100 protein-coding genes (2 of these 100 only partly in view) are annotated in these 115,343 nt (G+C 50.1%); 49 read left to right on the forward strand and 51 right to left on the reverse strand.

Features of this window, described 5'->3' with window-relative positions; translation table 11 throughout:
- Both ABD880_RS17800 and ABD880_RS17805 read left to right on the forward strand, forming a co-directional pair.
- Positions 1-238, forward strand: partial view of a saccharopine dehydrogenase family protein gene (locus tag ABD880_RS17800; RefSeq protein WP_345169199.1) — the 3' portion only. 1,103 nt of this gene lie to the left of the window's left edge; 238 of the gene's 1,341 nt are visible here — the last part of the coding sequence; its start codon lies beyond the left edge, outside the window; the stop codon is at positions 236-238.
- Between the two features lie 141 nt (positions 239-379).
- Entirely contained in the window at positions 380-2,509 is a 2,130-nt protein-coding gene (locus ABD880_RS17805; protein WP_345169202.1) for a glycoside hydrolase family 97 protein, read from the forward strand.
- 765 nt (positions 2,510-3,274) lie between these two features.
- On the opposite strand, the gene ABD880_RS17810 is transcribed toward ABD880_RS17805, so the two are convergent.
- From ABD880_RS17810 to ABD880_RS17845, 8 genes are all read right to left on the reverse strand, one after another.
- The gene (locus ABD880_RS17810) at positions 3,275-5,575 is read right to left on the reverse strand and encodes a family 10 glycosylhydrolase (protein ID WP_345169203.1); all 2,301 of its coding nucleotides are present in this window, start codon (positions 5,573-5,575) and stop codon (positions 3,275-3,277) included.
- A gap of 225 nt (positions 5,576-5,800) precedes the next feature.
- Entirely contained in the window at positions 5,801-6,517 is a 717-nt protein-coding gene (locus ABD880_RS17815) for a tRNA1(Val) (adenine(37)-N6)-methyltransferase (protein WP_345169205.1), read from the reverse strand.
- 202 nt (positions 6,518-6,719) lie between these two features.
- Positions 6,720-7,181: a ribonuclease HI gene (rnhA, locus tag ABD880_RS17820; RefSeq protein WP_345169208.1), complete on the reverse strand. Its 462-nt coding sequence runs from the start codon at positions 7,179-7,181 to the stop codon at positions 6,720-6,722.
- Between the two features lie 181 nt (positions 7,182-7,362).
- Positions 7,363-8,187: a carboxypeptidase-like regulatory domain-containing protein gene (locus ABD880_RS17825; protein ID WP_345169210.1), complete on the reverse strand. Its 825-nt coding sequence runs from the start codon at positions 8,185-8,187 to the stop codon at positions 7,363-7,365.
- A gap of 80 nt (positions 8,188-8,267) precedes the next feature.
- Positions 8,268-8,840 (reverse strand): MarC family protein, encoded by a 573-nt coding sequence (locus ABD880_RS17830; protein WP_345169727.1) that lies wholly within the window; start codon positions 8,838-8,840, stop codon positions 8,268-8,270.
- A 93-nt stretch (positions 8,841-8,933) separates the two neighbouring features.
- Positions 8,934-9,413: a hypothetical protein gene (locus ABD880_RS17835; RefSeq protein ID WP_345169213.1), complete on the reverse strand. Its 480-nt coding sequence runs from the start codon at positions 9,411-9,413 to the stop codon at positions 8,934-8,936.
- A 2-nt stretch (positions 9,414-9,415) separates the two neighbouring features.
- Positions 9,416-10,480 (reverse strand): aminotransferase class V-fold PLP-dependent enzyme, encoded by a 1,065-nt coding sequence (locus ABD880_RS17840; RefSeq protein WP_345169215.1) that lies wholly within the window; start codon positions 10,478-10,480, stop codon positions 9,416-9,418.
- A gap of 155 nt (positions 10,481-10,635) precedes the next feature.
- The gene (locus tag ABD880_RS17845; RefSeq protein WP_345169218.1) at positions 10,636-11,094 is read right to left on the reverse strand and encodes a type II 3-dehydroquinate dehydratase; all 459 of its coding nucleotides are present in this window, start codon (positions 11,092-11,094) and stop codon (positions 10,636-10,638) included.
- A gap of 892 nt (positions 11,095-11,986) precedes the next feature.
- On the opposite strand from ABD880_RS17845, the gene xerD reads away from it, so the two are divergent.
- Positions 11,987-12,886, forward strand: coding sequence for a site-specific tyrosine recombinase XerD (xerD, locus tag ABD880_RS17850; RefSeq protein ID WP_345169221.1), 900 nt, complete (start codon positions 11,987-11,989; stop codon positions 12,884-12,886).
- 232 nt (positions 12,887-13,118) lie between these two features.
- Here xerD and meaB read toward each other — a convergent pair whose 3' ends face one another.
- The 3 genes from meaB to ABD880_RS17865 all read right to left on the reverse strand — a co-directional run bounded on the left by meaB (position 13,119) and on the right by ABD880_RS17865 (position 15,864).
- Positions 13,119-14,105: a methylmalonyl Co-A mutase-associated GTPase MeaB gene (gene meaB / locus ABD880_RS17855; RefSeq protein WP_345169223.1), complete on the reverse strand. Its 987-nt coding sequence runs from the start codon at positions 14,103-14,105 to the stop codon at positions 13,119-13,121.
- A 94-nt stretch (positions 14,106-14,199) separates the two neighbouring features.
- Positions 14,200-14,610: a DUF1801 domain-containing protein gene (locus ABD880_RS17860; protein ID WP_345169226.1), complete on the reverse strand. Its 411-nt coding sequence runs from the start codon at positions 14,608-14,610 to the stop codon at positions 14,200-14,202.
- Positions 14,611-14,697: 87 nt separating this feature from the next.
- The gene (locus ABD880_RS17865) at positions 14,698-15,864 is read right to left on the reverse strand and encodes a YncE family protein (protein WP_345169229.1); all 1,167 of its coding nucleotides are present in this window, start codon (positions 15,862-15,864) and stop codon (positions 14,698-14,700) included.
- A gap of 312 nt (positions 15,865-16,176) precedes the next feature.
- On the opposite strand from ABD880_RS17865, the gene ABD880_RS17870 reads away from it, so the two are divergent.
- Positions 16,177-16,599, forward strand: coding sequence for an STAS/SEC14 domain-containing protein (locus tag ABD880_RS17870; RefSeq protein ID WP_345169231.1), 423 nt, complete (start codon positions 16,177-16,179; stop codon positions 16,597-16,599).
- Between the two features lie 490 nt (positions 16,600-17,089).
- On the opposite strand, the gene scpA is transcribed toward ABD880_RS17870, so the two are convergent.
- The 3 genes from scpA to ABD880_RS17885 all read right to left on the reverse strand — a co-directional run bounded on the left by scpA (position 17,090) and on the right by ABD880_RS17885 (position 21,988).
- Positions 17,090-19,222: a methylmalonyl-CoA mutase gene (gene scpA, locus ABD880_RS17875; protein ID WP_345169232.1), complete on the reverse strand. Its 2,133-nt coding sequence runs from the start codon at positions 19,220-19,222 to the stop codon at positions 17,090-17,092.
- Between the two features lie 344 nt (positions 19,223-19,566).
- Positions 19,567-20,025: a YybH family protein gene (locus ABD880_RS17880; protein WP_345169234.1), complete on the reverse strand. Its 459-nt coding sequence runs from the start codon at positions 20,023-20,025 to the stop codon at positions 19,567-19,569.
- Between the two features lie 127 nt (positions 20,026-20,152).
- The gene (locus ABD880_RS17885; protein ID WP_345169237.1) at positions 20,153-21,988 is read right to left on the reverse strand and encodes a methylmalonyl-CoA mutase family protein; all 1,836 of its coding nucleotides are present in this window, start codon (positions 21,986-21,988) and stop codon (positions 20,153-20,155) included.
- A 152-nt stretch (positions 21,989-22,140) separates the two neighbouring features.
- On the opposite strand from ABD880_RS17885, the gene ABD880_RS17890 reads away from it, so the two are divergent.
- Positions 22,141-22,890, forward strand: a complete 750-nt coding sequence (locus tag ABD880_RS17890; RefSeq protein ID WP_345169240.1) for a DUF72 domain-containing protein — start codon at positions 22,141-22,143, stop codon at positions 22,888-22,890.
- Here ABD880_RS17890 and ABD880_RS17895 read toward each other — a convergent pair.
- The 3 genes from ABD880_RS17895 to ctlX form a co-directional block, all read right to left on the reverse strand.
- Positions 22,887-23,276, reverse strand: a complete 390-nt coding sequence (locus tag ABD880_RS17895; RefSeq protein ID WP_345169242.1) for a YkvA family protein — start codon at positions 23,274-23,276, stop codon at positions 22,887-22,889. The two genes, ABD880_RS17890 and ABD880_RS17895, sit on opposite strands and share 4 nt — an antisense overlap.
- Positions 23,277-23,473: 197 nt before the next feature.
- Positions 23,474-23,836, reverse strand: a complete 363-nt coding sequence (locus ABD880_RS17900) for a hypothetical protein (protein WP_345169245.1) — start codon at positions 23,834-23,836, stop codon at positions 23,474-23,476.
- Positions 23,837-23,997: 161 nt separating this feature from the next.
- Complete coding sequence (gene ctlX, locus ABD880_RS17905; RefSeq protein WP_345169247.1) at positions 23,998-24,942, reverse strand: citrulline utilization hydrolase CtlX; 945 nt, start codon at positions 24,940-24,942, stop codon at positions 23,998-24,000.
- Between the two features lie 1,164 nt (positions 24,943-26,106).
- On the opposite strand from ctlX, the gene ABD880_RS17910 reads away from it, so the two are divergent.
- The 5 genes from ABD880_RS17910 to ABD880_RS17930 all read left to right on the forward strand — a co-directional run bounded on the left by ABD880_RS17910 (position 26,107) and on the right by ABD880_RS17930 (position 30,665).
- Positions 26,107-26,871, forward strand: a complete 765-nt coding sequence (locus ABD880_RS17910) for a 5'-nucleotidase C-terminal domain-containing protein (protein WP_345169249.1) — start codon at positions 26,107-26,109, stop codon at positions 26,869-26,871.
- Between the two features lie 92 nt (positions 26,872-26,963).
- On the forward strand, positions 26,964-27,899 hold the full coding sequence (locus tag ABD880_RS17915; protein WP_345169252.1) for a bifunctional metallophosphatase/5'-nucleotidase: 936 nt from the start codon (positions 26,964-26,966) through the stop codon (positions 27,897-27,899).
- Between the two features lie 96 nt (positions 27,900-27,995).
- On the forward strand, positions 27,996-29,420 hold the full coding sequence (dnaA, locus tag ABD880_RS17920) for a chromosomal replication initiator protein DnaA (protein ID WP_160690482.1): 1,425 nt from the start codon (positions 27,996-27,998) through the stop codon (positions 29,418-29,420).
- Between the two features lie 15 nt (positions 29,421-29,435).
- A complete protein-coding gene (locus ABD880_RS17925) occupies positions 29,436-29,873 on the forward strand; it encodes an RrF2 family transcriptional regulator (protein ID WP_066505203.1) in 438 nt (145 codons plus the stop codon).
- A 153-nt stretch (positions 29,874-30,026) separates the two neighbouring features.
- Positions 30,027-30,665 (forward strand): peroxiredoxin, encoded by a 639-nt coding sequence (locus ABD880_RS17930; protein WP_345169262.1) that lies wholly within the window; start codon positions 30,027-30,029, stop codon positions 30,663-30,665.
- A gap of 265 nt (positions 30,666-30,930) precedes the next feature.
- Here the strand turns inward: ABD880_RS17930 and ABD880_RS17935 are convergent, their stop codons facing one another.
- Together ABD880_RS17935 and ABD880_RS17940 are read right to left on the reverse strand one after the other, a co-directional pair.
- Positions 30,931-31,425 carry a hypothetical protein gene (locus ABD880_RS17935; RefSeq protein WP_345169265.1) on the reverse strand — a complete coding sequence of 165 codons (495 nt, stop codon included), beginning with the start codon at positions 31,423-31,425 and terminating at the stop codon, positions 30,931-30,933.
- A gap of 68 nt (positions 31,426-31,493) precedes the next feature.
- The gene (locus tag ABD880_RS17940; protein WP_345169268.1) at positions 31,494-31,931 is read right to left on the reverse strand and encodes an OsmC family protein; all 438 of its coding nucleotides are present in this window, start codon (positions 31,929-31,931) and stop codon (positions 31,494-31,496) included.
- Positions 31,932-32,257: 326 nt separating this feature from the next.
- Between ABD880_RS17940 and ABD880_RS17945 the strand changes: the two genes are divergently transcribed.
- The 8 genes from ABD880_RS17945 (at position 32,258) to ABD880_RS17980 (ending at position 40,346) form a co-directional block, all read left to right on the forward strand.
- Positions 32,258-33,757 carry a GH3 auxin-responsive promoter family protein gene (locus ABD880_RS17945; protein WP_345169271.1) on the forward strand — a complete coding sequence of 500 codons (1,500 nt, stop codon included), beginning with the start codon at positions 32,258-32,260 and terminating at the stop codon, positions 33,755-33,757.
- Positions 33,758-33,782: 25 nt separating this feature from the next.
- Positions 33,783-35,060, forward strand: a complete 1,278-nt coding sequence (locus ABD880_RS17950) for a hemolysin family protein (RefSeq protein ID WP_345169274.1) — start codon at positions 33,783-33,785, stop codon at positions 35,058-35,060.
- 133 nt (positions 35,061-35,193) lie between these two features.
- Positions 35,194-35,775 (forward strand): hypothetical protein, encoded by a 582-nt coding sequence (locus ABD880_RS17955; protein WP_345169276.1) that lies wholly within the window; start codon positions 35,194-35,196, stop codon positions 35,773-35,775.
- Between the two features lie 62 nt (positions 35,776-35,837).
- On the forward strand, positions 35,838-36,215 hold the full coding sequence (locus ABD880_RS17960) for a hypothetical protein (RefSeq protein ID WP_345169279.1): 378 nt from the start codon (positions 35,838-35,840) through the stop codon (positions 36,213-36,215).
- Between the two features lie 91 nt (positions 36,216-36,306).
- Positions 36,307-37,461 (forward strand): 1-deoxy-D-xylulose-5-phosphate reductoisomerase, encoded by a 1,155-nt coding sequence (locus ABD880_RS17965; protein WP_345169281.1) that lies wholly within the window; start codon positions 36,307-36,309, stop codon positions 37,459-37,461.
- A 92-nt stretch (positions 37,462-37,553) separates the two neighbouring features.
- Positions 37,554-38,867 (forward strand): RIP metalloprotease RseP, encoded by a 1,314-nt coding sequence (gene rseP / locus ABD880_RS17970; RefSeq protein WP_345169284.1) that lies wholly within the window; start codon positions 37,554-37,556, stop codon positions 38,865-38,867.
- A 117-nt stretch (positions 38,868-38,984) separates the two neighbouring features.
- Positions 38,985-39,488, forward strand: a complete 504-nt coding sequence (locus ABD880_RS17975) for a DUF6702 family protein (RefSeq protein ID WP_345169286.1) — start codon at positions 38,985-38,987, stop codon at positions 39,486-39,488.
- Positions 39,489-39,533: 45 nt separating this feature from the next.
- A complete protein-coding gene (locus ABD880_RS17980) occupies positions 39,534-40,346 on the forward strand; it encodes a hypothetical protein (RefSeq protein ID WP_345169289.1) in 813 nt (270 codons plus the stop codon).
- Positions 40,347-41,001: 655 nt separating this feature from the next.
- Here ABD880_RS17980 and ABD880_RS17985 read toward each other — a convergent pair.
- Positions 41,002-43,008: an OmpA family protein gene (locus tag ABD880_RS17985; protein WP_345169291.1), complete on the reverse strand. Its 2,007-nt coding sequence runs from the start codon at positions 43,006-43,008 to the stop codon at positions 41,002-41,004.
- A 194-nt stretch (positions 43,009-43,202) separates the two neighbouring features.
- On the opposite strand from ABD880_RS17985, the gene lon reads away from it, so the two are divergent.
- From lon to ABD880_RS18015, 6 genes are all read left to right on the forward strand, one after another.
- Positions 43,203-45,707: an endopeptidase La gene (lon, locus tag ABD880_RS17990; RefSeq protein ID WP_345169293.1), complete on the forward strand. Its 2,505-nt coding sequence runs from the start codon at positions 43,203-43,205 to the stop codon at positions 45,705-45,707.
- An 18-nt stretch (positions 45,708-45,725) separates the two neighbouring features.
- Positions 45,726-46,775 (forward strand): type IX secretion system protein PorQ, encoded by a 1,050-nt coding sequence (gene porQ, locus ABD880_RS17995; protein ID WP_345169296.1) that lies wholly within the window; start codon positions 45,726-45,728, stop codon positions 46,773-46,775.
- Positions 46,776-46,893: 118 nt separating this feature from the next.
- Positions 46,894-47,262 (forward strand): hypothetical protein, encoded by a 369-nt coding sequence (locus ABD880_RS18000; RefSeq protein ID WP_345169298.1) that lies wholly within the window; start codon positions 46,894-46,896, stop codon positions 47,260-47,262.
- A 113-nt stretch (positions 47,263-47,375) separates the two neighbouring features.
- Positions 47,376-48,782 (forward strand): ATP-dependent protease ATPase subunit HslU, encoded by a 1,407-nt coding sequence (gene hslU, locus ABD880_RS18005; RefSeq protein ID WP_345169301.1) that lies wholly within the window; start codon positions 47,376-47,378, stop codon positions 48,780-48,782.
- A gap of 238 nt (positions 48,783-49,020) precedes the next feature.
- Positions 49,021-49,467 (forward strand): hypothetical protein, encoded by a 447-nt coding sequence (locus ABD880_RS18010; RefSeq protein ID WP_345169303.1) that lies wholly within the window; start codon positions 49,021-49,023, stop codon positions 49,465-49,467.
- Positions 49,468-49,601: 134 nt separating this feature from the next.
- The gene (locus tag ABD880_RS18015) at positions 49,602-50,330 is read left to right on the forward strand and encodes an SDR family NAD(P)-dependent oxidoreductase (RefSeq protein ID WP_345169305.1); all 729 of its coding nucleotides are present in this window, start codon (positions 49,602-49,604) and stop codon (positions 50,328-50,330) included.
- Positions 50,331-50,499: 169 nt separating this feature from the next.
- Here ABD880_RS18015 and ABD880_RS18020 read toward each other — a convergent pair whose 3' ends face one another.
- From ABD880_RS18020 to ABD880_RS18080, 13 genes are all read right to left on the reverse strand, one after another.
- Positions 50,500-51,690: a hypothetical protein gene (locus ABD880_RS18020; protein ID WP_345169308.1), complete on the reverse strand. Its 1,191-nt coding sequence runs from the start codon at positions 51,688-51,690 to the stop codon at positions 50,500-50,502.
- Between the two features lie 239 nt (positions 51,691-51,929).
- Positions 51,930-53,007 (reverse strand): peptide chain release factor 2 gene (prfB, locus tag ABD880_RS18025; RefSeq protein ID WP_345169311.1). Its coding sequence is split into 2 segments (ribosomal slippage): positions 51,930-52,955 and positions 52,957-53,007, totalling 1,077 coding nucleotides; the frame shifts between segments, so codons are not numbered across the junction.
- Positions 53,008-53,158: 151 nt separating this feature from the next.
- The gene (locus ABD880_RS18030; RefSeq protein ID WP_345169312.1) at positions 53,159-53,833 is read right to left on the reverse strand and encodes a hypothetical protein; all 675 of its coding nucleotides are present in this window, start codon (positions 53,831-53,833) and stop codon (positions 53,159-53,161) included.
- A gap of 121 nt (positions 53,834-53,954) precedes the next feature.
- Entirely contained in the window at positions 53,955-55,025 is a 1,071-nt protein-coding gene (locus ABD880_RS18035) for a branched-chain amino acid aminotransferase (RefSeq protein ID WP_345169315.1), read from the reverse strand.
- 55 nt (positions 55,026-55,080) lie between these two features.
- On the reverse strand, positions 55,081-55,632 hold the full coding sequence (locus ABD880_RS18040; RefSeq protein ID WP_345169318.1) for a cob(I)yrinic acid a,c-diamide adenosyltransferase: 552 nt from the start codon (positions 55,630-55,632) through the stop codon (positions 55,081-55,083).
- A 3-nt stretch (positions 55,633-55,635) separates the two neighbouring features.
- The gene (locus ABD880_RS18045) at positions 55,636-56,370 is read right to left on the reverse strand and encodes an ABC transporter ATP-binding protein (protein WP_345169319.1); all 735 of its coding nucleotides are present in this window, start codon (positions 56,368-56,370) and stop codon (positions 55,636-55,638) included.
- Positions 56,371-56,380: 10 nt separating this feature from the next.
- Positions 56,381-59,416 carry a tetratricopeptide repeat protein gene (locus tag ABD880_RS18050; RefSeq protein ID WP_345169321.1) on the reverse strand — a complete coding sequence of 1,012 codons (3,036 nt, stop codon included), beginning with the start codon at positions 59,414-59,416 and terminating at the stop codon, positions 56,381-56,383.
- A 4-nt stretch (positions 59,417-59,420) separates the two neighbouring features.
- Positions 59,421-59,708, reverse strand: a complete 288-nt coding sequence (gene gatC / locus ABD880_RS18055; protein WP_066505141.1) for an Asp-tRNA(Asn)/Glu-tRNA(Gln) amidotransferase subunit GatC — start codon at positions 59,706-59,708, stop codon at positions 59,421-59,423.
- Positions 59,656-60,390: a lysophospholipid acyltransferase family protein gene (locus tag ABD880_RS18060; protein WP_345169325.1), complete on the reverse strand. Its 735-nt coding sequence runs from the start codon at positions 60,388-60,390 to the stop codon at positions 59,656-59,658. Before ABD880_RS18060 ends, gatC begins: the two co-directional genes overlap by 53 nt.
- A gap of 191 nt (positions 60,391-60,581) precedes the next feature.
- Positions 60,582-61,151, reverse strand: coding sequence for an NUDIX domain-containing protein (locus ABD880_RS18065; protein WP_345169327.1), 570 nt, complete (start codon positions 61,149-61,151; stop codon positions 60,582-60,584).
- Positions 61,152-61,273: 122 nt separating this feature from the next.
- Complete coding sequence (locus ABD880_RS18070) at positions 61,274-61,654, reverse strand: hypothetical protein (RefSeq protein ID WP_345169329.1); 381 nt, start codon at positions 61,652-61,654, stop codon at positions 61,274-61,276.
- 110 nt (positions 61,655-61,764) lie between these two features.
- Positions 61,765-62,904: an N-acetyl-alpha-D-glucosaminyl L-malate synthase BshA gene (bshA, locus tag ABD880_RS18075; protein ID WP_345169332.1), complete on the reverse strand. Its 1,140-nt coding sequence runs from the start codon at positions 62,902-62,904 to the stop codon at positions 61,765-61,767.
- Positions 62,905-62,927: 23 nt separating this feature from the next.
- Positions 62,928-65,879, reverse strand: coding sequence for a serine hydrolase domain-containing protein (locus ABD880_RS18080; protein WP_345169334.1), 2,952 nt, complete (start codon positions 65,877-65,879; stop codon positions 62,928-62,930).
- A 380-nt stretch (positions 65,880-66,259) separates the two neighbouring features.
- On the opposite strand from ABD880_RS18080, the gene mutL reads away from it, so the two are divergent.
- From mutL to ABD880_RS18095, 3 genes are read left to right on the forward strand one after another with little or no spacing between them, the layout of a single operon-like run.
- Positions 66,260-68,101 carry a DNA mismatch repair endonuclease MutL gene (mutL, locus tag ABD880_RS18085; protein WP_345169336.1) on the forward strand — a complete coding sequence of 614 codons (1,842 nt, stop codon included), beginning with the start codon at positions 66,260-66,262 and terminating at the stop codon, positions 68,099-68,101.
- 23 nt (positions 68,102-68,124) lie between these two features.
- Positions 68,125-68,907, forward strand: coding sequence for a rhomboid family intramembrane serine protease (locus ABD880_RS18090; protein ID WP_345169338.1), 783 nt, complete (start codon positions 68,125-68,127; stop codon positions 68,905-68,907).
- Between the two features lie 3 nt (positions 68,908-68,910).
- A complete protein-coding gene (locus tag ABD880_RS18095; protein WP_345169341.1) occupies positions 68,911-69,837 on the forward strand; it encodes a rhomboid family intramembrane serine protease in 927 nt (308 codons plus the stop codon).
- Positions 69,838-69,982: 145 nt separating this feature from the next.
- On the opposite strand, the gene ABD880_RS18100 is transcribed toward ABD880_RS18095, so the two are convergent.
- The 4 genes from ABD880_RS18100 to tilS all read right to left on the reverse strand — a co-directional run bounded on the left by ABD880_RS18100 (position 69,983) and on the right by tilS (position 74,548).
- The gene (locus tag ABD880_RS18100; protein WP_345169344.1) at positions 69,983-70,885 is read right to left on the reverse strand and encodes an SPFH domain-containing protein; all 903 of its coding nucleotides are present in this window, start codon (positions 70,883-70,885) and stop codon (positions 69,983-69,985) included.
- Between the two features lie 94 nt (positions 70,886-70,979).
- Positions 70,980-71,450: an NfeD family protein gene (locus ABD880_RS18105; RefSeq protein WP_345169346.1), complete on the reverse strand. Its 471-nt coding sequence runs from the start codon at positions 71,448-71,450 to the stop codon at positions 70,980-70,982.
- 321 nt (positions 71,451-71,771) lie between these two features.
- A complete protein-coding gene (gene mdh / locus ABD880_RS18110; RefSeq protein ID WP_345169349.1) occupies positions 71,772-72,710 on the reverse strand; it encodes a malate dehydrogenase in 939 nt (312 codons plus the stop codon).
- A 506-nt stretch (positions 72,711-73,216) separates the two neighbouring features.
- Entirely contained in the window at positions 73,217-74,548 is a 1,332-nt protein-coding gene (gene tilS / locus ABD880_RS18115) for a tRNA lysidine(34) synthetase TilS (protein WP_345169352.1), read from the reverse strand.
- Between the two features lie 182 nt (positions 74,549-74,730).
- Here tilS and ABD880_RS18120 point away from each other — a divergent pair, with 182 nt between their 5' ends.
- From ABD880_RS18120 to ABD880_RS18160, 9 genes are all read left to right on the forward strand, one after another.
- Positions 74,731-76,332: an OstA-like protein gene (locus ABD880_RS18120; protein WP_345169355.1), complete on the forward strand. Its 1,602-nt coding sequence runs from the start codon at positions 74,731-74,733 to the stop codon at positions 76,330-76,332.
- Between the two features lie 73 nt (positions 76,333-76,405).
- Entirely contained in the window at positions 76,406-77,266 is an 861-nt protein-coding gene (locus ABD880_RS18125; RefSeq protein ID WP_345169356.1) for an outer membrane protein assembly factor BamD, read from the forward strand.
- A gap of 31 nt (positions 77,267-77,297) precedes the next feature.
- Complete coding sequence (locus ABD880_RS18130) at positions 77,298-77,627, forward strand: DNA-directed RNA polymerase subunit omega (protein ID WP_345169358.1); 330 nt, start codon at positions 77,298-77,300, stop codon at positions 77,625-77,627.
- Positions 77,628-77,642: 15 nt separating this feature from the next.
- A complete protein-coding gene (locus ABD880_RS18135) occupies positions 77,643-78,203 on the forward strand; it encodes a flavoprotein (RefSeq protein ID WP_345169361.1) in 561 nt (186 codons plus the stop codon).
- A gap of 13 nt (positions 78,204-78,216) precedes the next feature.
- Positions 78,217-78,849, forward strand: coding sequence for a phosphopantothenoylcysteine decarboxylase domain-containing protein (locus tag ABD880_RS18140; RefSeq protein ID WP_345169364.1), 633 nt, complete (start codon positions 78,217-78,219; stop codon positions 78,847-78,849).
- Complete coding sequence (gene porD / locus ABD880_RS18145; RefSeq protein WP_345169367.1) at positions 78,840-79,748, forward strand: type IX secretion system protein PorD; 909 nt, start codon at positions 78,840-78,842, stop codon at positions 79,746-79,748. The genes ABD880_RS18140 and porD overlap by 10 nt, the downstream gene beginning before the upstream one ends.
- 43 nt (positions 79,749-79,791) lie before the next feature.
- Complete coding sequence (locus tag ABD880_RS18150; RefSeq protein ID WP_345169369.1) at positions 79,792-80,022, forward strand: hypothetical protein; 231 nt, start codon at positions 79,792-79,794, stop codon at positions 80,020-80,022.
- Positions 80,023-80,145: 123 nt separating this feature from the next.
- The gene (recN, locus tag ABD880_RS18155) at positions 80,146-81,810 is read left to right on the forward strand and encodes a DNA repair protein RecN (RefSeq protein ID WP_345169372.1); all 1,665 of its coding nucleotides are present in this window, start codon (positions 80,146-80,148) and stop codon (positions 81,808-81,810) included.
- Positions 81,811-81,927: 117 nt separating this feature from the next.
- Positions 81,928-82,767 carry an enoyl-ACP reductase FabI gene (locus ABD880_RS18160; protein ID WP_345169375.1) on the forward strand — a complete coding sequence of 280 codons (840 nt, stop codon included), beginning with the start codon at positions 81,928-81,930 and terminating at the stop codon, positions 82,765-82,767.
- A gap of 364 nt (positions 82,768-83,131) precedes the next feature.
- Here the strand turns inward: ABD880_RS18160 and ABD880_RS18165 are convergent, their stop codons facing one another.
- Both ABD880_RS18165 and ABD880_RS18170 read right to left on the reverse strand, forming a co-directional pair.
- Positions 83,132-83,500, reverse strand: coding sequence for a cupin domain-containing protein (locus ABD880_RS18165; protein ID WP_345169378.1), 369 nt, complete (start codon positions 83,498-83,500; stop codon positions 83,132-83,134).
- A gap of 7 nt (positions 83,501-83,507) precedes the next feature.
- Positions 83,508-83,753 (reverse strand): Kazal-type serine protease inhibitor family protein, encoded by a 246-nt coding sequence (locus ABD880_RS18170; protein WP_345169381.1) that lies wholly within the window; start codon positions 83,751-83,753, stop codon positions 83,508-83,510.
- Between the two features lie 241 nt (positions 83,754-83,994).
- Here ABD880_RS18170 and ABD880_RS18175 point away from each other — a divergent pair, with 241 nt between their 5' ends.
- Entirely contained in the window at positions 83,995-84,273 is a 279-nt protein-coding gene (locus ABD880_RS18175) for a YtxH domain-containing protein (RefSeq protein WP_345169384.1), read from the forward strand.
- Between the two features lie 120 nt (positions 84,274-84,393).
- A complete protein-coding gene (locus ABD880_RS18180; protein ID WP_345169387.1) occupies positions 84,394-84,813 on the forward strand; it encodes a YtxH domain-containing protein in 420 nt (139 codons plus the stop codon).
- A 416-nt stretch (positions 84,814-85,229) separates the two neighbouring features.
- On the opposite strand, the gene lysS is transcribed toward ABD880_RS18180, so the two are convergent.
- Positions 85,230-86,756 carry a lysine--tRNA ligase gene (gene lysS, locus ABD880_RS18185; RefSeq protein WP_345169390.1) on the reverse strand — a complete coding sequence of 509 codons (1,527 nt, stop codon included), beginning with the start codon at positions 86,754-86,756 and terminating at the stop codon, positions 85,230-85,232.
- A gap of 304 nt (positions 86,757-87,060) precedes the next feature.
- Between lysS and ABD880_RS18190 the strand changes: the two genes are divergently transcribed.
- Positions 87,061-87,528 (forward strand): hypothetical protein, encoded by a 468-nt coding sequence (locus ABD880_RS18190; protein ID WP_345169391.1) that lies wholly within the window; start codon positions 87,061-87,063, stop codon positions 87,526-87,528.
- A gap of 108 nt (positions 87,529-87,636) precedes the next feature.
- On the opposite strand, the gene ABD880_RS18195 is transcribed toward ABD880_RS18190, so the two are convergent.
- Entirely contained in the window at positions 87,637-88,668 is a 1,032-nt protein-coding gene (locus ABD880_RS18195; RefSeq protein WP_345169393.1) for a hypothetical protein, read from the reverse strand.
- 354 nt (positions 88,669-89,022) lie between these two features.
- Here ABD880_RS18195 and ABD880_RS18200 point away from each other — a divergent pair, with 354 nt between their 5' ends.
- The 4 genes from ABD880_RS18200 (at position 89,023) to ABD880_RS18215 (ending at position 96,673) form a co-directional block, all read left to right on the forward strand.
- Complete coding sequence (locus tag ABD880_RS18200; protein WP_345169395.1) at positions 89,023-92,493, forward strand: Ig-like domain-containing protein; 3,471 nt, start codon at positions 89,023-89,025, stop codon at positions 92,491-92,493.
- A gap of 151 nt (positions 92,494-92,644) precedes the next feature.
- Entirely contained in the window at positions 92,645-94,351 is a 1,707-nt protein-coding gene (gene ggt / locus ABD880_RS18205; protein WP_425575846.1) for a gamma-glutamyltransferase, read from the forward strand.
- Positions 94,352-94,468: 117 nt separating this feature from the next.
- A complete protein-coding gene (locus tag ABD880_RS18210) occupies positions 94,469-95,389 on the forward strand; it encodes a PorP/SprF family type IX secretion system membrane protein (protein WP_345169398.1) in 921 nt (306 codons plus the stop codon).
- A 120-nt stretch (positions 95,390-95,509) separates the two neighbouring features.
- Positions 95,510-96,673 (forward strand): trans-sulfuration enzyme family protein, encoded by a 1,164-nt coding sequence (locus ABD880_RS18215; protein ID WP_345169401.1) that lies wholly within the window; start codon positions 95,510-95,512, stop codon positions 96,671-96,673.
- Between the two features lie 90 nt (positions 96,674-96,763).
- Here the strand turns inward: ABD880_RS18215 and ABD880_RS18220 are convergent, their stop codons facing one another.
- On the reverse strand, positions 96,764-98,872 hold the full coding sequence (locus ABD880_RS18220) for a carboxy terminal-processing peptidase (protein ID WP_345169403.1): 2,109 nt from the start codon (positions 98,870-98,872) through the stop codon (positions 96,764-96,766).
- Positions 98,873-99,196: 324 nt separating this feature from the next.
- Here ABD880_RS18220 and ABD880_RS18225 point away from each other — a divergent pair, with 324 nt between their 5' ends.
- Positions 99,197-100,033 carry an energy transducer TonB gene (locus tag ABD880_RS18225; RefSeq protein ID WP_345169406.1) on the forward strand — a complete coding sequence of 279 codons (837 nt, stop codon included), beginning with the start codon at positions 99,197-99,199 and terminating at the stop codon, positions 100,031-100,033.
- A gap of 79 nt (positions 100,034-100,112) precedes the next feature.
- Here the strand turns inward: ABD880_RS18225 and ABD880_RS18230 are convergent, their stop codons facing one another.
- The 3 genes from ABD880_RS18230 to ABD880_RS18240 form a co-directional block, all read right to left on the reverse strand.
- Entirely contained in the window at positions 100,113-100,655 is a 543-nt protein-coding gene (locus ABD880_RS18230) for a hypothetical protein (protein ID WP_345169408.1), read from the reverse strand.
- A 228-nt stretch (positions 100,656-100,883) separates the two neighbouring features.
- The gene (locus tag ABD880_RS18235) at positions 100,884-102,008 is read right to left on the reverse strand and encodes a trypsin-like peptidase domain-containing protein (protein ID WP_345169411.1); all 1,125 of its coding nucleotides are present in this window, start codon (positions 102,006-102,008) and stop codon (positions 100,884-100,886) included.
- 53 nt (positions 102,009-102,061) lie between these two features.
- Entirely contained in the window at positions 102,062-102,640 is a 579-nt protein-coding gene (locus ABD880_RS18240; protein ID WP_345169414.1) for an RNA polymerase sigma factor, read from the reverse strand.
- Positions 102,641-102,782: 142 nt separating this feature from the next.
- On the opposite strand from ABD880_RS18240, the gene ABD880_RS18245 reads away from it, so the two are divergent.
- Positions 102,783-102,995 (forward strand): hypothetical protein, encoded by a 213-nt coding sequence (locus ABD880_RS18245; RefSeq protein WP_345169417.1) that lies wholly within the window; start codon positions 102,783-102,785, stop codon positions 102,993-102,995.
- Between the two features lie 154 nt (positions 102,996-103,149).
- On the opposite strand, the gene ABD880_RS18250 is transcribed toward ABD880_RS18245, so the two are convergent.
- Complete coding sequence (locus ABD880_RS18250) at positions 103,150-104,337, reverse strand: proline dehydrogenase family protein (RefSeq protein WP_345169419.1); 1,188 nt, start codon at positions 104,335-104,337, stop codon at positions 103,150-103,152.
- Between the two features lie 107 nt (positions 104,338-104,444).
- On the opposite strand from ABD880_RS18250, the gene ABD880_RS18255 reads away from it, so the two are divergent.
- From ABD880_RS18255 to ABD880_RS18270, 4 genes are all read left to right on the forward strand, one after another.
- Complete coding sequence (locus tag ABD880_RS18255) at positions 104,445-105,530, forward strand: chorismate mutase (protein WP_345169421.1); 1,086 nt, start codon at positions 104,445-104,447, stop codon at positions 105,528-105,530.
- A 66-nt stretch (positions 105,531-105,596) separates the two neighbouring features.
- Positions 105,597-106,637: a 3-dehydroquinate synthase gene (gene aroB / locus ABD880_RS18260; protein WP_345169424.1), complete on the forward strand. Its 1,041-nt coding sequence runs from the start codon at positions 105,597-105,599 to the stop codon at positions 106,635-106,637.
- Positions 106,634-107,875 carry a 3-phosphoshikimate 1-carboxyvinyltransferase gene (locus ABD880_RS18265; protein ID WP_345169427.1) on the forward strand — a complete coding sequence of 414 codons (1,242 nt, stop codon included), beginning with the start codon at positions 106,634-106,636 and terminating at the stop codon, positions 107,873-107,875. Before aroB ends, ABD880_RS18265 begins: the two co-directional genes overlap by 4 nt.
- 237 nt (positions 107,876-108,112) lie before the next feature.
- Entirely contained in the window at positions 108,113-108,655 is a 543-nt protein-coding gene (locus ABD880_RS18270; RefSeq protein WP_345169430.1) for a DUF4142 domain-containing protein, read from the forward strand.
- 92 nt (positions 108,656-108,747) lie between these two features.
- Here ABD880_RS18270 and ABD880_RS18275 read toward each other — a convergent pair whose 3' ends face one another.
- The 5 genes from ABD880_RS18275 to ABD880_RS18295 form a co-directional block, all read right to left on the reverse strand.
- Positions 108,748-109,536: an ABC transporter substrate-binding protein gene (locus ABD880_RS18275; RefSeq protein ID WP_345169432.1), complete on the reverse strand. Its 789-nt coding sequence runs from the start codon at positions 109,534-109,536 to the stop codon at positions 108,748-108,750.
- Positions 109,537-109,895: 359 nt separating this feature from the next.
- Positions 109,896-110,462: a GNAT family N-acetyltransferase gene (locus ABD880_RS18280; protein WP_345169434.1), complete on the reverse strand. Its 567-nt coding sequence runs from the start codon at positions 110,460-110,462 to the stop codon at positions 109,896-109,898.
- Positions 110,463-110,591: 129 nt separating this feature from the next.
- Positions 110,592-111,662, reverse strand: coding sequence for a M42 family metallopeptidase (locus ABD880_RS18285; protein WP_345169437.1), 1,071 nt, complete (start codon positions 111,660-111,662; stop codon positions 110,592-110,594).
- A gap of 80 nt (positions 111,663-111,742) precedes the next feature.
- A complete protein-coding gene (locus ABD880_RS18290; RefSeq protein ID WP_345169439.1) occupies positions 111,743-113,305 on the reverse strand; it encodes an acyl-CoA carboxylase subunit beta in 1,563 nt (520 codons plus the stop codon).
- A gap of 240 nt (positions 113,306-113,545) precedes the next feature.
- Positions 113,546-115,343, reverse strand: partial view of an ATP-dependent Clp protease ATP-binding subunit gene (locus ABD880_RS18295; protein WP_345169442.1) — the 3' portion only. The gene runs 803 nt beyond the window's last position; 1,798 of the gene's 2,601 nt are visible here — the last part of the coding sequence; the start codon falls outside the window, past its right edge; its stop codon occupies positions 113,546-113,548.

Here is a 115,343-nt window from a genome sequence, read left to right on the forward strand (position 1 = left end):
TGGGCAAAAGCAAAAATTAACTTCTTCTTTGGTTGTCTTGGGGGATGACGAGGTGCATACCGCCATGGCCAAGACGGTGGGCCTGCCCGTAGGCATAGCGACCAAACTGCTGTTGCATGGAAGTTTAAAGCAGACCGGCGTGGTGGTGCCGTTGCAGGCAGACCTGTATACGGCCATTCTAAAAGAGCTACAACCGTATGGCGTGCAGTTTCAGGAGAGAGTAGAAGTACTGGTTTAGAATTCGTTTTTGCCCTGTTTTCCAGAAAATAGCCTAATTTAGGAAATCGATTTCCTAGATAGGTTTTTGCCTGTCTTTTTAGGCCGAAAATCACAGAAAGGCCTAAGAGAGGGGTGCATTCTAATTCATAAAGAAGATTCTATGCAGAAAATTTTTCTATCAGTTGTCCTGCTGTTTTTAACGCTGGCCACGCAGGCGCAAAACCTCACCTCCCCAGACAAGAACCTGGCGTTCAAGTTTGAGGTGCAGAACGGCATCCCGTACTACCAACTAAGCTACAAGAACAAGCCGGTTATCAAGACCAGCCGCCTGGGCCTAGAATTGGTGAACAACCCTTCTTTGTTAGACGGCTTTACGGTAACCAACACCGAGCAGAAGACTGTGAATGAGACCTGGGACCCTATCATGGGCGAGCAGAAGACCATCCGGAACAACTACAACGAACTGCTGGTGACCTTGACCCAGAAGGGCCAGAAGGACCGGTTCATTAAATTAAGGTTCAGAGTGTTCAATGACGGTCTGGGCTTCAGGTATGAATTCCCGAAGCAGAAGGAACTGAACTACTTCATCATCAAGGAAGAGCGCACCGAGTTTGCCTTGGCGGGGGACCATAAGATTTTCTGGATGCCGGGCGACTATGACACCAACGAGTACACCTACACCACCTCTAAAGTCTCTGAGATCCCGAGCCTGCAAGAAAAGGCTACCATAAGAATCTCGGCGCAGACACCTATCAAGAACCCAAGTGTGCAAACGCCGTCCATGATGAAGTCAACGGACGGGCTCTACATCAACATTCATGAGGCGGCCTTGATCAACTACCCGGCCATGCACCTGAACGTGGACGCCCAGAACCTGAAAATGAGCGCGCACCTGACGCCTGACGCGGTAGGCAACAAAGGCTATATCCAGACGGAGTCTACCTCGCCGTGGAGGACCATTGTGGTGAGTGACAAGGCGGCTAACATCTTAACCTCTAAGCTGATCCTGAATCTGAACGAGCCCACCAAGTACCAGGACGTGTCCTGGATTAAGCCGGTTAAGTACATTGGCGTGTGGTGGGAGTACTTTATTTCCGGGAAAAGCTCCTGGGGGTACAGCACCGAGACCAACACCAAACTCACCGACGACTTCAGCAAATACAAACCCAACGGCAGACACGGCGCCAACACAGAGAACGTGAAACGTCACCTGGACTTTGCCGCCGAGCACGGCTTTGACGCAGTGTTGGTAGAAGGCTGGAACATTGGCTGGGAGGATTGGTTTGGCAACTGGAAAGAAGAAGTGTTTGACTTTGTGACTCCTTATCCAGATTTTAACGTGAAAGAATTGCAGGCTTATGCGGCCTCTAAGGGCGTGCGCCTGATGATGCACCATGAAACATCTTCCTCGGCCACCAACTATGAGCGCCGCTTGGACAAAGCCTTCCAGTTTATGGTGGACAACGGGTACAATGCCGTGAAGACCGGGTACGTGGGATCCATTATTCCGCGCGGTGAGCACCATGACGGCCAATGGATGGTGAACCACTACCTGCACGTAGCCAAGACCGCCGCAGATTACAAAATCATGGTCAACAGCCATGAGGCCGTGCGCCCGACGGGCTTGCACCGTACCTTCCCTAACTGGATTGCCCAAGAATCTGCACGTGGCACTGAGTTTGAGGCCATGGGCGGCCTGGCCCCTGAGCACACCACCATCCTGCCATTCACCCGCTTGATGGGCGGCCCTATGGACTTTACCCCAGGTATCTTCCAGACAGACTTAACGGTGTATGGCCAGGGCAACCGTGTAAACACCACCCTGGTAAAACAACTGGCCTATTACGTGACCATGTACAGCCCGCTGCAAATGGCGGCAGATTTGCCTGAGAACTACCTGAAGTTCCCAGACGCGTTCCAGTTCATCAAAGACGTGGCCCTGGATTGGGATGACACCTATGTATTAGAAGCCGAACCAGGCGACTACATCACCACCGCCCGCAAGGCTAAAGGCAAAAACGAGTGGTACATTGGCGGCATCACAGATGAAAACAAACGCACGGCCACCATCTCGTTCAGCTTCCTGCCCAAAGGCAAAGACTACGTAGCCACCATCTACGCAGATGGCGCAGACGCCAGTCATGACAAGAAGCCGCAGAGCTACACCGTTCGCAAAGTAAAGGTGAACTCTAAGAGCATCTTAAAGCAAGGCCTGGCCGCTAGCGGTGGTATTGCCGTGAGCGTGAAAGAAGGAAACGCTTCTGAGCTGAAAGGCTTGAAGAAGCTCTAATTCCACTTCAGACTATATCCAAAAGCGAAGGCCTCCTGCAAAACAGGAGGCCTTCGCTTTTTTGTTTTAAAGAAATGGCTGTGCATTGTTCCCTAAGCTATCTGTAGAAACAGGTTTCATGGCGCAAGCGTCCGCTTGTGTCCGCACGCATGCCAGATCCAATATGCGTGCGGACGCTTGCGCCATGGAAGAAAGTGCAGTTTATTCCGCAAGTATTTAGACCTAGTGATGCTTACTTTCCGTCATGCGCCCATTGAGGCGAATGCCTCAGGGAAGTTGCAAACTTCCCTTTTAAAATAGGTCCAAGTTACGCTTCGCTAAACTTGAACCAGATATGGGAACCAGAGGCCTTGGGGAAAAAGCGAACCGTGCGCAGCACGAATGCCTCTGCAGCGACAGGGACTGCCATTGCCTGCAACCACCAGAATAAACCATCCAGCCTACACAGGACTGGAACCGAAACCAGTCTTGGTCCTGAGCGCCTCTGTTGTTTCGTCGCCCGGCAGGGCGGGGCCAAAGGCCCAGAGTACAACAGCAGTGCGAAGGGCCAAGACGGGGCCCCGCGGCCTTGAGCGCTTAGCGGAAGAAATGGAACAAAGCTGTGAGTACGCACCGGAACAAACGGCAGTGCCAAGGCAACAGCCAAATGCGTGCATAAGTACGGAAATAAGCCACAGTACAGTTTAAAAGACAGAGCCATCAGTGAAACATTACCAACAACAACGGCAAATCTATAGAATGAGCTTTCATAAAAAGCGAAGGCTTTTATTCAGCCCGCGTCAATCTATAAGTAAATACCTTTTTTGAAGTGGTGAGCCGCACATAGAACAACTTGCCCGTCCATGGCTCCAGATTGACTTGGTATTTATACAGGTTGTTGCCTTTGGCTTTACCCGTAAATAAGGTGACAAGCTTCACGCCATTGGGGTCATAGACTTCCAGGTAGGTTTTGGAGTTGCCCTTGGGCAGTTTAAACTGCACCATCATCTGATTAGAGTTGGGGAAGGGCAGTACCTGAAAATCAACCTCAGCCTCTTTCATGGCCGCCGCGTCTACGGCCGTGGCTTGTAAGAAACGAGCACTAGGTGCTCTGGGTATGACTTTGGGCACTGGAGCTATTTCCTTTTCCAGGTGCGATGGAATGGTAGATGCGCTTACCAGCTCAATGGTCACCTCTGCGGTGGCAGAAGAAGTATTGCCATGTTTGTCTTTGGCGGTGAGCGTCACGTAATTCTTGCCAAGGTTAGCCGAAGTAAACTCAGACTGGGAAAGCGTGAACGTGATTTCCTCTGAAGGCGTGTCATTGTCATGCGTGCCGTCATTGATTTCTAAGGGAATAAGCCGCACCGGCCCGTCTTTCAGGCTTCTGGAAATGTTCTTCACCAATACCACCGGTCCTTCTTTCTCAGGGGGAGTAAGTACCTCCATGGGTTGTACCGGTTGGCCCGTGTTCTCAGCGATGGCTACCACGGTGGTGGCTTGTTCTTGTCCCAACGCCTTCTCCTTCAGTTGCTTTTCCAGGTTCTGGACTTGGGCGATGGCGGGTAGGGAGAAGGTGGCCACATTGGTAGGCGTACTCTCATTGTGGTAGCGGTCCAAGGCCGTCACCAGGTAATAATAAGGCTTGGTAGCGTCCGGAATCTTGTCGGTGAATTGGGTAGTGGTGCTAAGGGCTACCAGATGGTCAGCGGTCTCCCAGTCAATCACCGGTTTCTCTGAGCGATAAATGGCGTACTGACGCACTTTGTCAAATTCTGTTTTACCAGGCAAAGGTGCTTTCCAGGTAAGCACCACAGAATCTGGTGCTGCAATAGCCGCCGTCAAACTTCTTGGCGAGGCCGGGGGCGTATTGTCCCGCCAGGGCATGGTGGGGAGCAGGGCCGGCTTCTGGTAGAAATTCTCGCGCAGAGAGTCCCTGAACCCGTGCTTCTGATGCGCGCTCATACTGCCCGTGTTGTACATGATCTGCCCGTGTATATTATTGTGGTGGGGCAGGCGGTTGAACCGGATCTGGTTAGGAACCTGTGACGGATTAGCCCAATTCACGCCAGAGGCCGGATCGTTGATCTTGTAACTCCCCAAGCCTATGTACATGTGGCGGCCATAGGTGTTGTTGTTCCACCAGGGCACAATCTGGCTGTAATTGGCGCGGGTCTGACCCATGTACCAATACACCTGCGGCGCCAGGTAGTCTATCCAGCCCTCTTGTAGCCACTTTCTGGTATCAGCGTAGAGCTCGTTGTAATGCTCCAGACCCGCGGTAGGCGTACCAATGGCAGGATTCAAGCTGTTCCGGTAAATACCAGAAGGCGAAATCCCGAACTTGACCCACGGCTTCACTTTCTTGATGGTCGCGTCCGTTTGTTTAATGAGCAGGTTCACGTTGTCCCGGCGCCAATCGGCGCGGTTCTGGAAGCCGCGCGGGTCAGCCGCGTAGGCAGCGTCATCATTGAAGGTACCGCTTGGGTAGAAATAGTCGTCAAAGTGAATGCCGTCTACGTCATAGCGCTGCACAATGTCCTGGATGACGGTTTGGATGTAGTTGCGCACATCGCGCAGGCCGGGGTTGAGCGTACGCAGATTGCCAGTAGCCATAAGCCATTCTGGGTGCTTCTTGGCCACGTGTTCTGGGGAGAAGCTGGGCAGGTTCATGACGTGGCCCACCGCCCGGTACGGATTGATCCAGGCATGAAACTCCATGCCGCGCTTATGACATTCTTGGATGGCAAAGGCCAACGGGTCCCAGGCCGGGGCAGGCGCTTTTCCTTGAATTCCTGTTAAATCGGCGGTCCAGGGCTCCAGACGACTTTCATAGAGGGCATCGCACTGGCTACGTATCTGCAAAAAAACGGCGTTGATGCCGGTGGCCTTGTGGGTGTCTAGAATCTCAATGAGGGACTTTTGCTGTTGGGCAGGGGTATGGTTGCGCTTGGGCCAGTCAATGTTGGCGTACGTAGTCAACCACACGCCCCTGAACTCGCGCTTAGGCGTGTTTCCAGAGTTTCCGGCGAAGGAAGCGGTTAAGGATATAGAAAGAAAGAGAAAGCTGAGGAAAATTCTTTTCATCCCTGAGAGAGGGTTAATCATCCTTCAAAATTAAGGAGAATTTGGCAAAGCCTTTCAGAAAATCACTCTGCCTCAAAGCATTGTAAAACCGCTATGTTTAGGGAATGCAGCTTAAGGTGTAGTAATGTCAGTTCTGAAGCCGGTCTTGCCTAGGGCTAACTGAGAAGTATGGCATGGCCTCGTTTTTGGCCTGTTTTGCAGAAAAGAGGCTAAAAACGGCTTAGTCTAGAAAATAAGGTAATAGTCTCTCAATAGTTCCTGAAAAGCGGCGGTGTAGGCATTGTCTTTTTCCCGGACGGGCAGTCTGCTTTGGGTCAACGTAGTAGGGGCTTTAGTGTAGCTGTGGATGGCCCGCAACAGCTTGCCGCCGGGCGTGGCCTCCAGCCAGAGAATATGCTGGGTATGAAAGCCCAATTGATGCGCCTCGCGTTCCAGAACCTTTGCCTCATGCGGCGGAAGCAAAATATGCAAACGGCCGGCAGGTGTTAAATACTGTTGCGCAAACTGCAAGAGTTCTGTAAATGACAGCGTCTCTGTGTGCTTGGCCACATTCTTGGCAGTGTCTGCAGATTTTAAAGATGCCTGAAAAAACGGCGGATTGCTGATGATGACATCAAATGGCGCTGGCTTAGTCTCTTGAAAGGCCTGCAGGCTCTGCGCATGCAACGTAATTCTATCGGTCCAAGGACTTCTCTCAATATTAGACTTCGCCTGTTGGGCCGCGGCCTGGTCAATCTCCACGGCTTCAATCTGCGTTCCTTCTGGCGTGCGCTGGGCCACCATCAAACTCAACAACCCGGTGCCTGCGCCAATATCCAGTATCCGTTTGGCCCCGCTAACATCAACAGCTGCTCCCAGCACACAGGAGTCTGTACACACTTTCATGGCACACTGGTCCTGCTTGATCAAGAACCGCTTAAACTGGAAATAGTCGTTGGCCACGGGTTAATGTGCTAATGGTTTAATGTGCTGATGTGCTAATTGATTTGAAAATGGGGAGCTGTGAATATGGTAGCATGATGAAAAGTAAGGATGGCGATTTTGGCTTTATTTGGGTAAAACAGGCCAAAAACGATAAAATCCATAGCCTGATCTGCACATTAAAAGAATAGCATATCAGCACATTAAACCATTAGCACATTAACTAACCTTTAGTAGGATTGGCCTCGAAGCCTTTGTCGGGTGGCAGGTTGGGTTGCAGGGCGGCGGCAACGGCCAGTTCGTCGCAGCGCTCGTTTTCGGGGTGGCCGTTGTGGCCGCGTACCCAGACAAAGCGCACCTGGTGCTGGCGGTAAATCTTGAGGAAGCGTTGCCAGAGGTCGGGGTTGGCCTTGCCGGTGAAGCCTTTTTTCTCCCAGCCAAACACCCACTTCTTCTCTACGGCGTCAATCACGTATTTTGAGTCTGAATAGACCGTAATGGGAATGCCCGGTTTGGTGATGGACTCCAGGGCCACAATCACGGCCAGCAGCTCCATGCGGTTGTTGGTGGTCTTCCTGAACCCTTCACTCATCTCTTTCACATGGCGTCCGTAGCGCAGAATCACGCCGTAGCCACCGGGGCCCGGATTGCCTCTGGAGGCACCATCGGTAAAAATCTCAATCAAAACGCGGGAGGTTAGTAAACCCCAAAATTACCACTTAAGCCGATAGCCTTCCTAATAGGGCAGGGATTAATTTGCGGAGCTAGGATTTTGGTGGTGAAGAATATCCTTTACATGAGCAACCCGTTTTTGGCCTGCTTTCCAGAAAACAAGCCAAAAACGGGTTACTTAACTATGCTGACTTCTATTTCTCTTGACTGACGGTGGCGTTAAAGCCTAAGCCAATAAATGGGACACCTTCCCAAGAGCCTTGGCTGGCTTTTCTATAGTAGGTGTCACTGTTAAACATACCGGCACTAAACCATAGGCCGCCGGCCCCAAGGTCTTTCACCAACTCTAAGGCCAGGAAAGCGTCAGACTCCAGGTAAATGTTATGCTTGGAAAGGTCTATCACTATGGCGTTGCCCACCTCGGGCTTGGTTAGGTTGATGAAGATGGGCTCGCGAAGGAGATTCTCCTTAGGTCCGTTCTTGCCCATTTTGTAGATGTTAATGCGCAGAAAAAGCGTGTCAAACTGGTTGCGGGCTACGTTCACGGTGATTTTCTCTACAAAGCTGGGCTTCTTGATTTTCAGGACAGACCCCACCTCACTGCCCAAGCCGTTTATCTTGAAGCCCGCCATCATGGTTTTGGAGTCAGTCGTGTTGCCTACTACTTTGGTCTTGTATTCTTTGGGCCGTACCACCACCTCGTTCAAGTTTACCACGTCTTCCTGCAACTGAATGGAGGCCGTCTGCCCCGCAAACTTTTGCTTAAACTCGCTCACTTTCCACTTGACGGCCTTGTACCCAATAGCCGAGAAAAGAATCGCTTCAGAATTCAAAGAATCATGAAGAGTAAGGGCAAAGGTGCCTTTAGCCGAGGAAACCGTGCCTACATCCTTACCAATAACGCCAATGTTAACGTATTCCAGCGGCGCGTTTTTCTGGTCTAGGACTCTGCCCTGGAACCGTTGCGCTTGCGCGTAAAAGGAAATAAGAAGCAGGAAAAGAAGGAGAGATTTTTTCATAAGAGACGTTGCTTGCCTGATAGATGCTGAACGCCTCTGTTAGGTTGCCTGGTCTATATATGAAATAAAATATTCTTCGGTTAGAACGTGACGTTGGTCTTAAAGAGCTTAATGGCAATGGCCAGCAGAATCACCCCGAAGACTTTGCGCAAGACCTCGGTGCCGTTCTGTCCCAGCTTGCGCTCCAGCCAGTTAGAGCTTTTGAGCACCACGTACACAAACACCAGATTGAGCAAGATGCCCACCAGCACGTTGGGTAGGGCATACGCAGAGCGTAAGGAAAGGAGCGTGGTCATAGTGCCAGCGCCCACAATCAGCGGGAAGGCCAGCGGCACAATGGAACCGGTTTTCACCTCGGGGTTGGAATGAAACAGGTGAATGCCCAAGACCATCTCCATGCCCATCAAAAAAATGATGATGGCACCGGCAATGGCAAAAGAAGCAAAGTCAATCCCGAAGAGCTTTAAAATACCGTCCCCCACAAACAGGAACACAATCATGAGCACGCCCGCCACCAGCGTCGCCTTCTCAGACTGAATCACGCCTTCGCGTTGGCGCAACTGAATGATGATGGGAATAGACCCCAAGATATCTATGATGGCAAACAGAATGAGGCTAACAGAAACAATCTCTTTAAAACTGAAGCTGATCATAGGGTGGTAGATTTCAGGGGGCGAAAAACAAAGCGCAAAGCTAGTGATTTTCACAGAAAGCTTACTTTACAGAGAGGATCCAGTTGCAAGGTTTTATGCCAACTGGATCCTCTCTGTTGAGAAAAGGCTTATCTTTTCAAGAAGTAAGTCAAAGTCCTTAGTTGGAATGAGTTCTTCATCTAGTGTCATTTTACTAGAGTTAGTGAAATGCAAAGTGGCCTCACGAGGCTTGCGATATTTATCAGATTTGGAAGGAATCAAACCTACAAGACTATGCACTCCGGTAAAGTTATTGGTCTTTGTTTGATACTTTACCAAACAGTTTAAATCCACGGTTCGCTTCACCAGTCCTAAAAATTGGTACTTGGTCAATAGGTGGTCATTAAGCTCAAAGTGCCCAATCTTCCATAAGCCTGAAAAGATGAACAGTGAGATAAATCCACAAATTACGTAGCCCGCGGTGGTCAGCCCAAACTCAGCGGGTAGAATAATAACAGCCAGAAATAGGCATCCTACGCAGATTATCAATAGAGGAACTGCTAAGTCAGCTTTGGTTTTAATTTGATTTCTCACACCTAAATATAAAGCTTTCCGAAGAAATCCTTCAAAGTGTCATACTCGCTGTCTTCAATAGCCGGGAAGTTGGCAATCCGGAAGGTGTTCTTGGCCCAAGCGCCGTAGCCGTTGCCCAGCGTAATGCCGTGGGTTTGGGCCACGCGTTTTAGTTCCTGCACTTTCTTGTCGGGGGCTTGCAGAGCTAGGACGGTTTGGGAACGGACCTCGGGGTTTTCTACCAGCAGGCGCACGTCACCGGGCATTTCCTCAAAGAAGGCATACAGGTCATGGGCGCGCTTGACCAGGTGCTGGTCTACCTGTTTGATGAGGGGCAGTTGCTCCAGCATCTGACGCATGAGGTACAAATCCAATACATTGGGCGTGTGGCCAGTCTGGTAATTGAGCATCTTCTCATACAGAAACACCAGGCTATTGTAATGTTTTCTATCATTGAGGGCTTTGGCGCGTTGCAAGGTTCTAGGCGAGCAAACCAATACGCTCAAGCCCGCCGGCAGGCCAAAGCACTTCTGCACCGAGGCAAACCATATATCCGCACGTATAAACTTCAGGTTCAAACCGGCCATGCTAGACGTGGCATCCACGGCCAGCAAAGGGTCTTTGAACTGGTTCTGTAGTTTCAAAAGCGTTTCCATGCTCACCTGCGTGCCGTTAGAGGTCTCGGTCTGGGTTACGCAAATCAAATCGGTGTCATCTTCTACTGGAATATTAGGAACGTCCAGCAGGTCATTTACACCAAAGGACTGACCATAAGAATCTGGGCGCAGACGCTTGGCGTACTGGCACCATTTCTCGCCAAACGCTCCGTTGTACAAATGCAGGCTTTTATGAGGCGTCAGGCTTTGAGAGATAATTTCCCAGCACTCGGTGGCCGAGGAGGTGAAGAACAGGTAATAGTCCTGGGGGATGTTGAGTTTCTTTCTGAGCAGTCCCACCAAGTCGCGCATCATGAGCACGAAGCGCTCACTGCGGTGCGGAATGCTGAGAATGCCCTCGTCATAGGCCATGGTGAGGTAGTCCCGCACTTGGGGGTAGACTTTAGAGGGCCCAGGATAAAAATTGAGCATGAGGGAAATAGGTATAGGAGGTTTTGGGAATTCGCGCAGAGTAGGAGCCCAGGGCCCGTTGGTTCACAAGGACTTCCGTTTTTGGCTTGTTTTCCAGAAAACAGGCCAAAAACGAAGCCAGCAGAAATCACCTACACGGTAAAAACGCCCGCTGGTTACGCCTTCTTGTAATTAAATCCGACTTTTGAAGGCTTCAGGCGCTCAAAGTATTGTAAGGCAAGTCGATAACTTTCCAGGCCAAACCCACTGATGCTACCTACGGCCCTTCCGCCAATAAAGGTAACGTGGCGGGCGGCCTCCCGCGCAAACACATTGGAGATGTGCACCTCTACCACCGGCGTCTCAATGGCGGCAATGGTGTCCATTAATGCCAGGGAGGTGTGGGTATAGGCACCGGCATTAAAGACAATGCCCTGGTAATGGTAGCCCACCTCCTGCAGTTTGTCTATAAGAATGCCCTCCACATTAGACTGAAAGTACTCCAGTTCCATGTCTGGGAAAGCCGGCACCAGGTCCTTCTCATAGTAGTCTTCAAAGGAGCGCGAGCCGTAGATGCTTTTCTCACGTTTGCCCAGCAGGTTGAGGTTAGGGCCGTTGAGGATTAATATTTTCATAGGTAGAGATCTGTAGTAAGGAAAACACACAAAGGTAAGTAAGGTACAGAATCTTTCTGGTACCTGGATGGCTGGTTTTGCCTGAAGTAGGAAAGGAGAAGCCGTAAAATTTCAAAACACCATTAGCTAGGGTGCATTGTCGGGTTTGGTCTGCACGCATGGCAGTTGTACCTCATCAAAGTCACAGCATCAGGTTTTCAACGTGGAGCTTTACCTGAAGCAAGTTTTCAACCTACGCCCACCCGGTCCCGATTACTTTTGTCTTCCAATTCATTAGAGAATAGCCAAGCGTGCAGATATAAGGAGACGCCTGCGCCACGCTATGCAGGATTTATTATTCTATGCTTCTATGCTATTCGGGATTTTTTTAATCCACAAGGCTATTCGGGATTTACCAATCACGAATCACTCTGTAGGGGATCTCCAGATCCCCGTTGCGGGCTAATTGAGTAAACGCGGACACGGGGATTGATAAATCCCCGACAGAGAACTTTCAGATTGGTAAATCTGAAAGAGCAAGTCCATGACAACTTTTAGGTTGGTAATTCTGAAAGAGCGAAAGCAATACCCGTTTAGAAATAAAATATTCATTTTTTCTATGTTCGCGTGGGGGTAAGGGCTGGGCAAGCTGTCTTATAAGCGAGAGATGTTGGGTGAAAACCAGGTCATTGGCATCTTTTGCCTTGTTCCTTCTCTCTGCCCAGCTAAGCTCCTCTGCGAGTTTCCATGAAATAAAAACTGCAGTACCATTAGGAGATACAATTCTAAGGGCTGTAATTTTGACAATAGAAGTTGGCTGTGGGCGTTTGTCTCTGGAAGAGAGGCTCCAATAGCCAATTGTATATAAACCATAGGAGGGTGATAGCCCGCTTTACATTCCATTCTATCCCCCATGAATTGGTCAATAGGTTTAAAACAGTTTCAAGAGTACCTGCAAATAGAAAAGTCGCTGTCCGGCAATTCTGTGGAGGCCTACGTGCGTGATGTCAAAAAGCTGGTTCAGTACTTTGAGATTACGCAGCAGAAGGTGAACCCGCTAGAGGTACAGCCCATTCACTTGCACGGTTTCCTGGAGTGGATCAATGCCTTAGGCATGACCTCCCACTCTCAGGCGCGTACGCTGTCTGGCATCAGGGCCTTCTACAAGTTTCTCATCATGGAAGATCTGTTGCACGCAGACCCCATGGAAACCATTGAGGCCCCCAAGCTCCAACGCAAACTGCCAGATACCCTCAGCTATGAGGAGATCATCATGTTGTTTGAGGCCGTAGACGTGAGCACCCCAGAAGGCACCCGCAACAAAGCCATGCTGGAAACCCTCTACAGCTCCGGCCTGCGGGTTTCTGAGTTAATAGAACTCAAGCTGAGCAATCTCTATGAGGACCTCGGGTTTGTGCGCGTGACGGGTAAAGGCAACAAAGAGCGTCTGGTCCCCATTGGGCGGGATGCCTTGAAGTACATAAAGCTGTACATTGAAGGCGTACGCCGGCACCAGACCATCAAGAAGGGGCAGGAGGACTTCATCTTCCTGAACCGCCGCGGCTCCAGCCTGACGCGCGTCATGGTGTTCAACATCATCAAAGATCTAAGCGCCAAGGTGGGCATGCAGAAAAGCATCAGTCCGCACACGTTCCGGCATTCATTTGCCACGCACTTAATTGAAGGTGGCGCCGATTTACGCGCCGTGCAGGAGATGTTGGGCCATGAGTCCATCACCACCACCGAGATCTACACCCACCTGGACCGTGACTACCTCAAGCAGGTCATCCACGAGTTCCATCCCAGAAGCTAAGTTGGTTGTCGATTGTTAATCGTTGGTTGTTGAAAGAGCATGCATACCGTAGAGGCAATCCCTTGTGGTTGCCCTTACACAGTTACTAACGGCATTAAAATTCGCCCTTGTTGGTGTTATCACCAGCAAGCACATAGGCGGTACTAACTTTGAATTACTGAGTCTAAGCCAATCTTGCCAACGCCGTTTTTGGCCTGTTTTACTAGAAACAGGCCAAAAACGGCGTTCTCTTTCAAGCGTGGGCTGAATTGAGCAATTCTTCGGCGGCGGCAAACGGTGATTTCTGGCCTTCTACCACCTGCTGGGCAATGCGGTCCCATTGGGCCATGACCAAAGGATGCTGATAGAAGCGCTCTTCTAAACTCTGCCGGATGCTGTGCTTAAGCCAGTGCAGGTTCTGGTCTTTTCTGCGCTGGGCGAAGTAGCCGTTGCCCTGGGTGAGCTGCACGTAGTCCATCACAGATTCCCAGAGCGGGGCAAGACCGGTTTTCTCATAGGCAGAGCAGACGGTCACGCGCGGACTCCATTTAGAAGTGCCTAAGGGGAAGAGGTGCAAGGCGCCCTGGTACTCGGCCTGGGCGCTAGTGGCCGGGTGCAGGTTGGCGCCGTCGGCCTTGGTGATGGCTACGGCATCGGCCATTTCCATGATGCCTTTCTTGATGCCCTGTAGTTCGTCACCAGCCCCGGCCAGCATGAGCAGTAAGAAGAAGTCCACCATCTCATGCACCGCGGTTTCAGACTGACCCACGCCCACCGTTTCCACAAAAATCACGTCAAAGCCAGCGGCCTCACAGAGCAAGATGCTTTCGCGGGTGCTGCGGGCTACGCCGCCCAGGGTTTTGCCGGCCGGCGAGGGCCTGATGTAGGCAGATGGGTTGGCAGCCAAAGTCTCCATGCGGGTTTTGTCACCTAAGATACTGCCGCCGGTGCGCTGGCTGGTAGGGTCAATGGCCAGCACCGCCAGTTTCTTGCCGTGCTGTTCTAGTAGGTAATTCCCGAAGGCCTCTATAAAGGTACTTTTGCCCACGCCCGGCACGCCCGTAATCCCCACTCTTACAGACTTACCCGCATGCGGCAAAATCTGTTCCATGACCTGATGGGCCAGCATTTGGTCTGAGGGCAGGGTGCTTTCTACTAGCGTAATGGCTCTACTCAGCAACACGCGGTTACCGGCCAACACACCTTGGGCGTACTCTTCTGGGGTAAATCTTTTGGGCACTCGTTTTTGGGCTATTTTCTGGAAACTACGCTAAAAGTACGAAGAAGCCACAAAATGACTTTACAAATTCAAAGGCAGGAGGAGACTGGAATTGCTAATGAGCCATGGCTCTGCGTTTGCACAACGTTTGTTGCGAAGGCTTGAAATCATTGTAGAGGATGGCCTCCTGCAACAACTCTCGCAAACTTTCCTCTGGAAAGGGCTGGTCTGGATGAAAGAATACTTTCCTGATCTGCTTAGTGTCAGGTTCGGCAAAGAGCCCTTGATCATTGCTAAGGTGCATGCCCTTGACAAAGCCCAGGTAGACTGAGCCTGTTTTTGTGGTGCTCATGTAGCACAACTGGCCCAGGTAATAGTAGAAAGGACACTTGTAAATGAAACGCTCCTCTACCTGCGGGGCCGCTTGCAAAATACAGTGCCTAAGGCGCTGAAGCAACGGCTGTAGCTCCCTTGCTTGCTGCTGAACATAGGCCGTCACCTGAGGAGAAAATACCAGAGATTCCATGCCCGAAAAGTACTTAATTAATTGCTGATTGCTTATTGTTGGTTGTTGAAAAAGACCAGAATCAACAATTGACGCCCAACAACCAAGCTACTGTTTCTGTACCACCTGGCCGGTGGTGGGCAGTATGTTCTGGAAGTAGAAACCCGGAAAGTTAGGCAGGCCCAATTCGCTTTTCTGGTTGCCCAGGCTTACGCCGGCGTCTTTGTAGTTACATTCTTTGCCCAGTTTGTTGGGTTCCTGGATGACGCCCAGCCAGTTGTTGCCGCTTCTAGCCACGTAGATGCGACCGTCTGGGCCCAGTTGCAGGGCGCCAATCTTGCGGCTCATGCTCTTGGCCACCTGTTGGCCCGACAACTTGATGGCTTCTGCGTTACCTGCCTCTAAATTAAATTGAAAGATGCGCGCCTCGCCGCCAGATAAGCCGTTTTTAGCGCCGTACAGTTTAGTACCGTCAGAAGAGAATTCCACACCGTAGGCTTCGTCAAACCGACCCAAATCCAAGGCATTAGACACAACGCCGGTAGCCCGGTCAAAGTCAAACAGTTCTATCTTGTTCACCGCGGCCCATGTGGCCATGGCCAGTTTATCGCCGGCCGGCGAAGCTTTCAGATAGCCAATAGCCGCGCCGTCATCGCCGGCGTGCATGCTGCCCAAACGGCTTTCAATGGGGGTGAAGGTGAGGCCGTTGGAGGTGAGTAAATACGCGTAAAAAGCGCTGCTGTTCCAACGGTGAGTGATGATCCAGTAGTCGCGGCCGTTCTCATGGCGCACGGCGGTCAGCTTCTCGGCTACGGGCGCGAAGATGAGGTTGTTCTTGGTGATGACTTCGCCCAGACTGCCGTTCTTGCTCATGTCTACCAAGTGATACTGCAAGCCGTGGCTCATGCCTTGAAAATCTGTGGTAAACAGGTAATAGGTAGAGGTGGAGCCCGGTTTTGGTAAAATGAGCGCCGCCTGGGTAGAAGACTCGTGGCCTTTTAGCTCATCGCCGTTGGCCATCAACTCGCCGTTGCGGTTCCAGACCCGCATGCCGTTGCTGTAAAAGAGCAGGTTGCCGCGAGCGTCTGAGGCCGTGGCGCTGCCTTCCTCGCTGAACAGGTTGCCGCCTTTCACAGGCTTGGGTTTACCGTCTGCAAAAGAAAGGGCGGCGTTTCTACCGAAGTACCAAAAAGTAGCCTCCTTCTGTGCCTGGGCCGCCACAGATACCAACCAGAAAGGCAATAGCAGTAAAATAGTCTTCAGGGTCTTCATCATTCTCAGAACAAGTAGTCTGGTAATAAGAATTCAAAGATTAGGCCAAAACTTTGCCCTCTTTAGAATGTAACGCGCTAAAGGCAGGCAGGTACATACTGGCACCCGGTTAAAATTGCCGAATACCGTTAGCCGACCTCAGATTAGGATGATAGTAAGATAGAGTTAGCATACTATCCAGAATATACCTACCTTTAAAATATCTTAGCTACCCCTTTAGGCACATGACGCCGGGTAGTTTCTAAAATGGATGGAAGCTGTTGGACGAAAGACTAAGATGGAGTGCTCATTCGTCACCTAACACGCTCATCCCCCATGAAGAAAGAACTCACCAACTCCCTAGGACGCGTCTTTCTCACGATAGAATACAGTGAGAAGAACAACTGGGTCTACAACAACTGGATAGGCTATCAGTCTTATGAGAGCATTGTCTCTGGCGCTAACGCCTGCATAAAGGTTCTCAACCAGCACCACTGCTCTTTTCTGCTCAATGACAACCGGCAGATCATTGGCCCCTGGAACCACGCCGTAGAATGGATTGCCACTGATTGGACCCCCAGAGCCATTGCTGCTGGTCTGCGCTACTTTGCCCACGTGGTAGACAAAGACTCTCTGGCCAAGCTCTCCAGTGAGGAGATGAAGCAGAGCGCAGACGGGTTTGAGATGCAGATCTTCGGGGACATAGACGAGGCTACGGCCTGGTTAGAAGCCCACCAGTTAGAACGCCAGCAAGCCTAACCCTTCTCTAGTTCCAAGTGAACGGCCTACTCCTTACTTCTACTTAAAATAATTAATTGCCGCGTATTTTTGAATGAGTGGCTTTTGCGATGGAGCACTTTGAGAAAGGACAGAAGAATTTGCGGGAGGGGTATGCCTTCTCTCAGCAAGGTGCGTGGCGCAGCTCAAGATGAGCAGGCTGGTCAGCATACATATTACTAACTTCTTCATAAAGGGCAGTAGACTAGGATTGGTCTAGTAAAGATGCCCATTCCGCATTTTTGTTCACAGGAAGGAAATACCCGCGTGGTAACTTGTACAATCTTATAATTTTCTTGGTTTCTACCTTCTAAGCGCGGTTTAGCTGTTTTAAAGCATAGCCACTTAGGAAATGTGTGCCTGATTGGTAACAGTGAATTTCTGGTCGGCTAGAACAGAAAACTCCCGTTTTTGGCCTGTTTTCAAGGAATTAGGCCAAAAACGGGAGTTCTATAAACTATAAGTAAGAAATCTACGCCTTCAACAACTTCTCCAGAATCTCCTGCGCGGCCACGCTAATCACAGTGCCTGGCCCGAACACGCCTGATACGCCCGCATCAAACAGGAACTGGTAATCCTGCGCCGGAATCACCCCGCCCGCAATGACCATAATATCCGCGCGGCCCAGTTTCTTTAATTCGGCAATCAAGGAAGGAATCAAGGTTTTGTGACCGGCGGCCAGGCTGCTCACGCCCACCACGTGCACGTCGTTCTCGGCGGCCTGCAGGGCTACTTCTTCTGGGGTCTGGAACAGCGGGCCCAGGTCCACGTCAAAGCCTAAGTCTGCAAAAGAGGTGGCAATGACTTTAGAACCGCGGTCATGGCCGTCCTGGCCCATTTTGGCCACCATGATTCTGGGCCTGCGGCCTTCCTGGGTGGCAAATTTATCGGCTAGCGCTTGGGCCTTGCCGAAGTTCTCATCGTCTGAAATCTCTGAACTGTACACGCCTGATATTGCTCTGATGGTGGCCTTGTGACGGCCGTAAACTTTTTCTAAGGCATAGGAAATCTCCCCCAGACTGCAACGCACGCGGGCGGCCTGCACAGCCAACTCCAGCAGATTGCCTTCTCCGGTTTCGGCAGCGTTGGTCAATGCGTCCATGGCGGCGAAGACAGCGGCGTCATCGCGGTTATCGCGTAGGTTGGCTAATCTAGTCAGCTGGGACTCACGCACGGCGGTGTTGTCGATGTCCAGAATCTCCAGTTGCTCCTCAGACTCTGGCTTGAACTTGTTCACGCCCACAATAATATCCTTGCCCGCATCAATGCGCGCCTGCTTACGAGCAGCGGCTTCCTCAATGCGCATTTTGGGTAGACCAGTTTCAATGGCTTTGGCCATGCCGCCCAGACGCTCCACTTCCTGAATCAAGTCCCAGGCGCGGTGCGCGAGTTGGTGGGTGAGGGCCTCTACGTAATACGAGCCTCCCCATGGGTCCACGGTTTTGGTGATGTGCGTCTCTTGCTGCAGGTAAATCTGCGTGTTACGGGCAATGCGCGCGGAGAAATCTGTAGGCAAGGCAATCGCTTCATCTAAGGCATTGGTGTGCAAACTCTGCGTTCCGCCTAAAGCGGCGGCCAAGGCCTCTACCGTGGTACGGGCCACGTTGTTGAACGGGTCCTGCTCCGTCAGACTCCAGCCAGAAGTTTGGCAGTGGGTGCGAAGGGCCAGGGATTTGTCGCTCTTCGGGTTGAACTGTTTGATGAGCTTGGCCCACAGCATACGGGCGGCGCGCATCTTGGCAATCTCCATGAAGTGGTTCATGCCAATGGCCCAGAAAAACGACAGGCGCGGCGCGAAGGTGTCAATGTCCATGCCCGCGGCCAAACCGGTTCGCACGTATTCCAATCCGTCGGCCAAGGTGTAAGCCAGTTCCAAATCTGCCGTGGCCCCGGCTTCCTGCATGTGGTAGCCCGAGATGGAGATGGAGTTGAACTTAGGCATGTGCTGAGACGTGTACGCGAAGATATCGGCGATAATCTTCATGCTGGGCTCCGGCGGATAAATGTAGGTGTTGCGCACCATGAACTCCTTCAGGATGTCATTCTGGATGGTGCCACTCAACTGCTCCGGCTTTACGCCCTGTTCCTCTGCGGCTACAATATAGAACGCCAGAATAGGCAATACTGCGCCGTTCATGGTCATGGACACGCTCATCTGGTCCAGCGGAATCTGGTCGAACAGAATCTTCATGTCCAGAATGGAGTCAATGGCCACCCCGGCCTTGCCCACATCACCCACTACGCGCGGGTGGTCAGAGTCATAGCCTCTATGCGTGGCCAAGTCAAACGCTACCGACAAGCCTTTCTGCCCGGCGGCTAGGTTGCGACGGTAGAAGGCGTTAGATTCCTCAGCAGTACTGAAGCCCGCGTACTGCCTAATGGTCCAAGGGTTCTTAACGTACATGGTGCTGTATGGCCCGCGCAGATAAGGTGGCAAACCAGCGGCAAAGTCCAGGTGCTCAAAGGCCTGCGTGTCTTCCTTGGTGTAGAAGTTCTGCAAAGGCATGCGCTCCGCGGTCTTCCAGGTCTTGGCTTCCGTTTTTGGCTTGTTTTTGCCAGAACTGCCCGAAAACGTAAATGGTATCTTGGTGAAATCTGGTTTCATGTTTTTAAGACGTAAGATGCAAGACGCAGGACATAAGACTTTTCTAGCGCGTACATCTGGTTTTATATTTTGTAACAAGTCTCAACTTTCAACTCATGGTTAAAGGCTTGCTATTGTTTCATTTTATTAATTCGCACCCTTTGTCATCCTGAAAGGATCTTGGTAGCAAGATGTATTTACATCACTAAGTGTGAAAAACTGATTGATGAGAACCTTTCTATAATCTTCTCTTTCTAAGAAGAGAAGGTCGTTTCATCGCTTCTGCTGGTCTAGTTCGCCCACAAGATCCTTTCAGGATGACAAAGTGGGAAAGCCACTCTTAACTCATAACTTTTAACTCTCAACTAGCTTGCATGCTCTGAGGTAATCACCCATTTGCCGTTCATCTTTTTCCAGACCTGGGAGGAGATGCCGCCCATCAGTCGCTTGCCGTCTCGCTCAATCTTCCATTTAATCACATACAGCGCGGCGTCTTTCCCTAAAGCTTCCAGGTGCAGAGGCTCATAGGAGTAGGTGCCCATGGTGCTTCGGTCTTTGAAGTCCTGCTCAAACATTTCCAGCACCGGTTGCCAGCCTTTCTCTACGCCATTCTTGCTTATCCAGAGCATCTCGGGTGAGTTCCAGTAGAAACCCATGGCGGCTTCCAGATTGCCGGCGTTCCAGGCGTTCACCTGACCGTCCAAGCCTTTTCTGGCACCTTTTATGGGGCTTTCAGCAGTGATAGAAGTAAGCTCGTTTTTCAAGGAATCAGCCATGGTTAGGTGCGTGAACAGAAGCGTGAATAACAGAAGTAAGCGTTTCAAGGTAACGTTGGTGTTTATGTCGTTTTTAGCCTGATTCCTGGAAATTAAGCCAAAAACGAAGTTTTTATAAGACTACAAGATGACTCGCGACTCAAGACTCAGAACTCAGGGCTAGGCGCTTCGCTCCTTATGCGCCCAAGCGTTCCTGAATGCGGGTAATGATTTCCTTGGTGTCACAGCCTTGGAACAAGAACTCGTCAAAGCCGTTGGCTCTTAGTTCATCTTTCAGGTGCATGGGGTCATCTGCCAGAATAAGCGCGGGGCCTTGTTTGTGCTGGTCGCGCATGCCGCGGGCAAACTCATCTGCGAAGTCAGAGAAAGCCTGTTCTGGCGTGGCCATTACAATCACCTGCGCGTCCAAAGGTTTCACTGAAGCCAAGGCCTCGTTCACCGTGTTTACCTTCACCACCTGGGTAGTAAAACCAGAACAAGTGAAGAACTCGCGGGCGAAGGAGGCGTGAATGTGCTCTTGAATGGCCGGCCCCATGTGCACCACCACCGCCAACGGACGACGCTGTTTCTTGCGCAGGTGCATCTCGGTGGCCAGGCGCATCACTTCATACGGGTAGGCGGCGCGAGTATTGTCAAAGTCGCGGCTCTGCATCAAAGCCTCGGGGTTGTAGTCGTGCTTTTCGTTGGTGTTGGGGTATTTGTTGGTACCCAATATTACCTCTTTGCCGCTGGCAATGTTCTTGAACTTTTGGTTGCTGGCTTCTTTAATCAAATCCTGGATGAAGCCCGAGTTAGACGCCGCCATGAAACCGCCCAGCCCTTCAATCTCCTGGAACAGCGCCCAGGCTTTCTCAGCGATCTCCTGGGTGAGGTACTCAATGTAATAAGAACCGGCGGCAGGGTCAATGGCTTGGTGCAGGTAGGCTTCCTCTTTTAAGATGATGGAAATGTTGCGGGCAATGCGCTCACTAAAGGCATTCGGTTCTTTATAGGTGCTGTCAAATGGCTCTACCTCCACAGAATCCACGCCGCCCATGATGGCGCTCATCAACTCGGTGGTATGGCGTAACAGGTTGGTGTGCGGGTCAAGCGTAGCCTGATGCCAGCGCGAAGTAGAGGCATGAATGCGCAGATGCCCCGCAGATTCTACCGGAGCTTTGTAGGCTTCCACCACTTTAGACCATAGCAACCTAACGGCCCTGAACTTGGCAATCTCAAAGAAGTAATTGGTGCCCACGGATAGGTGAAACTGCATGTCTCGGAACAGTCGCTCTACCGGCAGAATCTCATTCGTCAGCCCGTTGGTATAGCACACCGCAATGGCCAGCGTAATGGCAATCTCCTGTACCAGCGTAGCGCCTTTGTTACTGAAATGCGCACCGTTGATGGTAAGGGCATAGAAGTTGGGTGCATCCAGGGTTTGCTCCAGCAGATGTTTCGCGTGCTCCATGTCCAACTGCCGGTAACTCTCAGATGACAGAATGGGCGCGCACTTCAAGAAGCCGTTCAACTGGTTTAAGGATATGCCTTTGCGGTACAGCCCCGTCACCAGATGGTGCAGGAAGGTAGCGGCATCAGAAGAAACGGTATAAGAAACCGGAACATCACCCAAGGATAAATGCTGCACCAGATAGTCTACGTCAAAATCTACCCCGTTTTCAATGATGAAATGGATGCCATCGGCGCCGCGGGTGAGGGCGTCTGCCGCTTTGTCTACGGCCTCATGGCCCTTGCCGGTCACGCGGATGGCCTGCAGGTTCAGCCAGGTGTTGGTGCCAGTTTTAGGGGAGCGCAGGAAAGGGAATTCGCCGGGCTGGGTCTGGTATTGCAGGCCTTGCGGCAGGTTTTCCTTGGTATAGAAAGGCGCCACGTCAATGCCTTCATAGCTTTGCCAGTGCAGTTCTGCAGGGTCAATGCCTTTTAAGTCTTTGCTGATTTTTTCTTCCCACTGCGCGGGTGTTGGGGCGGTGAACTCGGGGAAAAGGGAATCAGAAGCGGTAGTATTCATCATAAAGAGATGCTGTATTATGGGGTAAAGATAGTTTTTTGCCCATATACTTCTACGGCTTCAGGGGGAATTCCGCTATTTGGTTTTGGCCTGTTTTCTGTAAAACAGGCCAAAAACGCAAGAACCCTTAAATAGTTTCTGCGTCTGTAAGGGGCATGGACTTAGAACCGAATCAACTCTACATAGGCACCTCGGGCTGGAGTTACGCCTGGCGCGGCATCTTTTACCCAGAGGATATAAAGTCAGCGGACATGCTTACTTTTTACGCCGAGCACTTCAACTGCACCGAGGTGAACAGCAGTTTCTACCATTTCACCATGGAAAAAACCATCCAAAAGTGGCTGGACATTACGCCTGCGCATTTTAAGTTCGCGCCCAAGATGCACCGCTCCATCACCCATGAAAACCGCCTGCAGAACGTGGAGGAGCCTCTGCGTAAATGGATGGACCGGTTCTTGGTGATGGGCGACCGCCTAGGCCCCGTGTTGGTGCAACTCCCCGGAAGCTTCCATTACAACGAGCTCATTGCCAAACACTTTTTTACGCTCCTGCGCGAGCTGTACCCAGACACGGTTTTTGCCCTGGAGGTGCGGCACGCCTCCTGGCACACTGAGGAGGTGCTAGAACTGCTGGAGGAGTTTGAGATTTCTCTGGTGGTGATTAGTGCCGGAAAGCGCTGGCCCGCCCTGGCCACGTCTACCACCAACACCGTCTACATGCGCCTGCACGGCCATGAGCAACTGTACCGCGGCGCCTACCCAGCCGAGGAGATGGAGCGCTTCGCCTACATGGCGCAGGACTGGTTGCTGGATGGAAAGACGGTTTGGGCTTTCTTCAATAACACCATTGGCGGCAACGCTACCGCAGACGCAGACAGGTTAAAACAGGCCATTCTCAACCTCTAGCGGTTCTGGTACCAGCGCCAAGCCAATCCACCCGCCCACCACAGGATGACCAGCCAAAGGAGAATAATCAAGATGGCCGCGGTTTTGCTTTGAGGTAATTTCTGTTTTCCTGCCAAGACTACCTGTTCTTGAAACTCTTGGAACAGCGCCGGCGGAATGAGTTTGATGGAAAGCCAGATGCCAATGGGCAGAAGGAGCAGGTCGTCCAGGTAGCCTAGAATGGGAATAAAGTCGGGGATGAGGTCAATGGGGCTGAGGGCGTAGGCCACCGTAATACCAGCCATCACTTTGGCATACCACGGCACCCGCGCATCCTGCACCGCCAATGCCAGCGCCTGAATGTCTGCCTTTAGTTGCTTCGCCCATTGTTTCAGTTTTTGCCACATAGGAGTGAGTACGTATGTGGCTGAAAGAGAGAAACCCGTTTTTGGGCTGTTTTCTGTAAAACAGCCCAAAAACGGGTTTCTCTCTTATTGTTGATTGCTAATTGTTGATTGTTAGAATATCGATCAACGGACTTGGCTAAACGATGGCCGAGCCCATCCGCCGCGGAATGCTTTTTGATGTTGTTAAGGGTAATATTTTATTTACAATTACACCTAGTAAATCTTGATTCAAAATAACCATCTAGACTCCTGTTTATAGTTGGTAGTAATTCTAAGTAAACTATACATATTTTATCCCCAATCATTTCTTTCTTGTGAATTTCAACATTAGAATCTCCCGTGTATTCCTTCCCATTTTCTATGAATTTGAAATAGTATGTATCTGGTTTGGAACTTGAGTATCTAATCTCACTTGAAACCTTAGCCTTAGTGCACTTTCCGTATTTTCTGAGGAAGATGTCCTCAATAGCGAAGTGGAACACAACTGCTAGAAACAGTACAAGGGTTAGTAAAAGCCTTAGTTTTACATCATTCTCCCTGTTCTTCTTCCGCTTTTTCAATTCGTTTTAATATTGCTTCTAATTGTTCAGGTAAATAAAGCACTGTGTTAAAGCAAACCCGTTTTTGGGCTGTTTTCATGAAAACAGCCCAAAAACGGGTTTGCTTATTGATGTTCCAATGTTAATTGTTCGACCAGCAATCGACAATCAGCAATCAACAATTAGAAAATCTCCGCCAGCATGCAACGGGCGCTTCCGCCGCCGTGGGCTTCTATGGTGCGCAGGTCTGAGCGCATCATCTTGGTGAGTTTTTTGAGTTCTTCAAACTGGTCTTTGCGTAAGGCTTTATAGGCTTTATCAGACATGACCAAGACCGGCTCGCCCACGCGGTTGCGGACCTGGAGCATGTTGCCGGCCATCTTCCTGATTTGCTTTAAGCTCAGGTCAATGATGTCTTTGCCGGCGTCTACCAGCGCTTCCAGGATTTCGCCCTGCTCTTCTTCGCTTTGGATACATTCTAAGCAAATCAGCGCGAAGTCCACACCTATGCTCATAATCACGTTGGTGTGGTAAATGGGCAGGCCCTGCTCGTCGGTGGCATGGAACAGGATGGCGCGGTAGCCCAGCTTTTCGCAGAAGGCTTCTACTACCTCTGGGTGCGTACGCTCAGAGATACACGCGTAGGCTATTTTGTTTTTGCGGTCTAGGACCAGACTGCCGGTGCCTTCCAGAAACCTGCCTTGCTCCTCAAAATAGGTGAGGTCAATGACTTCGGTGAAGGGCAGGTTATGCTCATTTTTTAATTGCTGAAGAATGTCTGGATGGCGTTCCTGTCTTCTAGCGCTGGCCATCATGGGGTACAAGACCACTTTGCCGCCCTCATGAAAGGAAATCCAGTTGTTGGGGAAGATGGCGTCTGGCGTGTGAGGCTCAGGCGCGTCCTCTAGCACCACGGCGTCAATGCGGTTGGCCCACAGGTTGAGCAGAAACTGGTTGAACTCGTCCAAGGCCTTCTCCTGAACTTTCTCGGGTGTGCTTTCACCAAGTTCCTGCTGAAAGGCATTGGTGGCGGCGGTCTCTGGGTTATAGCCGAAGCCGGCGGGTCTCACCAGCAGAACCTGCGTGGCCAGGGGGTAATCTGTATGTAGGGGCAGTGTGTTTTCCATGATAGGTGTCCGTTGGCGGAGGCCTGCAAGATACTTAATAGTGATTAATGAATAATGACCAGTGACTAATAGTAATGATTAGTGACCAATGATTGATGATTAATGAGGGAATTGGCAAGTTGAGAAAGCAGATATATGAGTAGCGTGAAGAGTAATTACTTAAAATGCGAAACTCCGTTTTTGGCCTGTTTTCTAGAAACTAGGCCAAAAACGGAGTTTGCTGTTAGTATGAATGCTGTATAAGCCAGTGAAGCCCTAACCCTAGGTGATTACTCATTAATCACTGGTCATTGATCATCAGTCACTATTCATTGATTTCTTCTTCCAGTTGAAGTACCGGAAGCACCGTGCCATGATGCGGCGGAAGTTTTTGGGGAACGTGGCCCGGCACCAATGCTTCAATTCTCTTATCTCATGGGTCAATAGCAACCGGAGGCACTTTCGGAGCTCTTTCTCAAATAGGGTAACATCAAAACTAACTTTTAATAGAATTAACTTGCTGTACTGTAAGTAAGAAGTGCTCATAATAGATAAAATGTGGGTGATTTAAATTTGCTTGTGATATAAGATGAACGCTGATAGATAACCATCCATTGCCCGTTTTGTTGGGACGCGGAGGACCGGGAGATGCTGGAACGCGGTAGGATGGGGGAGGATCCTAGGTAAGAATACGGCGGTGCAACAGGTAAAGCCATGCGTGCACTGCCTTTGATACTGAGTGATTTACGCTTTGTGTAGCGTTAGAAACTTTCCCTTGCCAAATTGAGAAAAGAAGCTGTTTGCCAGAGCTTAATTTTTGTAACACATAACGCCAAACTTTTTTAGCCTTCGTCTGCCATTTGGTATAGCCTGGACAGTAGGCACACACGCCTTCTAAGCACCGGAACAGGTCCGGCACCCATCGTCTTACCTGACGAAACAGCATCCAAAGAAAACGTAGCATGTGGTTAGATGGGCAATGAATCTATTCTGCAATAACCAGAAAGGGTTAAACAAGTGTACGTAAAAACATCTTAATTGTCAAGGACTTACCCTCTAAAATTGTGCAATAAGAACATAAAATCAGTACAAATACGCATGGCATAGGGTAGGACGGTAACCCATAAGAACTTTGGCTTCTACCCCTAAGGGCCGTATCTTTGGTAAAACCTAAATCGCATGCTCATGCTTCATCGCATAAAATATACTTGGGTCACGGTAGGCCTCGGATTGACACTGGCCTTCACGGGCTGTCAGCGGACGTTAACACCCTCGGCCCAGCTTTCCCAGAACACCGACATTCCGGTGAACACCCAGCTGGCCACCGACCCGGCCGTGGAGACTGCCATTGTGCCGTACCGCGAGCGGGTGGACAAAACCATGAATGAGGTCATTGGGCAGGCACCGGTGGCCTTGGAGAAAGGCGACATTGAATCCAGCCTCGGGAATTTTGTCTCTGACCTTACCCGTACCCAGACCATGGCTGTGTATGGCAAGCCTATAGACATGGGCGCCATGACCAGCGGCGGTCTGCGCAACCCCATTGACCAAGGCCCGGTGACCGTGGGCGATGTCTTTGAGTTGATGCCCTTTGAAAATGAGATGATGGTCTTGACCTTGTCCGGTAAAACGGTGCAGGAGATGTTTGATTTTGCCGCCAAGCGCAAGATTCTTTCCTTATCAAACGCCACCTACAGTGTACAGAACGGCAAGCCTCTCAATATTATGATTGGCGGCAAGCCTTTTGATCCTAACAAAACCTATACGCTGGCCATTTCTGATTACCTGGCCAACGGCGGTGACAACATGGGTTTCCTGAAAGACGCCCTCAAATCTGAGAAAGCCGGTCTCTTAGCCCGTGACGCCATCATGAACGAAGTAAAACAGCTCACCGCCCAAGGCAAACCCGTTACCGGCGCCAAGGATGGAAGAGTGAAAGTGTTAAACTAGACTCTAGACGTTAGATATTAGACGCTAGACTTTTTGAACTGCAAAAGGATAGTCTAACATCTAACGTCTAGCATCTAACATCTTAATAGAAAATGAAACGTCGTGAATTTATAAAGAGCACCGTAGTAGGGACCGCGGGTTTGGCGGTGTTGGGTTTGCCGAGTCTGGCAGAGGCGGCGGCTAAGCCTATCAAGCTCACCATTCTTCACACCAATGACATGCACTCGCGCATTGACCCGTTCCCCAATGACGGGCGCAAAAACGGCGGCATGGGCGGTATGGCCCGCAGAGCTACCTTGGTCAAGCAGATTAGACAGCAGGAACCCAATGTGCTTTTATTGGACGCCGGTGACATCTGGCAGGGGACGCCTTATTTCAACTTCTTCGGGGGCGAGGTGGAGTTCAAGCTAATGACCCAGATGGGCTATGATGCGGCCACACTGGGCAACCATGACTTTGACAATGGGCTGGAAGGCTTGCAGAAACAATTGCCTCATGCTGGCTTCCCGTTCCTGACGGCCAATTATGACTTCAGCAATACACCGCTTAAAAGTGACATCAAGCCTTATAAGGTCTTTGTAAAGGAAGGCGTGCGCGTAGGCGTGTTTGGCTTGGGCATTGAATTGGCTGGTTTGGTAGCTGACAAAAACTACGGCGGCACCAAGTACCTTGACCCGGTGGCCACGGCCCAAAGCATGGTCAAAACCTTGCGTGAGCAGGAGAAAGTGGACTTGGTGATTTGCTTAAGCCACCTGGGTTATAAATATGAGAGCGCTAAAATTGACGACCTCAAACTGGCTAAACAGGTGAGCGGCATTGACTTGATTATTGGCGGACACACGCACACATTCTTGGATGAGCCAGAAAAAGTGGTACATTCAGATGGGCATGTCACTCTGGTGAACCAAGTGGGTTGGTCGGGCATCAACCTGGGGCGCATTGACTTCACCTTTGACAGAAAGAAGAAAGTAAAAACAGGGTCTACGGCCTCGGTTCTGCCCTTGAATCCTAGTGTCAATATTTCGTAAGGTTCAAGTTTTTTGTTCAAGAGTTTTTTTTCATTTTTGTAGCCCTCTGAAAAAATCATCACTCAAATAAACGCGGGATTGGAAGAAGCGATGTTAATGGTAAAAGACTGTACAACCGTCTGGCATAACTGTTTACAGGTTATCAAGGACAGCATAGGAGAGCAGAGCTACAAAACGTGGTTCGAGCCGATTGTGCCCTTGTCTTTGACCGGGAACGTATTGACAATTCAAGTCCCTAGCCAATTCTTCTATGAGTGGCTGGAGGAGCATTATGTGGGCCTGCTGAAGAAAGTGGTGTTCCAGGAGCTGGGTTCAGAGGGCCGTCTGGAGTACTCTATCATTGTAGACCAGGGCAACGACCACAGCAAGCCCCAGACCGTGAACATCCCTACCAAGAAGGTGCCTTCTGCGGTAGTAAATTCATATAGCCCAGAGCGTTCGTTCTTAAAGAACCCGTTTGAGAGCAAAGCCATTGACCGGCACTTCTTCAACTCCCAGCTAAACCAGAGCTACACCTTTGACAATTATATTGAGGGAGACTGTAACCGCTTAGCGCGCTCGGCGGGCTACGCCGTGGCCAACAAACCGGGTACTACGTCTTTCAACCCTTTGATGGTATACGGTGGCGTAGGTTTGGGCAAGACGCACTTGGTGCAGGCCATTGGTAACCACATCAAGAGCAACAACCCAGACAAGTTTGTGTTGTACGTGTCTTCTGAGAAGTTCGTGAACCAGTTCATTGAGTCTTTAAAGACCAACAGCGTACAGGATTTCGCCAACTTCTATCTGTTGGTAGATATTCTAATCATTGACGATGTGCAGTTCCTGAGCGGGAAAGAAAAGACCCAGGAAATGTTCTTCCATATCTTCAACCACTTGCACCAAAGCGGCAAGCAGATTGTGATGACCTCAGACTGTCCGCCGCGTGACCTAAAAGGCTTGGAGGAGCGTCTGTTGTCCCGTTTCAAGTGGGGTTTGACCGCCGATTTGCAGAGCCCAGACTTTGAAACCCGCATGGCCATCATCTACAAGAAGATGCAATCTGACGGGATTCATATTCCAGACAACGTGATTGAGTATCTGGCTTATAGCGTAGACACCAACGTGCGTGAACTGGAAGGCGTGCTTATCTCTTTGATTGCTCAGTCGTCCTTGAACCGCAAGGAGATTGACCTGGAACTGGCCAAAGCCGCGCTCAAGCACATCATTGAAGACGTGGAGACCGAGGTGAACCTGGACTTCATCCAGAAGACCGTGGCCGAGTATTTTGACGTGACCCTGGAGTCTCTGAAAGCCAAGACGCGCAAGAAGGAGATTGTAACGGCCCGTCAGGTGGCCATGTACTTCGCCAAGGAGTACACCAGCCACTCGCTTAAGTCTATTGGCTATCATTTTGGCGGACGTGACCACTCCACCGTGATTCACTCGGTGCAAACCGTTTCTGACCTCATTGACACCGACAAGAAGTTCAAAGCTTCCATCCAGGAATTGCAGAAGAAATTCAAGGTAAAGGCCGGCTAAGCTTCCCTATCTGGTATGATTTCCAAGAAAGCCAAGTACGCCCTCAAGGCGCTGCTCTACCTTGCCAAGAACTCAGAAAAACCCTTGGTGCTCATCTCTGAGATTGCCGAAGGCGAGCGCATTCCCCGTAAGTTTTTAGAAGCCATTCTGGTAGACCTAAAGGTACAGCAGGTGGTGCAGAGCACGCGCGGAAAGAACGGCGGCTATACTTTGGTCAAAGACCCTTCGCAGATCTCTGTAGGCAACGTGATCCGTATGATTGACGGCCCGCTGGCGCCCGTGCATTGCGTAAGCCATCTTTATTACCGCAAGTGCGAAGAGTGCGTAGACGAAACCACCTGTGAGATTAGAATCCTCATGAAACAGGTGCGGGACGCTACCTGCGCCATTCTGGATACTACCTTTCTGACAGATTTAACCAAGGTAAGGACCTTGGTAGAGGCCGAAGCCTAGGACTTTTCCTTTTTATTTATTCTATTTGTCTACTACATCTATAGAGATTAGATGGTAGTGGGTTTCCCGTATGTGCAGATGGAGTGTGAAGAAGAGGGAAGCCTACCCAGACAGGAGATTCTTGACCATTTTTAACCATTAACCCATCACAACATGGCATTACGTTTAGGGGACATCGCCCCAGATTTCACCGCCGACACCTCCCAAGGCCCTATCTCTTTCCATGAATGGATTGGCGACAGTTGGGCCGTTTTGTTTTCGCACCCACGGGATTACACGCCGGTGTGTACCACAGAGCTGGGCGCTGTGGCCCGCATCAAAGACCAGTTTGACCAGCGCAACGTGAAGGTGGCCGCCATCAGCGTGGACCCCGTAGACTCGCACCAGGGCTGGATCAAAGACATTAATGAGACGCAGCACACCAACGTCAATTTCCCTATCATAGCAGACCCGGAGAAGAAGGTAGCCAACCTGTATGACATGATTCACCCCAACGCCAGTGACACCGCCACCGTGCGCTCTGTGTTTGTGATTGGGCCCGACAAGAAAATCAAACTCACCTTGACCTACCCGGCGTCTACTGGTAGAAACTTCGCCGAGATTATCAGAGTGATTGACTCTCTGCAACTGACCGCCAACCACAGCGTGGCCACGCCAGCCAACTGGGAGAATGGTCAGGACTGCGTGATTTTGCCATCGGTGCCGCAAGAGGAGGTAGATGCCAAATTCCCGAAGGGCCATACTGTCTTGAAGCCTTATCTGCGTATGACGCCTCAGCCCAATTTAAACTAGAAATCTAGTTCGATTTTTAAAGCAGGCTTCCATGGCGCAAGCGGACGCTTGTGTCCGCACGCATTCCAGATCATCAATGCGTGCGGACACAAGCGGACGCTTGCGCCATGGTCATCATCAATTTGTATAAGTATCGTTTTTAGCCTGATGTCCGGAAAACAAGCAAAAAACGAATTCCATCTAAAACAGAATCGGCCACCCTAGGTAGAGTGGCCGATTCTGTTTTTAGGCTGTTTCCGGGAAAATAGCCCAAAAACGGTTTCTGTTATCTTCTGTTGGTGGCGTTGTCCGTCACCGGGATGGCGTGCTTGTCGGCTACCTCTTTGATTTTGTCCTTCACCAATTTCAGGCTTTTACGGCTACGCACCAGTTTCAGGTCTAGCTGGCAACGGGTGTTGTCACGCATGTCAAAACGGGCGGTGGTGTTGTTAAACGTGATGCCCGTCACGTCTTGCAAATGGATGGCCAGTTTCTTCTTGAAGTGACCACGTTTCTCCACCACATAGGCCGGCGTAATCTCCAGATAAGACTGTGACCCGAACAAAGACGTATTCTGCGCCAGTATGAAAATCAGGTACCCAGCGGCCAGCGCTAGGAAAATGTAATGGAAAAAGTGTCGGTCATTGGTGCCGCCTTCTGGTTCTGTGAAAATCAGAAACAAACTGTACACAATCCACAGCAACACTAATGATAACTGTACCCCGAAGGAGATTTTATGGTCGCGCGACGGGCGCAACCCTACTCTAGCCAATGATCTCATGCAAAATGTCTATTGGGCAAAGATACTAATTTTTCTATACTACCTTGAGCCAAGGCCGCACTCCTCTTTTAAGCGTTTTTTAAAGTGGCCTGCAGAGTGATTTCCTTCACCGCACCCAGAGCTCTGGAGATGGGGCAGCCCTCTTTGGCTTTCTGCGCGAACTCCTGCAGTTCTTCATTGGTGATACCGGGCACTTCTGCCTCAGTGGTCAAGGCAATCTTGCTGATGAACGGGCCAGTGTCGTCTTTGCTCAAGGTAATTTTGGCGTCTGTGCTCACTGAAGTGGCTGGTTTGCCGGCGCCTTCCAACAGGGCGGCCAGGAACATGGAGAAACAGCCTGCGTGCGCGGCGCCAATCAGTTCTTCGGGGTTGGTGCCCGTCACATCATCCTCAAACCTCGTCCCGAAGGAGTAGCGCGCATCCAGGGTGCCGCTTTGGGTAGAGACTGTTCCTTTGCCGTCTTTCAGGCCGCCGTTCCAGACGGCTTTTCCAGTGTTGTTTGCCATAGTTGTAGATGGTTAAATGTGTTGGTATGTACTTATTTGCTTCGTTTAAGTTAGAAGTTTTCCCGTTTTATAGAAAACTGACCTGCAGGTGAAAAGGTACAATCTGGCAAAACCAGCTTGCCGCGTGGAGGAACAGTAGGGGAGCAGATCCATCGTTTTTGGCCTATTTTGTGAGAATTTAGCCAAAAGTGACCTTGGCAGAAATTGATGTAGGGCAAGCAGGCGGTGCTTGTTATACGTGTAGCGTAATTTTAAATTAGGGCCGAGGTCTTTTCTGGATACATGCATCAGATTCTTATCTTTACCAGATTACCAATGAATAAACCATGGGCGTAAAGGCTTTTTTGAGTAAACCACTGGCGGCTCTGGCCCACAGCCGCCAACAGTCCTGGATGCAGGACCCTGCCGCCGCGCAAGACAAAATTCTGCAAGAGCTCTTGCAGAAGGGTGCCAATACGGCCTTCGGGAAGGCCCATCATCTTAAAGACATACGCACCCACCAGGAGTTTGCGCAGGCCGTGCCCGTGCGGGACTATGAGGCGCTCAAGACCTACTTTGACCGCGTCAAGGAAGGAGAGAAGGACGTGCTCTGGCCGGGCCAACCGCTGTACTTTGCCAAAACGTCTGGCACTACGTCAGGTACCAAATACATTCCCATCACAGCAGACTCCATGCCCAACCACGTGAGCGGCGGCAAGAGCGCGCTGCTCAGCTACATTCATGAGACGGGCCGGTCGCAGTTTCTGGACGGGAAGCTTATTTTCCTGAGCGGTAGTCCTGAGCTGGAGAAGGTGAGCGGCATCAATACCGGCCGTTTGTCGGGCATCATCAACCACCACGTGCCGGGCTATCTGCGCCGTGACCAATTGCCCAGCTACCAGACCAACTGCATAGACGACTGGGAAACCAAGCTGGACGCCATCATCAATGAGACCATTGACCAGCGCATGACGCTCATCTCGGGGATTCCGCCGTGGGTGCAGATGTACTTTGACAAAATCAGGTCGCGCACTGGCAAGCAAATCAAAGACGTGTTCCCAGACTTCAACCTGTTTGTCTACGGCGGCGTGAACTTCGCGCCGTACCGCGCCAAGCTGCTGGAGAGCATCGGGAAGAAGGTAGATTCCATAGAGACGTTTCCAGCCTCTGAGGGCTTCTTCGCGTACCAAAACCTGCAGGAAGACCCGGGTCTCCTGCTGATGGTAGACAGCGGCATTTTCTTTGAGTTTGTGCCCGTAGAGGAATTCCATAATCCCAATCCTACGCGCCTGACCGTGGCCGAGGTGAAGACTGATGTAAACTACGCGCTCATCATCAACAGCAACGCCGGTTTGTGGGGCTATTCTATTGGCGACACCGTCAAGTTTACCTCTCTGTTCCCGCATAAGCTAGTAGTAAGTGGCCGCTTAAAGCATTTCATCTCGGCGTTTGGCGAGCACGTGATTGCCGAAGAGGTGGAAGGCGCCTTGCAGGAGGCCATGAAAGAATTCCCCGAAGTGGCCGTGACCGAATTCACCGTCGCGCCTTATGTGAGCCCAGATGCCGGGGCGTCGTATCATGAGTGGTTGATCGCCTTCGCGAAAGCGCCTCACAATCCAGAGCAGTTTGCCAAAGCCCTGGACGTACATCTGCGTAAACGCAACTCGTATTATGATGACTTGATTGGCGGTCATATCCTGAGCACCTTGAAAGTGACGGCCTTGGCGCCTAACGCTTTTCAGGAGTACATGAAACAACAGGGCAAACTGGGCGGCCAGAACAAAGTGCCGCGCCTGAGCAATGACCGTACGTTAGCCGATGGTCTGTTGAAAGCCATTCACTCTTAATCATAGCATTCTCGTACTCCCACCTATGGAAATACTCATCCTCATCATCCTCACCTTTCTGAACGGCTTCTTTGCGCTGTCAGAGATTTCCATCATTTCAGTAAGGAAGGACAGGATGCGCAACAAAGCACTGGAGGGAAATAAAAGAGCGCAAACGGTCCTGGACTTGTTAGCCGAGCCGGAGGATTTCCTTTCTGCAGTGCAGGTGGGCATCACCTTGATTGGGGTGGTGCTGGGTGCCTACGGCGGTGCGGCCCTTTCTGATGACATGCGCGTGGTTTTGGAGCAGGTGCCGTTTTTAGTGCCGTACGCCCAGACCATGTCTATTGTGATAGTGGTGGGCTTGATCACCTATTTCTCCATTGTGATAGGCGAGTTGATTCCTAAAACCATTGCCATGGGCAACAGTGAGTCCATTGCCTTGTTCGTGGCCCCCATCATCAAGGCGTTCACTAAGTTTACGTTGCCCTTGGTCAAGTTGCTGTCCTGGTCTACCAACGTGGTCATAAAGCTGCTGCGCATCAAAGAGCCCCAGGATGAAATCATGTCTGAAGAGGAGCTGCGGCAGATCATTAAAACCGCAGGCAAGCAGGGCGTTTTGGCCAAAGAAGAGACAGACCTGCACCAGAACATCTTTCATTACTCAGAGCAACGGGCCAAGCACTTGAAAACCCACCGCGTAGACGTGGAGTGGCTGAGCCTGCAAGACACGCCCCAGGAACTAAAGGAAAAGTTGCATAGTAGCGCTCATTCCAAGTTTCCGGTGTATGACAAGGTGCAGGACAAGGTGGTGGGCATCTTGAACTCCAAAGACTTTTATGAGAACCTGTTGGACCAGAACGCGCCGCTCACCGCGCTCCTCAAAGAGCCCATCTTTGTGCCAGATACCATGTACGCCAGCTCAGTGCTTTCCATTTTCAGGAAGCAGAAGCAGTACCTGGGCGTGGTGGTAGATGAGTTTGGGGCCGTGGAAGGCATCATCACCCTGCATGACATCCTGGAGGCCATTGTAGGCGACATCCCAGACCTGGACGAAGAGCAGGAATTCACCTTCCTCAGGAGAGACGACAACAGCTATCTGGTAAGTGGCCTGCTGCCCATTAGAGACCTTAACCGCAAGCTTAAATTTGATTTCATCAAAAAGAACCCGGCAGAGTATGAAACGCTGGCAGGCTTTGTCATTCACCAGCTGGGCCGGATTCCGGGGACCGGGGAGAAACTTGTCTACAACGGCTTTGAGGTAGAAATTATTGACTTGGACGGCACCAAGATAGATAAGATTCTTCTGAAAAAGGTGGAATAGGCTTGGTCGTTTTTGAGCTGTTTTTGAGAAATCAGGCTAAAAACGAGGCTTGCACAAAATGCTTTTCAACTATAAAGGGAGCAGCCTTCTGGAAAAATGTCCGTATGCGGTCTAAGACCAATTAAAAAGAGACATGCGCTATTTTCATTCCTTTGTTGTAGGCCTTTGTGCTACTGTTTTGATAGGGTGCAGTGAGAATAAAACGGTTCAGGAAACCACCACCACGTCTTCTGCCCAAACCACTGTAGAGCCAGCGGTGAGAGATACCGCAATGAATACTACGGTAGCAGACACCACCTTACAAACTCCAAAGCAAGAAAAAGTCATTACCAGTCTAGAGCCGCAAAAACCTTCTTTCAAGGTAGATGTTATCAATGGGTACCTGGACGAGTTTAGAGGCTGTGCCTGCTACTTTGCCCGGAACGAGCAGGAGTTGAAGCAGGAGAAGTACATCTATTTCAATGACTACCAGCAGAAGGCCTTGGTCTCTGTCAATGGCACCAAAATCCCTTTAGTTGGTGCGGCAAAAGGAAACCCATCAATGTTAAATTCGCCATACAAAGATCCAAAAGGCCGGTATGAGGTAAGCGTGTCCATTCAAGACAGCCAACAGACCGGGGACGAGGTGGCTTCTAAAAAAGGGATCATGCAGGTCAAGGATTTAAAGACCAGTGCCATCCAAAGCCTGCCGTTTGTGGGCGAGTGCGGTTGCTAAATGGATTTCCCGTTTTTAGGCTATTTTTGGTAAAACAAGCTGAAAACGGAAAACTATAGGGCATGGTGAGGTTCTATGAGATGATGTATTATGCCCTATATAGGTGGCAATTAAAAGGAAAGGTTAAAGTAGACAACCACTCTGAGAGACTGTATTTCTTTTTAGTTTTCCTGAATGCCACTACCCTTTTTATATTTTTGAATGTGGTTTTACGGTGGCAGGGGCTATTCATAGAGAATCCTCACTACTACTGTTTCTCCTTTGGCTGGGTGACAGGGATGGTGGCTGTGCTGCTAATGAACAAAAGAGTAGCTAAAATCATTGCAACTTTTAAGGATAGTGATCAATCAGGTATTACTGCTTGGTTGCTGGTGTATACGTTTTTAAGTTTTATACTTTTCATGGCAGCCGCCTGGAGATTGGCAAATCCTGCTGGGTAGAATTGAGACCGCTTAGGATTTTAACCGCAAGAAACTCCCGTTTTTCCCCTATTTTCGCAGAAGCAGGCCAAAAACGGCTTTTAATTTTTACATGAAGAAAAGAGTAGCCATTCTTGGCTCAACCGGTTCAATAGGCACGCAGGCCCTGGAAGTGATTCAAGCGCAGTCAGACGCGTTTGAAGTAGAGGTGCTTACGGCCCACTCCAACGCAGACTTGCTCATCACTCAAGCCATTGCCGTTCAGCCCAACGCCGTGGTCATTACGCAGGAAGACCTGTATGACAAGGTACGGGACGCTTTGGCCTCGCATCCTATCAAGGTGTATGCCGGCCTGAACGCGGTGAGTTCTGTGGTGCAGATGGACACCGTGGATATTGTTTTGACGGCCATGGTGGGCTACGCCGGGCTGTTGCCTACCATCAAAGCCATTGAGGCGGGCAAGACCATCGCACTGGCCAATAAAGAGACCTTGGTGGTGGCCGGGCAGTTGATTACGGATCTGGCCAAAGCCAAAGCGGTGAACATCTATCCCGTGGATTCTGAGCACAGCGCCATCTTCCAGTGCCTCACCGGCGAATTCCATAATCCCATTGAGAAAATCATCCTGACCGCTTCGGGTGGGCCGTTCAGGGGCAAGGACCGCACGTTTTTAGAGACCGTGACGAGAGCGCAGGCCTTAAAACACCCTAACTGGGAGATGGGCGCCAAGATTACCATTGACTCGGCCTCGCTCATGAACAAAGGCTTAGAGGTGATTGAGGCCAAGTGGCTATTTGGCTTGCAAAACAATCAGATAGAAGTCATTGTGCATCCGCAATCTATTGTGCACTCGCTCGTTCAGTTTGAGGACGGCTCTTTGAAGGCACAGATGGGTTTACCCGACATGAAACTACCCATCCAATATGCGCTGGGCTATCCAAACCGTTTGAAGTCCAACTACCCGCGCTTCAACTTCATGGACTATCCGCAACTCACCTTTGAGAAGCCAGACCTGGAGACGTTCCAGAATCTGGGCTTGGCGTTTGCGGCCATGGAGAGGGGCGGCAACGCGCCGTGCGTGCTTAATGCGGCCAATGAAGTGGCCGTGGCGGCTTTTCTGCGCGAGGAGATTGGGTTTTTAGAGATGTCTGACCTCATTTCTGACTGTCTCAACAAAGTTGCGTATATTGCCAATCCTTCTTTGGATGACTACATTCAGACAGACCAGGAAGCCCGTCGTTTAGCGCAGGAAAGAGTACACGCCTAAGTGGCTGAACGTTCCAGCAAAACAACAAAAAGACACATTCTGCGACCAGACAGCACTTGCCAAAGAGTCGCTACACCTTATAACCATAACAAATGGATGCTTTAGTAATGGCCGGCCAGTTAATTCTGGGGCTGACCATCTTAGTAGGAATACACGAACTAGGTCACATGCTGACCGCCAAATGGTTTGGGATGCGCGTAGAGAAATACGCCATCGGGTTCCCGCCCAAATTAGTGAGCAAGCAAGTAGGAGAGACTGAGTACATGATTGGCATGATCCCGCTGGGCGGCTTCGTGAAGATCTCTGGGATGGTAGACGAGTCTCTGGACACCGCCACCTTGAACCAGGAGCCACAGCCTTGGGAGTTCAGGGCCAAACCCGCCTGGCAACGCCTGATTGTAATGATGGGCGGTATCATCTTCAACGTGATTACCGGTATCATCATTTACGCGGGCCTTACCTGGTACTACGGTGACCGTTATTTGCTAGCCGAAGACGTGAAATACGGCATTGTCACCAATGAGATTGGTCAGCAGATTGGCTTAAAAGACGGCGACAAAGTGGTAGGCATCAATGGCAAGCCTTTGGTGGAGTTCCAGGACGTGTACAGCCCAGAGGTATTGTTGGACCGCAACGGTTCTTATACCGTTGAGCGTGACGGACAGCGTATAGATATCAAGGTGCCTGCAGACTTGATGGACAAGCTAGCCGACAATGATAAGGTGGGCTTCATCATGCCGCGTGAGCCGTTTGTGATTGGCAGCGTGAAATCTGGCAGTGCTGCAGACAAGGCCGGTTTACAGGCCGGTGATAAGATTGTAAAGATTGGTGATCAGCCTATCCAGTTCTTCCATGAGTTCCAGGGCGCCTTGGTCAACTACAAAGCCAAGACGGTTCCTTTGCAGATTGAAAGAGCCGGCAAGCCTATGACCTTAAAACCAACCGTGGAGGAAGACGGTACCTTGGGTTTCTACCCAGAACTGTTGTTGCCGCGTGCTACGCATCATTACGGTTTCCTGGAGTCTATTCCCTTGGGTGCTGAGAAGGCATTCTCTGTCATCACTACCAACATCAAAGGCTTCGGGAAGATCTTTAGAGCCGAGGTGTCTGCCTCTAAGGCCTTGAGTGGCCCTATTGGTATTGCTCAGATTTTTGGCGGTACCTTCTCCTGGATTAACTTCTGGACCATCACGGCCATGTTGTCCATGGTGTTGGCGTTCATGAACTTCCTGCCCATTCCAGCCTTGGACGGTGGCCACGTGATGTTCCTGACCTATGAGATCGTGTCGGGTCGTAAGCCAAGTGACAAGTTCCTGGAGAACGCGCAGAAGGTGGGCATGGTGTTGTTGTTGGGCTTGATGGCCTTTGCCATTTTCAATGACTTCTTTAAATTGCTGTTCAACTAGCGGATTAGATTCAAGACCTAAGACACAAGATATAAGACTTCTTTGAGGGAGTTTAATTGATTATAAGAGCCAGAAGAGACGCAATAAAATTGCGTCTCTTCCTGTTTAAAAGAGCATATGAATATTAGAAAGGCTTTATATTTTGCTTTGCTGTTGGGTATCCTGCTTCCGGGGCAGGCATGGGCACATGACTTCCATACCAGCATCACAGACGCCCGCTACAACCCCAAGACGCAGAATTACGAGTTGTCCATCCGGGTCTTTGCCGATGATCTGGAAGATGCCCTGAGCAAGCGTCACAAAACCAGTATTAGGCTAGACAAGTCTGAGCGCGTGAACAAACTCATTGCTGAGTACCTGCAAACGCACTTCACCATCTCTGCCGCCAAAGGCACCAAGCCCGTCCAGAAGTTTGTGGGCGCCCAGGAAGAAGCAGACGCCATCTGGCTGTACATTGAGATACCGGCCGGTAAAGCGCCAGTACAAAGCCTTTTTGTGCAGAATGACCTCTTGATGGAGTTGTTTGACGACCAGACCAACATCCTCAACCTACAGGTTGGCGCCAAGAAGAAGTCTGTCTTGAGCCGATCTGGAGACTCCCAGCACACCGTGACCTTGTAATTTCATTCCCCCAATAAGAGCACGATTAAGAAACCGAGTACTTTTATGAAAAAACAGTTACTGAAGGCGGCCGGCTTATTTTTGGCCATAGGAGCAAGCAGTTGTTCCAGTGTGTACATGCCCAATGTGCCCAACACTCCTATGCTTACCTCACAGGGTGAACTGAGTACCAGCGCACACATCACGCTCAAAGGCAATGCCAGCTTTAACTCGGCGTACGCTGTCACAGACCACGTGGGTGTATTGGTGAGCGGCGCCATGATGAACAACGATTCCCGCAAAAAAGACTTTCGGCATAATCTGCTAGAGGCAGGCGGCGGCTATTTTACCACCTTTGGCCCCAATCAAAACCGTATCTTGGAAATTTACGCCGGTCTTGGCCGCGGCAGCAGTGACCGTACCTTCAAGGACTCTACCCCCGAGGGAATGATGACCTATGACCGTCAAGAGGTTACCTTCAACAAAGTTTTTTTGCAGGTGAACTACTCTTCCAGAAAGAAGCGTCTTCTTACCCTATTTGGCAATGAGCACACGCTCAATTACGGCACCGCCCTGCGCATGAGCCGCGTAAACATGAGTGAGTTCCTGAGAAACGACATCAAGGAAGCCACTGAGGACAATATTTTCTTTGAGCCTGTCTTTTATACGCGTCTGCACCTCACGCCCAATATCCAATTGCAATACACCAGCGGTAGTAACTTCGGGCTGAAGAACCGTGATTTTATGACCGCCGGCAATTCTGTCATGAGTATTGGCCTGATTGTGAACGTGGGTGGCAAGAAACTCAGAAAAGACGCTCCCCGCCCAGAGGACCGTACGCCAGCCATCCAGATTCCAGGCTTGCCGAAGAAGAATTAAGAAGTAGTAACTTGTATTGCAAACTCCCGTTTTCAGCCTCTTTTCTAGGAATCAGGCTGAAAACGGGAGTTTGTTTCATAGAGCTTCAACCGCGCTTTAACGCAGATTCTCCCCTTGAGGGGAGCGTAGAGGGGTGTTTACACAAGTTGGTCATACCTCCCGCAGTTGTTGTTAAGAACCTCAATGACCAAGAATGCCTCTGCCTTCCAACTATGTCCTTTCAAACTATCCCATTCTTACTTTCTATTCAGGTTTGTCACTTTTCTCCTTGATGAGAAAAGTAACCAAAAGAATCAAGAGCCCCCGAACTCGCTGACCGCTCAGACAGGGCGGGGGCTCATTAAGGTGCACCGTGAGAAGTGACTTGTTGCATTGTGGGCTTATGCCTCTGCTGTTTTAACCGTCACTGCTTTCTCCCTCGGGGAAAGAGACTTAAACTGACCAGTCTCTTTCCCCTCGGTCAAGGGCTGGAGGACTGCGGCTTGAGGGGTTGCAATGCCTTCATCGCCTTGAAGGACGGGAGACAACGCAGGGCCTAGTCTCTATAGCTTGTTATACTAATCCAATCCTGCTTCGAAATAGAAACTCTCGTTTTTGGACTGTTTTCTGAAAAACAAGCCAAAAACGAGAGTCTTACTTTAGTGAAAAATCCTTCTTACCACTTTTCTCCGCCGTCACTCTTCGTTTCAGAAGTGCCGGTACCCGGCTTAATCAGCTTAAACTCTACGCGGCGGTTCACGGCACGGTCTTCTAGGGTGAACTCTTCCTTGATGGGTTCAGAACTTCCTTTGCCTACGGCATGGATTCGGCGTTCATCCAGTTTGCCCTTGTCAACAATATACTTCTTGATGGAGATGGCGCGCCAGTTAGAGAGTTCAAAGTTGGCGTCTGGGTCTCCGGAGGCATCCGTGTGGCCTTCAATGCTGAGGTTGATTTCGGGGTGGTCTACCATGAACAGCACAATCCGGTCCAGGCTGGATTCCATGTCCTTTTTGATGTCGGCTTTGCCTTCGTCAAACTCCAGATTCTTGAAGATGAGCGGAATGCTGTAGTCAATGAGCGTGGTCATGATTTTCATGACGGTATCACTTTTCAGGTCCACTTCCTTTTCAATGGAGAAGAAGTCGGGACTCTGGATGAGCATCATGTAGCGGCTGTTGTCAATGAGGTCGAAGTCAAAAGAACCGTCGTCGCGCAGGTACTTAGAGGCTACCTCAATGCCGTTGTCCATGTCAATGATGGAGATAATGCCGTTGAGTGGTTTGTTGGTGATAGAGTCTGTGAGCACGCCAGAAAGCTTGGTCACGGCCAGCGGGTGCGCTTCCATAGGCAACGGAAAGGAGAAGAGGTCCAGGTTCTTCATGTCTTTCTCCTCAGAGCGCGCATAGTACAGGTTCTTGGAGACGGCGTCAATGGTGAAGTAATACTCACTGCCTTTGCCGTTCACCAAGGGACCCACGTTGCGTGGTTCCTGCCAATGACCGTTCACGCGGTAGGTTTTGTAAATGTCAAAGTCCCCGAAGTTTAGCAACTGCCCCCGTGAACTGAAATACAGCACCTGGTACAAGGGGTGGAAATACGGACTTACTTCGCTCTCCCGGGTGTTCACTACCGGCCCTAGGTTCTTAGCTGAAGACCAATCCCCGTTTTTCTGTTTGACCGTGTAATAGATGTCTGATAAGCCAAAGCCGCCCAGACGGTCAGAGGCAAAATACAAGGTGTCTTCCTTGGGGGAAAGGGTAGGCTGAGAGTCCCAGGATTTGCTATTCACGTTAGACCCCAGATTTTTAAGCTGGCCCCAGGAGCCGTCAGAAAGTTTAGTGGCTGAATATAAGTCACAGTTGCCGTACCCGTCAGGGCTTTCACAACGGGCAAAGTAAAGGGTCTTGCCATCGCGGCTTAGGCAGGCAGAGCCTTCGTTGTAAATGCTGTTGATGGGTTTGCCAAACGACTGGCCCTCATGCCAGAAGCCGTTTTCGTTTTTAGAGAAATAAAGGTCCTCGTCGGTGCCGGTGGCTTTGGTGGCTTTTCTACGCGAAGTGTAAATGAACAAGGCGCTATCTGTGTGCACCGCCGGTCCGTAGTCCTCGGCCTTTGAGTTGATGGCATCGCCCATATTGGTGTAGACACCGCGTGGTGGTTTGTAGGTTGCCACTGATTTGCGGTACTCTACAATCTCATAATACTGCTTTAGTGGTACATACAAATCCTGCTTCTTCTGCTCCAGAGAATCATAGTACAGTTGCACACGCTTGATGTCGGTGCGGTGGTGTTTGAGCACCAAACGATAATAGGCAATGGCTTTTTCGCGCTGGCCCAGTTTGTCATACAACTGCCCTAAACGCCAAAGTAGCTTGGTGTCGCGGTAAAAATTATCAATGCCAAAATTGCCCACGTATTCCTCCAGCAAAGGCAGAACCTTGGCCCAGTTTTGCTTTTGCTCCAGTTTTAGAATGGCGCTGAGCTTAGAAGGATTTTGGTAGAAGGCTACTTTGTTGAGATTGGGGAAGCTCAGGACCAGTTCAGCGTCTGGCGTCCTATCCCTAAGCGAGTCAGCTACGGCTTTTTGGCGTATGCGTAACGGTGATTTTATCTGTCCTACAGTGACAAAACTGTAGGCAGAAAACAGCAAGGATAGGCAAAGGAGTCTGAGTAGTGGCATAGTAAAATAGCTGCCGGGGGAACACTATTCTTAATTACATATCAAATGTAAGTTTTTCTGCGATGTTCTCTTAGCAAATAGAGAAGTTTTGCCACAGACATTGGCATAGGACTTGACATATATCTATCTTCATCCAAAACCGCGCACAGCCTGCGCAGAATGCTGTCATTATGGCATTCAAAGAGAGCGCTTTTATGAATAATACCCAAGATACACTACTGCACCAACTCATGCTTGCCGACTTGGCAGATGATGGCAATGGAGACATTATCTCCATTATCACCACTGACCTGGAGGACGAGGACGGTGCTGAGAAGAATAAACCTGATACCCTGCCGCTTTTACCGGTACGCAACACTGTGCTTTTCCCGGGCGTTGTGTTGCCCATCACCGTGACTAGAAAGAAGTCTGTGAAACTGGTGCGCAAAGCTTACCGCGGCGATAAGATTGTGGGCGTTGTGGCCCAGAAGAACATGTCCGCAGAAGAACCGGGCGGCGAGGATTTGTACACCGTAGGTACCATGGCCAAAATCCTGAAGATGCTGGTCTTGCCAGACGGGAACACCACTATCATCATACAAGGACAGAGCCGATTTAAGGTAGAAGAAGTCACCCAGGAAGACCCCTACCTTACGGCCAAGGTGTCTTACTGCCCAGAGGTGTTCCCCAACAAAACCAGCAAAGAGGTAAAAGCCCTGGTGCGCTCGCTACAAGAAGCGGCGGCCAAGATTCTAAAACTCAACCCAGAGATTCCGCAGGAAGCCCAAGTGGCCCTGGACAACATTGATAGCCCTAGCTTCTTGACGCATTTCCTGTCTTCTAACATCAACGTAGAGGTTGCCCAGAAGCAGAAATTATTGGAAATCAATGACGGTGTAGAGCGCGGCACTACCTTGTTGCAGTTGATGATGCGCGAAATCCAGATGCTGGAAATCAAGCAGGAAATCCACAGCAAGGTGCACCTGGACATTGATGAGCAGCAGCGCGATTATTTCCTGCGTCAGCAAATCAAAGTCTTGCAGGACGAGCTGGGCATGGACGGCCCCGAACAGGAAGTAGAGAAGATGCGCCTGCGCGCCGCCAAAAAGAAATGGCCCGAAACCGTTGCCAAGCACTTTAACAAAGAGATAGACAAACTGGGCCGCTTAAACCCGCAGGCCGCCGAGTATCCTATCTCCTTAAACTACTGCGAGTTCCTGCTAGACTTGCCGTGGAACGAGAACACCAAAGACAACTTCAACCTGAAGCGCACCAAGAAAATCCTGGACGCCGACCATTACGGGCTGGAGAAAGTAAAAGAACGCATCTTGGAGTATCTGGCGGTCTTGAAGCTGAAGAACGACATGAAGGCGCCTATTCTTTGCTTGTACGGACCTCCGGGTGTGGGTAAAACCTCGCTGGGTCGTTCCGTAGCCAAAGCTTTGGGCCGTAAATATGTGCGCATTGCCTTGGGCGGTGTACGTGATGAGGCCGAGATAAGAGGGCACCGCAAGACCTATGTGGGTGCTATGCCGGGTCGTATCATCAGCCAAATCAAGAAGGTAGAATCCTCTAACCCAGTGATGATTCTGGACGAGGTGGACAAGATTAATTCTGACTTCAGAGGAGACCCATCCAGTGCCTTGCTGGAGGTGTTGGACCCAGAGCAGAACCATACCTTCGTGGACAATTACCTGGAGGTGGAGTATGACCTGTCCAAGGTACTCTTCATCGCCACGGCCAACTCTCTGGATACCATTCACCCCGCTCTGCGCGACCGCATGGAGATTATTGAGGTGACCGGATATACTATTGAAGAGAAAGTAGAGATTGCCAAGCGCCACTTGCTGTCCAAGCTCAAAGCAGACCACGGCCTGGAACCCAAAGACGTTGCTTTCTCCACGGCGGCCATCCAGAAAGTGATTGAAGACTATACCCGTGAGTCTGGGGTAAGGAATCTGGAACGTAAACTGGGGGCTGTTGTCCGGAACATTGCCAAATCCAAAGCCATGGAAGAGGAGTGGCCGGCCAAATTGGAAGCCAAAGACGTGGTGCGCATTCTGGGACCTGAGATTTTTGATAAAGAGTTGTACCAGGACAATGAAACCGCGGGCGTGGTGACGGGCTTGGCCTGGACCTCTGTGGGTGGTGACATCCTGTTCATTGAATCTCTGTTGAGCCGCGGCAAAGGCAAGTTGACCTTGTCTGGTCAGTTGGGCGATGTGATGAAGGAGTCAGCCATGACGGCTATTTCTTACCTGCGCGCCCGCGCCCAGGAGCTGGACATTGACTACCGCCTGTTTGACCAGTATGACCTGCACATCCACTTCCCGGAAGGGGCCGTGCCAAAGGATGGGCCAAGCGCGGGTATCGCCATCTTTACCTCCATCGCCTCAGTGTTCACGCAACGCAAAGTGCGCTCGCACCTGGCCATGACCGGTGAGATAACCCTACGCGGAAAAGTATTGCCGGTGGGTGGTATCAAAGAGAAGATTCTGGCGGCCAAGCGCGCCGGTGTGAAGGACGTGATTCTCTGCGACAAGAACCGCAAAGACGTGAATGAGATTGCCGCGCATTACATTGCCGGGCTCAACATCCATTACGTGGACCGCGTGGATGACGTGCTGGAGTTTGCGCTATTGCCGGAGAAAGTCGCCAAACCGCTAGAATTGAAAGTCACGGAGGAACCAGTTCCGGCCCGCGCCGACAGCTTATTTTAGTCTATTTTCCTGAAAACAATGCAAAAACGCCTTTTCCTTCTGGGGCTTCTATGGGTTGCTGTCCTGCAGTGCGCCTATGCTCAGTTGGGAGGGCGTTCTGCTTTTTCGTTTCTGCAAATACCAACGCACGCACGGGTGGCGGCTTTGGGCGGCATTAACATCTCCTCAGGGTTGGAGGAAGTAAACGCGGTGACAGAGAACCCTGCGCTGTTGCAAGGCAAGACCAATCGGCACCTATCCTTCACGCACCTCAACTACCTCTCAGACATCAGTCAGAACAACGTCCAATACACCTTTGACCACGCCAAATACGGCAGAAATGCCGTGGGGGTGCAGTATCTGGATTATGGTGCTTTCACCCAACGTGATGCCGCCGGCTTGGAGGAAGGAAGCTTCAACGTGCGGGACTATGTAGTGACGCTTTCGCATGCGTCAACCATTGAGCATTTCACGGTAGGTGGCACGTTGAAAGGAGCCGTATCTAACATTGCCGGCAACCAAGCCTTTGCTACGGCCATTGATTTGGGTGGTACTTTCAAGCATCCTCAGAAAGAATTAATAGTTGGCGTGGCCATCAAGAATTTGGGTTTAATGCTCAAACCCTATGATGGCGGCGACCGTGAACCCTTGCCCTTGGACGTGCAGCTGGGCGTGAGTTACAAACCCGAGCATGCGCCGTTCAGGTTGTCGGTGACGGGGCACCAGTTGCATAAATGGGACATTGTGTACCTTGACCCCAACCAAAAAGGCACCATCAATGAAAACAACGAGGAGGTGAAGGAAGAGAAAAGCTTCGGGGACCAGCTGGCCCGGCACTTCGTGGTGGGCGGCGAATTTCTCCTGAGCCAAAACTTTCAACTGCGGGCGGGGTACAACCATTTGCGGCACCAGGAACTCGTCCAGGAAAACGCAGGCGGCATGGCGGGTTTCTCCTTCGGAAGTTCCATCCGTATCAAAGCCTTCCGGTTTGACTACAGCTACGCTAAGTTTCACGTGGCCGGCGCCGGTCATTACCTCACGCTCACCACCGACCTGAACAGCTTTTTGAGCAAGGCACCAGAGTTGTAAGATTTGGAAATTTGGAGATGTGCAAATTTGAAAATGATGAATGTCGTTTTTGGCCTGTTTTCTGGAAAAGAGCCTGAAAACGATGTCATTTAAATTAATAAGCAATAAGTGTCGTTGAATGAATAAATTGAAAGCCTATCTCAATCAAGAGAATGCTCCTAATAGCACGAAGGAGATAATCTTGTGGTGGGAAAGGAGAAGACTAAAATTTAATCTTGTCTACTTTCTTGTCTCCATCTTTACTCTGGCTTTGACAGTCGTTCTGTTAGGATACAATGCCTTCTTCGGCTTCGGATTGATTTTGATGCTAGCCTTGGCAATAAACGTTTGTTATTGCTTTGGGTGGTTAACCGAGATAATTCTGAGGAAAGGCATTGATGATTTGGACATGAAAGTAGGACCAGTCTTTTTAGGCCTAGGTACAGTATTCACTGTTGCCGTGATAGTGTTGCGTGGCTTTTATGAAGTAATAAATAGATTGTTGTAACGATAAAATAAAAGAAAAACCGCCTTTGGGCGTAGACTATAAACTTGAAGACGATTGCTTGGGAGAAAGAAACATTCTCTCAATCAATCCATCTCTCAATCATTCAATAATTTATGTTAGACCCAACCAAGTACTTGACCCCCGCTCAGATAGTAGCCGAACTGGATAAATACATCATTGGCCAGCATGACGCCAAGCGCAATGTGGCCATTGCCCTGCGCAACCGCTGGCGCCGCATGCACGCCGACCCCGAGATGCAGAAGGAGATAGTGCCCAACAACATCTTGATGATAGGCGCCACCGGCGTGGGTAAAACCGAGATTGCCCGCCGTCTGGCCAGCATTGCAGACGCACCCTTCACCAAAGTAGAGGCCTCCAAATTCACGGAGGTAGGGTACGTGGGCCGCGATGTAGAAAGCATGGTGCGTGACCTGGTTGAACAGGCCGTGAACATGGTCAAGACCCGTAAAAAAGAAGAAGTGAAGACGCAGGCCGCCCAGATGGTGGAAGACATCATTCTGGACGCCCTGATTCCGCCTATCAACCAATCTGGCAACAATGGCATGATGGGTTTCGGCGGAAGCTCTAATTCTACCTCAGATGTGCCAGACAATGACTACGAACTGAACGAGCGCACGCGTGAGCGCTTTAGAGAGAAGATTAGAAACGGCGAACTGGAAGACCGCAAGATTGAGATTAAGGTGGCACACAATCCATCTTCGGGTGTGGGTGTGATGGGGCCGGGCATGGACGAAATGCAGATGGCCGGCATCCAGGAGATGATTGGCAACATGATGCCCAAGAAAACCAAGAAGCGCAAAGTGACCATTTCTGAGGCCCGTAAAATCCTCTTAGAAGAAGAAGCGTCCAAGCTCATTGACATGGACGAGGTGAAGGAAGAAGCCATCGCCAAAGCCGAAAACGCCGGTGTCATCTTCATTGACGAGATTGACAAAGTGGCCAGTGCCAGCGGAAAAGGCGGTAGCGGTCCAGACGTAAGCCGCGAAGGCGTACAACGGGATCTCTTGCCTATTGTAGAAGGAAGCACCGTGAACACCAAATACGGCGTCATCAAAACCGACCATATCTTGTTCATTGCGGCCGGTGCTTTTCACGTGGCCAAACCCTCAGACTTGATACCGGAGTTGCAGGGACGTTTCCCGATTAGAGTAGAGCTCCAGAGCCTGAGCAAAGAAGACTTCTACCAGATTCTCAAGTACCCCAAGAACGCCCTTACCAAGCAGTATGTAGAGTTGCTCCGTGCCGAGGAAGTAGAACTTTCCTTCTCAGACGAGGCCCTGCACAAGATTGCGGAAATCGCCTTTGAAGTGAATGCTGAGGTAGAAAACATCGGAGCGCGCCGTCTGCACACCGTCATGAGTCGCCTGCTCAATGACATACTCTATGACGTGCCAGACACCATTCCCGCCAACGCCCGGCTTCTGGTGACCCCAGAGCTGGTGGAAGAGCGCCTGCGCGACATGGTCAAGAACCGCGACCTTAGTCAGTACATTCTTTAGGTAATTAGAAATTAAAAATTAAAAATTAGAGATTAGAAATGCAGCTCTTTCCACACTTCTGTCATCCTGAAAGGACCTTGTGGGCGAATTAGACAGACGGTGATTAAATGCAATCAACACAAAATGAAAGAGCCAACACCCGCGGTGTTGGCTCTTTCATTTTGTAAGAAACTCCGTTTTTCGGCTATTTTTATGGAAACAGGCCAAAAACGGAATCTAAAGACAGAGCCAATACAAAATGAGAATCAAACCGAAACTACTTTTCTTAAGGAAAGAATTGTATGTGGCTACTGCGCTTGTGTTAGTCATAGCATTGGTGGGCTTGTATGGGGCGAGACCTACCTATACAAAGGAAGAAAGCTTCCTGAGGGAATTTAAAAAACGGGTATCATCTTGCGCCTCAGGCAAATCATTGGCGCAAAATGAGATTGCGCACGGAGATATAAGAATGATTATTGAGGTTGGTTTTGACTCAGATTCTACTAGTATGCCTCAGATCTTTTATGCTATGTTGGAGAAGGAATACGGGGTGAAAATAGTCCGTGTAGTCACATGTACCGGGATGACGGGTGTGGAATGCTACAACGACCACATGCGATTGGCGCTTGAAAAGAAATTTGGCAAGGAGCATTTGGCTCAACTCTATGAATCCATGCACATAGCCCAATACGGACCTCGCAAGTAATTCATCTGCCAGAAGGTGTTGTATCTAGCATTACATGCCAACTATCTACCCATTCTTTTCCGTATGCAAATCAAAGGTGGAAATCCAGAACATCCATTTCTAATCTCTAATTTTTAATTTCTAATTAAATAGAAATGAACTACTATATCATCACGGGGGCCAGTAGGGGTTTGGGCAAGGCCATAGCCGAAGCCTTGTTGAAAGACAGTCAAAACAAGGTCATAGGTGTGTCTAGAAACTGCTCCATCATTAATAAAAACTACCGGCACCAGCCGTTGGACTTCTCAGACATGGCTGGCGTAGAGCATAACCTGCACAAGGTGTTTGAGCCCTTGCCCGATGCCCAGAAAATTGTGCTAGTGAACAATGCCGGGGTGGTGGGCGAGATTGGCTACGTGGGGCAGAGCCAGAACGAGCATTTTGAGTTTGTCTTTGATGTGAATGTGGTAGTACCCGCCATGCTTATGAACATGTACTTACAAAGTTACCAGCATAGACAGGACTGCGAGAAGATGATTGTGAACATCAGCTCTGGTGCGGGGCAGCGGCCCATTGACGGTTGGGCGGCGTATTGTGCTTCTAAGGCGGCATTGGATATGTTGTCTCAGACCACCCAAGCAGAGCAGGACTTAATGCAAACCGGAGTGAAGGTGTTCTCACTGTCGCCGGGCGTGATTGACACAGACATGCAAGAGCAGATTAGAAGCGCCGATGAAAAGCAGTTCAGCAATGTCCAAAATTTCAAAGACATGCACCAAAACAATGGCTTGGCCTCACCAGAAGAAGCGGCTAAAAAAGTGATTCAACTAATGAAACAGCCAGACTTGGCGAAAGAGGTAGTCTGCTCCGTGAGAGATTTCTAAACGACGTTTTTGGCCTGTTTTCTGGAAAATAACCTAAAAACGGAAGCATCTTATTCCATGACAACCATGGCGCAAGCGTCCGCTTGTGTGCGCATGCATTCCAGATCAACAATGCGTGCGGACACAAGCGGACGCTTGCGCCATAGACCTTTTAGAATCGTTTGATTCTCTAGTTCGCCGTTAAGTCTGAGTCCTTAACTACACCTAGCTTTTTCAGTTCTTCGTCCAGATAGGAGTTCCATTTCATTTGGCCGGTCACAGACTGACCATGGCTAGTTTCGGCGTCGTACTTTTTCTGTTCATCGCCAATCTCCCAGAGCGCTTTCAGGTACTCATACTGAATCATGGAATCATAATCCTCAATGGTAAGCTTGCTAGGCTGGACGCGCTGTTTGAACCGCTCGGCGGCTACTTTCACAATGTCAAAATGCCGTTGCTCATGGTTGAGGGTTCGGGCATCTTGGGCGTCATCGCGTACCTTGGTGAGCTCGCGCAGGGCATACACTTTCACATGGATTTTGACCAGGATGATGCCTTGGTCCATGGTAGCGGTACTTTCATAAGACAAACCCGGGAAAATGGTGGCCGCAAAGTTATTGGGCGGCCGTCTTCCTTTAAAGTCACCGAAGTTGAGCGGGCGGTTAGGGTCATAGAAGAGCGTGTCGGGCTCCGTGTTTTCCAGATGGTCTGTAATGTGCACCTGTAGGCCTTTGGCTAGTTTCTCGTTGGCGGCGGCTTCGCGCTCCATCCAGAGGTGCAGGTATTCTAGGGAGCCGTTCAAAAGTTTTCTGAGCGTAGGCTCCACCACGGTCAATTGATTGCCGGACCTAGTGTAGCGTGCGCCGCTTTTGTAGTCCAGCAAGTGAATCTGCTTGCCTTCGCGCCGCCATTCAAACGTGACCGCAATAACCACCTGGCCGTTCACTTTTCCTTTGTCGCCGGGCGTTTCTGTGACTTTGTATTCTTTGATTTTAAGCGTGATGGGTCTCAGGCTGGCATCTTGCGTTAGACTCTGGCTGATATAGCTTTTGATGGCTGTTGCGCCGCCTCCTTGAAAATCTACGGCTTGCGGTGCAGCAGGTAAGGCCGGGGCAGTAAACGGCGGAATCAAGTAGCCAACGGCAGACCGAGAAGATCTTTCATCCACCACCTCGGCTATGTGAAATTCCTTGGGGGTAAAGGAGAGTTTCTCTGCGCGTAATTGAAGAGGGGCAATATTAGCAGGTTTCCCGGCGCCTAATAGTAAGATTAGGTTTAACAATAGAAACGCCGCCAGGAGCAGTTTCCAGACAATAGATTTCCGGAAGGACTGCAACCGCCTTGGGTTAGAAGGAATAGGCTTATAGTAAAATAGATTCATAAAGCAGACAGACCAGTAGCAGAAGGCTAGCCAAGTGTTTCATGGTGAACTACTTTTGTGTGAAGCATGGCATATGAAAACAACAAGGACCTGGGGAGGTCGGTTCAACTCTTGCTTTAAATCCTGAGGCCTAGATACTAGTCGTTTTTGGCCTTATTTCTGGAAAATAGCCCGAAAACGAAAGCGCCTTCTACTCAGGCGTAGAAGGCGCTTTTCTATCAGTAACGCTAAGCAGACGATTAATTCTGCATCAAGAAGGCTTTAATGTAGTCATCAATGTCGCCGTCCAGCACGTTCTGCACATCGGTGCGCTCTACGCCGGTGCGTATGTCTTTGATGAGCTTGTACGGGTGCAACACGTAGTTTCTGATCTGCGACCCAAAGTCAATGCGCTTTTTAGTGCTCTCCACTTTGTCACGCTCCTCGTTGCGCTTGTTGATCTCAATCTGGTATAACTGAGATTTCAGCATCCTGATGGCGTGTTCCTTGTTCATGAGCTGGGAGCGCTCAATCTGCACGGCTATGGTAATGCCCGTCGGTTTGTGCTTGAGGCGCACGGCCGTCTCTACCTTGTTCACGTTCTGGCCACCGGCTCCGCCTGCGCGGTAAGTATCCCATTCAATGTCACCTGGGTTGACGGTAATCTCAATGGTGTCATCCACCACCGGGTAGGCAAACACAGAGGCAAACGACGTATGGCGACGTCCACCCGAGTCAAACGGCGAGATGCGCACCAGACGGTGCACGCCAATCTCCGCTTTCAGGTAGCCGTAGGCAAAGTCTCCGTCAAACTGGAGCGTGGCAGACTTGATGCCTGCGCCCTCGCCGGGTTGGTAGTCAAGCTGCTTGACCGTGTAGCCTTTGCGCTCGCCCCACATGAGGTACATGCGGTAAAGCATTTCGGCCCAGTCTTGGCTCTCCGTGCCGCCGGCGCCCGAGTTTACCTCCAGCACGGCACCCAGCTGGTCTTCCTCGTTGCTGAGCATCCGCTTGAACTCCAGGGCCTCTACGGTTTCCTCAGCGGACTTGTATTCAGCATTTATGTCTTCTTCAGACACGTCGCCTTCTTTATAAAAATCGAAGAGCACTTCCACGTCCTCCACCGCCTTGTTGGTCTTCTCAAAGTCATCGGTCCAGGTTTTCAAGACTTTTGCTTCTTTTAAGACTACTTCGGCTTTCTTGGGGTCATCCCAGAAGTCGGGGGCCGTAGATTTCTCTTCAATGGCGTTTACTTGTTCTTTCTTGGTATCATAGTCAAAGATACCTCCTCAAAGCCTCTACGCGGCCTTTTAACTCTTTTATCTGCTCTTGGGTCATTATGCTAATGTGCTAATTGTTTAATGTGCTGATGTGCTATTTTCTTATGTGAAGATGTAGAGATTTGAAAATGTGAAGATGCTTCTCCTATCGTTTTTTGCTTGTTTTCTGGGAAATAGGCTAAAAACCAGCAGTCTAAACTTGAACAAATTTATCTTAAAGTTTCTTCTTCCATATCAAAGAAGAAGCCTTCTTCGATATTTTCCTTTTCATATTTTTTTAAGTCATTGATATGGATGAAATTATTTTTGAGTTCTTTCAGAGGTATTATATATAGTTCTTTTGGTCGACTTGGTTCTCCGGATATTCCAACTGCCATGAAAACAGGTATGCCTCTTTCTAATTCGAATTTTTTATATCTATTTAATTGCTCTTCTGTGGCAACCTTAATTCCATTATTATATAGACTTTGTTTCCATTTACATTCTATGGAAAAACTTTTCTTTTTCGACCTAAGGGCTAATTCTACCACTAAATCTGGATGTTGGTTTGTTTCGGCATAAATACCGTCAACATATTTATCACTGGTCCATTCTTTAATAGTAAAATATTCTCTATTAAATTTTTTTACAACATACTTCTCGAAGTTTTCACCTTTTCTAAAATTCTCTTCAGTCGAGACATCTTTTTTATTCGCCCATTTTGACTTATCTACATTAGATGCAGTATTATTTAAAATAGGTTTTGAATTACTGGAAGATGTATCAAATGAAGAAACAACTCCTGTCTGAGCCTCTGCTGGCGTGGGTTTGTAAATAATGATGATGCCTGCGATAAATAAAATTATACCGAGGCCAATGAGAATTATTCCTGTCATCTTATTCATGTTTGAGTTGAGAATAGGTTTGAACTTTAGATATAGCGTTAAATATTTAGAAGGTAAAACAAAAAAGGAAGTATTCGTGTGATTCACGGGTACTTCCTTTTTAATTGTGAGTGCTTAGTTTTTATTGAACCGGTACCATCCAGCCGTGCACGTCTTCGGCCTGGCCGTGTCTGATTTTGTCTAGTTCAGCGGCTACCTTGTTAGAGAAGGTGCGGTCTGCTACCGGCGGCAACTCCATCTCATGCTCTTTGTACATGATGGACTTGATAGGCGCAATGGTAGCGGCAGTACCCGTGCCAAAAGCGTCTTGCAAGGTACCAGCGGCTTGAGCGTCTACAATCTCCTGCACAGAGATGCGGCGCTCTTCTACCGGCATTCCCCAGTCACGGGCTAGTTGTAGCACGCTGTCGCGGGTGATACCGGCCAGGATGGAGGAACTCAACGCAGGTGTGATGAGTTTGCCGTCAATCACAAACATCACGTTCATGGTCCCCGACTCCTCAATGAAGTTGTGCTCTTTGCCGTCTGTCCAGATGACCTGGTGGAAACCTTTCTCCTGGGCCAATTTGGTAGGGTACAGAGAGGCACCGTAGTTACCGGCCGCCTTGGCGTAACCGGCGCCGCCTTCTACAGAACGGGTGTATTTTTCTTCAATCTTTACGCGCACCGGCTCAGCGTAGTATTGGCTGGCAGGGCTGCAGAAAATCATGAATTTATACGTGTCTGATGGACGAACGCCCACCAAAGCATCACTGGCAAACATGAACGGTCTAATGTAGAGCGAGTGGCCCACTTTGCTTGGCACCCAGTCTGCATCCAGGGCAATGAGTTGCTTGAGGCTTTCCATGAATAGTTCTTCCGGAATCTCTGGCATGCACAGACGCTTGGCAGACTCATTCATGCGGGCCCAGTTGGCCTGTGGTCTAAACAAAACTACCTGGCCGTCTACGGTTTTATAGGCTTTCATGCCTTCAAACAAGGCTTGGCCGTAATGCAGGGCCGCGGTGGCCGGACTTAATTCAATAGGGCCGTACGGTAAGATTTGAGGCGTCTGCCACTCGCCGTCTGCATAGTCAATGGAAACCATGTGGTCTGCAAAGATCTTCCCGAACTGGATGTTCTCCATGTCCAGGTCTGCCAACCGGCTGGCGGTGGTTACTTGGGTATGAATAGTCATGATGTCTGATTGCATAAAAACAATAGGTGAGTATTTACGGTTTTTAGGTGCTGCTAGAATAAAAAAAGCCTCAGATACGAGGCTTCCAGGTTATTTCTTGTGCGCCCAGCTCTTGGCTAATGGCACGACTTAGAACAAAAAGGAAGTCTGACAGTCTGTTCAGATACTTTATGATGAGGTCATCTACCGGAGAGTCTTCTTGCAAGGCAATGGATAGGCGTTCTGCCCGTCTGCACACTGTACGCGCTACATGGCAAAATGATACAGCCACGTGCCCGCCCGGCAAGATGAAGTTACGCAAAGGCGGCAAATTCTGGTCCAGCGCATCCATTTCCTTCTCCAGGAAAAGAATATCAGCTTCGTGCAGGTCTGGGGTCTGGATTTTGGTGTCGCGGTCAGGATCTGTGGCTAGGGTAGAGCCAATGGTGAACAGGCGGTCTTGAATCTCAGAGAAAAGGGCCTGGCGTTTCTGGTTTACCTCTTGGTCACGCACCACGCCAATAAAGGAGTTGAGCTCGTCTACGGTGCCGTAGGCCTCAATACGGGCGTGAGATTTTTTTACGCGGGTACCGCCAATCAAAGAGGTTTCGCCTTTGTCGCCGGTCTTGGTGTATATTTTCATTAACTAGATAGATGCGTTGTGCGCGGCGGCCTGCAGATGCGGGATCGTCACGTTTTCATTGATGATGTCAGACTCAATCAAACCATCACGCAGGCGTACAATGCGGTGCGCGTAATGAGCGATGTCGTCTTCATGGGTTACCATGATAATAGTGTGGCCTTTGGCGTACAGATTCTCAAACAACTCCATGATCTCATAAGAGGTTTTGGAGTCCAGGTTACCGGTAGGCTCATCTGCCAGCAGAATACTTGGGTCATTTACCAAAGCTCTAGCAATGGCTACGCGCTGGCGCTGACCACCCGACAGTTCATTGGGTTTGTGCTTGGCTCTGGTATCCAACCCAACACTCTTCAGGGCTTCCATGGCCCGCTCCTCGCGCTCAGACCTGCTATAGCCCGCGTACACCAAGGGTAGGGCTACATTTTCTAAAGAAGAAGACCTGGGCAACAAGTTGAACGTCTGGAACACAAAGCCAATCTCTCTGTTGCGCACCGTGGCCAGCTCATTGTCTACCATGTTGCTCACATCCTTGCCATTGAGAATGTAAGTTCCGCTGGTAGGCGTGTCCAGGCAGCCAATGATGTTCATGAGCGTAGACTTGCCAGACCCCGAAGGCCCCATAAACGCCACGTATTCGCCTTTCTTGATCTCAATGGAAATAGACCTAAGGGCATGGATGGTTTCGGTGCCCATCTGGTACATGCGCGAGATCTCATTGGTTTGAATGATGGTGCTCATAGGTTTGTCCTTATTCCCAGCTTTGGTTCAATGAATCACTGACCTGTAGCTGGGCGTCTATTTCTCTTTTAAAGGTAAGGTATTCCGTAGGACTAACCAAAGGCTGCAAGCCTTCCAACCCCTGCAAGGCGTAGTCTTTTAATCCTTGCTTCATGGCCTCTTTGATGTAGGCTTTGCGCAAGGTAATGGACTGCGGGTTGTAAGAAACGGCTTCTAGTAAAACGTCATACGCGCGTAATCCCTGCTTTTGGGCACTGAAGAATGACGCCGCGGCCAACTGACCTGCCTCATGCCCCGGCGCCTTCTGTGAAAGCTGGTTGTAGAGATTAGTCGCAGCTTTTACCTGTTTATTACGCTGAGCCACCAGTGCCTGGTAATAAAGTTTAGTCCCCACATGTTGCGGCGCGAAATACATACCCGGCAATTCCTTCTCTAATCCTTGCCACGCCTGCGCTTGGTACCACAGTTGGGCCTGTAAACCAGTAGCCTCAGATTTTAAAACGTTCTTAGGGAAGCTGGCTGGAAAGTGCGTGTTCAACTGGCGTTGGGCTTCTACCAGGTTATTTTCTTGAAGGTAACGTGCCACCAAGGGCAGGGCCGCCACCGGAGCCAAGGCGGGAGTTGTAATTTGCTGGGCCACTTTTTCTACATCTGCCACAGGTAAGCTAGAAGCCTTTAATTGTAGGAACCTCACCTTTAAAGAATCTGGCGCAGTAACAGCTTGTTCTGGAGTCAATTGAGTAGCGATGGCCAAATTGGTCGCGGCTCTGTTTTGGCTTTCCTCTGGAAAGGCACTGGCCGGTTGTAAGGCTATCTGGGCGGCCTGGTCCAGGTTTCCATTGAGGGCATGGGCCAAGATGGCGTGTAGGTGCGCATCTTTATAGCCGGCCTGTCTGGCTTCGTCAAAATAATTGGCGGCTATTGGGTACAATTTAGCCTGAAGCATCCATTGACCCAGAATGTCATAGTAGTAGCCGGCCACGCCTTCATTGGCGGTAGCCAGCTGGTTGAGCGTGGTTTTGGCGTCTTTTGGTCTGCCTTGGCGTTGTTGCAACAGCCCTTTCAAAAGAAGTAAGTCATCTGCGTAGGACTGATTCACCTCTTGCCGCAACAGCCTGTCAATGGTAGCAATAGAAGACGTATCTGCCTTTACCGTTGGCAATAGGTTCTTCAAATAGAAACCAGCAAAGCTTTGCGCGGTTAAGAGGCTGTCCTGCAAGGTGCCAGGTAAGGTGGCAGGAACCGGTTGCTTTAATAAGAATGAAATAGCCAGTTTGTTGGTGAGCAAGGGGCCATAGTCCCCGTCATACTTTGCGGCAAACTCCTTGGCCTGGGCAGAAAAGTTATGTCTTAGCAAGAAGGCCAGTTGATTGGCCTGCACTACCTCGGGGTCTTGGGCATGGGTTAAGGCTAAATCCAAATACTGCGCCGCCGAGTCCTGAAACGTAGTGGTGCCATACAGTAAGGCCATGTTGTTGAGCAGCGGCCCATGCTCCGGAAACGCTTTTACCCCGTCCCGCAACAGTTGCAGGTGGGTAAACAAATCTGCCTGGTCAGTCAATAAATCTGCATAGCGCAGGTAATGCGTAGGAGCTGGCGTGTTTTCCATGAGGGTCTCCAATTGCCTCAGCTCCAAGGTGCGCATGCCGCCCTGGTGGTACATGTCTACAAGAGAGACCCGGGCACGTTGGCTGGTACGGCTACGGTCGGCGGCTTCTGTGTAATACTGTTCTGCCAGCAAAGGAAGCGCCTCTGTTTGACGGTACAAATCTCCCAAATAGGTATAATAGCCACCCATGGCCTGGTTCTGCACCGCGTAACTAGAGTGCAAGAGCAACACCACCATAATTACGGTACCCATCAGGTAGACCGTGTAATACTGCAGGCGCTTGGGCTCATAGACCACTTTGTACACCCGCAACTTCTGCTTGATCAACGGCCCGAAGTTCACCAACACATAAATCAGGAACGGAATGCCGTAGGCCAGGTGCGTGAGGACCACCAGATTCTTGTAAGCGTTTAAGGTAGCGTCATTGGCCAACAGATAGGCATACCCCAAGTTCAAAAAGGTGAGCAGAGCCAGCACCAGGTAAATGGGAGCAGCCTCCGTGTCAAAGCGAAGGAACCGGCTATATACTAGTTGGCGTTGGCGCAGTCCCCAGAAACCTACCACCGCCGAGCACAGCAGAATCAGGAAGGGGTGCAACAGAACAATATCCAGGTCAAGAATGCGTCTCTGTTTTAAATACAGCAATACCAGGTTGCCCAGGTACAGCACACTGATAAGCAGAAACTGCGGCAACCCAAACCTGCGGTTAGGCTGTTGGGCCTGCGTATTGAACCACAACAAGCCGTGCAGGTTTTCATAGCCCACCAGAATCATGAACAGCGCAGAGGCGACAATGCTCCCCAACGTACTGTAGTTGACCAGGTGCATGGCCGTTAAGTCTACTGAGAAGGGAGAGGCGTAAAAAATAGCCGTGCCCAAGCCCAGCACCAACAGCGTAAAGACCAGAAACCGTTTTGTAAAAGAGAACTGCGGCAGAAAAGAGTGGAACAGGTAGCTGGTGCCGCCCAATACGCCTAACGTGATCAACAAAAGCGTTCGGCTGGTTTCTGAGAAGATGCCCAGCAGGTCCAGGTTAAAGGTAGACAGCCACAGCATGCCCAAGCCAACGGCTATGTAAAAGGGCAACCGTTTTAATGAACTGATGAGCGTCCAGAAAAAGGTGAGGGAGAGAGCCAAGCCGGTCAACACTGCCCAAACGGCCCAAATAGGCAATTGCATAGCACCTACGGTGTAGCGCTCAGAAACCAGATAGGCGTTGGCTTCAATCCTGATGGGCGTGAGCAGGGGAGAGGCCTCGTCCAAGTGCGCCTCGGCGGGGAAGAGTTCTGCCTGTCTTTCTAAGGGAAAAACCAGCTGGTCACCCTTGTAAAATCCGTAGATGCCCAACCCGACTGCCGCCAGAACCGCACCCAATAGTAAAAGATAAAGGGCACGTCGGCCCCCATCTACATTTTTCCAGAAAGAAAGAATTGCCATCTAGCTATTCCATCACTTTAGGAACCCTGAAATAATCTGAGTCTTTGCGCGGGGCCAGCCGCAGGGCGTCCTCATGGCTCACCGTGTTCTGGGCCACGTCTTCGCGCAGCACGTTTACCTCTTCAGACATGTGCACCAGCGGTTCTACGTTGGCGGTGTCTAGCTGGCGCAGCTGGTCTACCCAGTCCAGGATCTCATTTAAACCTTTGAGCATCTCCTGCTCTTTGGTCTCATCAAACTCAAGCCGGGCTAAGTGCGCTAACTGACGGAGTGTCTCTATATTGGTACTCATGGTTCTTGGCGTGTAATTCTTCTTGAATGATTGAAAAGGTCTGTTGCTTTAAAAACTCTACATCTTGCAACGTCAGGCCTTCTGTGGGAATAGGTCTATGGATGGTCATCTCCAGACGGTGGTATTTGATGACCAGTTTCCCCTTCACGTCTGGTAGAAACAGATGATTGTAGGGCATGGAAATAGGCACCAGCGGCACCTGCTTCTCAATGGCTAGCTTAAACGGACCGTCCTTAAAGGGCAATAACTCTCTGCCTGCCTCCTCAGAGATGGTACCCTCCGGGAAGATTACCACACTGCGGCCTTCTTCCAGACTTTTCTTGCTGGAGATATAGGCTTTGGCACTGCTGACGGCGCTTTTACGATCCACTGAGATATACAGGCGGTCATAAATCAAACCCCACAGCGGCACTTTGGTCAAGGACTTCTTGCCCACAAAATTGATAAACCCCGGAATTGCGGCCAACACCATGGGAATGTCAATGAAGGAGCTGTGATTAGGCGCGAAGACGTATTTTTGGTCTGGGTCCAGAAATTCCTGGCCGCGCACTTTTACCGGCATGAGGTACATGCGCAACTGTATTTTTGACCAGATGCGGTTCAAGGTATGGCCATGGCGGTACCATTGCGGCTTAGAGACAAACAGCCTGAAAAGTGGATAGGACGTGATAAATGGCAGCACAAACCATGTGGTACACCACACAGAGTATGCTTTCTTTCCGGTTCTCTTTAGCCAGTTCATCTCTTCAAAATTACAAATAATTTAAAACTTACCACGCACTCTGTTTCCAAGGACCGTTTTTGGGCTATTTTCCAGGAAAGAGGGCAAAAACGGAACAGCCTTGCCGCAGAATTAGTGCTAAACCAAGTAAATTATTTGTTTTGACGGGTTGCCAAGACGCGTTCTGCCTTGAGTAGCCCAGCCACTGATATGCAGTCTGTTATCTCGTCTCGCATGGCCATTTCCACGGCTTCTTTTAGCGGGAGCTTCCAGATTTTAATATCCTCAGTTTCCTCAAACTCGGTTTCGCCGGCAGTCAGGTCCTCGGCTAGAAAAATGAAGCCTTCCTCATCTGTCACCGAGTTAGAGGTGTGCACCCGGGCAATCTTGGTCCAGCGCGCGGCGGTAAAACCGGTTTCTTCCTTTAACTCGCGTTGGGCAGATTCCAGCACGTCACGCTCCACCGGGCCGCCTCCCATAGGAATCTCCCAGGAATATTCATCTAAAGGGTAGCGGTACTGTCCCACCAGCCACGTGTTTCCTTCTGCGTCTACCGGAATGATGCCGATGGCCTTGTTCTTCATGGACACCACGCCATAGATGCCTTTGCCGCCACTGGGATTGATGACTTGGTCTTGGCGTACGCTAATCCAGGGGTTGCTATAAATGGCTTCGGTTTCCAGAACGGTCCAGGGATTCTCTGTTGTGTAGGTTGGTTTCACAGGGTAATGTGCTAATGATTTAATGTGCTGATGTGCTATTTACTGATGTGAAAATGTGGAAATGTGAGGATGAGGCCTCGTCGTTTTTGGCTTGTTTTCTGGGAAATAGGCTAAAAACGGAGTTAGATGGATTTGGTATAAACAGGTTTCTTCTTGCTTATGGTTTTGTAAAAGTAAAGGGCATTCAACCCGGCAGATGCCAGAAGAATAAGGTGCAGCATCTGGGTGGCTCCTTGTATGAATAGCTCATTGGCCAGCATCAAACCGGTGCCCAAAATCAGCCACAGCAACCAAAACCCACCGTTGGGCAGTTTGGGCGCGAAAATCTGAAGCAGTAGCCCGTACACGTAATTGATGAATAGCGCCGGAAACAGATATTCCAGAGGATACAAAAAAGCCACGCTCAGGTCACCCGCTTCAGAATAGATGCCAAAGCCCAGTGTCACCAGAAACTGCACCACCGCAATAAAGGCTAGGTAGCGCCCTATTTTAAAGTTTTCCATTTGTTGAAAACCAAGGAGTTGCAAGAGAAGTTTAAAAAGCCCCTTATCTAGGTAAGATTTTCGTTTTTGGCCTAATTTCCAGAAAATAGGCCAATAACGAGGGTACTTTCTTAAACGCTGGTACTCATCACTTCTTGTATGGCCTGCTGATAAACATCCTCATACATAGGCACAATCTTACTAATCTCAAACTCTTTGGCCCTGGCCAAGGCGTTGGCTTTGAAAGTAGGGAGTTGGTCGTCTTGTAGCAGAAATAAGGTGTTTTTGACCATGTCCTTTACGTCTCCTACTTTGCTCACAAAGCCGGTCACACCGTGGATGTTGAGTTCTGGCAGACCACCCGCGTTGGAGGAAATCACCGGCACCTCACAGGCCATTGCCTCCAGAGCCGCCAACCCGAAGCTTTCTTTCTCAGATGGCATCAGGAAAACATCGGCTACGGATAACAATTCTTCTACGGCCTCCAGCTTGCCTAAAAAGCGCACGTCCTGGCAGATGCCCAGCTTGCGGCACATGTTCTCCATTTTAGGTCGCTCGGGGCCATCGCCCACCAAGAGGAGCTTGCTAGGAATGACTTCGCGCACTTTAGAAAAAATCTTGATGATGTCGCCAATGCGCTTCACGGCCCTGAAGTTGGACGTGTGCACCAACAGTTTTTCGCCAAACGGGGCAATAGCCGCCTTAAAGTGGTCTTTGCGCTGCTTCTGGAATCGCTCAATGTTCACGAAATTGGGAATCACCACTATGTCCTTCGTGATGGGAAAGTGCTTGTAGGTTTCCGTCTTCAGGTCCTCAGACACAGAAGTGACCGCGTCTGACTGGTTGATGCTGAAGGTCACCACCGGCTCATACGACGCGTCTTTGCCCACCAGCGTGATGTCCGTGCCGTGCAAGGTGGTGATGACCGGTATCTGTATGCCTTTGGTTTTGAGGATCTGCTTGGCCATGTACGCCGCCGAGGCGTGCGGAATGGCATAGTGCACGTGCAACACGTCCAGCTTCTCATACTGCACAATGTCTACCATCTTGCTGGCCAGGGCTAACTCATACGGCGGATATTGAAACAGGGGATAGGCCGGAATGTTGACCTCGTGGTAGAACAGGTTCTCATTGAAGAACTCTAACCGCGCGGGCTGGCTGTAGGTAATGAAATGTATCTTATGACCCTTTTGGGCCAGGGCTTTTCCAAGTTCGGTGGCCACTACTCCGCTACCGCCAAAGGTGGGGTAGCACACTATTCCTATGTTCATTGGCGTCTGTGTTTGACGCGAAGTTACGGTTTAGGTTCTAACGATTGATACACCACGTCATGAATACGCGTACGGATGTTGTATTTCAACAGTTTTGTGTTCTCAGCGTCTGGATGCACGCGGTTAGACAGGAAAATATAAATGATGTTGTTCTCGGGGTCAATCCAGGCGCCGGTGCCGGTAAAACCCGTATGCCCGAAGGTTGAAACCGGAGCCATCTCTGAGGTTGGGCCGTTGCCGTCTGGATCTGCCTTGTCCCAACCAATGGCGCGGCGGCTGTTGTTGCTGCCGCTCTGGGCAAACTCCGTTACCACCGGCGTCCTGAAATACTGCTGACCACCGTAATTCCCGTTCTGTAAGTCCATCTGCAAGAGAATGGCCAGGTCATTGGCGTTTGAGAACAAACCGGCGTGCCCGGCCACGCCGCCCAGCATAGCGGCGCCTTCATCATGCACGGTGCCTTGCAATAAGCCTTTTCTAAAGACACTGTCTTTGGCGGTAGGAGCAATCTGTTCTTTTAAGAATCTCTGTAACGGGTTGAACGTCAAGCTGTGTGCACCCAGTGGGGCGTAGAAGTTCTGCTCCATGAAGTCGGGCATGGTCTGGTTAAGCAGGCGCTCAGCAATGCGCTTCATGAGGTGCAGACCCAGGTCTGAATAACGGTACTCAAACTTGCCGTTGCCCACGCGCTGGCCAACTAGCTCTGACTTCACAATCCAGGTCCAGACCGAGTCTTCTAACCGTTTGCTGGCAAACAGCCCGTTGGCCACCACATTGGGGTATGCCTCTGACCTTACAGAATCATAGTAAATGGGATTGGGCTGTCCTTTGAGCAAGGTTTTCTTCCAGAAAGGAATGTAAGCCTGCAACCCCGATTGATGTAACAACACATCCCGTACGGTTAGGTTGGCTTTGTTAGAGCCTTTCAGTTCTGGTAAATAGGTCACTAAGCGGTCATCCAGCTTTAGTTGGCCTTGGTCTTTGAGGAACATGACCGCCTGCAGGGTGGCCGCCACCTTGGTGATGGAGGCTAGGTCAAAGATGGTTTTCTCCGTGACCGGCTGGGTTTTGTCATAGGTGTAATGGCCGTAGGCTTTGTCCAATACCACGGTGCCGTCTTTCACTACCAATACCTGGCAACCCGGCGTGGCCGCGTAGGCGATGGCTTCTAGCGCAATGTTGTCAATCTGCTTAAGAATGGCAGAGTTCATTCCTACGCTTTCAGGCAGAGAGTATTTCAATCTGTTTAAGGCAGGCGTAGAGATGCCGGTGCCCGCCTTCAATTTAGGTGAAGCCGTCACCGGCAGGCGACCGTTGGCCGGCAAGGCCCCGAACAGAATCTGCGGCACCACGCGCTGCACTATATCATTGTCTTCAAAGCCACACACCAGCCAATCGCTGTCTTCAAAACTCTTGAGGCCGTAGGCATTGCCCATCACCACCACTATTACTTTTTTGGTAGGGTCCTTCTGGAGAGTCTTTACAAAGTTGAGCGCATTGGTGCCCAGTCCGTAATTGCGGGTAGGGGAGTTGGTCAAGTCATGCAAGGTGACAATCACCACATCTGCAGAATCTAAGTTCTTACGAATAGCCGTGAACACGCTATCAGGAGCAAACCGGCTACTCACCGAGAATTTCTTGAACGGCGCGTATTTGTCCAGAGTGCGCGTAAAGTGGTTGTTGTAGCCTTCGCCAATAGAGACAGAGGCAAACTGCACCGTGTCCAGCACTCTAAAAGGCAACAGGTTGTCTTTGTTGGCGACCACCGTCACTGCCTGCTCATACAACTGCTGTTGCAAAACCATGCTGGCTGGGCCGCTCAGGTCTTTGGAGAGATTCTCCAGGTCAATGGGCTTGTACTGGTTCAGGCCGGCCCAATACTTGGCGTGCAGGATTTTGCGTACCCGTACTTCAATTTCTTGCTGCGTAATCTGTCCGTTCTCCACCGCCTGCTGAATCATAGACATGGCCTTGGGTACGTCCTCAGAGAACAAGAGCACGTCATTGCCCGCCATAAACGCCAGGGCATCCACCTCACCAGGCTTATGATAGCGGGTCACGCCTTTCATGTTCAAGGCATCTGTGAAGACCAAGCCATCATACTGCATTTTGCCTTTGAGCAGGTCGCGTACCAGATACGGCGACAGGGTAGCGGCACGGTTGGCGATGGAATCCAGTTTAGGAATGTATAAATGGGCTACCATCACACCCATCACGCCGGCGTCAAAGGAACGTCTGAAGGGGTACAACTCTACCTCGGTGAGGCGGGCCATGTCATGGGTCAGGACTGGTAGGGCGAAGTGAGAATCTGCGTCGGTGTCACCATGGCCGGGAAAGTGCTTGGCCACCGCAATGATGCCGTGGTCCTGCAGGCCTTTGATGTAGGCAATGCCGCGCTGGGTCACCTGCTCCTTGCTTTCCCCAAAGGACCGGTTGCCAATCACGGGGTTCTTTGGGTTGCTGTTGACGTCTATGACCGGGGAGAAATTGACATGGATACCCAGACGCTTGAGCTTGAGCGCAATCTCGCGGCCCATCATGTACACGTAGCGGTCATCTGGTAAGGCACCCAGGGTCATCTGACGGGCGAAGTGCATGCTACTGTCCAGGCGCATGCCCAGGCCCCATTCGCCGTCAATGGCCACCATCAGGGGCACTTTGGCCAGGCTTTGGTAGCGGTTGGTCAGTTTGGCTTGGCGCACCGGTCCGCCCTGCATGAACATGACGCCGCCAATCCCATATTGGCTCACCAATTGTTCAACTTCGCGCACATGGGTTTGGCCGCTGTTGGAGTAGGCCGCCACCATGAACAACTGTCCCAGCTTCTGCTGAGGCGTAAGAGACTGGTACACACTGTCTACCCAACGCTGTTCCTGCAAACTGATGTTGCCGCGGCCCGCTGGTCCAAAACCAGAGAGAGCCCACCAGGCGCACATCACCACAGCCGTCAGCGCGAGGCTATATTTCTTCAGCATTTCACAACGCGTAATTTAAACTTTGATTAACTCTTACATTAGGCCTAATTTCGCAGAGGAAACATAGCCGACGTACCGGACCAGAAAAACGCGTTTTCAGGCTGATTTCTGGAAAACAGGCCAAAAACGCTATTTGTTTAAGCCGCCCTTCTAATGACAACGCCCTTCTTGCTATGGAACGTGACGCCCAAGGGGCCGCCAAGACGTTAGAAGCAGAAGAGCGAAGCGAGAACAAAGGTACGGCGTACCGGTATCGCGAGTTGAGCTGGTAATATTACTCAAAAATTCGCTTTTGCGCGGCATAAACTTCAAAAATGCTGAGCTAAAGCGCTCATTACGGCCTGCTTAGACAGGCCAATAGAACTACGCAGGGATTTTGTATGGCAGATATCATTCGTTTATTACCCGAGCACTTAGCCAACCAGATTGCCGCCGGCGAGGTAGTGCAACGGCCGGCCTCGGTGGTGAAGGAGTTGTTGGAGAATAGCGTAGATGCGCAGGCTACTTCTGTGCAGTTAATAATAAAGGACGCGGGCAAGCAACTCATACAAGTGGTGGACGACGGGCTGGGCATGACCGAGACCGATGCCCGCATGTGCTTTGAGCGCCACGCCACCTCTAAGATTAAGACTACTGAGGACCTTTTCAGAATCAGGACGATGGGCTTTAGGGGAGAGGCCATGGCGTCCATTGCGGCAGTGGCCCAGGTAGAGATGAAAACCCGCGCCCGCGGCACAGAGCTGGGCACCTGCCTGAACATTGAAGCCAACGAGGTGCTCAAGCAGGAGCCCGTAGCCATGTCTGAAGGCACCATCATCAGCGTGAAGAACCTATTCTTTAACGTGCCCGCCCGCCGCAACTTCCTGAAAAGCAATCCCGTGGAGATGCGCCATATCCTGGACGAATTCCAGCGGGTGGCCTTGGCCAACCCCGAGATTGCCTTTACGCTGTACCAGAACGAGGTAGAGGTGATGAACCTGCCCGCCGGAAAGCTAAGCCAGCGCATTGTGAGCATCTTTGGCCGCGAGTACAAAGAGCAGATGGCCTCTTGTGAGGAGACTACGCCGTTTCTGACCGTACGCGGCTACATTGGCAAGCCCGAGTACGCCAAGAAAAGCCGCGGTGAGCAGTTCTTCTTCGTGAACAACCGCTACATCAAAAGCCAGTACCTGAACCACGCGGTCTTGACGGCCTTTGAGGGTCTACTGCCTAAGGACAGTTTTCCGTTTTACGTCTTGTTCCTGGAAATTGCGCCAGAAACGATAGACATCAACGTGCATCCCACCAAAACGGAGATTAAGTTTGAGGACGAGAAAACGGTATACGCCATTGTGCGCGCCGCCGTCAAGCAAAGCCTGGGCCTGCATAACATTGCTCCCTCTTTAGATTTCGGTGCCGATGTGAACTACATTCCATTACAACCCATGAAGTTTCCGGCCTCCATGGATTTTGACACCTCGCCGGCCAAGGCACCTAGCGCTTCTTCGGCGCCCGCGCCTAGGCCTACCACGTATGCCAGCAAAGCCACCATGGGCGACCGGGACGAAAGCTTTTTCAAACCGGCGGCCCTTAGGGAAATCTCCAGAACCGAAAACCAACCGGAGAACCGACTGTTTATAGAAGAGGACAATCCATCGGTTTCTGTGAGCGTGATGGGCGGCTCTAAAACTTTACAACTACATCAAAAGTATTTGATGGTGCAGGTGAAGAGCGGCTTGATGATGGTAGACCAGCAGGCGGCGCAGGAGCGCATCCTGTTTGAGAAATACAGCCAGGCCTTGGGCAAGCGGAGCGGGGCTTCACAGCAGTTGCTGTTCCCACAGACGGTGCACCTCTCGCCAGCAGATTATTCCCTGATCATGGAGCTCGCTGAGGAGTTCAACGCGTTGGGCTTTGTGTTCAGTGAGTTTGGGCAGAACACCATTGTGGTGAACGGCATCCCGGCAGAGGTACCACTGCGCGATGAGCGGGAACTGATTGAGGGCCTGCTGGAACAATATAAGAACAACCTTTCCTCGTTAAAGGTAGACCGGCAGGAGAACCTGGCGCGGGCCATGGCCAAACGCGTGTCTTCCAGATTAACCGGCCGCTTGTCTGACCAGGAAATGAATGCCTTGGTGGACCAATTATTTGCCTGCCAGGTGCCTAATTACACGCCAAGTGGCCAAAAGACGCTGGTGATTTTACAGATGGAACAACTGCAAGACTTGTTCCTTAAATAAGAGTAGACCTTAACCAATAAAATATGCCTCCTATCACCCCGGTGGTGCGTAATTTGCTCATCCTGAATGTTATCATATTCTTTGGGAGCAGAGCCGCTGAAGTCTATGTGTTTCAGAACTTTGCGCTCCATGATATCCGCTCAGAATATTTCCAGGTGTACCAAGTCCTCACGCACATGTTCCTGCACGGCAGTGTGATGCACTTATTCAGTAACATGTTGAGTTTGTTTTTCTTCGGGCCGATGTTGGAGCATTACTGGGGTGCCAAGCGCTTCACTATCTTCTATCTGGTGACCGGTATTGGGGCCAGTTTGCTTTACTCGGTGGTGCGGTACGTTGAGATCAGCCAGATACAAGAAATGGTGGTGGCCTTTATGCAGAACCCAGACCCAGTGGACCTGCGCAAGATTTTAGACAGTTTAGTAGGCAACAACTACAACGTAGACTTTATCCTGCAACTCAAGCGCAACCCAGACAACGTGGCCATGATTGCTGAGGCGAAGCAAACCGTGCAACAGTTGTTCCAGCGTACCCTGGACAGCCCTATGCTGGGGGCTTCCGGGGCAGTATTCGGGATATTGATGGCTTTTGGTATGCTCTTCCCGAACACGGAGTTGATGTTGTTGTTTTTTCCTATTCCCATCAAGGCCAAGTATTTCGTATTCCTGTATGGGGCCTATGAGTTATACGCTGGCGTGCAACGCGCGCCCGGTGATAACGTAGCACACTTTGCGCACTTGGGCGGAATGCTCTTCGCGTTTATCCTGCTTAAACTGTGGCAACGCAACCGTACCACCTTTTACTAAACTATGACCAGCATTTTTGACGATATCCGTTCCTCGTTTAGTAGGGGGAACAACGCCTTGCACCAGCTCATTGCCATTAACATAGTAGTGTTTGCGGTGCTGGTGATTTTGCGCACCATCATGACCATAAGCGGTTCTGGGGGTACGTTTGCCTATCTCATGACCTTTTTGAGCATCTCCTCCAATCTGGGGATTTTCATATGGCGGCCCTGGACCCTCATCACCTATTTCTTTACGCACTTAGAGTTTCTGCACATCATCTTTAACATGCTCAACCTGTACTGGTTTGGTATGCTTATACGGGAGTATCTGGGTGACAAAAAGCTGGTGAACCTGTACATATTAGGCGGTTTGGCCGGCGGATTTTTCTATCTGTTGACCTACAATACCATTCCCTACCTGCAGGTACGCGCCGACAACTCCTTCATGATGGGCGCCTCTGGCAGTGTGATTGCCATCATGGTGGCCGCAGCTACGCTGTTGCCCAACTACACCTTTAACCTGCTGTTGTTCGGGCCCATACGTATTAAGTACATTGCCGCGGTGATGGTGCTTTTATCCATCTCTGGCGCCACCGGCGGAAATGCGGGTGGTAACATTGCTCACTTAGGCGGTGCCTTGTTAGGCTTCCTGTACATCAAACAACTGCAGAGCGGTTCAGACTTAGGCAGACCGGTACAATCCGTCCTGGACTTCTTTAGAGGCCTCTTCGCGCGCCGAAGCCCTTTGAAAGTAGCCTATAAGAATCCAAACCGACCATTTGCCTCACCTTCTTCTGCCAACACTTCTACTAGCCCAGGCTCTGTTACGTTCAATGGGACGCCCAGCGAGGACGAAATCAACCTCATTCTAGACAAGATCTCCAGATCAGGATATGAGAGCCTGACCAAGGAAGAAAAGCAAAAGTTGTTCAGAGCCAGCCAGAAGTAGGTTGATTGTTAATTGCTGATTGTCAATTGTTTCTTTTGAATAAGTTTACAAAAGCAGAAGCCCCGCTGATGATTTTCGGCGGGGCTTCTGCTTTTATGGATGGGCAGTTTTTAGGCTGTTTTCGTGGAATCAGGCCAAAAACGGGTTATGCTTTGCCTACGGTGCCGGAGTGCTTCAACATCTCCCCGATGGCGCCAATGCTCCCCATGGTTTCCACCGCTGTGGTAGGAATGAAGATTTTGTTGGCAGGGCCCATGGCAATTTTCTCCAAGGCCTCAAAAGACTTGTACGTCAAGACACGCTCGTCCAGGCCGCCTTCAATCAAGAGTTGGATGCGTCTTTTCTCGGCTTCGGCTACGTCTGAGATGGCGCGAGCCTCACCCAGGGCCTGGAGTTCCACAGAAGCACGGTCCCCTTCTGCCCGAAGGATTTTACTGGTTTTGTCCCCTTCGGCGCGTAAGATCATGTCTTGTTTGGCGGCTTCGGCTTCTAGGATGATGGCACGACGGTTACGCTCAGCTTTCATCTGCTTGTCCATGGCCTCCTGGATGTCCAACGGCGGTTTAATGTCAATCACCTCCACGCGCTCAATGCGCACGCCCCACTTCTCAGTGGCCTCATCCAGGGCAGTTCTAATCTCCGCAGAGATGCGCTCACGTCCAGACAGGGTCTCGTCCAGCTCCAGGTTACCGATGATCTGGCGCATGGTGGCCGTGGTGATGTTGCGCACGCCCAGCACGTAGTCAAAGATGCCGTACGTGGCCTGCTCTGGGCCTACCACCTGGTAGAACACGATGGTGTCAATGAGCACCTGCACGTTGTCACGGGTAATCACGCTTTGCGGCGGTACGTTGGTCTGCTGGATGCGCAGGTCATGGTACACGCGCACGCGGTCCACAATTGGGATGAACAGGTTCAAGCCTGGGTGCATGAGGCGCTGAAACTTACCCAACCGCTCCACCACAGCTACGCGCTGTTGCTGAATGATCCGGATGGACATGGCCATCAAGATGATGACGGCGGCCAGAATGATGAGAGAAGTAGTCATAGTTTTTAAAGGGTGTAGAGTGAGAGGCAGCGCCAAAAGGATAGGCGTTTGCCTTTAAATAGAATTTGAAGTATAAGCGGTGCTAATCAGGAACCTACCACACAGACTCCTGCCGAGGTCTGTCCTGCGCATTTTCTACCAGCGGCTGGACCTGCAAAACCGTACTGCTCTGACTGATGACCACCACCTGCTGACCAGGATACAATGTCTCCTGCGCACTAGCCGACCACATGTCATTGCCTACTTTGACAATGCCCAGACGGGTAGGGGTGACGGGTTCCACCACTTCGCCCAGGCGGTTGGTCATGGACTGGGCCGGATCCTTGAAGCCTTTGGCTTGGCGCATGCGGGCAGTAAGCGGTTTAGTGAAGAAAATGAGCATCAGGCCGGTAATGCTGGCCGCCAACGGCGGAAGCCAGTAGGTCTCCGGAAAGAAGTAGGCAAACACGGCTGCCACCATGGCCGCAATTCCTAACCAGAGCAGATAAAAACTGACCGTGAACATTTCACCTACTATAAGCAGAATGCCGGCCACAAACCATAACCACCAAAGAGAAATATCCATTGTTTTAAATTTTATGTCAGTAATATACAAAATTTAAAGCGGCTTTGCAAGGCGATGACGGGGTTTGGTAGGTAGGATTTGTATGGCCGTATTGCATTGACCCAAGGCCGGAGCCAACGTTTTATGCACACCAAATAGGTAGGGGCTGAGGGTGGAGTTTGTTTCCTGGCAGGCTTAGGTATAAGGCAGCCGTTCTGCTCGACCATGATTATCCCCTGCATCGTTTTTGGCCTGTTTTCTGGAAATGAGGCTAAAAACGGGCCAAATAAAAAGCCCGACCTTATGGGCCGGGCTTTTCAATATTATAAAAGAAGCGGATCCTTAGGCGGTAGCTGGCATGTTGTCCAGAACGTCCATCACTTCACGTACCGCTTTCTCAGAGGCTTTCAATAGGGCCATCTCTTCTTCGTTCAACTGAAGTTCAATTACCTTCTCAACGCCGTTTTTACCAAGGATAACTGGTACGCCCAGGTAGGTGCCAGTGATGCCGTATTCACCTTCTAGCTTGATACAAACCGGGAATACACGCTTCTGGTCACGTACAATGGCTTCTACCATCTGCGCGGCGGCAGAACCTGGCGCGTACCAGGCAGACGTACCCATCAGTTTCACCAACTCACCACCACCGTTCTTGGTGCGGTCAACAATGGCGTCTAATTTAGTTGGGTCAATCAGTTCGGTTACCGGGATACCACCAACGGTAGTGTATCTTGGAAGCGGAACCATGGTATCGCCGTGGCCACCCATCAATACCGCCTGAATGTCTTTTGGAGACACGTTCAACTCTTCGGCTAAGAAAGCGCGGTAACGAGCCGTATCCAGAATACCGGCCATACCCATCACTTTGGTGCGAGGCAATTTAGAAGTCAAGTGCGCCGCGTAGGTCATAACGTCTAGTGGGTTAGACACCACAATGATGATGGCCTCTGGCGAGTGCTTGATGATGTTTTCTGTGACAGAACGTACAATGCCCGCGTTGGTGCTAATCAAATCGTCACGGGTCATGCCGGGCTTGCGGGGCAAACCAGAAGTAATCACTACCACGTCTGAATTGGCCGTGCGGGTGTAATCATTGGTAACGCCCACGGTGCGGGTGTCATACAGGTTGATAGGGGATTTCTGCCAGATATCCAGCGCCTTGCCTTCGGCAAAACCTTCTTTGATATCCACTAACACTACTTCATTGGCGATTTCGCGGTAAGCCAATACGTCTGCGCACGTAGCGCCCACGTTTCCAGCTCCAACAACGGTTACTTTCATTCTATTTATGTTTGGTTAGACGGTTATACTATGATGTGGGTAAAATTAGACAAATGTCCGTTAGGTAGAAAAGGAATTGGTTGTTAATTGTTGATTGCCCATTGTTGGTTGTCGTTTTTGGGCTGTTTTCTGGAAAATAGGCTGAAAACGGAGTTGTCTTTGACGCGTATTGTCCCCCTTTGAAGGGGGTAGGGGGATGATTGCTCGTGTAGAGGAATTTGTCGCTGCTTGTAGTTTCAACGGTAGATGCTCTTTGGCCGAGGGTAACTTCTTCAACTTATAGGTCATCCCCCTACCCCCTTCAAAGGGGGACGATATGCGTAAATTCTGTAGAGACCAGGCACTGCCTTTTCTTAAACGCATTGTAGATTTCTCTCCTTTTGTATACACCCCTCTAAAAAGCTACGCTCGCTGCCTCAAACTCTCGTTTGGGTAATCCTCAAGGGGAGAATCTGCGTTTTGCAAGAGTCTCTTCTGAGCAACAATCAGCAATTAACAATCAGCAATCAATTTCGGGTAATCTTAATCTCCAACACCTCCTCAGTATCTGCGGTGACTTTAAACCTATTGTCTAGCTGTTGGCCGATGACCCAGGCGAGGGAGGCATCAGAGACCAGCACCCAAACGTCCTGCTTCAAATTGGTAGGCACTTTCTTATCAATGAGCAGGTCGCTTACTTTCTTCTTGCCGTTCATGCCTAGGGGAATGAACCAGTCGCCTTGTTTCCAGACGCGCAGTTTGAGCGGGAATTTAACGAGGGCCGCATCCAGGGCGGTGTGGTCTTTGCCTTTGGGAATTCTATAATCCTCGGGCTTGGGTTTACGGGTGAAATGCGCCGTGTATGGCCCGAAGCTGATTTTAGTAGTCTCCTCCGGGATGGTGATGCTGCCGTAATGAGCCAGGTTTTTGGCGGTGATGACCAGGTCCTCGCGGTCTTTTACTAGCGTGTGCGACAGTGACGTGAAGGTCTTGCCGGCCTGGGCCTCAAACGCGCCGACAATCTCCTGCGTCTGGGCATAAGAGAAGTGGAAGGGCTTAAGGAATTCATGCAGAAGCACGGCCGGGGCGGGGCTTGCCTGCAGCGGGGCAATACGCAGGTAGGTGGCGCCGTTCTCCTCACGTTGCGTTTTTGCCTTCATTTCCAGAAAAGAGGCCAAAAACACTTTCTCGGCACCTTGCAGGCGTTCCAAGGTTTGGGTGAAGGTCTCATCCAGATTGGGGTTTAGTTGCTTGAGCACCGGAATCACCTCATGGCGCAATAGGTTGCGGGAGTATTTGAGGCTTTCGTTGCTGGAGTCTTCGCGCCAAGCCAGGCGTTTAGCCACCAGCCAGTCATACAAATCGTCTTTGGGGAAACCTAGCAGGGGACGGATGATGTGACCGTTCTTAGGCAAGATGCCGTGCAAGCCTGCTAAGCCAGTGCCGCGCACCAGGTTCATCAACACGGTCTCCAAGGCGTCTGACTGATGATGGGCAGTGGCAATGACGTCGTAGCCCAATTGTTGGCGCATCTGCTCAAACCAGGTATAACGCAGGGTGCGGGCCGCCATCTGGATGGATACGCCTTCCTGCTCGGCAAAGGCCTCGGTCTGGAACTGCTCGCTATAGAAAGGCGCCTCATAAGATTTGGCTAGTTTGCGCACAAACAGCTCATCGGCGTCAGACTCTTCGCCGCGCAGCCCGAAGTTGCAGTGCAGGATGGCGATGTTGTACTTGGCGCGGTGCAGTAAGTCTGCCAGTACCACAGAGTCCAGCCCGCCGCTCACGGCTACTAGTATTTTAGTTTCCTCGGTGGCCAGCTGATGGTCCTGGATGTATTGTATAACTTTTGGAAGCATTCGTATTAGAGAATAGGTGTTGAGACCAAGCGCGTAAACGTAAAAGAAGTGTTAAAAGCAGGTGAGTTTATACCTTATAAGCTTTCAAAAAGCTAAGCTGGTAGGGGTTCTGTACCTTTTTCTAACACAAAAACGATTTATACGCCCGTTCTTAGTAATTTTGCTTGAATTAGAATTCATTGATGACGTTCACAAAGGTAGTTTTTGCTTCGCTAATTTCCCTGATAACTGTGGTGGGTGCCTTCGCGCAGGGCGGGCAGCCCGTGCAGGTGTCGGCGAATACGCTCCAGAAGGGTAAGTACAACGGGCAGGATGTGCGCCGTCTGCTGGGCAACGTGGTCATGAAACAGGGCACCACCACCCTCACCGCCGACTCTGCCTACCAGTACGAGGACGACGCCAACCGCCTGGAAGTGTTTAGTAACGTGCGCATTGTGCAGGAAGCCATGACGGCCACCAGCGCCACGGCCAGCTATGACGGCACCAAGCGCATTGCCAACATGCGCGGCGGCGTAGTCCTGCAAGACCAAAAAATGACGCTTACTACGCCCTCTTTAGATTATAACCTGGACGCCAAACGCGCTTACTATACAGAGACCGGCAACATTGTGGGCGTGGATTATACCATCAAAAGCCAGATTGGCGCCTACCAAACAGAATCCAAGACGCTTTCCTTTAAACGAAACATTGTGCTGGTGACCAAAGGCTCTGAGGTGCAGAGTGACACCATGAGCTACAACACCGTCTCTAAGATTGTGGAGTTCTTTGGGCCTACCACGGTCAAATCTCCGGATGGCACCTTGTACGCCACTCGCGGTACTTATAACACGGTGACCCGTGAGTCTAACTTCAGGGGAGGGGCCAGCATCAAGACGCCAGAGTATTTGATTAAAGGCGAAGTCCTGACCTATGACAAACAGCGCGAGTACTTCACGGCCACCCAGAAAGTGTCCATGACCTCGTTCAAGAACAACACCGTCATTACCGGCGAGGTGGCCAAATACTGGCGCGCGCAGGGTAAGTCAAAGGTGTACGGCAGTCCCGTGATGCGCAACATCATGAAACAGGACACCATGTACCTGTCCGCGGACACGCTGTACTCAGTAGAGAGCGTGGCAGATAAAACCAAGAAAGGCGTGTTGTACGCGTATTACGGGGTGCGCATCTTTAAGTCAGACTTGCAGGGCTTGTGTGACTCTGTGACCTATAACCTCAATGACTCTACCATTTACATGAGTGGCAATCCCAAGTTGTGGGCCAACAAGAGTCAGTTGACGGCAGACAGCGTGGAGTTGCAGTTGGCTAACAATACATTGCACCAGATGCGCCTCTTTGGGAATACCTTTGCCATTTCTGAGGATACGCTCAATAATTATAACCAAGTGAAGGGCCGCAAGATGCTGGGCCATTTTCTGGATGGCAGGCTGCGCCGCATAGACGTGAATGGCAACGGAGAGAGTATTTACTTTGCCTTGCAGGGAGACACGCTGGTGACCGGCATGAACCGCGCCGTGTGCAGTGACATGCGCATGCTTTTCCAGAACGGGCAGGTAGAATCCATCACGTTCATCACAGACCCAGAGGCAAAATTGATTCCGCCGCATGAGTTAGCAGAGCCAGACAAGCGCCTGACAGGCTTTGTTTGGCTGGAGGAGCAGAAGCCCACCAGGGCCAAAGTGTTGGCCAAACGTGCGCCGGCCAAGCCTAAACCAGTTGCCAAACCCAAAAAGAAGGCTCCGGCACCCAAGCGTAAAAAAGCCCCTGCCGGCCGAATAATAGGTTAAACGCCTAAATACTGAATGCCTCAGAAAAGACGTTCTATTAGATATAAAAGATTTTAGTTATTTTTGCGCGCTTATGACCCAACGCCTTTTCCCTTTTTTGACCATTTTGCTGGCAGTCGTCCTGCTGAGTTCTTGTAGTAATTTTCAGAAATTGATGAAGAGCGATGACGTGGACCTACGGTACGCGGGCGCGCTCAAGTACTATGAAGAGAAGGAATATGAGAAGGCCGGGGTGCTTTTAGGCGAACTGTTGCCTTTGTTAAAAGGCCGCTCTGAGTATGAGAAAGCCAATTTCTTGTACGCCTACACCAAGTACCACCAGCAACTGTACTTAGAGAGTTCCTTCCATTTTATTCAGTTTGGGTCTACGTTCCCTAAAAGCCAGTTGGTAGAAGAGGCTGCGTTCATGAACGTGCGTTCCCTGGCCGCTGAATCGCCTAATGAAGATTTAGACCAGTCCAACACCGCCAAAGCATTAACGGCCATCCAAGACTTTTTGCGCCGCTACCCAACCAGTACCTTTAAAGACGAAGCCAATAAGCTGTACACTGAACTGTCCTCAAAGGTAGAGTTCAAGGCCTTTGACAACGCCAAGCTATATTACAAGCTCACCAAGTACAATCCGCAGTATTATCAGTCGGCGGTGATTGCCCTGGCTAATTTTAGAAGAGACTATCCTTCTTCTAAGTTTAGTGAAGAGGCGGCCGCTTTGCGCATAGATGCCCAGCACAGCTACGCAGAGCAGAGTATTGAAAGCAAACAAAAGGAACGCTACCAAGAGGTAATTGCGTTCTATGAGAACTTTGTAGATACTTACCCAAACAGTAAATATTTACGTACTGCTGAAGGCTTCTATGACAACGCCCGCAAGGCCATAGAGAAACTGAACGCATCACAGGCGGCGGCTGCCACAGCCACTACCACCCAACAATAATTCAATTAGTAACTACTTATATTCTAGATATATGGCACAAGTTCCTGCATCCATTGTAACGCGTAACATTTCTGACCTGGCCGTAGAGACCGGTAACGTGTACCAATCCATCTCTATCATCTCTAAGCGTGCCAACCAGATTGCGGTAAAAGTAAAGGAGGAGTTGAACTCTAAACTTGCCGAGTTTGCCACCACGGTTGACAACCTGGAAGAAGTATTTGAGAACCGCGAGCAGATTGAAATCTCTAAATACTATGAGCGCATGCCTAAGCCAACCAACATGGCCATTGAAGAATTCATTGAAGGCAAAGTGTACTACCGCTTCGCCGACGAAGAAACTGAAACTTCTTCAGCGCTTTAAGAGCTCGCGCTAGATATGCTTCGGCATAAGAAAATTCTATTGGGGGTTTGTGGGAGTATTGCGGCCTATAAAGCGGCATCTCTCATACGCTTACTCATAAAAGCAGAAGCAGAAGTACAGGTCATCCTGACTACTTCTGCTTCTGCTTTTATAACCCCCGTCACCCTGGCCACGCTGTCCAAGCGACCGGTCTTGTCTGAGTTTATCAAGGCAGACGGTTCAGGCTTATGGCACAACCACGTGGAACTGGGCCTTTGGGCCGATGCTTTTGTGGTAGCGCCCGCCAGTGCCAATTCGGTGGCCAAGTTTGCGCGGGGGCTCTGTGACAACCTCTTGACCGCCACGTATCTTTCGGCGCGCTGTCCGGTGTTTGTGGCTCCGGCCATGGATCTGGACATGTACCAGCACCCGGCCACCCAGGAGAATTTCAGGCTGTTGCGCTCTTATGGCAACCACATTATTGAAGCTGGTTACGGTGAGTTGGCCAGCGGCCTGATAGGGCAGGGGAGACTGGCCGAGCCTGAGGAGATTCTGGACGTTTTAACCCAACACTTTACGCCCCGTGAATTTGTTTAGCGGCAAAAAAGTCATGATTACGGCGGGCCCCACCTATGAGCCCATTGACCCGGTACGCTTTATTGGCAACCATTCCACGGGTAAGATGGGCTTTGCCCTGGCACGCTGTTTTGCCGAGCAAGGCGCAGAAGTGCAGTTAATCTCGGGCCCTACTTCCTTGAAGCTGGACCATCCTTTGGTACAAGTAACTAACGTCATGACCGCCGACCAGATGTTTGAAGCCTGCCAAAAATACGCAGAGCAGTCTGACATTTGGGTATTCTCTGCGGCGGTGGCAGATTACCGGCCAAAAGAAATAGCTGGTTCCAAAATCAAAAAAAATGAAGATACGTTTACCATTGAGTTAGTAAAGAACGTTGATATAGCGGCTACCTTGGGCAAGCAGAAACGGCCAGACCAGTTCACGGTGGGTTTTGCCTTAGAAACTGATGATGAATTGGCAAATGCCCGTCTTAAACTGGCCAAGAAGAACCTGAACATGGTCGTCTTGAACTCCTTGAAAGACCCGGGTGCCGGTTTTAAACATGACACCAATAAAATCACCATTGTCAAGCCAGAAACCGTAGAAGTCTACGACCTTAAAAACAAGGAAGAGGTAGCCCAAGACATAGTAGCATCTATAAAATCTGAAATGGCATGCGTATAACAAGCTTCTGGATTAGCGTGCTTTGCCTGTTCTTGCCTCTGGCGGGAATGGCACAGGAATTACGCTGTGAGGTAGTAGTGAACAGTGACCAGGTGCAGGCCACGGACAGGCAGGTCTTCCAGGAGATGCAAAACGCCATCTCTGAGGTCATGAACAACACCCGCTGGACCAATGACACTTACCAGAATGATGAGCGCATACGCTGTAAGCTGTTCATCACCTTAAGGGCCATGCCTCGCATAGGCTTCTTTGAAGCCAACGCCCAGATCATCTCCAGCCGGCCAACGTACGGTACCGGCTATGAAACCACGGTGCTCTCTTTTGTAGACACCAAGTTTACCTTTGAGTACAACCAGGCACAGCCTTTGCAGTTTGCACCCAACACCTACACCTCTCCCTTAACGGCTCTGCTTTCCTTCTATGCCTATTCCATCATTGGCATGGACAATGACTCGTTTGCCCGTTTGGGCGGGGCCGGCGCTTTCACAGAGGCGAATAATATTTTAAACCTGGTCAACTCTTCTGGCGGCGGCTTTGGGGGCTGGACGTCTACAGATGATACCCGCAACCGCTATTGGTTATTGAACAACTTGCAGGACCCGCAGTTTGAGCCTTTCAGGGCGGCCTTGTATATCTACCACCGTCAGGGCCTGGACTTGATGGCTTCTGACCCAGAGAAGGCCAGACAGAACATTCTGGAAGCCTTGCGCGGCATTCAACGCGTGGGCCAGTTGCGTCCTGGTGCGGCGGCCATCCGGTCATTCTTTGAGGCCAAGTCCACTGAGTTAGCCAACGCCTTCAACACGGCAACTCCGGCCCAGAAACAACAGGCGTATGAGTTGCTCACGCAGATTGATCCCACCAACCGGCCTAAGTATGACGGCCTCTTGCAGCGATAATTCGTTTTTAGCCTATTTTCGGTAAAACTCCTCAAAAACAGTCATGGGTAAGCGGCAACGTAGATTTTTCTTCCAGAAAGACATTGAGCATGAAATGCCTTTGCTTGTAGGGCACATTGTGCAGGTGATTTTACGCCACGGCCAAGTGTTAACCGGTAGGCTGCAGCGCATGGAGCAAGGCGTGCTTTTTCTCCAGGATGGCCGGCATCACGTTCACCATTTACCCCTGCTGGACGTAGAGGAGGTAGTGCTGGACTTGGTGGCAGAGTATTAGCGACTACTCTTAAAACCAGACGCCCAATTCCTTTTAGATTAGCAAAATGCTAGGTAAATTAGCAGTCTGGAAAAATTCATCCTTCCACTCAACATTCATTCTTGACCACGGTACATCTTCCTTATGCTGGTAGATCTTAAGATAAAGAATTACGCCCTCATTGAAAAGCTGGAACTCCAGCCTTCGCCGCTTCTGAACATCATTACCGGCGAGACTGGCGCGGGTAAATCCATTATGCTGGGCGCCATAGGCCTGTTGCTGGGCAACCGTGCCGACTCCAAATTGCTGTTCAACCAGGATGAGAAGTGCGTGATTGAAGGTTCTTTCAACATCTATGAGTACAAACTAGAACCCTTCTTTGAAGAAGAAGACCTGGACTTTGAGCCGGTAAGCATTCTGCGCCGTGAAATCAGTCCGTCGGGCAAGTCCCGCGCGTTTGTGAATGACACGCCCGTGACCCTGGAAACCATCCGTAAAATTGGTGAACAGCTCATGGACATTCACTCCCAGCATGATACGCTCTTGCTAGGTGACCCCGCCTACCAGTTGAACATCTTGGATTTGTATGCCCAGAACGAAGACCTGCGCAATGAGTACGGCACCGCTTACAGAAACTACCGCAAACTAGAGCGCGAGTTTAAGGACCTGGAAGCCCAGTTGGCCCAGTCAGAGAAAGAATTAGACTATAATACCTATCTGCTGAATGAACTTGCAGAGGCCAATCTGGTAGCCGATGAGCAGGAAAGCCATGAGGTAGAGCTCAAGCAACTGGAGCACGCCGAAGAGATAAAACTGAAGCTGACCCAAGCCCTGCAATACCTTTCTGAGTCTGAGTTCAATGCCTCTATTGCCTTGAAGGACGCCAGCCATTTGCTGGGCCAGGTAACCGAGTACGGCGAGAACTTCCAGACCTTGAAAGAGCGCTTGGACAGTTGTCTTATTGAACTGGTAGACATCTCTGGGGAGTTGGAGGACGCCGAACGCAAAACCGAGGCAGATCCGCAACGCGCCGAGCAATTGCAAGAGCGTCTGGATTTAATTTACACGCTTCAGCGCAAACACCAGGTCAAAACCATTGAAGAAATCTTGGTCATTCAGGCAGAGTTGGAGACCAAAGTTGGAAGCGTTCATAACTTGGATGCCGCCATCTCTAAAACCAGAAAAGCCTTAGATGAAGCCCTAGCCGAAGTAGAGGAGCGCGCCCAAGCATTATCCCAAAGCAGAACCGGCGTGTTTGATACTTTCCAGAACGAACTGCACAGCCTGTTGTTTGAACTAGGCATGCCGAACGCCCGGGTAGTAGTGGAGCATAAGACTTCGGCGCCTAGCCCGACGGGTATTGACGTAGTAAACATCCTGTTCAGTGCCAACAAAGGCGCCGCGCCGCAGACCTTGAGCAAAGCAGCCTCAGGGGGAGAGTTCTCAAGGTTAATGCTCTGCGTAAAATATCTGCTAGCTGATAAAACCGCTTTGCCCACCATCATCTTTGACGAGATTGACACCGGTATCTCGGGTGAGATTGCCGTGAAGGTGGGCCGCATGATGCAACAGATGTCTCATAAGCACCAGTTGATTTGTATCTCGCACTTGCCGCAGATGGCCGCGCAGGGAGACACGCATTACTTTGTCTACAAAGAAGACCGCGCTGACCGTACCATTTCACGCATCAGACAGTTGAGCCATGAAGAGCGCGTGAAGGAGATTGCCCAGATGATTTCGGGGGCTAATCCATCTGAGAATGCCTTTCAAAGTGCTAAGGAGCTATTGGCGATCAGTGCCGCCAGTTAATCTTACGTTTAGATAGAATAGAAATTGGAAAACCGGTGCGGAAGCTGCCGGTTTTTTTTTCATATTTGCCTTGGCCTTCTTTGGGAGGGCCTTTCAACTCAGAAAAATAACAAGTTTATGTCATACAACTTACTGAAAGGGAAGCGCGGAATCATCTTCGGGGCGCTGGACGAGAAATCAATTGCTTGGAAAGTGGCGCAACTGGCGCATGAAGAAGGTGCACAGTTTGTCTTGTCAAACGCGCCGCTGGCCATGCGCATGGGCGAAATCAATAAACTAGCCGAGGCCACTGGTTCCCAGATTGTACCGGCAGACGCTACCTCGGTAGAAGACTTGACCAACCTGTTCACGCAGGCGCAGGAGATTCTAGGCGGTAAGATTGACTTCGTGCTGCACTCCATTGGCATGAGCCCTAACATCAGAAAGAACCGTCCGTACGGCGACCTGAACTATGAGTGGTTCATGAAGAGCATTGACGTGTCTGCCTTGTCTTTCCATAAGGTGATGCACGTAGCTGAGAAACTGGATGCAATGAATGAGTGGGGTTCTATTGTTGCACTTAGCTACATTGCCGCCCAGCGTGTATTCCCAGACTACACAGACATGGCACAGGCTAAGGCCATGCTGGAGTCTATTGCCCGTAGCTATGGCCACCGCTTTGGTAGATTGAAAAAAGTGCGCGTGAACACCATCTCTCAGTCACCCACCAAAACCACGGCTGGTACCGGCGTTGGCGGCTTTGACGCCTTCTTTGACTATGCAGACAAGATGTCGCCGCTGGGCAATGCTTCTGCCGAGGCCTGCGCTAGCTACTGCGTGTCTCTGTTCTCTGACTTCACCAAACTGGTAACCATGCAAAACCTGATGCACGACGGCGGGTTCTCCAGCATGGGCATCTCTGAAGACGTGGTAGGCCTAATGGAAGCCAAAGCTGCCTCACAAGAGCAAGGTTCATAATTTGAAGATTTGAAAATGAGGAGATGTGAAAATGCCTCTTTCTCTATAAAACGAAAAGGCCGCTCTTAGCTAAGAGCGGCCTTTCTGTTTTTGGCCTGTTTCCTGAAAATCAGCCCGAAAACGAATTAGCAAAAGCTTCTTCTCCCAGAGGAAGAAGGGTAGGATAAGGGAGCTGCACTGGAAAGTTGATAACGCAGATACTGTAGAGAACCGGCACTGCTTCGTCTCTCACGCATTCCACGTCAAGTCCTCTATGGAGGAGGAAGGGGAGAATGCATTCCAAATCCTCAATGCGTGCAGACTCATGGGCATCCTTGCGCCATGGACAGCTTCATATTTTCAAATCTCCAATTCTTCAAATTAACTACTCCTCACGGTTGACGGTATTCATGTCAAAGGCAGGCACACAGACAGACCAGTATTCGCATTCTTCGTCATAGGGATTGGCGTAGCGTATGCGGGCGCCCGCTTTGATGAGCAAGGTCTGGCCGGCTCTTAGTTCTATCACCTCGCCGTCTATCTCAATCTGTTTTTTACCGCGTAGGACAATGGTGACCTCGTCAAAGGCTGGGGTTTGGTGGGGCTCACTCCAATGGGGAGGGGCTACCATGTGCGCCACGCTAAAGGCGCTGGTCTTGGTGCTGGCTAAGCCAAAATGCTCCTCTATCAACTTGCCGTCTGTGGTGGGCACTTTAAAAGGAGCAGTCTGCAATACGTATTTCTTGTTTTCCATAAATCAGTTATTGGGCGGTGCCTTTGGTGGCACATTCGCCTTTGGTAAAGGAGGTGACGCCCGCGTTGGTGGCAGTGCAGGCATTGCCGTACGTTTTGCCGTCGCAACCACATACGGGATCATACTGCATGGTGCAGGCCATGTCCGTTCTTATTTTGGTGGGGTCAATGCAGGTGCTGTCTGGGGCTTGCTGACAGCCTTGGGCAAGTAAGATGGCGGCCAGGGGGAACAGGTACGAAAGTCTCTTTTTCATAACATAGGTTTATGGTGTGGGTATACGCCTTTTTTTAGAAACGGCTAAGTAATCGTTTTTAGGCTAATTTTCAGAAAACAGGCCTAAAACGTTAACCTGACATCGTATATATACGTACTGAATTAAATATATAAGTTATAATATATTTATAGCTTTTTATATCAAGGTAAACTCCTTAATCGTTTTGGCGTAAAGAAGCCTCGGTTAAAAAAAACAGTCACAATACATCTTTCTATATACTATGAAAAACGATAGCTCAAAAATTCTTATTGCGGCGGCGGCAGGTGCAGCGGCTGGCGTAGTTGCTGGTTTATTGATGGCCCCAAGCACGGGTAAAGACTCTAGAGACGGTCTTATGAAAATTGCCGGCCAGGTGGCTGAAAACTTCAACGGCCAGGTAGCAGCCTACATGGAAAAATTCAATGGCCTGGCCAGCATGCTGAACGGCAGCGGTGATGACCAGAATTCCATGGCTGTAGGCGCAGATGCCAACACCGGCAAGACCGCTGACCAAGCCTAAGACTCTCAAGCAAAGGGAATAGCCTATATAACCAAATCTGCGTATTCCCGTTAAGCTTGAAACAGTGCTTTTGGGTGCTGTTTGTTATAATCAGAACATCAAGTATAAAAAGTAGAACTCATGAAAAAGGACAATAACGGAAAAATTCTTCTGGCTATGTTGGCGGGTGCAAGTGCCGGTGTGATTGCTGGTATCTTAATGGCCCCAGAAACTGGTGAAGCTACCCGCGGTAACCTAAAGAAATCTGCCTCTAAACTAGGCAAAGACCTGGAGACTAAACTCCAGGCTGGTATGGAGCAATTGCAGACCCTAAGCTCTAGCGTAGGCACAAGCGCAGGCTCTCTGTTGAACAAAGTGAAAGGCAGTTCTGGTGACGCAGACGTGACCAACACAGGTTCTAATACCAAAGCCACATCACACCTGGCAAACAACCCAACCGGTGGTAACATTGAAGCAGCCGGTGAAGCTACTCCGTCTGGTGCCAAGGCTACCGGCAAAGGTGCTAAGACCATGGGCGGCGGTGCCAATACTGCTTCCTAGTCTCAAATTCTTTGGCGGTTTTGTAACCTTAGGGTCTGTAAAGCCGTTAAAGAAGGTAGATATGATTGATTAAATAAATAAAAAGCGAAAGCGATGAAGTAGAACTGAGCTAGTCACTTTTTGTTGAAACTTAAAAGTTTAAGTCCGATTTAGGAATTCTTTTTTTAAGGGATACAAGAAGCGCTTAGGGAACAAGACGAAAGTCACATCCAAAAGTAGCCTTACGTTATTTAATCAATATGGAAAGCCTTCCCAGACGGGGAAGGCTTTTCGCTTTTACAGGCTTTTCATTTTTGGCCTGTTTTCTAGAAAAGAGGCCAAAAACAGAAAGGCCGCTCTTACAAAAGAGCGGCCTTTCTGTTTTATATCAGCTGCTGATAAATAGCACATCAGCACATTAAGAGATTAGCACATTATTATCCGTCCTGGCGTTCTGGCTTCATTTGCGGGAAGAACAGAACATCTTGGATAGAATGGGAGTTAGTCATGATCATGCTCAGGCGGTCAATGCCAATGCCCAGACCGGCGGTTGGCGGCATGCCGTACTCCAAGGCACGCAAGAAGTCCTCATCCAAGACCATGGCCTCAGTATCACCGCGCTTGCCTAGCTCCAATTGCTCCTCAAAGCGGGCGCGCTGGTCAATAGGGTCGTTCAATTCAGAAAAGGCGTTACAGATTTCCTTGCCGTTGCAGATAGCCTCAAAACGCTCTACCAGACCTTCTTTGCTGCGGTGCTTCTTGGCTAGCGGGCTCATCTCAACGGGATAATCTGTGATGAAGGTTGGCTGGATCAACTGTGCCTCGCATTTCTCCCCGAAGATTTCGTCAATGATTTTGCCTTTCCCGATGTTCGGATCCAACTTGATGCCCAGGCTGGTCGCGGTTTCGCGCAGCTGCGGTTCGTCCATCTCAGAGATGTCAATCTTGGTGAAGTGCTCAATGGCCTCAAACATGGTGAAACGCTTCCAAGGACGCGCAAAATTGATGATGTTCTCACCTACCTGCACCTCGGTGGTGCCGTGTAATGCTAAGGCTACTTTCTCTACCATTTCTTCTACCAGGTCCATCATCCAGTAGTAGTCTTTGTAGGCTACGTACAGTTCCACCTGCGTGAACTCTGGGTTATGGAAACGGGACATGCCTTCGTTCCGGAAGTCTTTAGAGAACTCGTACACGCCGTCAAAGCCACCCACGATCAGACGCTTCAGGTACAGCTCATTGGCTATACGCAAATACAAGGTCATGTCCAGCGTGTTGTGGTGCGTCTTGAACGGACGGGCCGCGGCACCACCATACAAAGGCTGTAAGATTGGAGTTTCTACTTCTAAATAACCGCGCTCGTTCAAATACTCGCGCATAGTGTTCACCAGCTTGGTGCGCTTGATGAAGGCCTCTTTCACGTGCGGGTTCACTACCAAATCCACGTAGCGTTGGCGGTAACGCAGTTCTGGGTCAGAGAACGCATCATACACGTGCTCAACGCCGTTCTCGTCTACCTCGCGCTTTACAATAGGGAGTGGCTTCAAAGACTTGGCCAACAAGGTAAGCTCCGTTACGTGCACAGACGTTTCGCCTACCTGGGTCTTGAATACGTAGCCCTTGATGCCAATGAAGTCACCTATGTCCAGCATCTTCTTGAATACCGTGTTGTACAGGTCCTTGTTGTCGCCGGGGGCGATGTCATCTCTGGATACGTAGATCTGGATGCGGCCCGAGCTGTCCATGAGTTCGGCGAAGGACGCCTTGCCCATCACGCGGCGGCTCATCAAACGGCCGGCCAGCGTTACTTCCTGGAAGTTGTTCTCCTCTGGGTTATACTTCTCTTTTATATCCTTGGCCGAGGCATTGACTTCAAAAAGTTCGGAAGGGTAGGGGTTGATGCCCATCTTCTGGAGCTCTTCGCGCTCATGGCGCCGGCGTAGTTCCTGTTCGCTTAATTGCATGGAAACGTCTAATTCAGTGGATTCTATAATTGAACCCGCGAATTTCGGAAATTATTCGCAGACCTAGGCAGAATCATTTTAGAAATAGCCTTGGTAGTGTGTCAGCCTATTAAATGAAAAGGGTAGACCTTGCTAGAACAGGAAAAGGCGTTTTTGGCTCGTTTTCCAGAAAACAGGCCAAAAACAGTCTAGTAGATGTCGGAAACCTTCAATTTGGCTGTAGAAATCCTGCGTTTGCGGCTTTTTAGTAATCCTTGAGTACAATTTCACGTTATAGGCAAGTACACATTCTGTCCCCTACACTATGAAATGCGAATTGACCTTGATCTTTGAGGAGAATGACGGCACGCTTAGGTGGCTGTTTAATATATTAATCTACGCCCACCAAATCAGTGACCCTGAGGTGCGCACCGCCCTGCAACCCACGCTCCAGGAGTTCTTGCACGAGCGCAGTTACCAGGAAGTGTTGCGCCTGGCAGACACAGACATTGAGGAGAGCGTTTTCGTGAAAGACTACCTGTTGCAGGACCTTATCAAATTCAAGGCTGGTCAGGTACGGATGAAGCGCGAAAAGATCAAGGCCATGTGCTTTACCATTGAGCAGGCCGGCAACATGCAGGCCGAGGCAGACCCAAACTCAGTGTCTCAAGAGGTCATCACCTTGTTTGAGGGACATGAAGAGCGCCTGAGCAAAATAAAAGAATGTATGATCAAAGCCCTGGAAGAAGCTGGTGCCAATGATGTGCAGATTGGCAGTTTGAGTTCTCAATAACGAGTGGCATAAAAAGACAGCGGCCGTTTTTGGTCTGTTTTCTAGAAAACAGGCCAAAAACGGCCGCTGAATTAGTTAGGACAACCAAGCTGTTTGCCTTTATACAGGTTAAGCTGCCACAGCCATAGTAGAGGTGTCTTCTGTGAACAGCGGCTGCACCTGCGTCCTGAAACGGTCTTCTACGAAGCTGTTACGCAAATGCTCCGGTAGTTCAGCCACCAGTTTCTGGTACACCTCAATGCCCAGCGCCTTGGCCACATAGCTTTCATGCACGCCGTTTAGGTAGCTCACGATAGATAGCAGGGACTCATGGAAGAGTTTGAAGTCAATGGCAGACTCTACAAAACGGTCAATCTCCTTTTGGCTGGAAGAAATACGCAAGCGGCTCAACAAATCAAACAGCGTGGTATAGCCCATGCGCCAGGTAATTTGCTGCCAGTGCTGTGCGTTCCATTTATCCAACACCTGACCAGTCTTCGCGCTCTTGATGGCCGTAGCCGGATTGGCCTGCACCTTGGCGCGAATGTTAGTGGCCACCAGTTTGCGGGTGGTACGCAGAAACTGACCAATCTGGGCCTGCGCTTCAATCTCCTTGCCCGCAATCTGCAAGCCAGGCTTGTAACCTGCCAACGGCAGTCTATGCACGCTATAGTCATTGTACGCCCCAGCGGCATAAAACCCGACCGCTCTTGGGTAGGCATTCTTCACCACTAATCTGCCCACTTCTCTGCGCAAGACCGCATCATGGTTGGTCTTGATACCTAGCGTATACAGAAACGCCTGCAAGCCTGCAAACACAGAATAATACGCCTGCGGAAACGTCCAATGCAGAGCATTGCGCAAATACGTTTCATCGCCTAACTCGGCGGTAGCGCGCAAAGCATATTCTGTGCTCCAGCAGTTGTGCAGAATTTTGACAAGCGCCTGTTGGTCAGTCTCTGTCAAGTCTGCGGTATGCGCCCTGAAGAACGCCAAGTGCCTGACGCCTGACTCCTCTGAGCTATGGTGGATGTGGTAATTAATGGCAAAAAAATAGTTGAGAAAGACCTGCGCCGGAATGGATTTCCGCCAGGCTCCCTCGTCTTGCTTTTGCTCTTCCTGGAAGAGCGGAATCACGTTCTCGTCTACTACCTTCTTCATGTTTTATCAACAAAACAAGGTGGTTGCGAGTTGCATTTTTGTTTATTTTGTTATCTTATTAAACTATTGATAATCAGATAGTTATAAACTATTTTCAAGCTTTGATAGGCTCATTTTTTAACGAGGCCTTTTCATGGGTTTCGCTAGTAAAGGCCGGCTTTTTACAGCACTCATTTAACTATCATTTGAACATATGCAAGACGTGGTTTGATAGAAAAAAATAACCCAATCATAACATGCAGTCCAATCCAAATGGCTACTTTTGTTTATCATGAGCAAATCCTCATTCGGCTGTAAATTAGACGATTGAGGGCATTACGTCTTCTTACTAAACCTACTTTCAAAACTTACTTTATGATTAAACATTTACACAAACTTAGTCTGCTTCTGGTTGCCGGCCTCTGGCTTGGAAGTGGGGATGACGCTCAGGCGCAAGATCTTCAAGAAGATTTTGAATACACCAGTGGCTCTGAATTAGTTTCTCAACCAGGATGGGCTTTGACAGGTACATCCACCACCAATCCTATATTAGTTTCTACTACTGGATTACAATATGCTGGACTTCCAGGTTCTGGTGTAGGAAAGGCCGCAAGTTTGACCACAACGGGCCAGGATATTAATAGAGGAATTGGAAAGAATTATACCACTGGGAGCGTATACGCATCTTTTTTGGTGAATTTTAGTGATGCTCAAGCAACTGGAGATTATTTCTTTCATTTCAGCCCCAATACCACTTCAGGCAATACAACCTTTAATGCCCGTCTTTTTGCTAAGAAAAATGCTAACGGCAAATTGCAATTTGGTATATCAAAGGTATCTACACCAGCTGCAGTTTATGGAGCGACAGAGTATGATTTGAATATTACTCATTTGGTAGTTGTTAAATACACATATGTGGGGACCACGACAACTGATGATGTAGTAGAAATATTTGTAAACCCTACCCTAGGAGGTGCAGAGCCAAGCACACCTCTTGCTAAGGCAGATTTAGGGGGAGCCGATGCAACAACTATTGGAGCAATAGCTTTACGTCAAGGTACAGCTTCTAACGCTCCTACTCTAACTTTTGACGCACTTAAGGTTGGAGCAACGTGGGAATCTGTTACAGCTTCATCGGTAACAGACGCTACTGCTCCCTCTTTAGGCGCTACGCCTTTTATGCCGGCAGACAATGCTACGGGTGTGGCTACTACCACAGATTTGACTGTTACATTTAATGAGGCAGTAAGATTAAGTACTTCAGGTACTTTCACCCTTAACAACCTGTCAGATGGAACCAACTCAGCATTGACAGCAAGCGCCACAGGTTCAACTGTGACGTTAACAAGTGCAACAGCTTTAGTGCCTGGTAAGAACTACGCTATCCAGATTGCCGCTGGTTCTGTGACAGATATGGCAGGCAATGCCTTTGCGGGCATCACCAATAATACTACCTGGAACTTTGCCACTGCCGCTACGGCTTCACCGGTGATTACCACTGCCGTAACCAGCCTAACGTTTGGAGCCACCGCCCAAAACAAATTCTCTACGGTACAGTCTTATGAGTTTTCAGCTACTGATTTGTCTGGCAACGTAACCGTGGCCGTAACAGGTCCTTTCCAAATTGCCAAGAGAGAAGCAGCGGCCCAAGGTACTTTTGGCACTACGGCTTTAACCTTTACGCAGGCAGAAATCACCGCCGGTGAGAAAGTGTTTGTGCGTTTTGCCCCAACTGCCACTGGCGCCGCTACAGGTTCTATTACCCACAATGCCACCGGTGCCCAAGAGGTAACGGTTGCCTTGTCTGGCACTGCCTACAATCCTTATGTGCAGAACTTCAATGACCCTGCCGTCTTGACCAACAGCGGTTGGAGCCAATACAGTGTGACTGGCGCGCAGGTGTGGGCCAGCACCAACTTCGGGCAGACATGCTTGAGCGGTTGCTCTGCCACCACGGTAGACAAAGCCGTACAGATCAATGGTTTTGCCAACGGTAACAACGCCAATGAAGACTGGTTGATTTCGCCGGCTATGGATCTGGCTAGCTTTACCAACTTCCCGGTATTGTCTTTTGCTTCCATTTCAGCGTTTGAAGGCAACCAGTTGAAGCTGATGTATTCTACCAACTACTCCGGTGCCGGCAACCCGAATGACGCTACCTGGACAGAGATTACTAACGTGTTCCCGGCTTCTAACAGCAGTGTTTGGACCGTGGCAGATGGAATTGAGTTGCCTAAGAACGCCAACGTGCACGTAGCCTTTGTGTATACTTCTACTACTGAGGCCGCATCACGCTGGACCGTTGACAACTTTAAAGTAGAAGACAAAGCCTCTTATTACCAAATCCCTACCACTCTATTCTCTTTTGGTGAAGTTGCGCCAAATGCCACTTCTACTCCTCAGAACTTTACCTTTAAGGCGGTAGGTTATGGCAACGTGACGGTAACGGCACCTACTGGTTTTAAGGTTGCCACAACCGCTACCGGAACCTTTGCGCAGAGCGTTGAGATTGCCGCTGCAGCCGCTGCCAATGGCCAGACCATTTATGTAGCCTATGCTCCAACCACCAAGGTGGTTTTACAGAAAGGTCAGCTTGCCATTACGGGCACAGGCTTAGACGTGAAGACCATTACGGTAGAAGGAAGCTCTTACTTTAAGTCTGAGACGTTTGAGGTAACCACCTTCAACATGGAGTTCTTTGCCACAGACATTAGAGACGCCACCGGTTTTGAGTACGGCCCAACCAATGATGAACTGCAGGTAGCCAACGCCACCAGAGTAATGCAGACCATCAAGTCAGATATTTTTGCGGTACAGGAAGTAGTAGATGAGCCAGAATTGGCCAAAGTGGTAGCGGCTATGCCAGGGTATGCCAAGAGCGTTTCTCCGGTTTATTCCTTCTCTATTAGACAATCTAGCAGCACAGAGCCTTTCCCGGCCCAGAAACTAGGGTTTGTCTACAACACGGCTACGGTAACACCGGTTGGTTTTAGAGTGATGTTTGAGAAAATGTACAGAGAGACGGTAGCTGGCAGCACCACCACGGGTATTGACGCCGGGTTCTGGTCATCTGGCCGTTTACCGTACATGGGTATCTTTGACGTAGTGGTTGCCGGTAAGACAGAGCGCGTACACGTAGTGAACGTGCATACCAAAGCGGGTTCTGCCTCTAGCGACTACAATGACAGATTGTTTGACGTAAAAGTTTTGTCAGATTCATTGAAGGCTTATTATGGCAACGTGAACCTGATCTTGTTGGGTGACTTTAACGATGACGTTTCTAAGTCTACCAGAGGTGCTAGCTTCGTGACCACGTTCAACCCAATTGTGTCTGATGTACAGAACTACAAAACCTTGACCTATGAGTTAAGCCAGGCAGGTGCGGTGTCTCACCCAACCACCAGCGGCGGAAACTTCTTAGACCATATTGTCATCTCTAACGAGCTGGTAGGTCAGTACATTGACAACTCCATTGTGATTGAAGACCCAAGAACCTATGTGTCTGGTTATATTTCTAATACGTCAGATCACTTACCGGTAACCGCCCGTTTTGCCTTGACCACTATCTTAGGTGTGAAAGACGCGGTAAGCCGTAGCTTTGGCGTGTATCCTAACCCAACCGTTGGCAAGATTGCCCTTCAATTGCCAGCCAAGTTGGCCAACCAGGCTAAATTGAGCATGACGTTGTACACCACCCGTGGCGAAGTTGTATTGAAAGCCACCGGAACCGAGCAGTCTTTGAGCCAGGAAGTAAGCCGCGTGTTGCAGAAGTCTGCCGCTGGTTTATACCTCATCAAGATTCAGGCCGGTGCCGAAACTTACCAAGCCCGCGTGATTAAGAACTAATCATTCTTAAGGAATAGTAAAAGCCTGCCAGATCTTTCTGGCAGGCTTTTTTTATGCCCCGTATATTCTGTTAGATTTACCTGGCTTTATAAGAGAGGAAGGCAAGGGCGTTTTTGGCCTGTTTTCCAGAAAATGGCCCAAAAACGCAACTATGAAAAACGTATCTGGCAATTCCATTTTGGTGTTTCTTCTGTGGCTCTGCACCGGCTGTACCTCTGTTAATCAAGAGACTACCACCCAGGCCCAGCAAGGCGTCATAGCTAGCAGAGGCATGGTGGTGAGCGCCCACCCAGAGGCTTCTAAAATTGGATTGGCTATTCTGCAGAAGGGAGGGAACGCGTATGACGCAGCCGTGGCCACTGAATTTGCCTTAGCGGTAGCCTACCCAAGGGCAGGTAACATTGGCGGCGGCGGATTTCTGGTGTATCGTTTGAGCACCGGCCAAACCGGAACCCTGGATTACAGGGAGAAAGCTCCCAATGCCGCTTCACGAGACATGTACCTAGATGCGCAAGGGAACCTGCAGGCAGGCCTTAGTACCTTAGGGCATCTGGGAGTAGGCGTGCCGGGCACGGTGGACGGCATGGTGACCATGCATCAAAAACTAGGAAAGCTTCCCTGGGCTGACGTGGTTCAGCCAGCCATTGACTTGGCCGCCCGCGGCGTCATCCTCACAGAACGTGAAGCCAGAGGACTAAATGCCGCTCAACAAGAGTTCCAACAAGCCAACAAGCATACCTCGCATTTGATCAACACCACTGGTTGGCAGGCCGGTGACACTTTGCGGTTGAATGACCTGGCCCGTACTCTTACCCGCATCAGGGACAAAGGCAGGGCAGGGTTTTATGAAGGTGAGACCGCTGATCTGATTGTTCGGGAAATGAAGAAGGGCAAGGGCCTCATGACGCATCAAGATCTTAAAGAATATAAGTCAGTCTGGCGTGAACCAATAAAGGGCAACTACAAGGAATATACTATCATCTCCATGCCGCCGCCGTCTAGTGGTGGGATTGCGCTAGTGCAGTTGTTGCAATTAATAGAGCCTTATGACGTAAAGGGCTGGGGCTGGCAAGCACCCAATACCGTGCATGTGATAGTAGAGGCAGAGAGAAGAGTATACGCAGACCGCGCCGCGCACCTGGGTGACCCAGATTTTTATAAAGTTCCAATGAAGGGTCTTCTTTCCAGCTCTTATCTAAAACAGCGCATGGCAGCTTTTGCCATGGACAGGGCAACACCCTCTGCACAAGTAAAGGCGGGTGAACCCCAAAAGGAAAGTGATCAAACCACGCATTATTCAATTGTAGACCAATGGGGAAATGCGGCTTCTGTCACCACCACACTTAACGGCAATTATGGCTCAAAAGTAGTGGTAGAAGGTGCTGGTTTTTTGCTTAACAATGAAATGGATGACTTCAGCGCGAAGCCCGGGGTGCCTAACATGTTTGGTCTGGTTGGCGGCGAGGCCAATGCCATTGCACCCGGTAAGCGCATGCTCAGCTCTATGACGCCCACCATCGTAGAGAAGGACGGCCAATTATTTCTAGTGGTAGGCACGCCCGGAGGCTCTACCATCATCACCTCTGTGTTTCAAACCATAGTAAATGTCCTAGAGCACGGTATGGGCATGCAAGAAGCGGTGGCCGCCCCCAGATTCCATCACCAGTGGCTGCCAGACAGAATAGACCATGAGCCGAAGGCACTTTCTACCCAGACCAGAGAAATTCTTAAAAGCCTGGGACATCAATTACAAGAGAGGGCACCTTACGGGGCCGTAGAAGGTATTCTACGCCTACCAAACGGAAAACTAGAAGGTGGCGCCGACTCCAGAGGAGATGACACTGCCTTGGGATATTGATACCGTCTTAGGGTTGACGTATTAAAAACGGGGCTTGAACTTTAAATGCTTCAAAAAGGTTGGAGATAGATTACTCTATCCAAGATTTATTCATACCTAAAGCCTTTTATTTTAAAGATGAAACTGAAACAAGTACTTGCCTTTGCACTTCTGTTGGCCGCTGGCGTGGCACATGGTCAAACTTCCTCAGAAAAACACCAGTCGGTCATTCCCAGGTTGTACCATCAGAACTACTTTTACTTGAACCCCGCCTATGCTGGTTCTGAGGGGAAGAGGGAGTTAGGTCTATCCACCCACTTAAACTCTTTGGGCAGTAGCAAATCCTCATCGGCGCCTCTGTCTGTGCTGGCGTATTACCATGGCGCAGTAGGTGACACTACACGGAATGGAGTGGGCATGGTGGCTATGTATGATCAGTTTGGACCATATTGGCTAGGCAAGTTTGGGTTGAGCTATACCAAGCGCTTTAAACTGGCAGAAGAAATCTATCTTGGAGTAGGGGCAGAACTTTCAGGCAAGTACATGAACGTAGATTTGTCTGAGTTCTCTAGGTTCAACGCCCTTAAACCCATGGTGGGCCATGACAGTGACCTTCGTCCAGACATTAATGCGGGCCTGTGGTTTAACATGAAGAAGTTCTACGCTGGTGCTACTTTTGCTAACTTGCTGGAGCCCACGTTTAACCTGGCTGGCGCTTCTGAGGTGCATGATGAGCGCGAATTGTATTTAACCGCCGGTTATAAATTCACGTTGACAGATGATATTAGCCTTTCGCCCTCCATCTTCTTAGACAAGCCTTTGAATGGAGGCCAAATGGCGAAACAGTACACGGCCATGGCTACTTATAAATTCCTGACTGTGGGCGCAACGCACCGTGACGGCAGACGCTTTGAGTTTGAGCAAGCTCCCTGGAGCATGATTGGCGGCGTAACTTTATCTGATAGATTCTCCTTGATGACTTCTTATGACCTGACTAAGTCTAAAAATGACTTTGAACCAGATCCGCAGGTAGAGGCTAGCCTGAGAATGAGCTTCTAACCGGTAATCATATTCAGTAAAAAAGGCTTGCCAGAAAAGGCAGGCCTTTTTTTGTGTCTTCTATGCAGGTAAACCAATTAAGGTGCAGAGAGTAAAAAGAGCAGAACCAATCCAATGCTCATGGACCTGTCATACATCTTAAATGAGTTGGGCGAGGACCGCGCCGCTTATTTCAACGCCGTTGCGCCGCCCATTATCCAGTCCAGTAATTTTGCCTGCCCTACCGTAGAAGAATTTAGATATGCCTTGCAACATGAGTCTGAGGTGGATTTTTACACCAGGGGCAACAACCCCACGGTAGATATTCTGGAGAAGAAGCTAGCGGCGCTAGAAGGCACAGAACATGCCATTGCGTTTGGCAGCGGCATTGCGGCAGTGTCTGCGGCGGTGTTGTCTCAGGTTAAAGCGGGAGACCATGTTGTCTGCGTAAACAAACCGTATACCTGGGCCAACGCGCTCATGAAGAAGTTTCTGCCGCGCTTTGGGGTAGAAGTGACCATGATAGACGGCACAGACGCAGAGAATTATAGGCTGGCCACCAAAGCAAACACGGTCTTTTATTACCTGGAGAGCCCTAATTCCTTCACGTTTGAACTGCAGGACATTGCCGCTGTTGCCGCCATAGCCAAAGAGAAGAACATCTGCACCATCATAGACAACAGCTTCGCTAGTCCTTTGTACCAGAACCCGGCAGCCATGGGCATTGACTTGATTGTACATGCGGCTACCAAATACATAAGCGGCCATAGTGACGTGATGGGCGGCATCATTTGCGGTTCCCGCGAGACAATCAACCACATCTTTGAGCGTGAATACATGACGCTGGGCGCGGTCCTGTCGCCGCATGATGCCTGGCTCTTGATTAGAGGCTTACGGACTTTGCCAGTGCGCATGGAGCGTATTGCGGCCACTACCCGGCAGGTCATCGCGTTCTTGGAGCAACGTCCCGAGGTGGCAAAAATTTATTGGCCCTTCTTGCCCGGCAACCCGCAGTTTGAACTGGCCAAAAAACAGATGCGCAACAATACCGGGCAGTTTACCATCCAACTTGCTTCTGAGGACGTGCCTGAGATTGAACGCTTCTGTGACAGTTTGCAACATTTCTTGATGGCGGCCTCCTGGGGTGGGCATGAGTCCCTCATTTACCCTACCGTGGCTTCTTACAGAGATGGCAACTACAAGTCTAATCTGCCTTACAATCTCATTCGGTTTTACATTGGCTTAGAAGACCCAGACTACCTCATCAAAGATTTAGAGCAAGCGTTTACCAAGATGAAAGGGTAGACGTTTTTAGCCTGATTTCTGGAAAATAAGCAAAAAACGCCGCCTCTGTAAATGCAGAGGCGGCGTTTTTTTTACTGACTTAAGGTACTCTTATAACTCGTCCTTCAAAATAGCCACGGCCTCTTGAATGTACAGGTCTTTCTTGGCGTTTCTGGTAAAGGCACTGAAACGGGCCGAGGCAGACGTATCTGCGGCTAGTTTAGCCACGTCAGCCTTTAAGGTGGCTACATCCAGCTGCGGAATGTTCTTACGCACATCTTCCAGTTTCTTGGCTTCCGCTTGGTTCTTCTTCTCTTCTGCCATGTACGTGGTCAGTTTTAAAGAACGCAGGGTAGCCTCAGATCTGTCCTTCAAACGCATGGCACCTTGGTTGATCAGGGAGAACGTAGAGCTGCTGTTGATTCTAGCTTTAGAGGCGGCTTTCAGCTTTTCTAATGGTAGAACCGGGCTCTGCCAGGTAGTGTACTTGGCAGCCGGAATCTCATCAAACGGCAAGGCGTGCTCCTGCTCTTTCTCGCCGTATTTCAAGTAAGAATACGTGTCTGGCAGTTGGATGTCTGGCGTAACGCCGCGCATCTGGGTAGTACCTCCGCTCACCCGGTAGTACTTCTGGGTGGTAAGTTTCACGTGGCCCAACGGCTTCACATTATTAAAGGTAGCCGGTAACACCTGGTCCAGGTTAAAAAACTGCTGTACCGTTCCTTTACCGTACGTAGCGCTGCCTACAATCACTCCACGCTTATAGTCCTGGATGGCGGCCGCCATGATCTCAGAGGCAGAAGCGCTGTTCTCGTTCACTAGCACCACCAACGGGCCGGTAAACTGCACCTGTGGGTCACGGTCTACCAATACGGCTGGGGCACCCGTGGCAGATTTAACCTGCACCACCGGACCCGACTTGATGAACAAGCCCACCATGTCTACCACGTCCTGTAAAGAACCTCCACCGTTGTTCCGCAAATCAAGGATGATGCCTTGGGCGTTTTCCTGTTTCAGCTTCTCAATTTCGGCGGCAACGTCATCGCCACTGTTACGGCCGCCTGTACCGTTAAAATCGGCGTAGAAGGCGGGCAATTGTATGTAGCCAATAGGCTTAGGGCCATTGATCAACAATGATTTGGCAAAGCCTTCTTCCCGTACCACCACGTCTCTAATGATGGAGATGTTTTTAAGGGAACCGTCTACTTTCTTCACGGTCAAGCGGACCTCGGTGCCTTTCTTACCGCGTATCAAAGAAACCGCCTTGTCAAGGCGCATGCCTTGCACGTCAACGGGCTCTTTGCTACCCTGGGCCACTTTCAAGATCATGTCGCCGGCTTTTAAATCGCCTTGCATGTAAGAAGGGCTGCCTGGCGTAATTTCAGAGACTTTGATGTAGCCGTCTTTTTCTGTTAGGACCGCGCCAATGCCCTCTAAGGTACCAGAGAACTCAATGTCAAAGTCTTCCTTTTCTTTAGGCGCAAAGTATTCTGTATGCGGGTCAAAGATGTTGGCAAACGCATTGAAATAAGTAGAGCGCCAGTCCTCATTCTCCAGCTTACTCATGCGCTTGAAGAGCTCCTCATAGCTTTCGCGTATTTTCTTGCGCGCATCAGCCTCAATCTCAGCCTGAGATTTTAAGGGTTCCTTGTTACCCACCGTGTCTGCCTTCTGCTGGCTGTCCATGGCATCAGCTACTCTAATGAGCGCCTGGTATTTCAGGTATTTGCGCCATTCTTCTTTAAGGGCGGCCTGTGAGGTGGCAAACTTGATCTTGTCAGGCTTTACCTCAATAGACTCTTCTTTGGTGAAGTCAAACGGTTTATCCAGAATCTCTTTGTAATAGCCTTCAGCCTCTTTTAAACGCTTGTTCAAAAGGGTCATGGACAGGTCAAAGAACTTAAAGGAACCGTTTTTGATCTCATCATCTAGCTGGGTCTGGTACTTGGCCAGTTGGTCCACGTCAGATTTGAGCAAGAACTTTTTATTATAGTCCAGACGCTCCAGGTACAGCGCGAAGGCTTTCTTAGAGAGATTGTCATCTAAATTCTCAGGGGAGTAATGGGCAGAGGAAAGTCCCTGCATCAATACCTTGGCCAGCACCTCGTTCTTCTGGGTGGCGGTAGGGCCGTCCTTCTCCAGAAGTTTATAAGAGGCAATCCCGAACACTACTGAGGCAGCAGTACCGTAGGCAACCAGTTTTGTTTTTAATGAGAGCATATTACAATGATAAAGTCAGTAAATATATGCAAAAGTAGTGCCTGTTTCTAGGGCCAGTGCTATTTCTCTTAAACGATAGTTTAAAGTGAAAAGGTGTACTGCCCAGGGCTTATTTAAACACTCCTTTCTTGAGGCTTGGTAAAGGTTTTTGCCACTGTTCTTAAGGTAAACAAAGGTTTTGCGCGTATTGTTCTATTCTTGATAAGTAGACACTCTGGCAGGTAACAGGTCATGCAACCAGGCCATCTGGAAAAAATTTATACATCTGGTTATGGAAATATAGGGATGGGCGCATCTACAAGATATACCAAACATCCAAAAGCCATGGAAACTAACCACAACCAGCCAGAATCTTTAAATGACATGGTCTTTGAAGGCCGCAACAAAGCCTACGGGGCCTACCAGCTGCGCAAGTCTTACAACAAGCATTTAACCCAGGCCAGCTTTTACTCATTGGGTTTGTTTGTGTTCTTGTTCACGTTCCCGGCATTAGTGAGCAAGGTAACCGGCGGGCCAGAGGGAGGTGTCACCATCCAACATCCGCCCAAGGATTCTGTGATAATGGTGGACGTCATTTTGCCAGACATGGAAGAGGTGAAACAGCCAGAAGAGCCTGCCACCCCTCAGGTTGCCGGCAGAACCGTGCGTGATGTAGCATACAGAGTAGTAGAGGCTACTCAGAAACCCATGGATGAAATTCCAACCCAAGACCAATTGAAGGGTGCTGTTGCCGGACTGGTTACTACTGACGGCCTTGGTGAGCCAGTAGACAATGCTTTGCCAAGTGACGGCGGTACAGTAGGAGGCACCGGGACAGCACCTGCGGCAACCGGAGCCACCGCCCCCAACTACTTTATCTCTGTAGAGAGAATGCCGGAGTTTGAAGGCGGGATGGACGCGCTCATGAAGTTTGTAGGCAAGAACCTGCGCTACCCACCAGCGGCCCAGAAAAGCGGGGTAGAGGGAACAGTGGTCTTAACCTTTGTAGTGAGCCCCAGCGGTGAAATAGGCAACATTGAGGTGTTAAAAGGCCTAGGCTACGGCACTGAGGAGGAAGTAGTGCGGGTCATCAAGAAAATGCCCCGCTGGAAACCCGGCATTCAAAACGGAAACGCCGTTCCTGTTAAGTTCACCTTGCCCATTAGACTGCAGATCAACTAAACTGGAATACTTATAAAACAGAAATCCCCGGCACCATACGCGGTACCGGGGATTTCTTATGCTATATGGTGAACTTCTACTATCTGTAGATGTGCTCACCACGGTTAGTGCGCCACTCGTTTTCAAAGTAGTCAGCGTCTTCTGGTGTGCGCGGAGTTACCCCCATCACAATGTTACCTTCTTTTACGCCAGACTCATATACCTTGGCGCGGTCTTCAGGAATACCAGAACCTACAAGGGCTCCAAGTAAACCACCTGTCAACCCACCTGCACCAGCGCCGGCAAGACCAGCGGCCAATGGACCGGCAATCACCAAACCTAAACCTGGCAAGGCTACTGAAGTACCAATGGCGGCAATAGCACCTACAATGGCACCCAAAGTACCACCAATGGCAGAACCAGCGCCAGCGCCTTCAAGGGCTTTGTCACCTAGGTCAGTGTCATTGTTATGGCTATCTGAGAAGTGACGCTTGCGGGCGTCATCGCTCATAATTACGTTTACATCATCTTTGGAGTAACCGCGGCTGTGTAATGCATTGTACGCACGCTCTGCACTCTCTCTATCTTTGAACATACCCGTCATCATACGGTTGCTGCTAGTGTTTCCAGTGTGATTTTCCATAGTTCGTTGTTTAATGTTTAGTAGGTGTAACATAATCTTAAAAAAATTAGCCGGCCGTTTGCCGGCCAATTGATTCATGTGACTTGATAAACGCAGGTCATCCGTATAAGTTACACTTGGTTGCAAAGTGACGTCTTGATATAATGAAAAAACGCCCGGGGTAGAGCCCCGGGCGTTTTGACAGAGTTTCCGGGAAAACACCCGAAAAACAGATAGAATAAAGGGTTATTAGTTGTATACTTTGACCATGTACACAAAGTCCTGCAGTTTCTTCAACTGCTGCGGTCTTGAGGTACCGGCCAAGCTGTTAGTCTTTGGCAGGTTCACCGGCTGCGGTAACCTGCTGGCTGGCAACTGTTCTAATAAGGTTAAAAGGTAGCCAGACTTCACCGCGAAGGCTGCTCCGTCCACGCCCAGCATTTTTCCTGAGATCACGCCAATCATGTTTCCTTTGTCATCCAACAAGGGCCCGCCGCTGTTACCAGGGTTCAAGGGAATAGAAATTTGATAAGACGAGGTATCTCCGTAAACCCCTGATTTAGAGCTTAAAGTTCCGTCGCCAAACACCAGGTCTTCTCTAGGGTAGCCCAGGGTGAAGACGCGCTCACCCAGATCACTCTCATTAGACTTGAAGGAGTAGGGCAGCTTGCCGAAGCCATGGAACGCGGTGTCTATTACTTGCAGCAAGGCCAGGTCACGTACCTGGTCTGAGTACACTTCTACCACTTTATACCGGTTGCCGGCTTTGTTTTCAATCATTAAGGAGTCTGCGCCTTCAATCACGTGGTAGCTGGTCACAAAGTAACCGTCTGCTGTCAGGGCAAAGCCAGAACCGGTGAACTGACCTGGATTGACCGAGGCTCTTGGCGTGGTGGTAGCGTCCTGCAACAAGGCATTTTGCTTGCGTTTTAAAGCGTCCACTTCGCGGCGCAATTCTACGTAGCGGGCCGTCTGCTGCTTGTTGGCCGAGCGCCAAAGCTCCATACCCATTAAGCTGCTGAACACCGTGACAATGGCTACCGTGGCTGCCACCATCATAGTGGCAGAATACTGTTTTAAGAAAAGCTTGATGGCCGGCGTTTTGCGTGCAGGCGGGGTGGTTGGTGCAGCAACCGTTCTGGTTTGAACCGGGTTTTCTGCCTTCCACTCCTGGTGCAGGCCGTTCAAGCGCTGGCGCAACACTTTCTGCTTGCCATGAGACTGCAGGGTAGCGGTTAATAGTTTAAAGTCCTGCACCCGCTGCGCGAAGGCCGGATCAGAGGCTATGCGCTCCTCCAGCTGGGCCCGCTCAGAAGAGGTGACCTGGTGCTGGTGGTAGCGTTCAATCAGTTCGTATAATTCCCGTTCACTCATATAGATGCTCACCCTTTGTATAGGTGCCTGTATTTCTGATGCACGTCAAGCGATTACATAGGCGCCTGGTAATCTGTGAAGAAGAGCTTCTTCAAACGCATGAGGCATTTGTACTTCTGGTTCTTGGCAGAGTCTGCGTTGGTATACCCAAACTTCTCTGTGATCTCTGGCATGCCCATGCCTTGAATGTAAAAATCTTCTAGCAAGGTTTTGCAGGGCTCTCCCAGTTGCGCCAGCGCCGTGGCCATGGCGGTAAACTTGAGTTCGTTCTCCTCAGCCTGTTCTGCCTCTTCTTCTACGTGGGCCAGCTCAGACTCTGTGTCTTCTAACAGGCCGTTGCTAAATCTGCTGCTTCTGGAGAGCCTTTTAAGCCAGAGACGCCTGCATATGGAATATAAGTACGTCTTTATCTGACAGTTAAGTTCCAGAGTGCCGCCTTTGATTTTCTCATAGAAGACAATGACCGCTTCTTGGTAAATATCCTTGGCGTCATCCTCAGACCCGTTGTTGTTGTATACAAAATGCAACACCATAGGGAAGTGCGTCTTGTACAACTGGGAAAGTGCCGATTCGTCCTCTCTTCTTATCCCTTCTATAATGTCGGCATCAGATACCAGAGCCTTACTACTCATGCTATGTCAATTAATACAGGTTCAGGGAATTAGTAACCCATCAGAAAAAAAATAAAAAATTTTTCAAAACGGTGGGTTACTTCCCGGGGGGTAGTGGTATGAAGGGTGAAAATTAAAGCTAAAACCCTTAAAACACATTAAAATGAAAAAGGTATTTTCTCTTGCCCTAGTTGCTGGTATGTTCGTATTCGCTTCTTGCGAAACTAAAACTGCTGAAACTACTGAGACTACAACTACTGAGACTACAACTGAAGCTACTGAAGCTCCTGCTGCTGACGCTACAGTAACTGACACTACAGTAACTACTACTACTACTGACACTACTGCTGCTACTACAGCTACAACTGCTCAGTAATTAACCGCGTGCCTCTGGTACGCAGTTTAAAAACGTCCCCTGTGCCTGGCATGGGGGACGTTTTTTTTGTGCCTTTCAGAAAGTTTAGGCAAAAGAAATCCCTCGTTTTTGGCCTGTTTTCTAGAAAACAGGCCAAAAACGAGGGATTAAAGAGTTAAGCGCTTTGCTTTTTACGGCGGGCTCTTTCTTTGCTTACCAGATTGAACTCACGGCTGCTCTGGCCGGCAATGGCGGTATTCTCATCTGCGCGGCGCAACAGATACGGCATCACAGATTCTACCGGACCGTAGGGTACGTACTTGGCCACGTTGTACCCGGCGTGGGCCAGGTTGTAAGACAAATTATCGCTCATACCCAACAACTGGGCAAAGTAGAAACGCTCATCATTGGGCTGAATGCCGTGCTGTGCCATTAATTGCATGAGCACGTAACAGCTGTCCTCATTGTGGGTGCCGGCGCAGATGGCAATTCTATCAGCGTGCTCCACGCAGAATTTAAGGGCCGCATTGTATAAATCATCTGTGGCCTGCTTGCTGGGATTGATGGGATTGCCGTAGCCTTGCTGCTGCGCGGTCTTGGCTTCTTTCTCCATGTAGGCGCCACGCACCAACTTCCCGCCCAGGTAATAACCGTCGCGCACCGCGTTCTCATAGTCGCGCTTGATCACGTCCAGGCGGTCATGGCGATAGAGTTGGTAGGTGTTGTAGACAATGGCGCGCTCTTTATTGTATAGGGCCATCATCTCATAGGTCAGTTGGTCAATGGTCTCCTGGAACCAGCTTTCCTCTGCGTCTATGAATATGCGTACGCCGCGGTCAAACGCGCGCTGGCAGATGGCCTTCACTCTGGCTCTGGCTTTGTCATAGGCGGTCTGCTCGGCCGGTGTCAAGGGTTGGCCTTTTTGTACCTTGGTCAGGATAGCGCTATCGGCTACGCCCGTCACCTTGAAGACTGAGAAGGGAATGTGTTTGGATTGGTGCGCCCGCTCAATGGTGGCAATGATCTCTTGCGCGGTATGGTCAAAGCTTTGCTCGCTGCCTTCGCCTTCAACAGAGTAGTCCAGGATGGTACCAATGTTTGACTTGCCCAGGCGCTCAATGGTAGGGGTGCATTCTTCAATGGTCTCGCCGCCGCAGAACTGCTCAAAGATGGTTTTCTTGATGAGGGTTTTCACGGGCAGGTTCCACTCCAGGGCCTTTCGCATCATGGTGCCTCCCATTTTTACCAGAGAGTTGTTGTTCATGGCCGCAAACAAGAGGTAGGTCTTGTAGAGTTTGGCGTCAGATTGGTCTGCAAACGCAATGGCGGTATTGTCAAATGAAACTTTAGGGTCAGGATTCATTTAATATATGCTAATTTAGACCCTACAAAGATAACCAAAAACCGGTCTCTGGAATGTAATGTTTTGCGTAAACAAAGCACCTCATTCTAGATTATGGTTAGGTAGACATGGAGAGTAGAAAAGAAGACAATTATTTCCATCAATTGGGTAAACTGCGCCGCAAGCCATTGGCCATTGCCGGGCCTTGTAGCGCAGAGAGCCGTGAACAGGTCATGGACACCGCGCGCCAGTTGAAGGAATTACAGGTAGATATTTTTAGAGCAGGCGTCTGGAAACCTCGTTCCAAGCCCGGTACCTTTGAGGGCGTGGGCTTGGAAGGCATGGCCTGGTTACAGGAGGTGCGCCATGAGTTTGGCCTGCCCGTGGCCACCGAGGTGGCCAAGCCCCAGCACATAGAATTCGCCCTCAAGCACAACATTGACGTGCTCTGGATTGGGGCGCGCACCACCGTGAACCCGTTTGCGGTGCAGGAGCTAGCCGAGGCCTTGCGTGGTACGCAGGTGCCGGTCATGGTCAAGAACCCCGTTAACCCAGACCTGGCCCTGTGGGCGGGTGCCATTGAACGTCTTTGGGCCGTTGGTGTCACAGACGTGGCTGCCATTCACCGTGGTTTCTCTAGTTATGAGCCCAGCCAGTACCGCAACATCCCTTTGTGGCAGATTCCGGTACAGTTAAAGGCCCAGTATCCTAACTTGCCCATGATCGTGGATCCCAGTCACATTGGCGGCAAGCCCGAGTTGATTTATCCGCTATCGCAGAAGGCGCTGGACCTGGACTTTGACGGCGTCATGATTGAGACGCACCCCAATCCCAAGGCCGCGCTGTCTGACGCCGAACAGCAGATTACCCCGGCGGTGCTGGGTGATATTCTGGCCAGACTTCAAGTGCGGAGCATGCCCGACCAAGCCTTTGTGTCCAGGGCCGAAGAACTCCGCAAGAAAATTGACCGCGCCGACCGTGAAATCCTGGAAGCCTTGGCCCGCCGCATGCGCGTAGTAGAGCAGATAGGGGAGGACAAGAAAGAAAACAACGTGGCCATTCTGCAACTAGAGCGCTGGAACGAGATCTTCCTGTCCCGCCCCGAATGGGCTACCCAGCTAAACCTGCATCCAGAATTCATTCAGGAACTCTACCAGCTCATCCACGTGGAATCCATCCGGATTCAGACGGAGGTGGTAAAGAAAGACGCTTAACCTTTAACAGTCGTTTTTGGCCTGTTTTCCAGAAAAGAGGCTAAAAACGGCATTGCTTATATTGCCGTGACCGAAGAAATCTTCATAGGGAAAGAAACTTTGCCCCAATGGCAAACGCTTTTGTCTAACAAAGCCTACAAGACCGTGGTGGTGCTGGTAGATGAAAACACGCTGGTGCATTGCTATCCTGCCCTAAAACCTTTTCTGCCAGAAGGCCACCATCTGGTACAGATTGCCTCTGGCGAAGAAAATAAAACCCTGGCCACCTGTGAACACGTCTGGCGGCAACTTACCAACCTGCAACTGGACCGCTGGTCCTTGCTAGTGAACCTGGGCGGTGGCGTCTTAACGGATCTGGGCGGTTTCTGCGCCAGTCTGTACAAGCGCGGCATTCGGTTTGTGAACGTGCCCACCACCTTGCTGGCCCAGGTTGATGCCAGCGTAGGAGGCAAGACGGGCATAGATTTCATGGGTTTCAAAAACCACTTGGGCGCGTTTAGAGAACCCTTGGCCGTGCTAGTGAACCCAGATTTCTTGAGGACCCTGGACTTGCGGCAAACCAAATCTGGCTACGCCGAGATGATCAAGCATTGGCTCATTGCGGATGCGGATATGTTTAAGGAGCAACGGTACATTGGCCTCTTCACCGAGGATTGGACGGCGCTGATTGAGCATTCCATCAAGATAAAGTCTAAGGTGGTGACGGCAGACCCACTGGAGAATGACGTGCGCAAAATCCTCAACTTTGGGCACACCATTGGACACGCGGTAGAGAGCTATTTCCTGGAGAGGCCTAACCAGTTGTTATTGCACGGTGAGGCCATTGCCGTGGGCATGCTCTGCGAAAGTTGGCTGTCTGTGCAGAAGGATTTGCTGTCAGAAGAAGAACTGGACCAGATTGAGACGTTTATCATGTCCATTTATGAGAAGGTTCGGTTGCAGGAAGCTGATTTGCAGGCGATTAGTCAGTTATGTTTGCAGGACAAAAAGAACAGCGGCGCTACCATTAACTGCACCTTGCTGGAGAAGATTGGCGGTGCCATTTATGACCAACCCATTACCCTGCAAGAGGTGCAAGCCGCCTTACGCTATTACCATTCCTTATGATTACTGCCAATGCCGTGCGCGTCTCGCATCCCACCAAGGTACTGACTGGACACGTTACTCTGCCCGCATCTAAAAGTGAAGCCAACCGTGCCTTGATCATCAGGGCGCTGTCTGGTCAGGACTTTCCCATTCATAACCTGTCAGACGCCAATGACACCCAGTTGCTAAACCAATTGCTTTCTACGCCTGCCGGGCCTGAGGTAAGCGCCGAGGACGCCGGTACGGTCATGCGGTTTTTGACGGCCTACTACGCCATCACCAACCAGCAACTTACGCTCACCGGTACGGCCCGCATGTGCCAACGCCCCATTGGCGTCTTGGTAGATGCCCTGCGTACGCTGGGAGCCAAAATTGACTACCTGGGCCAGGAAGGGTATCCACCGTTGCAATTGAAAGGCTTTGACTACGCGGGCTCCAATCAACTGACCGTTCGCGCCGATGTTAGTAGCCAATACATTTCTGCGTTGCTCATGATTGCGCCTTTGTTGCCGCAAGGCTTAGAACTGACTTTAGCAGGAAAAATCGGTTCTGAGCCCTACATCAGAATGACCTTGGCCCAGATGGCGCATTTTGGCGTGCAGTCTGTGTTTGAAGGAAATAAGATTACCGTGCCTGCGCTAAAGTATGAAGCCAAGGAATACACGGTAGAGTCAGACTGGTCAGGGGCCAGTTACTGGTACAGCATGGTGGCTCTGGCGCAAGAGGCAGATATCTTCTTGCCCGCTTTGCGTGCAGATTCTTTGCAGGGAGATAGCGTCCTGCCAGACTTAATGGCGCCGTTTGGGGTAAAGACCACCTTTAAAGACGGCGGCGTCCACCTCACCAAAATACCTGTTCAAGAAGCGTTAGACCGGATTGATTTCTCTGCCTGCCCAGATTTGGCCCAGACGGTGGCTGCGTTGGCCGCAGGCTTGCAGGTAGAAGTAGAGATGACCGGATTGGAAAGCCTAAGAATAAAGGAGACGGACCGCATTCTGGCCATTCAAACCGAACTCCCCAAACTAGGAGCCACTTTGCAAGAAACCGAGCTTGGCGTTTTTAGGGTATTTTCCGGAAATCAGGCTAAAAACGACGTGCGTATTCATACCTATGATGACCACCGCATGGCCATGGCCTTCGCACCTTTGGCGCTCAAGCAGGAAATAATAATTGAAGAGCCGTCTGTCGTTAAAAAGTCGTATCCACGGTATTGGGAAACTTTAAATGCTGCCGGTTTTCAGACCCTTCCAGTTCAGTGAGGCAATAATAAGTAGGTTTAATTTCTAGTATGCCTGCTTATAAGTCTAATCTATTGACCATCAATAAAAACCATGAAGAAAATGGATAGCATGGGAACTATATAGTTTGGTTCAATTTGTAACTTAAATAAGATGATAGTTGGAGTATGAGGGTTTTTGCAATCAGGTAAGTGAACTTTTCCAACACGGTAAGATGTTTACCGTATAAGCAACAAAACTAACCTGAGTATGAAAGCTATGAAAAGATATAATGTTTGGATCCTGAATGCGGCGTTTTTGTTTGGTGGTGTTTCATTGGTAGCCTGTTCACAAGAGCCAACGGCCGCTCAAAAGGAAGACACTAAAAAAGTAGCTCAATTCCTGCAGAAAGCTGTGGAGACAGATAACTTCGGGATTGTGACGGGTATCCTGGCCACAGATAAAAGTAAAGCTGAGGCAGTGGGTGACTATGGGATGACCATCTCAAACGTGCACTCAAAAACCAGCCCGGTGCTTGAGGATTTGGCCAAGAGAAAATACGTAGAGGTAAGCCAGACTTTGCCCGAGGAGAAAAAGACCTTGGTTGCCAACCTAGAGAAGTCAGATTCTTTATCGTTTGACAAAGAGTTCATTGACGTACAGATTGCTGCTCAGAAAGAAGCGGTAGCCTTGTATGAAGAAGCTGACAAAGAATTGAAAGACGCCGAGATTCAGTCTTTCATTGACCAAGTGTTACCAGTATTAAAGGAGCATTTGAAAGAAGCCCAAGACTTGAAAATGGCCATGGTAACTCCTAAATAAGGATTGACCTCATATAAATAAAAAAAGCCCTCCTGCCATCTGAGCAGGAGGGCTTTTTTATGCCTACTCTTCACCTTGACCGTATTGGCAGGCTAACTATTGGATATTTCTTTAATCACGTTTTGCAGGTATGGCACCGCATGTTGTAAACGGCTCCCGTACCAACTAAACATCTCCCCGTCCACAATCCATACCCTGGCGTCTGGGCAAATGTCCTTAAATTCTTGCACGTGCTTTTCTTGAAATGGGAAGGGCTCTGAGGAAAGCAGAATCACTTGTGGGTTGAGCTTCTTCAATAGCTCTGGCGTCACCTCAGGGTAACGGGGCAGGTGCTGCAAGGCATTCACAAAGCCACACCGAGTGAGCATGTCATCTATGAAGTTGTGGCCGCCCACGGCCATATAAGGGTTCTTCCAGATAAAATAAGCGGCTGTGACGGCTGGTTGAATAGGGTTAATTGCCTCAAATTGACTTTTAATAGAAGTGATGAGCTCTTGGGTCTTGTTCTCTACCTGACTGATTCTACCTACCTGCTCCATCATGATCAGGGCATCTTCTAGCGTATAGATATCGCTCATCCAGACTGGGTATTTCTGTTGGAGAGCGGTAATGCCTTCCAGGTAATTCTCCTCCTTGTTGCCAATGATCAGGTCTGGTTGGAGTTGGTCTATCACATCCAGTTTAAAATTCTTAGTGCCGCCAATCTTGGTTTTGCTTTTGACCAACTCTTTTGGGTGAATACAGAACTTGGTCACGCCCACCACCCGGTCACCCAATCCTAGGTCAAACAACAGTTCGGTCTGAGAGGGTACCAAAGAAATAATGCGTTGTGGTAATGAGGGTACGTTCACCTGACGCCCCATTTGGTCTGTAAACACCATTTTTTAATTAAGAATTAAGAATTAAGAATTAAGAATTAAGAATTAAGAATTAATCCGCCCTAGCCGTCATCTCTAAATCTTCAGATTCGTCCCAGTCTCCAGTCCCTACATTTGTCATCCTAGAAGTGGCACATCTCGGGCTTGACTGGGGGTTTTGTGGACAGACTATACAGATGATACTAAGAACACTGCTTCAAGTCTGTGACTTGGAGTTAATAATGGGGCAAGTTTTCAACTTGCGTTAACCAGCAGGTGGGCAACGCAAGTTGAAAACTTGCTCTATACCCACAAGATATAAGTTTGCGGGAGGGTTTGTTCGTTTTTGGCTTGTTTTACGGGAAACAGGCCAAAAACAGACTCTACTCAAAATCTCTATCAGCTATTGAGGCGTTTGCTAGCTTCCATTCGCGGCTTAATTGGGCATATATGTAAGAGTCGCACCATTCGCCTTTTATGAAGATGTTTTCCTTGAAATGGGCTTCGCGCCGCATGCCTAGTTTTTCCATGACGCGGTAGGAACCCGTATTGCGTGGGTCGCAGTCAGCCCAGATGCGGTGTAGGTGCAACTCCGTAAACCCGAAGTTAACCATGGCTTGGGCAGCTTCTGTAACGTACCCTTTGCCCCAGTAGTTAGGATGGAGGATGTACCAGAGTGCGGCTTCTTCGGCGTCATAGTCCACCTTCATGCCCACCCGCCCGACTAACATGTCTGTCTGTTTAATGACAATGGCCAGGTCAAAGATGGTGCGCGGATCTTCCTTGGCTTCCTCCAAGCACTGCTGTAGGTACCGCTTGCTTTCCTCGGCGTCTCTTACCTCACTGGTCTGGTACCGCATCACCTCCCGGCTAGACTCATACAGATTGGTGAAGTGCCAGTCGTCTTCCTTAAATTCTCTTAATAAAAGCCGCGGAGTCTGTAGTTGCATGGTAGTGACAAAGCAAGAAGTAAAAGTCTGTGGAGTAAAAATACGAAGACCTGTGAAGAGTAGTACTTCACAGGTCTAAGAGATACTCGTTGTTTTTGGGCTATATTCTGGAAAACAAGCCAAAAACGATTATTTTAAGTAGCGGAAATCATGGTCTGCCTCTAGCTGCAACAAGAACTCATAATACAGCTTGATGATGTTGTCCACGTCTTCTTTGTGCACGGTCTCTACGGTGGTGTGCATGTACTTGAGTGGCAGAGAAATCAAGGCGGAGGCTACCCCTTCGGAAGAATAGGCAAACGCGTCTGTGTCGGTGCCAGTGGCACGGGTAGCGGCCGCGCGCTGGAACGGAATCTCGTTTTTCTCAGCCACCTCAATAAGCATGTTGAGCACGTTGTTCTGCACAGCCGGGCCGTAGGTGAGTACCGGGCCTTTGCCGCAATGCAAATCACCGTGGGCTTTTTTCTCATAGCCCTGGCTCTGCGTGTCATGGGTCACGTCTGTGATGATGGCCAAGTCTGGTTTGATGCGGTGGGCAATCATCTCTGCGCCGCGCAAGCCAATCTCCTCTTGTACCGCGTTTACAATGTACAACCCAAACGGAAGCTTCTTGCCGTTTTCCTTCAATAGACGTGCTACCTCAGCAATCATGAAACCACCAATGCGGTTGTCCAGGGCGCGGCCTACGTAGTACTTGTCGTTCATCACCCACAGCTCATCATCAAACGTGATGACGCAGCCCACATGAATGCCTAAGTCCTCTACTTCTTGTTTGTTGGCGGCGCCGCAGTCCAGGAAAATAGTTTCCACGGTTGGTGCTTTGTCCTGCTCTGGCTTGCGCACGTGAATGGCCGGGTAGCCGAACACTGCTTTGACAGGGCCGTTTTTGGTATGGATGTTCACGCGCTTAGAAGGCGCAATCACCGCATCAGACCCGCCGTTGCGGCGCACATAAATGTAGCCTTCGGCGGTGATGTAGTTTACAAACCAGGAGATCTCATCAGCGTGCGCCTCTATGACCACTTTGTATTTGGCCTCTGGGTTGATGACGCCCACCACAGTGCCGTAGGTGTCTACAAAATAGTCATCTATGTATGGTTTAATATAGTCTAACCACAACTTCTGGCCCGGGGCCTCAAAGCCAGTAGGAGCGGCGTTGTTGAGGTAGGTATTTAAGAAATCAAAAGATTCTTGTCTCATGGTGTCTAAGTAGAAATCTAATAGAAATATAAAGGGCCGAGGACAGTTTCCTGCGCTCAGCCCTGAAGGTTATATGGTTTTTACAAAGGAATGTTGCCGTGTTTCTTCTTAGGCAACTGGTCCACTTTGTTTTCTAACATTTTAAACGCCTTAATCAGCTTGGATCTGGTCTCAGAAGGATAAATCACCTCATCCACAAACCCGCGGTGAGCGGCTCTGTACGGCGTCGCGAACTTAGACTGGTACTCGGCTACTTTCTCGGCTAGCTTGGCTTCTGGGTCCTCAGAGGCGGCAATCTCACGTTTGAAGATAATCTCTGCGGCCCCTTTGGCACCCATCACGGCAATCTCAGCGGTAGGCCAGGCGTAGTTCAGGTCAGCGCCAATGTGCTTGGAGTTCATCACGTCATAGGCGCCGCCGTAGGCTTTACGGGTAATCACGGTCACGCGCGGCACGGTGGCCTCGCAGAAGGCGTAGAGTAATTTGGCGCCGTTGGTGATGATGCCTCTCCACTCTTGGTCCGTGCCTGGCAAGAAACCCGGTACGTCTTCCAGTACCAGCAACGGAATGTTGAACGAGTCACAGAAACGCACGAAACGAGCGGCCTTGGTAGACGCGTTGATGTCCAATACGCCTGCCAATACGGCTGGCTGATTGCCCACAATCCCAATGCTACGTCCGGCTAGTCTAGCAAAGCCTACCACAATGTTCTCCCCGAAGTTCTTGTGCACTTCCAGGAATGTGCCAGCGTCAATGATGCCCTCAATCACCTCGCGCATATCATACGGTTGGTTAGGGTTTTCTGGGACAATGTTGTTTAAGACTTCGCGGGTTTCATCTGCTTTGGCTTCATAGGGCACGGCAGGAGGGAGCTCCTCACAGTTCTGTGGCATGTAGCTGAGCAATTGCTTAATGTTCTGGATGCAGACCACCTCATTGGCGCAAGAGAAATGCGTCACGCCGCTTTTGGTGCTGTGCGTGCTGGCACCGCCTAGTTCCTCAGAAGTAACCGTTTCATGCGTCACCGTTTTTACCACGTTGGGGCCAGTCACAAACATGTAGGAGGTATCCTCTACCATCAGGATAAAATCTGTGATGGCCGGGGAATAAACCGCTCCACCAGCACATGGTCCCATGATACCAGACAATTGCGGTACCACGCCAGAAGCCAAGGTGTTTTTGTAGAAGATATCAGCGTAGCCGCCCAGAGAAACCACGCCTTCTTGGATGCGGGCTCCGCCAGAGTCATTGAGGCCAATCACGGGCGCACCGTTCTTCATGGCCAGGTCCATGATTTTAACGATCTTCTCAGCGTGGGTTTCAGAAAGGGAACCGCCAAACACGGTGAAATCTTGAGAGAAGACATATACTAAGCGGCCGTTCACGGTACCATAGCCGGTCACTACGCCGTCACCTAAGTAGTATTCTTTGTCCAGCCCGAAGTCTTTGGAACGGTGCATGACAAACTTGCCAATCTCTTCAAAAGAGCCTTCGTCTAAGAGTAAGTCTATGCGTTCACGGGCGGTGAGTTTGCCTTTTTTATGTTGAGCATCAATGCGGGCCTGGCCTCCGCCTAAAAGGGCCTCTGCGTTTTTGCGGTCTAAAATCTCAAATTTACTGTTGGATATCGTCTGGTCTGACATTGAAGCAGTTTGATGTTGATACAAGAAACCAAATTTAGGAAAGTATAAGCCACCGCGAAATTTTCACCCCGCTTTTCTTAAGGTTACTGGTAGATTCCTGCCCTTTATTTAGCAGGAGCCTTGATTTGTTAAACATCCTTTGAGAGAAGACGCACGTTTTTGACCTGTTTTCCACAAAATAGCCTAAAAACAAAAAAGGCTGACAGTTTGTCTGTCAGCCTTTTTTAAATCTATAAATGATTAGTCTTTGGACTTCTCATCTGTGGGCGTTGTCTCTTCAGAAGGTGTTTCTGAAATCTCATCAGAAGTGTCTGGCACAGAAGATTTTTCGCCTTTGCGGTTGCTAAAGGTTAGTTCTTCCTCGCCTTCTTTGTAGTCAATGAGAATCACGTCTCCTTGAGCCAACTCCGCTTTCAGGATTTCCTCAGCAATTGGGTCTTCCATGTACTTGGTGATGGCACGGTTCAACGGTCTAGCCCCATACTTAGAGTCATACCCTTTCTCGGCTACAAAATCCTTGGCTTTGTCTGTGATCTCAATGGTGTAACCCAAGGTTTTCACGCGGCTTAGCAGCTTGGCCAACGAGATATCAATGATTTTATGGATATCTTCTTTAGCCAGAGAGTTGAACACGATCACGTCATCCAAACGGTTCAGGAACTCAGGCGAGAACGTTTTCTTCAAGGCGCTGGCAATAGTGCCCTTCATGATTTCATCCACGTTGTCTGTGCGGGTCTTGGTGGCAAAACCAACCCCAGCCCCGAAGTCCTGCAAGTCACGCGCTCCAATGTTAGAGGTCATGATGATGATGGTGTTTCTGAAGTCTACCTTGCGGCCCAAACCATCTGTCAACACGCCGTCATCCAGCACCTGCAACAACAGGTTATACACGTCTGGGTGCGCTTTCTCAATCTCATCCAGCAATACCACAGAGTAAGGCTTACGACGGATTTTCTCTGTCAGCTGGCCACCTTCTTCATAACCCACGTAGCCTGGAGGCGCTCCCACTAAACGAGATACAGAGAATTTCTCCATGTACTCACTCATGTCAATGCGCACCAGAGAGTCGTCTTTGTCAAACAGATAGGTAGCCAGTACTTTAGCCAACTCTGTCTTACCAACCCCGGTAGGGCCTAAGAAGACAAACGAACCGATTGGTTTTTTAGGATCTTTCAAGCCCACGCGCGTACGCTGGATGGCTTTCACCAACTGCTTGATCGCTTTCTCCTGGCCAATCACTTTGCCGCTCAGCTCTTCGCCCATGTTCAGGAGTTTCAAGCTTTCTTTCTGGGCAATACGCTTCACAGGGATGCCGGTCATCATGGCGATTACCTCGGCCACGTTTTCCTCCTTCACGGTGTAACGCTTCTTCTTGGTTTCTTCTTCCCAGTTCTTCTTGGCCGTTTCTAGCTGGTCAAGCAGTTTTTTCTCTTTGTCCCGCAGTTGAGCCGCCTCTTCATACTTCTGGCTTTTCACCACGCGGTTCTTTTCTTCCTTGATGTTCTCAATAGACTCCTCAAGTTTAAGAATATCTTCTGGGACAATTATGTTGTTGATGTGCACGCGGGCACCAGCCTCATCTAAAATGTCAATGGCCTTGTCTGGCAAGAAACGGTCAGACATGTAGCGGTCACTTAACTTGACGCAGGCTTCAATGGCCTTGTCTGTGTAGTTAACGTGGTGGTGGTTCTGGTACTTGTCTTTGATGTTGTGCAGGATCTCAATCGTCTCCTCTGGCGTGGTAGGGTCTACCATTACCACCTGGAATCTACGAGCCAATGCACCATCTTTCTCAATATACTGACGGTACTCATCTAGGGTAGTGGCACCAATACATTGAATCTCGCCGCGCGCCAAGGCTGGCTTGAACATGTTGGAGGCGTCTAGAGAACCAGAGGCGCCGCCGGCACCCACAATGGTGTGCAACTCATCAATGAACAGAATCACGTCCGGAGACTTCTCCAACTCGTTCATCACGGCCTTCATGCGCTCCTCAAACTGACCGCGGTACTTGGTACCTGCCACCAAAGAGGCAAGG

It is taken from the genome of Nibribacter koreensis (assembly GCF_039541795.1).
Lineage (GTDB): Bacteria > Bacteroidota > Bacteroidia > Cytophagales > Hymenobacteraceae > Nibribacter > Nibribacter koreensis.

What these genes read in the sequence shown, in the direction of transcription:
- ABD880_RS18070 (WP_345169329.1), bottom strand. Translation starts at nt 61,654, where the DNA reads ATGGAAAACTTTAAAATAGGGCGCTACCTAGCCTTTATTGCGGTGGTG.
- ABD880_RS18270 (WP_345169430.1), top strand. Translation starts at nt 108,113, where the DNA reads ATGAAAAGATATAATGTTTGGATCCTGAATGCGGCGTTTTTGTTTGGT.
- rseP (WP_345169284.1), top strand. Translation starts at nt 37,554, where the DNA reads ATGGATGCTTTAGTAATGGCCGGCCAGTTAATTCTGGGGCTGACCATC.
- ABD880_RS17945 (WP_345169271.1), top strand. Translation starts at nt 32,258, where the DNA reads ATGGGCGTAAAGGCTTTTTTGAGTAAACCACTGGCGGCTCTGGCCCAC.
- ABD880_RS18245 (WP_345169417.1), top strand. Translation starts at nt 102,783, where the DNA reads ATGAAAAAGGTATTTTCTCTTGCCCTAGTTGCTGGTATGTTCGTATTC.
- ABD880_RS18165 (WP_345169378.1), bottom strand. Translation starts at nt 83,500, where the DNA reads ATGGAAAACAAGAAATACGTATTGCAGACTGCTCCTTTTAAAGTGCCC.
- ABD880_RS18010 (WP_345169303.1), top strand. Translation starts at nt 49,021, where the DNA reads ATGAGAATCAAACCGAAACTACTTTTCTTAAGGAAAGAATTGTATGTG.
- ABD880_RS17890 (WP_345169240.1), top strand. Translation starts at nt 22,141, where the DNA reads ATGGACTTAGAACCGAATCAACTCTACATAGGCACCTCGGGCTGGAGT.
- ABD880_RS18100 (WP_345169344.1), bottom strand. Translation starts at nt 70,885, where the DNA reads ATGACTACTTCTCTCATCATTCTGGCCGCCGTCATCATCTTGATGGCC.
- ABD880_RS18265 (WP_345169427.1), top strand. Translation starts at nt 106,634, where the DNA reads ATGATTACTGCCAATGCCGTGCGCGTCTCGCATCCCACCAAGGTACTG.
- ABD880_RS18105 (WP_345169346.1), bottom strand. Translation starts at nt 71,450, where the DNA reads ATGGATATTTCTCTTTGGTGGTTATGGTTTGTGGCCGGCATTCTGCTT.
- ABD880_RS18290 (WP_345169439.1), bottom strand. Translation starts at nt 113,305, where the DNA reads ATGTCAGACCAGACGATATCCAACAGTAAATTTGAGATTTTAGACCGC.
- ggt (WP_425575846.1), top strand. Translation starts at nt 92,645, where the DNA reads ATGAAAAACGTATCTGGCAATTCCATTTTGGTGTTTCTTCTGTGGCTC.
- ABD880_RS17975 (WP_345169286.1), top strand. Translation starts at nt 38,985, where the DNA reads ATGAATATTAGAAAGGCTTTATATTTTGCTTTGCTGTTGGGTATCCTG.
- ABD880_RS18240 (WP_345169414.1), bottom strand. Translation starts at nt 102,640, where the DNA reads ATGAGTAGTAAGGCTCTGGTATCTGATGCCGACATTATAGAAGGGATA.
- ABD880_RS18030 (WP_345169312.1), bottom strand. Translation starts at nt 53,833, where the DNA reads ATGAATAAGATGACAGGAATAATTCTCATTGGCCTCGGTATAATTTTA.
- ABD880_RS17980 (WP_345169289.1), top strand. Translation starts at nt 39,534, where the DNA reads ATGAAAAAACAGTTACTGAAGGCGGCCGGCTTATTTTTGGCCATAGGA.
- ABD880_RS17935 (WP_345169265.1), bottom strand. Translation starts at nt 31,425, where the DNA reads ATGAGATCATTGGCTAGAGTAGGGTTGCGCCCGTCGCGCGACCATAAA.
- ABD880_RS18040 (WP_345169318.1), bottom strand. Translation starts at nt 55,632, where the DNA reads ATGAAAATATACACCAAGACCGGCGACAAAGGCGAAACCTCTTTGATT.
- mutL (WP_345169336.1), top strand. Translation starts at nt 66,260, where the DNA reads ATGGCAGATATCATTCGTTTATTACCCGAGCACTTAGCCAACCAGATT.
- ABD880_RS18195 (WP_345169393.1), bottom strand. Translation starts at nt 88,668, where the DNA reads ATGAAGAAGGTAGTAGACGAGAACGTGATTCCGCTCTTCCAGGAAGAG.
- ABD880_RS18135 (WP_345169361.1), top strand. Translation starts at nt 77,643, where the DNA reads ATGCTTCGGCATAAGAAAATTCTATTGGGGGTTTGTGGGAGTATTGCG.
- ABD880_RS18000 (WP_345169298.1), top strand. Translation starts at nt 46,894, where the DNA reads ATGAATAAATTGAAAGCCTATCTCAATCAAGAGAATGCTCCTAATAGC.
- lysS (WP_345169390.1), bottom strand. Translation starts at nt 86,756, where the DNA reads ATGCAATTAAGCGAACAGGAACTACGCCGGCGCCATGAGCGCGAAGAG.
- ABD880_RS18090 (WP_345169338.1), top strand. Translation starts at nt 68,125, where the DNA reads ATGCCTCCTATCACCCCGGTGGTGCGTAATTTGCTCATCCTGAATGTT.
- xerD (WP_345169221.1), top strand. Translation starts at nt 11,987, where the DNA reads ATGAATTGGTCAATAGGTTTAAAACAGTTTCAAGAGTACCTGCAAATA.
- tilS (WP_345169352.1), bottom strand. Translation starts at nt 74,548, where the DNA reads ATGCTTCCAAAAGTTATACAATACATCCAGGACCATCAGCTGGCCACC.
- dnaA (WP_160690482.1), top strand. Translation starts at nt 27,996, where the DNA reads ATGGTAAAAGACTGTACAACCGTCTGGCATAACTGTTTACAGGTTATC.
- ABD880_RS17960 (WP_345169279.1), top strand. Translation starts at nt 35,838, where the DNA reads ATGGTGAGGTTCTATGAGATGATGTATTATGCCCTATATAGGTGGCAA.
- ABD880_RS18045 (WP_345169319.1), bottom strand. Translation starts at nt 56,370, where the DNA reads ATGAGCACCATCATTCAAACCAATGAGATCTCGCGCATGTACCAGATG.
- ABD880_RS18250 (WP_345169419.1), bottom strand. Translation starts at nt 104,337, where the DNA reads ATGAATCCTGACCCTAAAGTTTCATTTGACAATACCGCCATTGCGTTT.
- ABD880_RS18255 (WP_345169421.1), top strand. Translation starts at nt 104,445, where the DNA reads ATGGAGAGTAGAAAAGAAGACAATTATTTCCATCAATTGGGTAAACTG.
- ABD880_RS18280 (WP_345169434.1), bottom strand. Translation starts at nt 110,462, where the DNA reads ATGCAACTACAGACTCCGCGGCTTTTATTAAGAGAATTTAAGGAAGAC.
- ABD880_RS18130 (WP_345169358.1), top strand. Translation starts at nt 77,298, where the DNA reads ATGGCACAAGTTCCTGCATCCATTGTAACGCGTAACATTTCTGACCTG.
- ABD880_RS18200 (WP_345169395.1), top strand. Translation starts at nt 89,023, where the DNA reads ATGATTAAACATTTACACAAACTTAGTCTGCTTCTGGTTGCCGGCCTC.
- ABD880_RS17950 (WP_345169274.1), top strand. Translation starts at nt 33,783, where the DNA reads ATGGAAATACTCATCCTCATCATCCTCACCTTTCTGAACGGCTTCTTT.
- ABD880_RS18140 (WP_345169364.1), top strand. Translation starts at nt 78,217, where the DNA reads ATGATTACGGCGGGCCCCACCTATGAGCCCATTGACCCGGTACGCTTT.
- ABD880_RS18080 (WP_345169334.1), bottom strand. Translation starts at nt 65,879, where the DNA reads ATGCTGAAGAAATATAGCCTCGCGCTGACGGCTGTGGTGATGTGCGCC.
- ABD880_RS18175 (WP_345169384.1), top strand. Translation starts at nt 83,995, where the DNA reads ATGAAAAACGATAGCTCAAAAATTCTTATTGCGGCGGCGGCAGGTGCA.
- ABD880_RS18285 (WP_345169437.1), bottom strand. Translation starts at nt 111,662, where the DNA reads ATGAGACAAGAATCTTTTGATTTCTTAAATACCTACCTCAACAACGCC.
- ABD880_RS17830 (WP_345169727.1), bottom strand. Translation starts at nt 8,840, where the DNA reads ATGATCAGCTTCAGTTTTAAAGAGATTGTTTCTGTTAGCCTCATTCTG.
- ABD880_RS17810 (WP_345169203.1), bottom strand. Translation starts at nt 5,575, where the DNA reads ATGAAAAGAATTTTCCTCAGCTTTCTCTTTCTTTCTATATCCTTAACC.
- ABD880_RS17930 (WP_345169262.1), top strand. Translation starts at nt 30,027, where the DNA reads ATGGCATTACGTTTAGGGGACATCGCCCCAGATTTCACCGCCGACACC.
- ABD880_RS18160 (WP_345169375.1), top strand. Translation starts at nt 81,928, where the DNA reads ATGTCATACAACTTACTGAAAGGGAAGCGCGGAATCATCTTCGGGGCG.
- porQ (WP_345169296.1), top strand. Translation starts at nt 45,726, where the DNA reads ATGCAAAAACGCCTTTTCCTTCTGGGGCTTCTATGGGTTGCTGTCCTG.
- ABD880_RS18015 (WP_345169305.1), top strand. Translation starts at nt 49,602, where the DNA reads ATGAACTACTATATCATCACGGGGGCCAGTAGGGGTTTGGGCAAGGCC.
- ABD880_RS18275 (WP_345169432.1), bottom strand. Translation starts at nt 109,536, where the DNA reads ATGGTGTTTACAGACCAAATGGGGCGTCAGGTGAACGTACCCTCATTA.
- ABD880_RS18225 (WP_345169406.1), top strand. Translation starts at nt 99,197, where the DNA reads ATGGAAACTAACCACAACCAGCCAGAATCTTTAAATGACATGGTCTTT.
- ABD880_RS17965 (WP_345169281.1), top strand. Translation starts at nt 36,307, where the DNA reads ATGAAGAAAAGAGTAGCCATTCTTGGCTCAACCGGTTCAATAGGCACG.
- bshA (WP_345169332.1), bottom strand. Translation starts at nt 62,904, where the DNA reads ATGAACATAGGAATAGTGTGCTACCCCACCTTTGGCGGTAGCGGAGTA.
- ABD880_RS17825 (WP_345169210.1), bottom strand. Translation starts at nt 8,187, where the DNA reads ATGAAAAAATCTCTCCTTCTTTTCCTGCTTCTTATTTCCTTTTACGCG.
- ABD880_RS18150 (WP_345169369.1), top strand. Translation starts at nt 79,792, where the DNA reads ATGGGTAAGCGGCAACGTAGATTTTTCTTCCAGAAAGACATTGAGCAT.
- ABD880_RS17805 (WP_345169202.1), top strand. Translation starts at nt 380, where the DNA reads ATGCAGAAAATTTTTCTATCAGTTGTCCTGCTGTTTTTAACGCTGGCC.
- ABD880_RS18095 (WP_345169341.1), top strand. Translation starts at nt 68,911, where the DNA reads ATGACCAGCATTTTTGACGATATCCGTTCCTCGTTTAGTAGGGGGAAC.
- ABD880_RS17870 (WP_345169231.1), top strand. Translation starts at nt 16,177, where the DNA reads ATGAAGAAAGAACTCACCAACTCCCTAGGACGCGTCTTTCTCACGATA.
- gatC (WP_066505141.1), bottom strand. Translation starts at nt 59,708, where the DNA reads ATGAGTACCAATATAGAGACACTCCGTCAGTTAGCGCACTTAGCCCGG.
- ABD880_RS17955 (WP_345169276.1), top strand. Translation starts at nt 35,194, where the DNA reads ATGCGCTATTTTCATTCCTTTGTTGTAGGCCTTTGTGCTACTGTTTTG.
- ABD880_RS18180 (WP_345169387.1), top strand. Translation starts at nt 84,394, where the DNA reads ATGAAAAAGGACAATAACGGAAAAATTCTTCTGGCTATGTTGGCGGGT.
- ABD880_RS17985 (WP_345169291.1), bottom strand. Translation starts at nt 43,008, where the DNA reads ATGCCACTACTCAGACTCCTTTGCCTATCCTTGCTGTTTTCTGCCTAC.
- ABD880_RS17925 (WP_066505203.1), top strand. Translation starts at nt 29,436, where the DNA reads ATGATTTCCAAGAAAGCCAAGTACGCCCTCAAGGCGCTGCTCTACCTT.
- ABD880_RS18125 (WP_345169356.1), top strand. Translation starts at nt 76,406, where the DNA reads ATGACCCAACGCCTTTTCCCTTTTTTGACCATTTTGCTGGCAGTCGTC.
- lon (WP_345169293.1), top strand. Translation starts at nt 43,203, where the DNA reads ATGAATAATACCCAAGATACACTACTGCACCAACTCATGCTTGCCGAC.
- ABD880_RS18120 (WP_345169355.1), top strand. Translation starts at nt 74,731, where the DNA reads ATGACGTTCACAAAGGTAGTTTTTGCTTCGCTAATTTCCCTGATAACT.
- ABD880_RS18230 (WP_345169408.1), bottom strand. Translation starts at nt 100,655, where the DNA reads ATGGAAAATCACACTGGAAACACTAGCAGCAACCGTATGATGACGGGT.
- ABD880_RS17865 (WP_345169229.1), bottom strand. Translation starts at nt 15,864, where the DNA reads ATGATGAAGACCCTGAAGACTATTTTACTGCTATTGCCTTTCTGGTTG.
- ABD880_RS17895 (WP_345169242.1), bottom strand. Translation starts at nt 23,276, where the DNA reads ATGTGGCAAAAACTGAAACAATGGGCGAAGCAACTAAAGGCAGACATT.
- ABD880_RS18235 (WP_345169411.1), bottom strand. Translation starts at nt 102,008, where the DNA reads ATGAGTGAACGGGAATTATACGAACTGATTGAACGCTACCACCAGCAC.
- ABD880_RS18035 (WP_345169315.1), bottom strand. Translation starts at nt 55,025, where the DNA reads ATGCAATCAGACATCATGACTATTCATACCCAAGTAACCACCGCCAGC.
- ABD880_RS18215 (WP_345169401.1), top strand. Translation starts at nt 95,510, where the DNA reads ATGGACCTGTCATACATCTTAAATGAGTTGGGCGAGGACCGCGCCGCT.
- ABD880_RS18050 (WP_345169321.1), bottom strand. Translation starts at nt 59,416, where the DNA reads ATGGCAATTCTTTCTTTCTGGAAAAATGTAGATGGGGGCCGACGTGCC.
- porD (WP_345169367.1), top strand. Translation starts at nt 78,840, where the DNA reads ATGCGTATAACAAGCTTCTGGATTAGCGTGCTTTGCCTGTTCTTGCCT.
- ABD880_RS17910 (WP_345169249.1), top strand. Translation starts at nt 26,107, where the DNA reads ATGCTTCATCGCATAAAATATACTTGGGTCACGGTAGGCCTCGGATTG.
- scpA (WP_345169232.1), bottom strand. Translation starts at nt 19,222, where the DNA reads ATGAAACCAGATTTCACCAAGATACCATTTACGTTTTCGGGCAGTTCT.
- ABD880_RS17885 (WP_345169237.1), bottom strand. Translation starts at nt 21,988, where the DNA reads ATGATGAATACTACCGCTTCTGATTCCCTTTTCCCCGAGTTCACCGCC.
- ABD880_RS17940 (WP_345169268.1), bottom strand. Translation starts at nt 31,931, where the DNA reads ATGGCAAACAACACTGGAAAAGCCGTCTGGAACGGCGGCCTGAAAGAC.
- ABD880_RS17915 (WP_345169252.1), top strand. Translation starts at nt 26,964, where the DNA reads ATGAAACGTCGTGAATTTATAAAGAGCACCGTAGTAGGGACCGCGGGT.
- ABD880_RS17845 (WP_345169218.1), bottom strand. Translation starts at nt 11,094, where the DNA reads ATGAAAATATTAATCCTCAACGGCCCTAACCTCAACCTGCTGGGCAAA.
- hslU (WP_345169301.1), top strand. Translation starts at nt 47,376, where the DNA reads ATGTTAGACCCAACCAAGTACTTGACCCCCGCTCAGATAGTAGCCGAA.
- ABD880_RS18210 (WP_345169398.1), top strand. Translation starts at nt 94,469, where the DNA reads ATGAAACTGAAACAAGTACTTGCCTTTGCACTTCTGTTGGCCGCTGGC.
- ABD880_RS18220 (WP_345169403.1), bottom strand. Translation starts at nt 98,872, where the DNA reads ATGCTCTCATTAAAAACAAAACTGGTTGCCTACGGTACTGCTGCCTCA.
- ABD880_RS18020 (WP_345169308.1), bottom strand. Translation starts at nt 51,690, where the DNA reads ATGAATCTATTTTACTATAAGCCTATTCCTTCTAACCCAAGGCGGTTG.
- ABD880_RS18170 (WP_345169381.1), bottom strand. Translation starts at nt 83,753, where the DNA reads ATGAAAAAGAGACTTTCGTACCTGTTCCCCCTGGCCGCCATCTTACTT.
- ABD880_RS17860 (WP_345169226.1), bottom strand. Translation starts at nt 14,610, where the DNA reads ATGGAATCTCTGGTATTTTCTCCTCAGGTGACGGCCTATGTTCAGCAG.
- mdh (WP_345169349.1), bottom strand. Translation starts at nt 72,710, where the DNA reads ATGAAAGTAACCGTTGTTGGAGCTGGAAACGTGGGCGCTACGTGCGCA.
- ctlX (WP_345169247.1), bottom strand. Translation starts at nt 24,942, where the DNA reads ATGGAAAACACACTGCCCCTACATACAGATTACCCCCTGGCCACGCAG.
- ABD880_RS17840 (WP_345169215.1), bottom strand. Translation starts at nt 10,480, where the DNA reads ATGCTCAATTTTTATCCTGGGCCCTCTAAAGTCTACCCCCAAGTGCGG.
- recN (WP_345169372.1), top strand. Translation starts at nt 80,146, where the DNA reads ATGCTGGTAGATCTTAAGATAAAGAATTACGCCCTCATTGAAAAGCTG.
- ABD880_RS18190 (WP_345169391.1), top strand. Translation starts at nt 87,061, where the DNA reads ATGAAATGCGAATTGACCTTGATCTTTGAGGAGAATGACGGCACGCTT.